Genomic DNA, 112090 nt, shown 5'->3' with positions numbered 1-112090 from the left:
CAGCTGGCGCAGGTCGATGACCGCCGCGTTGGCGCGGGAGATGTAGTTGGCCATGACCAGCGAATGGTTGGCCCACATGCCAAAACCACTGCCATTGAGCACCATCGGGCTCCACAGGGGCTCTTGCGAGGCTTCAAGTTCCCGGATGATCTGACGCACACTCACGGTCGCGTTCTTCTTGGCCAGCACGTCGGCAAAATCGACTTCGATCGCACGCAGTAGGTGCGACAGTGCCCAAGCCTGGCCACGGGCTTCGTAGAACACGTCGTCGATCTGCAGCCATGGGGTTTCCACGACTTCCTCGTCTACCTGCGGCGCCTGACCAGCCACCACGGACTCGGTCTTGAGCGTGGTGTTGAGCTTCACGCGGCCTACGCTGGCCGAGAGGCGTTGCGACAGCGAGCCCAGGCGGGTAGCGACGTCGCCCAACCAGTTGTTCAGGTTGTCTGCGCGGGTATAGAAGATCGCGCCCTTGTCACCCGAAGCCAGGCGAGCCTGGTAGCGCGTCAGCGACTTGATGCCTTCTTCGAATTCCGATTCGCTGGACGGCAGGATCCAGCTCTTGTAATCGAAGTTGAAGCGCGGCTCGGCCTTGGCCAGGTCGGCATCTTCGGTCGATTGCGATTGGGAGCGGGCGAAGTCCTTGCGCAGCGCGCGGGAAAGGTCACGCACCTGGACCAGTACGCCGTACTCCCAGTTGGGCATGTTGTCCATCCACAAGCCTGGCGGGAGACGGTCGTTGGCGATGTAGCCACCTGGCTTGTTCAACAAGGTGCTCGCCACGGTCTTGAGCGTTTCGACGGTGGTGTAGCCCACCACCATCTGCTGGCCGTTACGCTCGGCTGCGCTCTGCGCGTTCTGCTGGACGGGGAACAGTTCGGGCTCCTGGCTCCAGTACCAGGACAGGCCGATACACACCAGCAGGTAGAGCCCGACCAGGGCCAACAGGGTGCGGCCCCAGAGGCCACCAAAATAGCTACGGGCGGCAGCGCCGCGGCCGTCGACACGCTCGCGGGGCTCGGCTTTGGCCTCGCGGTTTTTCCAGTCCAGCATGGCTATATCCTTGATCAGTCACGACGGTTCAGGGGCTTTGACCACAGGCCTACGCCAGGGTGCCACGGCAAGCCCGCCTGACAGCACTATAAAGCAGACACCGCCTTACGCATAAGCGACCCCTTGGTCGGTAACTGAATAGTCGTTCAGCCCAGTTTATTGAAAGGGGGCACGCCTACGCAGCTCAAGAGCTGCTAGCATAGAGCCATCACTGCCCCTGCATACCCCTAACGACAAGTAGCCAGGACATGAGCCAAGCAGTTGAGCCGAGCCCGCAGTGCCCCCCTGAGCATCTTGTGCGTAGCGGCCTGCGCAAGGACGACCCACGCGACCAGTTGCTGCTGGCGCCCCAGCGCAGGCCGGTCTATATCCTCTTGCAGGACCACGACCGCGCCGAACGCCTGGCCCAGCAACTGGAGTTCTTCGGCCTGGGTGTACAGGCCTTGCCCACTGCCGATGCCTTTCGCGCATCGGTGGGCGAATGCCCGCCTTCGGCGGTCATCATGGACGTCGACTTCAATGGGGTCGGCCAAGGCCTGGCGCTGGCGGCCGAAGTCCAGGCGCGGCAGGCCAAACCCCTGCCGCTGCTGTTCTTCAGCCATCATGAAACCGACACCCCCACGCGCTTGGCCGCCGTGCGGGCCGGCGGGCGCGACTTCCTCACCGGCACACTGGAGGCTTCCAGCCTGCTGGAGAAGGTCGAGCGGCTGACCGATGCCGCGCCGTACGATCCCCTGCGCGTACTGATCATCGATGACTCACGCACCCAGGCCCTGTTCACGGAACGGGTGTTGGCAGGCGCCGGGATGATCACTCGCAGCCTGACCGACCCGATCGCCACCATGGCCGAGCTGGCTGATTTCCAGCCTGACCTGATCATCCTCGACCTGTACATGCCGGCGTGCACCGGCCCTGAACTGGCCAAGGTGATTCGCCACAACGACCGCTACGTCAGCGTGCCGATCATCTACCTATCGGCCGAGGATGACCTGGACAAGCAGCTCGAGGCCATGAGCGAAGGCGGCGATGATTTTCTGACCAAGCCGTTTCGCTCGCGCCACCTGATCACCACCGTGCGCAACCGCGCTGCCCGCGCTCGGCATCTGAAGGCGCGCATGGTCCGCGACAGCCTGACCGGGTTGTACAACCACACGCATATTCTGCAGCTGCTCGAGGATTGCAGCTTCCGTGCCCGCCGCGAACAGCAGCCGCTGAGTTTTGCCATGCTCGACATCGACCGGTTCAAGAAAATCAACGACCGCCATGGCCACCCCATGGGCGACCGGGTGATCAAGAGCCTGGCGCTGTTTCTCAAGCAGCGCCTGCGCAAGACCGACTTCATTGGCCGCTACGGCGGCGAAGAGTTCGCCATCGTCATGCCCAATACCGCCCTGGAGGCGGCGTACAAGGTGCTCGATGACATCCGCGGTCGTTTTGCCGAGATCCTATACCCGGCCCAACCCCATGACCTGCGCTGTACATTCAGTGCAGGCGTCGTGCAACTCGATGACGGGCTCGATGCCCTGACCATGGCCAGCGCGGCCGACGAGGCGCTATACCGGGCCAAGCATGCAGGACGAAATTGCGTGGTGCGTGTGGAGCCCTGAAGGGGTAGGCAAAGAACAAAGGCACTTTGCCATTCAGGTGCGTGCCGCCGTCATCATCGCGTCACACGAACGCAATACCTTCAGGCCCCTGACTCTTCCCTCCCCCGCAGGAAGCACGCGGCTATGCGCCTGAAATGGCTGACCAATTTGAATACGTTGTTGCTGGTGACGGTGTGCATCGCCCTGGGCGTTACGCTGTGGTGGTCGCAGCGGGCGCTGGAGCGTCCCTACCAGATGATGGAACGCTACCTGACCCTGTCGCGCCATTTTCAGACTGAGGCTGCCCAGAACATTCAGGCTTATCTTGGTAGCGGCGATGCCGTGCGCCATGCGGCGGCACTGCAGGCCACGGAGCAACTGCAAGCTTCGCTGGCCGACTGGCCCGAGGCGCTGGCCAGCCAACTGCGCCCCAGCCTGGACCACCTCCAGGCCTTCAGCGCGGGCGAGTTGCTGGCAGCCGGGAAGCTGGCCGGTGACCCCCAGGCGCTGTTGCTGCAAGCCGAACGCGAGCTGGGGGCCAACCTGGAGCAACTGACCATCTATGCGCGCGACAGCGCCAGCCCTGATGCTGGTCGCTACCTGCTGCCGCTTGTCGAGGCAGCTCTGCACCTGAGCAGGCTGGGCTTGGCGCGGGAGAAGCTGGTGGGCAGCGGCCGGCCCGAACTGGCAACCGAGCTGGAGCGCGAGCTGCAATCGATCCAGGCCCAGGCGCAGGTCATCGAAGGCTTGCCGCTGCTGGGCGTGACCCGTACTGCCGAATCGGGCGCGGATGACTTTGCCGCGCTGATGGGTTTGCAGAACGATACCCGCGCCCAGCAAGAAGACGTCGCCGTGGGCCTCAAGCGCGAGCTGCAAAGCCTGGTTGGGCGCTACCCGGCCGAGCTGCAACGTACCCGTGCCCAGATCGCCCAGCGCGCCGCCCTGGCGACCCGCGCCACGCAACAGCTGGAGGCAGTGCGCCAGGCCATCGCGGCCCTGGAGCCACAAGTGCGCAGCCTGCATGGCACCATCGCGGGCGAAGTACGCACCCTGCAAGGGGCGATGATCATGATGATCCTGATGATCGCCCTGCTCATCGACACCCTGCAACGTCGCCTTGCACGCACCCTCACCGGCTTGGCGCCTGCGCTGTCGCGCTGGGCCGAGGGCGATTTTACCCAGCCTGTCGAAATGGGCAGGACCAACCGCGAGTTGCACGACATCCAGGCTTCGCTCAATCGCCTGCGCCAGTACCTGGTCGAACTGGTAGGCGCCTTGCGGCACAATGCCGCGCAAGTGGCCGGCAGCAGTCATGCGCTGGCCGACATGAGTGCTGCCTTGCACGATGGCGCACAACGACAGGCCGGGGATACCGGGCAGATTCGCGACGCGCTTGGGGAACTGGAAGCGACCATCCAGCAGGTGGCTGGCGACGCCAGCGCTGCGGCCCTGGCCAGTCGTGACGCAGGCCGGGCAGTGGAACAGGGCCAGGCTGTGATCGGACAAAGCCTGTCGGGTCTACGCACGCTGGTCGACGAGGTGCAAGGCAACGCCCGCATGATCGAGCAGCTGGCAGAGGAATCGGCCACGATCGGTGGCGTGCTGACGGTGATCCGGTCCATTGCGGAACAGACCAACCTGCTGGCACTCAATGCCGCCATCGAAGCCGCCCGCGCTGGCGAGATGGGTCGCGGGTTCGCCGTGGTGGCCGACGAAGTCCGCACCCTGGCCCAACGCACCACCGGCGCCACTGGGGAAATCCAGACCCTGATCGACAGGTTGCAGCAGGCAGCCAAGGGCGCCGTGGACGGTACGCGGGTACAACTGGAGCATGCCGAGGCCACTGCCAACCAGGCCCAGACTGCCGATGGCGCATTGGACGAAATCGTGTGTGCGATCCGTACTATCGCCGACACTGCCCTGCGCATTGCCGAAGTGACGGCGCAACAAAGTGATGCGGTCAGCGAGATCCGTGACCACAGCGAGCGGATTCATCAACTGGGTGGCGATAACCTGCAACGCATCGGTGAGGGGCGTGAGCAAGGCGATCACCTGCTCAGCCTGGGCAGCGCCCTGAACCAGGCGGTGGGTGCCTTCAGGGTCTGAACCGACCGCCCGCCCTGGCTCCACGAAATAGCCTTAGACCATCACCTGCAAGGCGGGCGGGCCCACACATGGTTCCCTGAGCGCCAACTCCGTTATGATGCGCGGCACGTTCGATCTTGCGAGTTCACCATGCGCCGCCTGTTTTTCCTGTTGTGCCTACTGCTGGCCAGCCCGGTGTTCGCCACGGGGCTGCTGGACAATCGCCCCAGCGCTACCCTCGGGGCCTCCTCACTGGCCGGCAACGCCGATTTCCTCCCGGTGCACGAAGCCTTCAAGCTGAGCCTGATCCAGGCCGACGCCCATGCCATCAAGCTGCGCCTGGTGGCCACCGACGGCTACTACCTGTACCGCCACCGCTTCGTGTTCCGCACCGAGCCGGCCGACATCGCACTGGGCACGCCGGTCATCCCGAAGGGCGAGGCCAAACATGACGAGTTCTTCGGCGATGTGGAGGTGTATCACGGCATCGTCGACATTGAATTGCCACGCAATGACCCAAGGGCCTTCACCTTGCAGGTGGGTTACCAGGGCTGCGCCGACAAAGGCTTGTGCTACCCACCTGAAACCGAACGCCTGAGCATTGAAGGTGAAAGTGCGCCGAGCAGCCAGGCCGCACACGCCTGGGAGTGGAAAGCGCTCTTGCTGTTCTTCATCGCCGGCGTGGGCCTGACGTTCACGCCGTGCGTGCTGCCGATGCTGCCCATTCTCTCGGGGGTGGTTTTGCGCGGTCAGGCAGGTGGGCTGCGTGGGCTGTCGTTGTCACTGGCGTATGTGCTGTCCATGGCCGCCAGCTTTGCCGCCCTCGGGGCCTTGATGGGCCTGTTCGGCGCAGGCCTCAACCTGCAGGCGCGCCTGCAGTCGGCCTGGGTGCTGGTGCCTTTCGCGCTGTTCTTCGTGGCTTTCGCCCTGGCCATGTTCGGCTTGTTCGAACTCAAGCTGCCCCAGGCCCTGAGCAACCGCCTGGACGGGGTCGCCAATCGCACCCAAGGCGGCTCGCTGCTGGGCGCAGCGGCCCTGGGCGTGTTGTCCAGCCTGTTGGTTTCACCCTGCGTTTCGGCGCCGCTGGCGGGTGCGTTGTTGTATATCAGCGCCAGTGGAGACGCCTTGGGCGGTGCGCTCAAACTGTTCGCGCTGGGCCTGGGCATGGGTGCCCCGCTGCTGCTGGTCGCCACCGGTGGCGCCGCCTGGTTGCCGAAAAGCGGCCCATGGCTCAATAGCGTGAAGAACGCCATCGGCGTCCTGTTGCTGGGGCTGGCCATCGGTTTGCTCAGCAGGGTCTTGCCAGGGCCTGTCACCCTGGGGCTGATCGGTTTGCTCGCTGCCGGGGTGGCCGTGTTCCTGGGGACCCTGGAGTTCGTCGTGAAGACGCCTCGCCAACGCCTGGCCCAACTGCTTGGCCTGGCACTGCTGGTCTACGCCCTGGCCTGCTGGTATGGCGCCCTCAGCGGCCAGGGTGATCCGCTGCGACCGTTGCCCCCTACAGGAGGGAGCACGGCTGGTCAGGCTGCGTCCCCTGCCCAGGCGTGGCGAACACTGACCACCGCCGAGGCGCTCGATGCTGCACTGGCCGATGCCAAGGCCGCAGGCCAGCCAGTGCTGCTGGACTGGTACGCAGACTGGTGCATCAGCTGCAAAGTCATCGAGCACGAGGTGTTGAATGCACCTCAGGTGCTGCCCCAGCTGGCGGGTTTCAAACTGCTGCGCCTGGATGTGACGCGCAGCGATGCGGCCCAGCGTGCCCTGCTGGACCGCTATCGATTGTTCGGCCCGCCAGCATTGATGTTCTTTGCCGCCAACGGCAGCGAACTGACCGCTGATCGGGTGATTGGCGAGATAAATGCCGAGAACTTTGCGTCTATTTTGTCCCGCGTTCGCGGCCAGGCAGGTCTGTAACGGCCCGCTGGCATGGGAACATATCGGCGATCAGTGACCGGATCCAGCTATCCGGTCACATACTTCGCGCGAATCTCGCTCATCGTGCTGGCTATTGCCGGGAACTGGACACTTGCCGTCGCTTTAGGCACACTCGCCGCGCTGTGTCGAATTGCCCTACAAATCCAAGGAACTCGCAAATGGCAACGCTACTGGTGCTTCACGGCCCCAATCTGAACCTGCTCGGTACGCGCGAGCCCGGCCATTACGGCGCCGTGACCCTGGCCCAGATCAACCAGGACCTGGAGCAACGTGCTCGCGCCGCGGGCCACCATTTGCAGTATTTGCAGAGCAACGCCGAATACGAGTTGATCGATCGGATTCATGCGGCACGCAACGAGGGTGTGGATTTCATCCTGATCAATCCGGCTGCATTCACCCACACAAGCGTTGCATTACGTGACGCATTGCTCGCGGTGAGCATCCCATTCATCGAAGTGCACCTGTCCAACGTGCACAAACGCGAACCGTTCCGTCATCACTCCTACTTTTCCGATGTAGCCGTAGGGGTGATCTGCGGTCTGGGCGCCAGCGGTTATCGCCTGGCCCTGGAGTCTGCGCTGGAACAGCTGGCTGCCAACGCACAGCCCAAATGATGAAAGCCCTGGCCTCGGTGGCCAGGGTCAAGAGAAGCGTGTCGACACGCTTTAACAATTTCGCCCCCTGACCGAACCTTTGGGAGTTGATGATTAATGGATATCCGTAAAGTCAAGAAACTGATCGAGCTGCTGGAAGAGTCTGGCATCGACGAGCTGGAGATCAAGGAAGGCGAAGAGTCGGTTCGCATCAGCCGTCACAGCAAGACCCCAGCTGCCCAGCAGTTCTACGCACCTGCCCCGATGGCTGCGCCTGCCGCTGCCCCGGTCGCCGCTGCCGCACCTGCTGTCGAAGCTGCCGCCGCGGCACCGGCCCTCAAGGGCACCGTCATCCGCTCGCCAATGGTAGGCACCTTCTACCGCAAGCCTTCGCCGACCTCGCCGAACTTCGCTGAAGTGGGCCAGAGCGTGAAGAAAGGCGACACCCTGTGCATCGTCGAAGCCATGAAGATGATGAACCACATCGAAGCCGATGTCGGCGGTGTCATCGACGCCATCCTGGTAGAAGACGGCCAGCCGGTTGAGTTCGACCAGCCGCTGTTCACCATCGTTTGAATCGCGGAGAGCCAACGATGTCTGGGAAGCTCGAAAAAGTCCTGATCGCCAACCGCGGGGAAATTGCCCTGCGGATCCTGCGTGCCTGCAAAGAGCTGGGTATCAAGACCGTCGCCGTGCACTCCACCGCCGACCGTGAACTGATGCACCTGGGCCTGGCAGACGAGTCGGTCTGCATCGGTCCTGCATCGTCCAAGGATTCGTACCTGCACATCCCGGCGATCATCGCCGCTGCCGAAGTCACCGGCGCGACCGCGATTCACCCCGGTTACGGCTTCCTGGCGGAAAACGCCGATTTTGCCGAGCAGGTCGAGAAGTCCGGCTTTGCCTTCATCGGCCCCAAGGCCGACACCATTCGCCTGATGGGCGACAAGGTCTCGGCCAAGGACGCGATGATCAAGTCGGGCGTACCGACCGTGCCGGGCTCCGACGGCCCGCTGCCGGAAGACGAAGAAGTCGCGCTGGCCATCGCCCGCGACGTCGGCTACCCGGTGATCATCAAGGCCGCCGGTGGCGGTGGTGGTCGCGGCATGCGCGTGGTGCACAAGGAAGAGGATTTGATCGCCTCGGCCAAGCTCACCCGTACCGAAGCCGGTGCAGCCTTCGGCAACCCGATGGTGTACCTGGAGAAATTCCTGACCAACCCACGTCACGTGGAAGTACAGGTCTTGTCCGACGGCCAGGGCAATGCAATCCACCTCGGTGACCGCGATTGCTCCCTGCAACGCCGCCACCAGAAGGTGCTGGAAGAGGCCCCGGCCCCAGGCATCGACGAGAAAGCACGCCAGGAAGTGTTCAAGCGCTGCGTCGACGCGTGCATCGAGATCGGCTACCGCGGTGCGGGGACGTTCGAGTTCCTGTACGAAGATGGCCGCTTCTACTTCATCGAGATGAACACCCGTGTGCAGGTTGAGCACCCGGTGTCGGAGATGGTCACAGGCATCGACATCGTCAAGGAGATGCTGAGCATCGCCGCTGGCAACAAGCTGTCGTTCCGTCAGGAGGACGTGGTAGTCCACGGCCATTCGCTGGAATGCCGTATCAACGCCGAAGACCCGAAGAAGTTCATCCCGAGCCCTGGCAAGGTGAAGCACTTCCACGCACCGGGCGGCAACGGCGTGCGTGTCGATTCGCACCTGTACAGCGGTTATTCGGTTCCGCCGAACTATGACTCGCTGATCGGCAAGCTGATCACCTGGGGCAAGGACCGTGACGAAGCCATGGCCCGCATGCGCAATGCCCTGGACGAGATCGTCGTCGATGGCATCAAGACCAACATCCCGCTGCACCGTGATCTGGTGCGTGATGAAGGCTTCTGCAAAGGCGGCGTCAACATTCACTACCTCGAGCACAAACTGGCCAACCAGGACTGATCGCGTAGTGTGAAGTACAAGAACCCCGGACTGGCTCCGTAATGGTGTTCACTTAGGGCCGCTTCGCAGCCCATCGCGGCACAAGGCCGCTCCTACACTGACCGCGTGATGCCCTAGTTGGGGTACTCGCATGGCATTGTAGGAGCGGCCTTGTGCCGCGATGGGCCGTGAAACGGCCCCAGCGATCTTAAGTGAACAGCATTACAGACTGGCTCCGGGGTTTTTTATTGCCTGCTTGGGCTTCATCAATGGCCGATGCGGCCCTTCAGGGTGCTTGTGGCCAAGTCCGACCTAGCAGAGCAATCTGCGCATCCCCGTGACCCTCTCTGACTGGCGTGAATCAATGATCTGGCTTGTATGTTCGATCTGAAGACCGCAGGAGTCCGAACGCAGGTTCTGTGTAGGAAGGCCCCCTGAAGTCGCGATCAGCGCTGCCTGAACTGTCGCGCGGGCAGAAGCCGCAACAAGCTGCAGCTGCGACTCTACCCCTTCATACGAGGCATCTCGATGCGGTGCTCGTGCACCCGGCGATACAGCGTCGCACGCGAAATACCCAACGCCTGGGCAGCCTCGGCGGGCTTCCAGCGATGGCGAATCAACGCATCCAGCAACCGTTGCCGCGCCGGGCAGGACGCCTCGCTCGTTACCTGGCCAACCTCCTGCCCACGAATCTCCTCTGGCAGGTCAAGCAGGCGCAACTGCCCACCCTCGTTCACAGCGCAGGCATACCGCAACACCTGCCGCAACTGGCGCAGGTTCCCTGGCCAGCGATACTCCAGCAAGGCCTGCAAGGCATCGTCGGCCAGCGCCACGCTCACGCCACACGCATCGGCCTCTTCGGCCAGCAACTGGTGAATGAGCCCCAGCCGGTCTTCGCGCTCGCGCAGCGCCGGCAACGCAAAGCGGGCGTTGGCCAGGCGAAAATACAAGTCCTCACGAAACTGCCCCTGCTCCACCCTCGCCGCCAGGTCGCGGTGCGTGGCGCAGATCACCTGAATGTCCACGCGCTGGCGCCGCGCAGCCCCCAAAGGTGCTACCTCACCCTCGGCCAGTACCCGCAACAGGCGGGTCTGCAGGCTCAGTGGCATGTCGCCAATCTCGTCCAGAAACAGCGTGCCGCCATCGGCCTGGTGTACAAGCCCTTGCATACCCTTGCTCGACGCCCCGGTGAAGGCTCCCGCGACATAACCAAACAGCTCGCTCTCGATCAGGTTCTCGGGGATGGCGGCGCAGTTGAGCGTGACGAACGGGCCGTTGCCGCGCTTGCTTTGCTGGTGCAACTGGCGAGCGAAGACTTCCTTGCCTGTACCCGTCTCACCCTGCACCAGCACGGCAAGGTTACAGTCCTTGACCCGCGTGGCCAGGCGCAAGTGTTGTTCGATGCGCCGGTCCAGGCCTTGCAGCAAGGGCTCGACCGGCGGCTTGCGCTGTGGGGCGCTGACCCGGCCATACAGCTCGCCCAACCCTGGCAGACGTTGCGCCGACGCGTTGCTGACACGTCGCAATTGCGCCTGGTCGAACAGCTCACCAATGTGCGCAGGCAAGCGCCCCAGGCGCTGCATCAGGCGTTGCCGTGTCAGGCTGTTCATCGCCTGCAGGCGGCCGTCGGCGTCCCAGGCCAGCAGGTAGTCAGGCTGGCTTTCCACATAGCCTGGCGTGCCGTGGGCACGCATCACCCAATGGCCTTGGGCGCTGTGCATGAAAAAGGCGTTTTCGATTTCGCGTGCGGTCTGCTCGACCAGTTGCCGGATCAGGTGCTGGCTGCGGCGGTCGTCGGGCGAGCGCAGGGCAGAGACGTCCAGCACCCCCAGCAACTCGCCAAAGGGGTCGAAAACAGGCGCCGCGCTACAGGTCAGGCCGATGAAGGCAGCGCGGAAGTGATCGCGCTTGTGCACGGTGACCGATGCCTTGGTGGTCAGTACCGACGCTACCCCGCAGGTACCCTCCTCCCCCTCCGACCAGCAGGTGCCCAGGTACAGACCGGCCTTGCGACAGTCAGTGCGAATGGTCGATTCGACCCGGTAATCGATGGTGCGGCCCTGTGCATCGGTCAGTAGCACGCAGTAGTCGGCCTCACGCACCTGTTCGTGCAGGCGCGCCACGGCGTCCCCGGCAATGCGCAGGAACAGCTCCGAGTGCTCTCGGCATTCATTGAGCAGCGCCTGGGAAAGAATACGCGGCCCTTGCTCGGAGGCGGGATCGAGACGGTACAGCTCCATGGAGCGACGCCAGGAATCGAGGATCAACGGCGGTACTGGCGCCTGGGGCAGACAGTCGGCGTTCTTCAGTACCCTGCTGACGCAGTCGACGTGAGCGCGGGAGTTCGCGGCAAGCATTCAGGCCCTCCGGTTCTCGTTGCTGTTCTTGTGGTTGTGCAGCCATTAAGCGCCTGCGCGCAGGCCTGGACAAGCACGGTGTGATCAAAGGTGTGGTTGAGACGCAGCGTCTCAACGTCTCGCCGCACAACGCCCAGGCCGGCACCTGGCGTCTCAGCACGGTAGCCCGCCTGGCAGCGGTGAAGACCATGCAAGGCCTCTGCGACGGGCCTTTGCGGGGTTTCGTGCAAAGCTGGCACCGCGCTTGCTCTGGTCCTTGCAAACAAGAACACGAGGTGCGCCATGCCGCTACCCGCCCCACTGGTCGGCATCATTGCCAACCCTGCTTCAGGCCGAGACCTGCGTCGCCTGACCGCCACTGCCGGCTTGTACTCCAGCACCGACAAGGCCGCCGCCATCGCCCGCCTGCTCGCCGCATTCGGCGCCACGGGTGTCGGCCACGTGCTGATGCCCAGCGACATGACCGGCATCGCCGCTGCCGTGGTCAAGGCCTGCGCCGGGCCGATGGCGCGCGATCAGCACTGGCCTGCCCTCGAGATACTCGACCTGCCGCTGACCCAGACCGTCAGCGACACCCGGCTTGCCACGCGCAACATGGTCGCGCGGGGGGTGTCGCTGATCGCTGTGTTGGGGGGCGACGGTACCCACAAGGCCGTGGCGGCAGAAGCTGGCGACGTACCCCTGCTGACCTTGTCCACCGGCACCAACAACGCCTTCCCGGAGCTGCGCGAAGCGACCAGCGCGGGGCTTGCAGGCGGCCTGTTCGTCAGCGGCAAGGTGCCAACCTCCATCGGTCTGCGCCGCAACAAACGCTTGCTGGTCAGGGTGCCCCAGCAGCAACTGAGCGAATGGGCGCTGGTGGAGGTAGCGGTGTCGCCCCAGCGTTTCATCGGCGCGCGGGCGCTGAGCCGCAGCGAAGACCTGAGCGAAATCTTCGCCTGCTTCGCCGAGCCCCACGCCATTGGCTTGTCGGCACTGTGCGGCCTGTGGAATCCGGTCTCGCGGCAAGCGCCTCACGGTGCCTGGGTGCGCTTGGACGAGAACGCCGGGCAGGCGCTGCTGGCCCCAGTGGCCCCTGGCGTGCTGCAAGGCTGCGGCATCACCGCCTCCGGCCACATGGCGCCCGACGAACCGTACCGCCCAGCCCTCGTCCAGGGCACCTTGGCCCTGGACGGCGAGCGGGAAATCGAATTCTGCGCCCATGACACCCCCACCATCACCCTCGATCACCTGGGCCCGTTGAGTGTGGACGTGCAGGCAGTGCTCACGCATGCCGCCCAGCATCGTCTGCTGGCTGTACCCCTGGGCCACCCGCTGCACCCCGCGACCCGTTGAGACAACCCCGGAGAACAACAAGATGTCCAATCAACCGAGTTCCGCACAACTGCTGCATGCCTATGAAGTGATGCGCACCATTCGTGCCTTCGAAGAACGCCTGCACGTCGAGTTCGCCACAGGCGAAATACCCGGCTTCGTTCACCTTTACGCCGGTGAAGAGGCCAGCGCGGCGGGGGTGATGGCCCACCTGCGCGACAGCGATTGCATTGCCTCCAACCATCGCGGCCATGGCCACTGCATCGCCAAGGGCGTGGATGTGTACGGCATGATGGCCGAGATCTACGGCAAGAAGACCGGGGTCTGCGGCGGCAAGGGCGGCTCGATGCACATTGCCGACCTGGGCAAGGGCATGCTCGGCGCCAACGGTATCGTCGGCGCTGGCGCACCCTTGGTGGTAGGCGCTGCGCTGGCAGCCAAGCTCAAGGGTCGCGACGATGTGTCCGTGGTCTTCTTCGGCGATGGCGCCTCCAATGAAGGCGCAGTGTTCGAAGCCATGAACATGGCTGCGATCATGAACCTGCCGTGCATCTTCGTCGCCGAGAACAATGGTTATGCCGAAGCCACCGCGTCCAACTGGTCAGTGGCCTGCGATCACATAGCCGACCGCGCCGCCGGCTTCGGCATGCCAGGGGTCACCATCGACGGCTTCGATTTCTTCGCGGTTCACGAGGCCGCCGGTGCCGCCATCGAGCGCGCACGTGCCGGCCAGGGGCCGTCGCTGATCGAGGTCAAGCTCAGCCGCTACTACGGCCACTTCGAGGGCGATGCGCAAACCTACCGCGCCCCCGATGAAGTGAAGAACCTGCGCGAAACCCGCGACTGCCTGCTGCAGTTTCGCGACAAGACCGTGCGCGCGGGTCTGCTCGAAGCAGGCCAACTGGACAGCATCGATGCCCGCGTCGAGGACCTGATCGAGGATGCCGTGCAACGCGCCAAGTCCGACCCCAAGCCACAACCTGCCGACCTGCTCACCGACGTCTACGTCGCCTATCCCTGAGCCGCTCAAAACAAGAACAACAGGAGAACCACCATGGCAAGAAAGATCAGTTACCAGCAGGCCATCAACGAAGCCCTGGCCCAGGAAATGCGCCGTGACGATACCGTGTTCATCATTGGTGAGGATGTGGCCGGCGGTGCAGGCGCGCCTGGCGAAGACGATGCCTGGGGTGGCGTGCTGGGCGTGACCAAGGGCCTGTATCACCAGTTTCCAGGCCGCGTACTGGATGCGCCGCTCTCGGAGATCGGCTACGTTGGCGCCGCCGTCGGTGCGGCCACCCAGGGCCTGCGCCCAGTCTGCGAACTGATGTTCGTCGACTTCGCCGGTTGCTGCCTGGACCAGATCCTCAATCAGGCGGCCAAGTTTCGCTACATGTTCGGCGGCAAGGCCGTGACCCCGCTGGTCATGCGCACCATGTACGGCGCCGGGCTGCGTGCCGCGGCCCAGCATTCGCAGATGCTCACCTCGCTGTGGACGCACATCCCGGGCCTGAAGGTGGTGTGCCCGTCCTCGCCCTACGACGCCAAGGGCCTGCTGATCCAGGCCATCCGTGACAACGACCCGGTGATCTTCTGCGAGCACAAGCTGCTGTACGGCATGCAGGGCGAAGTACCGGAGGAGGTGTACACGGTGCCGTTCGGCGAAGCCAATTACCTGCGCGATGGCAGCGATGTCACCCTGGTGACGTATGGCCGCATGGTGCATGTGGCCATGGAAGCCGCCAACAGCCTGGCCCGCCAGGGCATCGACTGCGAAGTCCTGGACCTGCGCACCACCAGCCCGCTGGACGAAGACAGCATCCTTGAAAGTGTCGAAAAGACAGGGCGCCTGGTGGTGATCGACGAGGCCAACCCCCGGTGCTCGATGGCCACGGACATCAGCGCCCTGGTTGCGCAGAAGGCATTCGGTGCGCTGAAAGGGCCCATCGAAATGGTGACGGCGCCGCATACGCCCGTTCCGTTTTCCGACGCTCTGGAAGACCTGTATATCCCCGACGCTGCCAAAATCGAAACAGCCGTGCGCACCGTTATCGATGCTGCAAGGAGCGCCGCATGAGCCAGATCCACACCCTGACCATGCCCAAATGGGGCTTGTCGATGACCGAAGGCCGGGTGGACACCTGGCTCAAGCGGGAAGGCGACGTCATCACCAAGGGCGACGAAGTGCTGGACGTGGAGACGGACAAGATCAGCAGCAGCGTCGAGGCGCCGTTCAGTGGCGTGCTGCGCCGCCTGGTGGCCAGGCCGGACGAGACCCTGCCGGTGGGCGCGCTGTTGGCCGTGGTGGTAGAAGGCGAAGCCGACGACGCCGACATCGACGCCGTGGTACAGCGCTTCCAGGCCGAGTTCATGGCCGACGGTAGCACCGACCAGGCCCAAGGCCCGGCGCCGCAGAAAGCCGAGGTGAAGGGGCGCTTGTTGCGCTGGTTCGAACTGGGCGAAGGCGGGACGCCCTTGGTGCTGGTACATGGCTTTGGCGGCGACCTCAACAACTGGCTGTTCAACCACCCTGCCTTGGCCGCCGAGCGACGGGTAATCGCCCTCGACCTGCCGGGCCATGGCGAGTCGGCCAAAGCCTTGCAGCGCGGTGACCTGGAGGAACTGAGCGAAACGGTGCTGGCCCTGCTCGATCACCTGGACATTCCACGTGCTCATCTGGTCGGTCACTCCATGGGCGGCGCGGTTTGCCTGGGCCTTGCGCGCCTGGCACCGCACCGGGTGGCCAGCCTTGGCCTGATCGCCAGCGTGGGTCTGGGCGAGGCCATCAATGGGCAGTACCTGCAAGGGTTCGTCGCGGCCAGTAGCCGCAACGCCCTCAAGCCGCAGATGGTGCAACTGTTCGCCGATCCGGCCTTGGTCACGCGGCAACTGCTCGAAGACATGCTCAAGTTCAAGCGCCTGGAGGGCGTGGATCAGGCGCTGCAAGTGCTGGCCTCGGCCCTGGCCGACGGCGACCGGCAACGCCACGACCTGCGCAGCGTCCTGGGCCAGCACCCGGCCCTGGTGATCTGGGGCGACAAGGACGCGATCATTCCGGCCAGTCATGCCCAGGGTCTGGAGGCCCAGGTGGTGGTCGTGCCGGAAGCTGGCCACATGGTGCAGATGGAGGCCGCCGACACGGTTAACCAGCACCTGCTCGCTTTCCTGCGCAGCCACTGACCCTTCCCGGCTTCTGGAGATTCCTATGAACGATTTGAGCAATCCACACATGCGCGCGGCAGTCTGGCACGGGCGCAACGACATCCGGGTCGAGCAGGTACCCCTGCCGGCCGACCCTGCACCTGGGTGGGTGCAGATCCAGGTGGACTGGTGCGGCATCTGCGGCTCGGACCTGCACGAATACGTGGCCGGACCGGTCTTCATCCCGGTGGACGCGCCACACCCGCTTACCGGTATTCAAGGCCAATGCATCCTCGGCCACGAGTTCTGCGGCCGGATCGCCAAGCTCGGCGCAGGCGTCGAGGGCTATGCCGTGGGCGATCCGGTGGCGGCAGACGCCTGCCAGCACTGTGGCACCTGTTATTACTGTACCCACGGGATGTACAACATCTGTGAGCGCCTGGCGTTCACAGGCTTGATGAACAATGGCGCCTTCGCCGAGCGGGTCAATGTGCCGGCCAATCTGCTCTACCGGCTGCCGCCCGGTTTCCCGGCCGAGGCAGGGGCCCTGATCGAACCGCTGGCGGTCGGCATGCACGCGGTGAAAAAAGCAGGCAGCCTGCTGGGCCAGACCGTGGTGGTAGTGGGCGCCGGTACCATCGGGCTGTGCACCATCATGTGCGCCAAGGCGGCAGGCGCGGCGCGGGTGATCGCCCTGGAGATGTCTTCGGCGCGCAAGGCCAAGGCATTGGAAGTGGGCGCCAGCGTGATCCTGGACCCCAACCAGTGCGATGCGTTGGCCGAGATTCGTGCGCTCACCGCCGGGCTGGGGGCTGACGTGAGCTTCGAGTGCATCGGCAACAAGCACACGGCCAAGCTGGCCATCGACACCCTTCGCAAGGCCGGCAAGTGCGTGATGGTGGGAATTTTCGAGGAGCCGAGCGAATTCAACTTCTTCGAACTGGTGTCCACCGAGAAGCAGGTGATCGGTGCGCTGGCCTATAACGGCGAGTTCGCCGACGTGATCGCCTTCATCGCCGACGGTCGGTTGGATATACGCCTGCTGGTGACCGGCCGCATCGGGCTGGAGCAGATCGTCGAACTGGGGTTCGAGGAACTGGTGAACAACAAGGAGGAAAACGTGAAGATCATCGTGTCGCCGGGATTGGGTCGCTAGGCGCACGGTATCGAAGTTCCCCTGGTGCGGCCTGATCAGGCCGCACCTACCCGAGGCCCCATCGCTTGCAAACGTGGCGCAAAGCCCCCTCGCCCCACCCGCCACTCGCTGTTTCAGGCGCTCGATCTGAGTCATAATCGGCGCACTCACTGCCCGGTCCTCGCCATGCGTCCACTGCTTCCCCTGACCCTGCTCCTGTTGCTCGCTGCCTGTGGTGATGGCGAATCCCTGAGCCCACCCGATGCCCGCCTGCCCGACGGCGGTCGCTACCGAGGCCAGGTCGTCGACGGCTTGCTGCAGGGCCAGGGCCGTATCGACTACCCCAACGGCAGCTGGTATGCCGGCGGGTTCAAGGATGGCCAATGGCACGGCCAGGGGGAATGGCACGGGCAGAACGGCGAAGTCTACCGCGGCCAGTTCGTCGCCGGCCTGTTCGAAGGGCTTGGCGACCTGACCACACCAGGTAGCCACTATGCGGGCACCTTCCGCCATGGCCGGCGCGATGGCGAAGGCACCCTCAAGCAGACTGGGCAAACCTACCGCGGGCAGTTCAAGGACGACCTCTACGAAGGCGCAGGCGAACTGGAGCTGGCCGACGGCAGTCGCTACCGGGGCCTGTTCGCCAAGGGCAAGCCCAACGGCGCCGGCGTGCGCAGCGATGCTAGCGGCAATCAGTTCAGCGGCAGGTTCGTGGACGGCCAACTGCAAGGCACTGGCACCTACGACAGTGTCGAAGGCGAGCAGTACATCGGCGAGTTCAAGGACAACCGCCTCGAAGGCCGCGGGCGCTACGAAAACGCCGAAGGCGATGTGTGGATCGGCCAGTTCAAGGACGGTTCGCTCAGCGGCGAAGGCGAAATGCTAGGCAGTGACGGCAGCCATTACAAAGGCACGTTCCTCGACTGGCGCATGTCGGGCCAGGGCAGCCTGCAACTGGCAGATGGCAGTCAGTACGTGGGCCATATGCTCGATGATGCCTACCACGGGCAAGGGCGCCTGACACTGGCCGACGGCAAGGTACATAGCGGTACCTGGGCCAATGGCGTTCGGGTTCGCGATGAACATGGCACCTTGCTGCCGGACCCGCTCGACATGGCACTGCTCAATCAAGGGCGCTTGCTCAAGGAAGCCTTGGCCGCCGTGCCCCGGTCCCAGCCGGCAATCGAGCTGTACAGCCTGGTGGTGGGGGGCGACGGGCAGCAGAGCGTTTTTCTGCGCGAAGCCGATTACGTGAGCAACCTGCTGAAGGTACGCTTCGGTGCCAAAGGCCAGGTCACGCTGGTCAACCATCGTGACTTCATGGCGACGCGCCCCATGGCCACGCGGCAGAGCATCACCCGAGCCGCCAGCACCCTGGCCGAGCGCAGCGGTCCGGAAGACCTGCTGTTCATCTACCTCACCAGCCACGGTAGCCAGGACCACCAACTGGTCCTCGATCAACCACGCCTGCAACTGGCCGATATTTCCGCCGACGAGTTGGCCGATGCATTGGCCCCCTTGAAAAATCGAGACAAGGTCATCGTCATTTCCGCGTGTTATTCCGGTGGCTACATCGATGCCTTGAAAGATTCGCGCACGCTGCTCATGACAGCCGCCCGAGCCGACCGGGTGTCCTTCGGTTGCTCGGAAGAAGCCGACTTCACCTACTTTGGCGACGCCCTTTTCGCCCAGGCCCTGAATCAGACGGACGATCTGAAACAGGCGTTTGAACTGGCGCGTACCCATGTTGCCGAACGTGAACGAAACGAAGGCTTTGAAGCGTCCGAGCCGCAGCTGTGGGCACCGCCAAACGTGCTGGAGCACTGGCAGCGCCTACGCCGGCACCAAGCCGAAGAAGCCTTGCGCAATACGACACAGGCAGCGGTGGGGGCACAGGCAAAAACGCCGCGCAGCCACTAAGCTTGTGTGTAACAAGGGAGAGACATCATGTACTTGACGCCTCAGCATGTCCTGCTTGCCGGAGCGACCGGCCTGACTGGCGAGCACCTGCTCGACCGCCTGCTCAATGAGCCCACCATCACCCGCGTGCTGGCGCCTACACGCCGCCCTTTGGCAGAACATCCCCATCTGGATAACCCCGTAGGCGATCCGGCTGTATTTTTGCCCCAGCTGGAGGGCCGCGTGGACATTGCCTACTGCTGCCTGGGCACGACATTGAAGCAGGCAGGCTCGGAGTCCGCATTCAAAGCTGTGGACCTGGACATGGTAGTGGCCTTCAGCAAGCGAGCCCGTGAGATGGGGGCCAGGCACTTGCTGGTCATCAGTGCCGTGGGCGCCGACCCGACATCCTCGATCTTCTACAACCGCGTCAAAGGCGAGATGGAAGAAGCCCTCAAAGCCCAGGACTGGCCTCAACTGACCATCGTCCGCCCGTCGCTGTTGCTGGGAGAACGCACCGAGCCAAGGCTCACCGAAACCCTGGCCGCTCCCTTTTCCAAGCTGATGCCTGGCAAGTACCGGGGCATCGAGGCCTGCACATTGGCCCGAGCGCTGTGGCGCCTGGCGCTGGAGGAAGAGGACGGCATCCGGATCGTAGAGTCGGACGAGTTGCGCAAGCTGGGGAAAAACTGAGCCGCTGACGGGTTGCTAGCGGCTGCATGCAGCACTCAAAAGCCGCCGCTGCCGTGATAGTAGATGCCGGCGGCGGCTGGCAGGGTCAACGGCAGTAACAAGGTATCGAGTAGAAAACTGGCCGGCAGATCGAGGGAGGCAAACCGGGGCGCGTCGACACCGAAGCGCGCCTGGGGGCAACAGCCACCGCTGATCGCATACCAATCCAGCCGGGTGCCTGCATACACCACAGGCGCCCCTGGCTTGGTGCCATCCAGGGTGCGTACCGTGGCGCAGCCACCGAGCATCAACACAGCCAACGTACCGGCCAGCCCTCTTTTCAATCATCCACCCCATAATGATGCTCACCCCAACGCGGCAGCATGTCCTGTGGGATGTTCAGCAGGTTGAGGATGCGCGCTACCACGAAGTCGACCAGATCGTCGATGGTCTCTGGCTGATGATAAAAACCAGGCGAGGCCGGTAGCATCACCGCACCCATCTGCGACAGCTTGAGCATGTTTTCAAGGTGAATGGTGGAAAACGGCGCCTCACGAGGCACTAGGATCAACTGCCGACGCTCCTTGAGGGTGACATCGGCAGCCCGTTCGATCAGGTTGTTGCACGCACCCGTGGCAATCGCCGACAGCGTGCCGGTGGAACACGGCACCACCACCATGGCCGCCGGTGCGCCGGAACCCGACGCCACGGGCGACATCCAGTCTTCCTTGCCGTACACCCGAATCTGCCCGTCGGCAGCGCCGGTGTATTCGGTCAGGAACGCCTGCATCGCCTGCGGTTTGGCAGGCAGCAGTACGTCGGTTTCGGTCGCCATGACCAGCTGTGCGGCCTTGGAAATCAGAAAGTGCACCTCCCGATCTTCGCGCACCAGGCAATCGAGCAAGCGCAGCCCATACTGCGCACCCGATGCCCCGGTCATGGCCAGGGTAATGCGTTCCGGCCCGCTCACTTGAGCGCCTCGGCCAGCTTGCCGTGCAGGCCGCCAAAGCCACCGTTGCTCATGATCACCACCTGGGTACCTGGCCGCGCCTGGCGCTTGACCTGCTCGATGATCGCCTCGAGGCTGTCGGCCACTACGCTGGGCACCTTGCATTGCGCGGCCGTGGCTGCCAGGTCCCACCCCAGGTTGGCCGGGGCATACCAGATCACCTGGTCAGCATCGTTGACGCTCTCAGGCAGGCCATCACGGTGTGCGCCCAGTTTCATCGAATTGGAGCGCGGCTCGATGACGGCAATCACCTGTGCATCACCCACGCGCTTGCGCAGGCCGTCCAGGGTGGCGGCAATGGCCGTGGGGTGATGGGCAAAATCATCGAAGATGGTCACGCCTTGCACTTCGGCGACCTTTTCCATGCGCCGCTTGACGCTTTTGAACGCACTGAGGCCTTCGATACCCATCGCCGGTGCCACGCCAACGTGACGGGCGGCCGCCAGGGTCGCCAAGGCATTGGCCACGTTGTGCTGACCGGTCAGGGCCCAATCCACCACGCCCTGCACGTGCCCGTCGAACAGCACCTCGAAGCGCGACCCGTCCGGGCTGAGCAGGCGTGCCTGCCACTGCCCGCCGTCGCCTGTTGTCTGCACGGGCGTCCAGCAGCCCATGTCGATGACCCGCGCCAGCGCGTGTTCGGACGTGGGATGGATCACCAGGCCTTCGCTGGGAATGGTGCGTACCAGGTGATGAAATTGTCGCTCGATGGCAGCAAGGTCAGGGAAAATGTCCGCGTGGTCGAATTCCAGGTTGTTCAGGATCGCCGTGCGCGGGTGGTAATGCACGAACTTAGAGCGCTTGTCGAAGAAGGCACTGTCGTACTCATCCGCTTCGACCACGAAGAATGGCGTATCACCCAACCGCGCCGATACGGAGAAATTCTGCGGCACCCCACCGATCAGGAACCCAGGGCTCATGCCGGCATGCTCAAGCACCCAGGCCAGCATGCTGCTGGTGGTGGTCTTGCCATGGGTGCCGGCGACGGCCAACACCCAGCGGCCCTGCAGCACATGGTCGGCCAGCCATTGCGGGCCCGACACATAGGGCAGGCCCTTGTTGAGCACATGCTCCACCGCCGGGTTGCCACGGGACATGGCGTTGCCAATGACCACCAGATCGGGAGCCGGCTCCAACTGGGCAGGGTCATAACCCTGGGTCAGCTCGATGCCCTGGGCCTGGAGCTGGGTGCTCATCGGCGGATAGACGTTGGCGTCCGATCCGGTGACGCGGTGGCCAAGTTCCTTGGCCAGCACCGCCAGCGAACCCATGAAAGTGCCGCAAATACCGAGAATGTGAATATGCATGGTCGACCTCGCAAAACATCGAGGCAGGGTAGCCCAGGGCGCGACAAATCGCACCCGCTGTTTCGTCAGTCGGGCCGGGTGATGCCATGCTTGCGCAGTTTGCGATACAGCGTGTTACGGCTGATGCCCAGATGCTCGGCGACCCGGGTGAGCTGCCAATGCCGGGCCTCGAGAACGGCCAGCAGTGCCTGGCGTTCGGCCGTCTCCAATGCGGTCTTGCTCTCAGGTACCGGTGAACCCTCATCCGGCAAGGCCGCCGTGGCCACTGGCGCTGCATCTTGGCGACGCGCCGTGCGCACCACGGCAGGCAGGTCTGCCAGCGTGACGCGGCCCTCGTCACACAGGGCAGCCAGGGTGCGCAGCACGTTGCGCATCTGCCGCACGTTACCAGGCCAGGGGTAGTCCAGCAGTACCTGACGCGCCTGGGGGTCGAGCTCGATCAGCTGACCCTGGGTTTCCTGGCGCAGCAGCAAGTCCAGCAACTGCGCTTTGTCGCTGCGCTCGCGCACGGCAGGCAAAGCCACTTCAAGCCCGTTGAGGCGGTAATAAAGATCTTCACGGAACGCACCCTGGGCAACCCGTTGCAGCAGGTCCCGGTGGGTGGCACTGATGATGCGAACATCCACGGCCTGCGGCTCGCCGCCGATTGGCACCACCTGCCGCTCTTCGAGCACGCGCAGCAACCGTGTTTGCAGATCCAGCGGCATGTCGCCGATTTCGTCCAGCAACAAGGTACCGCCGTCGGCCTGCAGCAACTTGCCGCGCATGCCATCCTTGCGAGCCCCGGTAAAGCTGCCGGCCCGATAGCCGAACAACTCGCTTTCGATCAGGCTCTCGGGGATGGACGCGCAGTTGATGGCCACGAATGGCTTGTCCCGACGCTCGCTGGCCTGATGCACGGCCTGGGCGAAGGCTTCCTTGCCGCAACCTGTCTCGCCGCTGAGCAACAGCGGCACATTGCGCTCGAACACCCGCACACTGCGGCGAAAATCTTGTTGCAGCGCAGGGTCCAGCAGGCAGACCTGCGGTGGCTGCCGGACGACGCGGCGCGAATGCCCCGCGGGCACGGTCCAGACCGGCGTACGTGCCTGGCCACGCAGGCTGGCGAACACCTGCCGCCCGTCCAGGGTCAGCAGCGGCCAGGCTGCGCTGCCATCGGGCATGGCACGGCTGAACAGCTCGTCATGGGTGCAGGCGAAAAACTGCTCCAGGGTCTGCCCTTGCACATCGGCGCGCACGCGGCCCAGCAGGTTCAGCGCACTCTGGTTGGCCGCGCAGATACGGCCATCGCCGTCGACCGCCAGCAGCCCCTCGCTGAACAGCCCGACCGACTCGGCCTGCAGGTGAAAACGCAGCAGCCAGTGATGCTCGAACTGGCGCATGAAATAGCAGCTTTCGATCATCTTGGCCGACAGGGTCACCATGGCCATGGTGTGGAATTCGCTTTGGCGCGAAACGTCGGGCCGCGCTGAAGACACGTCCAGCACGGCCAGCAAATGCCCCTGAGGGTCGAACACCGGGCTGGCCGAGCAGGTTAGCCCCGTATGCCGCCCACGAAAGTGTTCGTGCTGGTGGATGGTCAGCGCCTGACGTTCGACCAGGCACGTGCCGATGCCGTTGGTGCCCTCTCGCGCCTCGCTCCAGTCAGCGCCCAGCCACAGCCCGGCCTGTTCGAAGCTGCGCCGTTCGGTGGGGGCGGTGACGCAGTTGAGGATCACCCCGCGGGCATCGGTCAGCAGCACCGCATGGCCAGCACCGCAAAGCTGCTGGTGCAGGCTGTTCATTTCCTGATCGGCGATTTGCAGCACCTGGCGCATGCGTTCGCGGCTTTCCAGCAGGCGGCCATGTTCGAGGACCACCGGTGCTTCGGCCAGCGCCGGATCCAGGTGGTAGTCCTCCAGGCAGCGCAGCCAGGAGCGGGCAATGGACGGGTCGCTGCCGCCTTCGACACGCCCGCCATGGGCGACCGTGTGCACTTGCCGGGCATGCTGGGTGAATGGGTTGCTCTGCATTATTGTGATTCTCCGCAGATAGAGGCTCAAGCCAGCATCCTCTACAGCAGGCCGGTTTGCAATGCACCCGCCACGAGGCGTGCCACTGGCGGTACACACTGTCACCCAAGCCTGTATCGAGCACGATACATCGCGGGTCGCCAGAGAGCGTCGGTACCCGTCAACTGCTTGATTTCATTGAAGTGCAAAACGATGGCCCAACCTTTGCTCTACGCTTTGCACTCCACACAAACACAATAGCCAGGAGACACACCATGCGTTATGCACATCCCGGTACCGAAGGCGCTAAGGTTTCCTTCAAGAGCCGCTACGGCAACTACATCGGTGGTGAGTTCGTTCCTCCGGTAAAGGGTGAGTACTTCACCAACACATCGCCCGTGGACGGGCAACCGATTGCCGAATTCCCCCGTTCCACCGCCGAAGACATCGACAAAGCCCTGGACGCTGCCCATGCCGCTGCCGATGCCTGGGGCCGCACGTCCGTCCAGGACCGCTCCAACGTGTTGCTGCGCATTGCCGACCGTATCGAGCAGAACCTCGAAGTCCTGGCCATCACCGAAACCTGGGACAACGGCAAGCCCGTGCGGGAAACCCTCAATGCCGACATCCCGCTGGCGGTCGATCACTTCCGCTACTTCGCCGGATGCATCCGCGCCCAGGAAGGCGGCGCTGCGGAAATCAACGAAAACACCGTTGCCTACCATATCCATGAGCCGCTGGGCGTGGTGGGCCAGATCATCCCGTGGAACTTCCCGATCCTGATGGCCGCCTGGAAACTCGCGCCAGCGCTGGCAGCAGGCAACTGCGTGGTGCTCAAGCCCGCCGAACAGACGCCCCTTGGCATTACCGTGCTGGTGGAGCTGATCGGCGACCTGCTGCCCAAGGGCGTGCTGAACGTGGTGCAGGGCTACGGCCGTGAAGCGGGCGAGGCGCTGGCCACCAGCAAGCGCATCGCCAAAATTGCCTTCACAGGCTCCACGCCCGTGGGCTCGCACATCATGAAGTGCGCGGCCGAGAACATCATCCCGTCGACGGTGGAACTGGGCGGCAAATCGCCGAACGTGTACTTCGAAGACATCATGCAGGCCGAACCGAGCTTCATCGACAAGGCTGCCGAAGGTATGGTCCTGGCCTTCTTCAACCAGGGCGAAGTGTGCACCTGCCCATCCCGTGCGCTGGTACAGGAGTCGATCTACCCGCAGTTCATGGAAGTGGTGATGAAAAAGGTGCTGCAGATCAAGCGCGGCGACCCGCTGGACACCGACACCATGGTCGGTGCGCAGGCCTCGCAACAGCAATTCGAGAAGATCCTGTCCTACCTCGAGATCGCCCAGCAGGAAGGCGCCGAGCTGCTGACCGGGGGCAAGGTCGAGAAACTCGAAGGCGCGCTGGCCACCGGTTACTACATCCAGCCGACCCTGCTCAAGGGCAACAACAAGATGCGGGTGTTCCAGGAGGAAATCTTCGGGCCGGTGGTGAGCGTCACCACCTTCAAGGACGAGGCCGAAGCCCTGGCCATTGCCAACGATACCGAGTTCGGCCTGGGCGCCGGGGTCTGGACCCGCGACATCAACCGTGCCTACCGCATGGGCCGCGGCATCAAGGCCGGGCGTGTCTGGACCAACTGCTATCACCTTTACCCGGCGCACGCGGCCTTCGGTGGTTACAAAAAGTCCGGTGTAGGCCGTGAAACCCACAAGATGATGCTCGATCACTACCAGCAGACCAAGAACCTGCTGGTGAGCTACGACATCAACCCGCTGGGCTTCTTCTAAGCCCTGCGCCGGTCTTTTCGCCGGTCACGGTGAAGGCCGGTGTTGACTGGCCCTTTGTCCAGGGCGGTTGTCATGCACCAACCGCTCTGGCTCGCTTCCTGCAGTACAGATCACCAGCGGCCCGAACCCCTTGCGGCCACCAAGAAAAAGAACAGGTGAAACCATGCCAAGCGAACACCCAGCCGGTAGCCCGGCAGGCTCTTCCGTAGATTTCGAGAAAGTCGGTTCAGACTATTTCCAACAACGTGAACTCAAGAAAGGCGCCGCCGGCTGGGTGCTTCTGGTCGGCCTGGGCGTTGCCTACGTCATCTCCGGCGACTACGCCGGCTGGAACTTCGGCCTGGCCCAAGGTGGTTGGGGCGGCATGTTCCTCGCCACCCTGCTGATGGCCACCATGTACCTGTGCATGTGCTTCTCCCTGGCCGAACTGTCGTCGATGATCCCTACTGCCGGCGGTGGCTACGGGTTCGCCCGCAGCGCCTTCGGGCCCTGGGGCGGGTTCCTGACCGGCACCGCCATCCTGATCGAATACGCCATCGCGCCGGCGGCCATTGCCACCTTCATCGGTGCCTATTGCCAATCGTTGTTCGGCATCGGCGGTTGGATGATCTATCTGGCGTTCTACGTGGTGTTCATCGGCATCCACATCTTTGGCGTGGGCGAGGCGCTCAAGCTGATGTTTATCATCACCGCCATCGCCGCCGTTGCACTGGCCGTGTTCCTGGTGGCCATGGTGCCCCATTTTGATGCAGCCAACCTGTTCGACATCGCCGTCACCGATGCCGCAGGGGCCAGCAGCTTCCTGCCGTTCGGCTATGTAGGCGTCTGGGCAGCCATCCCCTATGCGATCTGGTTCTTCCTGGCGGTAGAGGGCGTGCCATTGGCCGCCGAAGAAACCAAGAACCCCAAGCGCGACCTGCCACGCGGCCTGATTGGCGCGATGCTGGTGCTGGTGGCGTTCGCCCTGCTGATCCTGATCGTCGGCCCCGGCGGCGCAGGCTCCGAAGCACTCAAGGCCTCCGGTAACCCCCTGGTCGAGGCGCTGGCCAAAGCTTACGGCGGTTCCACCTGGATGGGCAGCTTCGTCAACCTGGTGGGCCTGGCAGGTTTGATCGCCAGCTTCTTCTCGATCATCTATGCCTACTCGCGCCAGATCTTCGCGCTGTCGCGGGCCGGCTACCTGCCGCGCAAGCTGTCCGAGACCAACAAGAGCAAGGCGCCGGTCATGGCGTTGGTGATTCCGGGCATCATCGGTTTTGCCCTGTCGCTGACAGGTCAAGGCGACTTGCTCATCCTGGTTGCCGTGTTCGGGGCTACCTTGTCTTATGTACTGATGATGGCGGCGCACATCACCCTGCGCATCCGTCGCCCGAAAATGGAGCGCCCTTACCGCACCCCAGGCGGCATCTTCACCTCGGGCCTGGCCCTGGTGCTGGCCTGTATCGCCGTGGTCGCCGGCTTCCTGGTCGACCCACGCGTGGTGATCGGCGCTGCCGTGATCTATGCGGTGCTGATCGCGTACTTTGCGTTCTACAGCCGTCACCACCTGGTAGCGGGCACGCCAGAAGAGGAATTCGCCGCGATCCAGAAGGCCGAAGAGGCCTTGCACTGATCGACGACACTCGCCGCGGGCCACCCCGCGGCCTTGGAGAATCTGCATGGCAAGTTTCGTACACACCGTGGGCAACCTGGTCTATCGCTTCGACAGCCTCAGGGAGGTGATGGCCAAAGCAAGCCCCGCACGCTCCGGCGACTACCTCGCCGAGGTCGCGGCTTCAAGCGATGGCGAGCGCGTGGCTGCGCAAATGGCATTGGCCAACATTCCGCTGTCGCATTTTCTGAGCGAAGCACTGATTCCCTACGAAAGCGACGAAGTCACCCGCTTGATCATCGATACCCACGATGCACAGGCGTTCGCACCGGTCAGTCACCTGACGGTGGGCGGCTTGCGTGACTGGCTGTTGAGCGAGCAGGCCGATGAAGACAGCCTGCGCGCATTGGCGCCGGGGCTGACGCCAGAAATGGCCGCCGCCGTGTCGAAGATCATGCGCGTCCAGGACCTGGTGCTGGTGGCCCAGAAGATCCGCGTCGTTACCCAGTTTCGAGGCACCATGGGCCTGCGCGGGCGCCTGTCGACCCGACTGCAGCCCAACCACCCCACCGACGAACCGGCCGGTATCGCGGCGAGCATTCTCGACGGCCTGCTGTATGGCAACGGCGATGCCATGATCGGCATCAACCCAGCCACGGACAGCACCGCTTCCATCTGTGCGCTGCTGGAAATGCTCGATGCCATCATCCAGCGCTACGACATTCCGACCCAGTCCTGCGTGCTCACCCATGTCACCACCTCGATCGAGGCGATCAACCGGGGCGTGCCACTGGACTTGGTCTTCCAGTCCATCGCCGGCACCGAGGCGGCCAATGCGGGGTTCGGCATCAACCTGAACGTATTGCAGGAGGGGTACGAAGCAGGGCTGTCGCTCAAGCGCGGCACCCTGGGGCAGAACCTGATGTATTTCGAAACCGGCCAAGGCAGTGCGCTGTCGGCCAACGCTCATCATGGTGTCGACCAACAGACGTGCGAGACCCGCGCCTATGCCGTCGCACGCCACTTCAAGCCGTTCCTGGTCAATACCGTGGTCGGTTTCATTGGTCCGGAGTACCTGTACAACGGCAAGCAGATCATCCGTGCGGGCCTTGAAGACCACTTCTGCGGCAAGCTGCTGGGCGTACCAATGGGCTGCGACATCTGCTACACCAACCATGCCGAAGCCGACCAGGACGACATGGACACGCTGCTGACGCTGCTGGGGGTCGCCGGGATCAACTTCATCATGGGTATCCCCGGCTCGGACGACATCATGCTCAACTACCAGACCACCTCGTTCCATGACGCCCTGTATGCCCGCCAAACCCTGGGCCTCAAGCCTGGGCCTGAGTTCGAAGCATGGCTGGCGCGCACCGGCATCTTCACCCAGGCCGACGGCCGGATACGCTTTGGTGACAACCTGCCGCCAGCCTTCCGGCAGGCCCTGGCACAGCTTGCATAGGAATCGCCGATCATGGATAACCGCACCCCCACCCCCGAAAATCCCTGGCTGGCCCTGCGCAACCTGACCCCCGCCCGTATCGCCCTGGGGCGCGTGGGCACCAGCCTTCCGACCAGTGCGCAACTGGACTTCCAGTTCGCCCATGCCCAGGCTCGGGACGCCGTGCACCTGCCATTCGACGTGACTGAGCTGACGGCACAACTTGATCAGCGCGGGCGCGACAGCCTGGTGTTGCACAGCGCCGCAACCGACCGTCATCAATACCTGCAGCGGCCCGATCTGGGCCGGCGCCTGAACGAGGATTCGGTCGCCACCTTGCGCCAGCATGCCCAGGCCAACCCAGGCGGGGTCGACCTGGCAATCGTGGTCGCCGACGGACTGTCCGCCTTGGCGGTACACCGTCATACGCTCCCGTTTCTGACGCGCCTTGAGGAGCAGGTCAACGCCGAAGGCTGGACTTGCGCGCCCATAACGTTGGTCCAGCAAGGACGCGTGGCGGTGGCAGATGAGGTGGGCGAGCTGCTCGGCGCTCGCATGACCGTGATGCTGATCGGTGAGCGGCCAGGGCTCAGTTCGCCGGACAGCCTGGGGCTTTATTTCACCTACGCCCCGAGGGTCGGGCTGACCGACGCCTACCGCAACTGCATTTCCAATGTTCGCCTGGAGGGGTTGAGCTATGGCATGGCCGCGCATCGGCTGCTGTACCTCATGCGTGAAGCCTGTCGGCGCCAGCTGTCAGGCGTGAACCTCAAGGATGAGGCTGAAGTTCACAGCCTGGAAAGTGACGAACTGGCCAGCCAGAAAGGTAACTTTCTTCTGGGCAAGGGCTGAGCACCTGCGCAGGAGGGTGGTGCTGCACCGGCTGCCCTGCTGCTCGCTACAGGCGGGCCACTGAACACGCTCGCCGAATCCTCCATGCGGCGAGCGTGGACGATGAACGATGTCCACGGCCTCGGTGTCTGTCTGCCGTACTACGACGCAGCTCACGCCTTCCTACTGCCGTAACCCCTCGCTACAAACTCTGCGGGCGTGATCCTGACTTCGCCGTATAATGGCCCACTTGTCATGTGTGAAATTTCACTCCTCCAGGTCACCGAGCCTTCGACCCAGACCACAGGTGCTGTACATGGATTTCAACCCGCTGGACCTCATCCTCCATCTCGATGCGTACCTTGATCTGTTGGTCAACAATTACGGGCCCTGGATCTATGCCATTTTGTTTGCTGTGATTTTTTGCGAAACCGGGCTGGTGGTGATGCCCTTCCTGCCAGGTGATTCCCTGCTGTTCATCGCCGGTGCAGTCGCTGCAGGCGGCGGCATGGACCCTGTCCTGCTGGCCGGGTTGCTGATGATCGCCGCCATCCTGGGCGACAGCACCAACTACGTGATCGGGCGAACGGCCGGCGAGCGCCTGTTCAGCAACCCGAACTCGAAGATCTTCCGCCGCGACTACCTGCAGCGCACCCACGACTTCTACGAGCGTCACGGCGGCAAAACGGTCACCATGGCGCGTTTTCTGCCCATCCTGCGCACATTCGCGCCGTTCGTGGCCGGTATTGCCCGCATGCACTACCCGCGCTTTCTCGGTTTCAGTATTGCCGGCACGTTGCTCTGGGTAGGCGGCCTGGTCACGCTGGGGTACTTCTTCGGCAACGTGCCGTTCATCAAGCAGCACCTGTCGCTGATGGTAGTGGGTATCATCCTGCTGTCGCTGGTCCCGATGATTCTCGGCCTGCTGCGCACCCGCCTGGGTCGCCCGGCCAAGGCGCACTGAGGCGCCTGATCGGGCATGTGGTCGTTCAGCGCCTGGCGGCGCAAGCGCACGTTGGCGCGCTTCCCGATCAGCGTCCAGCAATGGCAAGCCGTACGCGAGCGCTTGCCCATACTGGACGGTATCGACGACGCCGAGGACCAATGGTTGCGCGAGGCCAGCATCCTGTTCCTGAACGAAAAGCACCTGACGTGCCTGCCAGGCGTCGAGCTCGACGATGAGCAACGCCTGGTGCTGGCGGCACAAGCTCAGCTGCCGTTACTGCACCTGGGTGACCTGAACTGGTATCAGGGCTTTCACGAAATCATCCTCTACCCCGACGATTTCAAAAGCCCGCAGCGCCACCGGGACGGCAGCGGCGTGGAGCACGCCTGGGACGGCGAACACAGTGGCGAGGCCTGGCAGCAGGGCCCGATCATCCTGGCCTGCAATGGCGTGTTCGGCAGTGGCGGCTGGGAAGCCTACAACCTGGTCATCCATGAGCTTGCGCACAAGCTGGACATGCTCAACGGCGATGCCAATGGCCTGCCTCCCCTGCACAGCGACATGGCTGTGCAACGCTGGGCGAACGCCATGCAACAGGCCTTCGACGACCTCAACCGACAACTCGACCTGGATCCGGAAGCCGAAACGCCGATTGACCCCTATGCCGCCGAAAACCCCGCCGAGTTCTTCGCCGTGACCAGCGAGTACTTCTTCAGCGCCCCCGACCTGCTGCACCAGGCCTACCCCGAGGTCTACCAGCAACTGTCGCTGTTCTACCGGCAGAACCCGCTTGCACGCCTGGCCCGGTTGCAACACGAGCATCCCGACTATCGCCATCCCCCCGTGTAGCGCCCGGTCCATTGGGCCAGACGTGGCATGCCCCGTCGGAATATGCCTATAATCGCCGCCACTTTTTTGGTCAAACACGGGGGCACTGCCCAATGAGCTACAGCAAGATTCCGGCGGGCAAAGACCTGCCGAACGACATCTACGTCGCCATCGAGATCCCGGCCAACCACGCGCCGATCAAATACGAGATCGACAAGGACAGCGACACGCTGTTCGTCGACCGTTTCATGGCCACCCCTATGTTCTATCCGGCCAACTACGGCTTTATCCCCAACACCCTGGCTGACGACGGTGATCCGTTGGACGTGCTGGTGGTTACCCCTTACCCAGTGGCCCCGGGTTCGGTCATCCGCGCCCGCCCGGTAGGTGTCTTGAACATGACCGACGATGGCGGCGGCGACGCCAAGGTCATCGCAGTGCCCCACGACAAGCTGTCGCAGCTGTACGTGGACGTGAAGGAATACACCGACCTGCCTGCCCTGCTGATCCAGCAGATCGAGCATTTCTTTGCCAACTACAAAGATCTCGAGAAGGGCAAGTGGGTCAAGATCGAAGGCTGGGACGGCGCCGACGCCGCCCGCGCTGCGATCACCAAATCGGTCGAAGCCTACAAAGGTTGATCCTGATTGCATGGAAAAACCCGCTTCGGCGGGTTTTTTTTGGCGCGCGATAGGCTTCACAGCCAATCTAGGCCTAAGCGTTCTAAAACGTCCTACACCCGCGTCTGACTGCTCCTACATCTCCCCTTCCGCACATCAACATCCTGTTCATACCCTTGGTGGCACCGTGCCGCTACACTTTCTCCATGAACACATCTGGTGAACGTTTAAGAGCCCTTCTTCAGGAATGCGGCCTGACCCCTGCAAACTTCGCAGCCCAGCGCGGCGTGACGCCTCAGCACGTCAACAACTGGTTCAATCGCGGGGTGCCGCTGGCTCGCCTGGACGAGCTCGCCGACCTGTTCTGCGTGCACCGTCGCTGGCTGCGCACCGGCGAAGGCGCCAAACATCCCAATGCCATCCTGCGCACCTGTCCGCCACGCCCGGTGCCGATAGACGCCCCCATTCCGCGTGCCGTTCATCGCGGGCGCGTGGTACACGTGCCGTTCCACGAGGTGCGCAATGGCCTGCTGTGCAAGGTGTCAGGGCGTGCCCTGCGCCTGCCTGCCAACGCCCTGCGAATGCTGGGCGTCAAACACGACACGTCCATCTGCATGGCCATGCCAGGCGGCAACATGGCCCCTTTGATCCCCGTCGAAGCGACCCTGGCCATCGACATGAGCATGACCCAGATCGTCGAGGGCGAAACCTATGCCCTGCTGATCAATGGCGCGTTGCGCGTGCATAACCTGACCATGGGCGAGCACGGCACGCTTTACCTGCATAGTCATGACCGGCACAACTACGCCGTCGAGCGCTTGACCCCCAGCCAGCGCCAGGCGCAAGGGCTGGAGATCCTGGGGTGGGTCTATCACTGGTCGCATTTTCGCCGGCAACGACCCGGTTGAAACACCCTGTGCCATTTTTTGCTGGGCATCAGGTGCGTGCCCTTGTATGCTACGCGCACATCAGCCCCGACCGGCGCAAGCCGCAGTCCAGAGGGCTCGGCGATACCCCATACGGGCATCAGCCATCTCTTTCAGGCCTCTTTTGGCCACACCGTTAAGGCGATTGCGGCTTACCATAAATTAGTCGGAAGCGTCCCCGAGAAGCCGGCCACAAGCCGGCTTTTTAATTGTCCGAAATAATCTTATCCCATCTGAGCATACTGCCGATAACCTAGCTATAACGGGCGCTTCAGGCATTCCCCTGTCCGATGGTGTTCAACACCATTTGACCTCATCCGACGATGAAGTGGGGGGACAGGTGGGGGGACAAAAGGGACGATAGGGGAAATCCAATGGGTAAACTGAATCCGAAACAAGTCGAAAACCTTACCGAACCCGGCACTTATGAAGATGGAGACGGACTTCGCTTGGTCGTCAAACCTACCGGGCGTAAATCCTGGCTGTTTCGCTTCCAGCTGGCGGGCCGGCGTAGAGAGATGGGGCTGGGCTCGTTCCCTGAGGTGAGTCTCAAGAAGGCCAGACAAGATGCCAGTGCTAAACGCACCCAACTGAGTGATGGCATAGACCCATTGGCCGCTCGCGACATAGCGCGCGCTGCTCAACGGGAAGCCCAGCGAGCAAGTGAAGCCAAGCAACTCAGATTCGAGACTCTTGCAACGGAATACCGTGATGCTCACGGCGCGGCGTGGTCGGAGAAGTGGCGTAAAGGCTGGATGCGAAAGCTGGAGCTGTATGCGTTTGATCACATAGGCAAGCTGTCAGCCGCAGACATCGGTACTCCCGAGGTGCTCAAGGTGTTGCAACCCATCTGGGCGACTAAGACTCGAACCGCCGACGAGTTACGCGGACAGATCGAACAAGTCTTGGACGCCGCCAAGGCACGGAATCTACGACAGGGTGAAAACCCTGCTCGCTGGCGCGGGCACTTAGACAACCTGCTGAGTCGTGCTGAAAAGAAAAAGGCTCGGAAGCGTGAGCACTTTAAGGCTTTGCGCTGGCAGGATGTGCCGGATCTGATGATAAAGCTCAGGGCAAACTCCACGCCTCCATCTTGGGCTGCTCAACTGTTGATCATGACCAGCGCACGCGCTCACATGGTCAGGTTCGCTCGTTGGGATGAATTTGATCTAGAAGCTGGGACTTGGTCGCTACCAGGTGAGCGAATGAAGATGCGGGTAGCTTTCATAATCCCGCTTGCTGACGAAGTCGTAAAGCTGTTGAAGAGTATTCCGCGGAACGGGGAAAGCGCCTTTCTATTTCCAGGCCAGGGCAAGACAGGAGTAATGCACGCAAACGCGATACGTACGCTCCTACACAGCATGGAGTATGAACATGTAACACGACACGGCTTTCGATCCTCGTTTCGTGACTGGGCCAGTGAATGCACTCATTATCCACGCGAGGTTTGCGAGATGGCGTTGGCGCATGATGAACGCGATCAGACTGAAGGGGCCTATTCGCGATCAGACTTCCTCGATAAACGCCGATTACTAATGAGGGACTGGGCGACTTTCCTAAACCCAACGTTCACCGGCAATTTATAAGTCTGAGCACCTATTATATCAAGCACCACCTTTAGGGAGTCGACATGAGCAATTCGTCGCAACATCAATTTCAAGCCTTGCATGAGCTTGAGCAACTAAAAGAAGAGCTACGAACAAACTGGAATAAGGAGAGACTCAGGATTGAAGAGTCACTGTATTACCTGATAACACACTCTCTTTCTGATGATTACCACCATATCAGAAACAGTATAGAAGCCCAAATTAAGACGGGAGAAAAGCACAAGGACCAGAATATATCTCAGTGGGGGATGAGTGTAGACGCCTCGCAAGTCACACCAGAACGAAAAAACACTCTAGTCGCACTCACCTACCTCCTTCTATTCGACGCGGAGTGTAAGAGAGGCTCCATCGCTAGCGCTTCGAAACTCATCTGCCACGCTAGCTACTACGAAGGATATGCAAGTGGCTTGGTCGAACCTCGAATTAATGAAGGGGCTCGAGGGCGATCAAAGAGCAGTCAAGAAAACCAGAGAAAAATGGCAGTCTTAATCAGCTCGCTGCGACCAAAGGAAGGTTGGAAGAAAGAGCGAGACGCTGCGAACTGTATCTACGATGAAGCTGTAAAGCTAAATAAAAAGTCAAACATGAATCTTACTCAGGCCCATCTTGCCAACCTCATCACAAAGTGGATGAAGGAGGAAGGCTCCGAATGCCGAGCGGCCTTTCTTGGCACCAGTGAATAAGCTATTCACTTGGTAGCACATCAGGCTGCTTTCTGGGCCTACCTCGTTTGGTTTGCTTGGGAAATACCTTCCCTCCTTTCCCGAAGCACCTGCCTCCGTCAGGTGCGATCATCCGGATAAAGTAATCCGGCTTGGTCAGATACGCCGCGACAAGCTTTAGCCCCGCCCTGAGGCCGGTCTGATGATGGCTAATCATACCAACTCCTAAGATTCCTTTCTTCTCAAACGCCGCTTTGTTTTTGTTGCAGTTATAGTAAATCCCTTTCCCTTCCGTCACAGTCTCTACCCAGTACTCACCCAGAAGCTTGGCAATGACAATATCCTCTCGATGATAAACCCCATTCAAAAATAACAAGCAGTGATAATGGTAGGATTTATCAAGACCATACTCCAGCTTCCATGCATACCCTACGACACCCAGTGATTTAGAGCTCCTAAGATATTTCAGTAGGGCTATGCGGTGCATCCTGGCTTCGGCATGGCTGATAGTTGTTTCCCCTCGAGGAACGCAGTACTGGCTCCGATAGGTGAAATCGACACGAATTACTAGCATCCTAGCGTAACAAACAAATAGCGCATCAATGTATTCAACAAGGCTTTTATAATTCTTATTGGCAGACCGGCAGAAACTTTTCAAAGTATCTTGAAACTCTACCCCCCGAATTTCTTGCTTTACCTTTTCGGTTAAGTCGTGAAGCAGGGATAACTCATCAGCCAGAACCAACTCGACCTTATATACATTCGACCTCAGTTCCACCCCAGCAAAGTACTTCATAAAGACCCTCAGCAGCGGGTTAAACTCATGATAGGGATAAACCTCCTTGATCATCCCAAAATCCACCTTTAGCAAGCTTAGACAGTCCTGCTCCAGCGCCCTGACCTTCTTCTGCTTAGACATTGCTGTTGTACGAGGAAGAAACAATCCCTTCTGAAAGGCCTTCAGGCGCGCCATCACGTCTACAATCGAACGGATATCACTCGCCAATAACGCTTGATCGGTGTACTGCTCAACCGTCTCACCGTTGACATCCGCGTACATGCACAACCCATGTTCAAAGTAGAACTCCAATTCATCATCGAATTTCATAGACTTACCTTATACTGTTCAGCACTCTATTGATCACTCACGAAGAGCGCTCACTAACATTGCACACGCGGAAGCTATCTGTGGCTACTGCTCTGCTCATCGTTACATACCTCCTACAGACCAATGCATCTAGCATGACTTGCATTGCACATGGTTACTAGAGGTAAATAGTAGGAATAAATACTAGATATAACATAGATACCAATATTCAGGCTCTCCGTTTCCTCCGGCCAGACCAACGAATCGGGCAGAAAACTCCAACGCGCGCCGGGAACATTTACAAATTGAAAAATGAAAGTTAGTACTGGTAGCTATGCCGGATTATCACCGGTACAGGTGGAGCTAGCGCACCGATGTAGCCAAGCATTAACGTCTTCCTCCAGCCATCCCACGGCAAATTTTCCTAATTTAAAAGGCCTAGGAAACGTTGCGTCGTATCGCGAAGATTTTGGATTGATACGATCATAAATGGTTGATCGCGACAGCCCCACCTTAACTGAGAGCTGTTTGAGCCTGATAACACTTGGATGTATTGCCGAAGCTTGCTGCATGGTAGATACCTCGGGTTGTAATGAAACCCAAAGGTAAAATACTTTCTGTCTGTATTCACTCGACTTAACACCCAGTAAAAAATTCCCGGGAGGATAACCAGAATCCTCCGACCATGACACCGACGGATGCAAGCTCAAAGCCAACCTGCCAGTGCGAAAAGTTAGTTCCCCGCTAAACAGGAACCAACATTTCAGCGCGGGAACGAGCTTCGGTTCGCTTTACCAATGCCATGATTCTACTCGAAAGAATTTTGGCCTTACATGACGCTCACGAGTCAACAATAGCCCTTAATACATTCAACAAACTGGAAGCTAAAGAATGAATAGATGTCCACATTGCGGCTCATTAGCCGTCGTGAAGCCGGCCATAGCCAAGAAAGCAGGTGCCGCAATCGGCGGAGTTAGCGGTGTACTGAGAGGGTTGTCCGCCATGTCTATCGGCGCCAGCGTCATCCCCATAACCAGTAGCCCAAGTGTTGGGCTGAGTACCATAATCGGGCGGTTAGCCTCGGCTATTACTGCGGCATTTGTAAGTGGTGCAGCAGGATGTATTGCAGGAGCGAAGGTAGGCACAGTAATTGATCACTATGTCTTCGACGCCTACCAATGCAACCTATGTAATTGCTCTTTCCGCATGTATTCCTCACAACCCCCGCACCAGTTCAACGCACATTTTAAGCAAATCAAGAAGATTGACAACTAAATTACATATGCACGCTCGCTGCTGATAAATATCAGTAGCGCTGCCGTACCTACCGAACGAGAAAACACACATGGCTCACTATGTTGAACAAATGGCCTATGTCGGGCATGCACCGTGGCATGGCCTCGGCTCCGCGCTCTCACCTAAACAACCTATTGAGGTCTGGCAGAAAGAAGCCGGTATGAACTGGCGCATAGAAGACAGTCCCGTCCATTTCAAGGCCAACACGGTAGGTAACCTGGGATCAATTTATACATTCCCAGAACAGAAGGTTCTCTACCGCTCCGACACCAAGGCAGCGCTTTCAGTAGTCTCACAGCGTTACCAAGTAGTGCAGCCTCGAGATGTGCTGGAATTTTACCGCGATTTAACTGAGGTCTCTGGGTATGAACTGGAAACTGCGGGAGTGCTAAAAGGAGGCCGTAAGTTTTGGGCATTGGCTCGGACAGGGCAAACCGCTGCGTTGGCGGGTCATGATGAAGTGAATGGCTATCTACTACTGGCTACCTCGTGCGACGGTACGTTAGCTACCACCGCCACACCCACCACCATTCGAGTCGTCTGCAACAACACACTGACCATTGCCCTGGATGGGGCAAGCCGCGCTATCAGGGTTCCGCACAGTACTCAGTTTGATCCACAGGCGGTAAAGAAGCAGTTGGGGATCGCGGTATCGCACTGGGACGAATTCATGCAACGTATGCACATGCTCGCAGAGCGTAGGGTGCAGTGGCCGGAAGCGATGAATTTCTTCCTCAGCGTGCTGTGTGACACCCCTGCTAACAGCCCCATTCCTGAAGTACTATCCAACGAACGAGCACTACGCAAAGTACAAAGCCTGTATGAAGGACAAGGTCGAGGCTCGACCTTGCAGTCCGCTAAAGGTACCGCGTGGGGACTGCTCAACGCCGTGACCGAATATGTCGACCACGAGCGGCGAGCAAGGAGCGTTGAATACCGGATCGACTCCGCATGGTTTGGACAAGGTGCAGCCATTAAGAAGAGAGCACTGGATGCGGCTCTATGCCTCGTGGCCTGACCTGAACAGTTTCGCACACCAACACCACCTAGCCAGTGCCTACTGGCTGGGTGCCTTATGTCCGATGGGAACAGGGTTTGTTACACCGCAACTGAACTACGCAAAGGATGGGCAGGTCCAGGAACTAAGAACGGCTTACGAAAAAACCGCTGGTTGATGGAAAGGTCATAATCCTGCGTCGATGAGCAAATCTGACGGTTTGCAGCGCAAAGCAGTCGCGATCCGAAGGATATTCAAAAAGGTAACGTTCCTCTCCCCTCGCTCTATTTTCCCCATGTGGGAACGATCGATCCCGGCAGCATCCGCCAAGGCTTCTTGCGACAGCGTATGCCCTAGTCGCCGTGCGCGTACCGCCGCACCAAGCTGTACCAGGTCGCCGTCTTTATCATGAGTCGCAGAGATTCTTGCCATGGCGAAAATCGTCGCGCTATGATGCTTCCATGGCCACGGCATTTACGACCCATCTAGACGTTTCTTTGATGTAGAGCAGAGCTAGCAGTGGACCTTCCTAACCCCCGCTACAGAGAATCTGAAAATATGTCTCTTTCAACAGTAAATGGATTAAACGAATATCAAATAGAAGCCCTTTTAAAAGCCAAAAAATCATTTGAGGTTATAGGTTTGAGAGGTCAATTCACCAAGAGTGTAGCAATTATTGAAAAAAGGATAGAAAGCCTAAATCTAAAGTGTCGAGTAAAAGTCGATCTGAAAGGTGCTATAGCTCAGGGCGGCATATTGGGCACAGTTATTGGAGCTACCTCTCTCCCCATCGGGGTCGCTTTAGCCGCCGCTGCTACCGTGGTCAGCACCGGTCATACTCTAGCCACCTACAACCCCGACTATGAAATCATAAAAGACTACGTCAATAAAAAACTAAAAGTCATCTATAAAAAATAAAAGACAACAATATCAACTAGCGCAACAGCGCGCACATGAGATTTTAATAAATTGAAAATTAAGTCAGCTATACTAAAAGCAACCAGTTGTCTTGCCCTCGCACTCTCCCTAAACGTTCAAGCCGAGGTTGACTACGGATACATGTATCCGCCCATGCTGCCAAATGAACAAACCATGAACGACTTGCCGTATGCCATTCCTTGTGCGGAGGCCAAAAATCAGTATGGGGCGAAATTCTATCGTTGCACTTGGTATAACGTTCCAAGAAACATCACTCAGTGGAGTGAACAACAACAGCGCAACATCACCTTCAGTAACCACATCAGCGGGAAATGCGTGCGAGGCACATGCCGTGCATCCAATGGCTCAGGCATCTACGGTATGTATGGCCAAGACCTTAGCTTTAGTCTTTCCATTTACTATTACATTTATGAAAGTGAGGATGGCTATCCAATTGCTTATCGCATGGATGGGGGGCCGGCCAAAAAAGGGAAAGGGGTTACTTACGCCCAAGCACGCACAGCACTTCAGAATTTCTTACTTGATCATGGCATCAGTAATACTAGCGCAGGAGATTCTATTGCTGCCTACTCGTTGGACGCGAACGCAACGAGCGACGAGTCAGTCGATGACGAGACACAGATCGACGAAAAGCCCATGACAAAACCCACAAGAACAATCGAAGTAAAAGAAGCCTGGTGCAACCCACGCTCAGATGATGATTGTACAATTAACGGTCAGAAGGTGCCTAAGGCTCAGCTTAAAGAGTACCTCCCTGAAATTTACGAAATAGAGGTATTGAACGCTGGCGGCTACTGCGAACATCCTATTTGCTATAATAAAGATGACAAGCCAGTAGGCATTCACTAAAATAAGGCACGGAAATTCCGTGCCTTATTTTTTGGTTTCTCTTTGAATACATACACACTTGAGCCATCCTCTTAATAATAGCGCTGCCTACTGCTTTCTGAAGTGCCCCCAGCATTTCCTATAACAGATCATCGCGCTCGCCTGTAGCCAGCAGATTGCCGAAATTCGCCCTCCTCGTCCCAGATCTTTCTTGCTACCATTCCAAATCATAAATTTAGATGGAGCTTGGTGGATGGCCGTCAGCGAGAAAACGATAATCATCGAGCGGATATTTGAGACGCTTTACGACGAAGAGACCAAGACGCTCTCACGCACACTGGTCAGCGCAGCAGACGTTCAAGAGGCGAAACGCTACTGCGCAGAGCACCACGGCATCAAAATGAAGCTAGACGCAAACCCGTTCAATTTCATGAAGGACATTGTCAGGGGTAAAAGCGCCTCCAAGATTTGGCCGCAACGACTGAAGGATTTGGGGATCGGCGGGGTGCAAAGGACAGGTGATGGAGCAATTTTCGAGTTTGTTCACGGGATAGCTGGAGCCCTGGACAGTCTCGACGAAGATTTTCTTCCATCTGACTCTACGCCAAGCTTCCCGGTGCAAAGCCTCAGCCTACCCCTGGCGTCAAAAGCGCTAGGTCGGACAGATGAATCATGGCTGCTTCAAGTAGCCGTGAATCTACGAATCATCGAGAGCCACTTTGCTAACGCAGCAAGCAGCCAGATTGATGCATTGGAGCTCACCCACCTGCAAATGGACATCAAACTGAGAAAGGTTCAGATAGATGCATTATTCCGAGCGCTGCACGCCGCACCTGATGGAAAACAGTCTGAAGTACTCATTACCGTGGAAGCTAAACAAGGTAATCAACGCATTTTAACCGAACAAATTGGCCGTCAGGTGATAGCCGCTTTCGAGTCAACTGATACTGATCTCGTCATCCCTGTAGCCATTGTAGCGATCAGAAACAAAGGGATTTATGTGGTAGAATTCGCAGCAGTGACTAGAGATTCGTTGGTTCAGTTTAGCGTCCCAACATTCCATCGAGACGCTATGTTCGTACTTCAGCCGAAGGTAAAGGGCATTTAACTACGCGGGCTGAGTGACTGACGGCCTAGGTTTTGGCGTTCCCTTGCGATCTCGCTGCTTGATTGGAACATTAATTTCGAAATGGCGAGAGGCCTGCCCCATGTCCATGGAAAGTAGTCGCTCATCCCCCATCAAAATAACCCCGGCAGGACTGGAGGGCACCCAGCCAATAGCGTCAATGATACTTGCTGCAACTGCTCGAGCCAGTGGCGGAGGAACAGCGTTCCCGACCTGTCTCGCACCATGCCATTTCGTTACATGCGTGCGAAACCAATCAGGGAATCCATGTAGACGAAGCATTTCTCGCACGGTGATGCAGCGCGGGTACTTATAGTGGATGGGTCTAGGGCTTGTGAATGCGCCCCGGGCAGAATCAGTGCCCGCACGAAGCGTATTAGACACCCCATTAGCGTGCAGCTTAAAGAATCGAGAGGTAGGCTCTACCTGGCCCATCTCTGTTGACGCAAATCGAGCACGAGATATTTCAGAATGATTCGTGCGAAGGCTACTTGTTAGTAGCTCTTTGTTCCAGTTTCTTTTGTAGCCGTAGTAGGTCGACTCGGCAACCATGTCGCGAAGAACTTTGGCATAGGCACTCGGGCGTCCCCATTTGACGGCTGTTGAGTCACTTTCGATTAACGCATCGTAGTCTTCTGCATCAGGAATATCTCCCAAAGCATCGTGGCAGGACGGTCCTTCTGGCAACTGTGTATCGAGTAGCAGAGAGGATCTAGGCGATCTGGTTGTCGGCTCCGGATACTCAGGAAGTCTTAGTCCGCGCTTAGCTCCAATCAGAATCAAGCGCTCTCGTTCCTGCGGTACGCCATAGTTTGCTGCATTGAGTACTCTCCAGGGCAGAACGTCATAGCCGTTGCTCTGAAACTCCTCGATGAGCTCAGCAAGAAACTGTTTATGTCGACCAACCGTAATGCCTTTAACATTCTCAAAAACAAAATATGAGGATTCCAAGCCTACGACAATACGAACAAAGTCTTTGACCAACGAGTTACGCGGATCGTCAAGGGCACGCTGCCCCATTAGGCTAAAGCCTTGGCACGGCGCGCCACCAAAGACGATATCTACGTTTCGGCGGCCAATGTTCGCAGCATCACGAATATCCTTAGCAGTCAATGAGGATACCGACTGAGGAATCACCACACAGTTGGGGAAATTGTAAGAGTGGACGGCAGCATGGATTGGGTCGATCTCAACGGCAGCAACCACGTCAAAGCCTGCCTGCTCGAAGCCCAGGGACATTCCACCAGCCCCTGCGAAGAGATCTATTCCAATTGGTCGTGTCATCTGCATTCCTCCCTCGGCGAGAAAATCTTCGCCTTCATACGAGGCGTGGAATTTACGCGATTCTGGATCAGATGTCGATCGGTTTTTTGCAAGGACCAAGGAACGCCGACAGACGACACCGCAAGGAGTGAAGATCCTTGAGCTCGCACTGCCATATGGTCAAAACGTCCCACCCCGTGAGACGAAGGGCTTCCTCGGTACTGCGATCCCGGCAGCGATTACGATCAATTTTAGGTTCCCAGTACTCCAGGCGGCTCTTGGGTAGGCGCCCCTTTGGGCAAGCATGCCCATGCCAAAAGCAGCCGTGAACAAAGATGATCTTACTCTTTTTCGCAAAAACGATATCTGGTTTTCCGGGCAAATCCTTCCGATGCAACCTGTATCGATAGCCCATGGCGTGGAGGATTGAACGTACCACCATTTCCGGCCCCGTGTTTGCGGTGTCGACGGATTGCATGATTTTGCGTCGCTGTGCTGTAGACCCGAGGTCAGGCATACATCCTCCAAATGCAGAAGATATTGCGCTACGAAAGGTGGGGGCTTGAGCCCTCCTAACCCTTGCCATCCTTTTTGAGGATTGATAACTGGGGGCTGGATGTGTCAGCAACCTGGCTCGCAGTCTCATCTGCACCATTCGAGCAGCCCCTGAAAATCTTTAGGTTTAGGGGGACTGGCTTACTAGCGGGCTGAAAGCTGACAGAAAGCTCTCAGCGCCTCACCTAAGGCATGCGGTATCCAAGCTCTGAGGTCTGCTGACTGACGGACCTCTACAACGCTCACCTCGAGCTAAGCTCATCGATGTCGTAGCTTGGCACCTTGAAGCGCGACTCGGTTTGGAAGCATCATCACACATCAGACTAGCCCCGTGACTCGCGATGTCCTTTTACATAATCTAAAATATTTTTTGATAGCTACGCCTTGGAGTAAAATTTTGCTGCTAAAGCTACGGACTGAAAATAACGGACAGATTGCGGTCCTGCTCGTTAAAAGCGATGGCGATTTTGGAGGTGCGACGGTGTGGCGGTCCGCACCGGGAGCGCCAGTGGTATCTATTGTTCAAAATGCTGACGGCCAGCTTGAGGCCTCGGCCTCAGCTCCCATTTCGTCAACAAGCGAGGAAATTACCGAGCAATTTCTTGCAGCATTTTCTGATGTCGCCCTTCAAGAAGCAGGTGGAGTAGAGTTTTCGGAATCGAGTCTTGATGACATTTCCGAGTTAAAAACTTACCCTTACGACCCTGAAACTATCCGTGTCGACACGAAGCCTTTCAACATCAGCTTAGTCTACGAAATGATTAAAGATGGCGACATAAACTTATCGCCAGACTTCCAGCGCCAGTTCGTTTGGACAGATATTGGCGCAAGATCCAGGCTCATTGAATCAATTATGCTGCGGATACCTTTACCCGTCTTCTATATGGCACAAGATAAAACTGGACGCCTCCATGTAGTAGATGGCTTGCAGCGCCTAACCGTAATACGTCAATTTTTGGATAACAAATTCCGCCTTAAAAATCTAGAATATTTAAAGGATGAGGAAGGAAAGGTATTTCGGCATGACTCTCCTGAGGAGTGCATCGACCAGCGGTACCGAAAGAGAATCATTCAAACTCAGCTCATGATGAATATCATTGATCCGCAAACACCTTCCGATGTGAAATTCGATATTTTTAAGCGAATCAACCAAGGTGGACGACCACTCAATGCACAAGAAATTCGCAATTGCATGTCGTCTGCGGAGACAAGGAATCTGATCGGCGAACTTTCAAAATCAAGCGCTTTCCTTAAGGCGACCTGTGGAAGTGTTGGCAGCGTGCGCATGCAAGATCAAGAGTTAGTTCTTCGTTCCCTTGCCTTCCGACTCTCTCACCTAGACGCCTTAGGTGAATATCAGGGCAATATGGATCGATTTCTAGACCAGGCAGTTGATCTGCTAAACAACGCCTCTCCCAACCTTTTCCGCAAGGTCACATACGACTTTTTACAATCAATGCAGAATTCCGAGCACTTATTTGGATCATTTGCGTTTCGAAAATGCCTTCCGGCGGATCTAGTAAAAGGAGCTCGGCGACGATTAATAAACAATTCTTTGTTTACAACATGGTCCACCATTTTGACTAGATATTCTGAGGCTGACGTTAAAACCCTAGCTCCCGGCCAACTAGCTATTCATCTAGCTAGCGCTCTCCAATCGGACTCGACTTTTTTTGACTCGGTAACCTCAGGCACCAATGATAGGAAGCGTCTGGCCTACAGCTTTTTTGCTGTTCAAAAACTTTGTGATGAGTACCTTCCATGATCGGCGAGCTCACCATACGTAACTTTAAGTGTTTTAAAGACGTAAAACTACCGTTAAAGCCTATTACTGTTATAAGTGGTGGGAACGGAGTTGGAAAATCTAGCATGATTCAGTCCCTGCTGCTCCTAAGGCAAGCAGCCGATCAGCTGCGTGTGCTTGATGATCTGGGAGCCCTAGCGGCGGGAAATTCAGCGGATTTCCCCGTTCGCTTAAATGGTCCTTATAGGCTGGCATTAGGAAATACTTTAACTCTCACCAATGCTGAACTCGAGTCCAATGAAATTGAAATCGGAGTACAATCAGCAGATATTCCAGAGCATTCCGCATCCGTGACATTCGTTGCTGACACCGCAGCCTCCGTTACGGTTACCGGTCATCACACGGGCTCAAATTCTAACGCAATGCTTAACAGAGGTGGGACTCTGCCTGTATTCTCTGGGGAATTCCACTATCTCGTCGCTGAGCGCAATGGGCCTCGCGACCTTGGCGAAGTTTCTGCCGAACATTTTGTAAACACAGGCATGGCAGGTGAGCACACAGCCGACGCGATAGCGCGCGCTGAAAACCTCTCAGTTCATGAGCATCTCTGTATTGTTGAAGGCTCAGATCTATTCAAGATTCAACTGGAAGGCTGGATGAGGCTGCTGGTCCCCAATATTCGTTTGATAACTCAAAGCTATCCCGAGATCAATCGAGTACGTTTGAGCATTGAGAAAGCCGGCACGCCAGTTGCCCCATTATCGCCGACTAATACAGGATTTGGCATTAGTTATGTGCTGCCGATAATAGTCAGCGGACTACTGGCCCCTGCGGGTTCAATGCTGATTGTCGAAAACCCAGAAGCGCACTTGCACCCAGCTGCCCAATCAGCAGTTGGTCAATTTTTAGCGCATGTTGCAAGTTCCGGCGTACAGGTTATCGTTGAAACCCACTCAGAAAATGTTATCAACGGTGTACGCCTTGCTGCCATCAACGGCGGCATTGATCACCACGAAATAGCACTATTCTTCTTTTCCTCAGTGGATGGAAGTACTCAACCCCAGATAGATAATATCTCTGTAGATGCCTTGGCAGAACTTAGTGAATGGCCAGTTGGCTTCTTCGACCAACAAGGCCAAGATCTCACAAAGCTCATGAAAGCGCGCCGGGCCAAACGATCAAATCCAGAGTCAATATAATGCCTCGTATCGTCTACCATTGTGCAAGCCGCTACGCATGTCCTCGTACATTGCCTCCTGCCGAGTTTACAGAGAGCGTCGAACATTCCCTAGAACTCCATCAGTACATATTGAGTACAGGTGAGCCCATCTATAGGGATGATGAAGTGTATGACGCAGAAATTCAGCCTGGACTTCTCGTGTGGCAACTCCTCTATGAAAACCATGGAGATCTTCTTTCGCGTGACAATATAAAACTTCTTCAGCTTGCTCTTGATCAGGCGCGACAGGCAACTTCAGCAACGATAGCTCAGGCAACGATAAAAAGCATCCTTGGTCCTTTTGGCGATACCGAGGCCAACGCACTAAACAGTTATGGCGACTGGCACAATCACGTGCGAAAATCGCTGGCTACCGAGCCCCAAGGATCCGATGCTTTCTGCGACGATTTCCGGATGGCATTTCCACGGCTCAAATTCAGTGACGCCTTCCCACATTGTATCGACACATTCGAAGGAGGCTACAAACGGCATTCGATAGTACTAGTACACTGCTTGTCCGCCCTAAACGATTATTGGCAGTGGGACGGCGGAGACCTCACCCAGTATCTTAAGGCTTTTTCGGCTCAAAGCAGTATTTCCACAACACAGGAAGGAAATGGCTCTAGGAAGCCTGCTCTTACTTTTTCCTTCAAATCTATTGATGGTCGTTCAGAGAATGTGCTTTGTGAGCCACACATGAAACTCACTCAATCCGATGTGGCAGGAGATAGCACTTTCTACTTTCATCGCATTTACTTTAATCCGAGATCACACGCAACCTTTGAAGGACAGCTACTGATCGGTCATGCAGGTGAACATCTCTAGTGAAAAATGATACGCGCTAGCGGTTAAATGCGACGGAAGGTTACAGCGCGCAAACCACCTGGGGGGACAAATGGGGGGACAAAATGGACGGAAACCAAAAAACCCAGTAAAATATGGCTTTTATTACATAAATAAGCCGGCCACAAGCCGGCTTTTAATGCCAGAACAAAGCGGCGAGACCCTATAGGTAGGCGCCGCCGAATTGTCCTTTAGCACACGCCTTTAGAAATCGTAACGCGCACCCATCAGCACGCTGCGCGACGGGCCGTAGAAGTTGAACGTGGACGTCGAACCCACCCGCGACAGGTAATCGCGATCGAACAGGTTGTTGACGTTGACGGTGGCAGTCAGTTTGGAGGTCACCGGGTAGGAAAGCATGGCGTCCACGGTGGCATAACCTGGCGCATCGATGCGTACCCCGCCGTTTTCCGAGTGGAAATTGCTCATCGCCGAGACGCCGCCACCGATGGCCAGCCCGGTGAGTGCGCCTTGGCTGATGGTGTATTTGCTCCACAGCGACGCCTGGTGGCGCGGCATGATGAAGAACGTGGTTTCGGCATCGCCCTTCACGGTTTCGGTGTCCATCCAGGTGTAACCGCCCAGCAGCTCCCAGTTATCGGTCAGCTTGCCGCTGACTTCCACTTCTGCACCCTTGACCCGTGTCTTGCCGGCAGCCACCGAGTCCTTGGTCGCGACGCCTTCGCTGTCGTAACGGGTGGTGGCGCGGTTTTCGTCGGTCAGGCGAAATGCCGACAGGCGCGTATTGAGCGCGCCACCAAAATAGCTGCTCTTGATACCCACTTCGTACTGCTCGCCTTCGCGTGGCTTGAGTACTCGGCCGTCGCCATCGGTCGCCGATTGCGGCTTGAACACCTGCGAATAGCTGGCATACAGCGCATGGTTTTCGGACAGGTCGTAGACCGCACCGGTATAGGGTGTGAAATGACCATCGACCTGCTTGCTATCGTCCGCAGTGACACCGGTCTTGAGGGTCGTGGTGTAGAAATCGCCACGGTACCAACTGAACCGCCCGCCGGCGATCAACGCCAGGCGCTCGACCGGGCGGAAGGTGACCTTGGAATACAAGCCGTATTCCTCTTCCTGCATGCCCGTCTCGGTCGTGTAGTTCGCAGCGGGTTTGGCGAACTGCTTGGGTGAGTAAGTGTTGACGTTGATGTTGCCCAGCGTCGTGGCCCCGTTCAGGTACTCGGTGTCGTAGTTCTTGTAATCGCTGCCAACGACGAACTCACTGACCTGGCCAAAGGTCTCGAAGGGCTGGCTGTAGCTGGCATCGACTGCGTAGGTGTCCTGGGTGAAATCGCGCGCACTGGCGCGTTCGGAGTTTTTGCCCGTGGTGGGGTTTGTGGCCGTGAACGCGTAGAGATAGTTGGTATCGCGGTGCGATCCGCGTGCAGCGATGCGGCCATAGCCACCGTTGTCGAAACGATGGGTCAGCTCAGCGACCAGGTCGGTGGTCTTGCCGTCGAACGCGTTCCAGTCTGCGCCCAGAAAACGGGAATGGCTGAAGTCAGGCACCTTGCCGTCCAACGTTGCCGGGTAACCATTATGCGGCGTAATGTTCTTGACCTCGTGGATCAGGCCGAACGACAGGGTAGTGGCCTCGTCCAGGTCGACATCCAGCGCGCCGTAGTAGCTGTTGCTGGTGTTGGCGTTGTAATCGACTTCGCCATTGGTGTCGTCGCGCGAGGCGATGAAGCGCCCGCGCACCCGCCCGTTTTCGTCCAGCGGCCCGCTCAGGTCCAGTTCCTGGTGATTGGTATCCCAGGTACCGTAGTAGCCCTCGACATGCCCCTGAAAGTCGGCCGTGGGCCGCTTGCGCACCATGTTGACGATGCCGCCCAGTTCGCTGGTGCTGCTGAACAGCCCGGCCGGGCCACGCATGATCTCGACACGGTCGAATGCCACAAGCGATGGCACGGTCCCGAAGATGCTCGCCATCGGTGCTGGCAGGCCGTCGATGTTGAATTCGCTGTACTCATAGCCACGGGCGTAGATCGATGACCGACCACTGTCGTTGGTCAGGGTACGCAGGCCGGCCGTGTATTTGGCCAGGTCATCGAGGTGGACGAACTGCCGATCCTTGACGTAATCCTGGGTATAGACGGTGATCGACTGTGGGATGTCCTTCAAGGCCGCTGGCGTCTTGGTGCCCACGGTGGCGGCGTCCACGCTGTACCCGCCAGTGGCCTCGGAGGGCAGCATGTCGTACAGCCGATTGCCCTCGATGGTCAATGCCGGCAGGTCGAGGGGATCGTCGGCGTTCATCACCACGGCTACGTCTTGCGCCAATGCCGAAAGTGAAAACGGCGCCACCAGCCCTGCCACCAGCCATCCCCGCACGCGCCGCGCGCGCCCTGCCCCACTGAAAACGTTCATGCCGCACCCTTGCCCATATGATAGTAATTCGCAAACGAAACATATTGCTTTTTGCGAACGATACCGGAGCAGGTACAGGGCATGCAGCAGCATTAACCTTCTTAACACATTGGGCCATTGCCTAGGGTCGAGTCCGGTGGGATGATTTGCAACTGATATAAATTCTCATTCAAGGCTCGCCGTGCCCACCTCCCTGCTGCTGGTCGAAGACGACCCACGCTTACGCCACGACCTTTACCGCCATTTCATCGACCGTGGCTTCGAGGTACACGCATGCGCGACGGGCGACGCGGCGCTGGCCGATGCCCACCGATGCGTATTCGACCTGGCGCTGCTGGACATCATGCTGCCAGGTCTCGACGGGCTGAGCCTGCTCGATGCACTGCGGCGCAAGCAGGCCGTACCGGTGATTCTCATGTCGGCATTGGGTGCCGAGCAGGACCGCATCACCGGATTTACCCGGGGTGCCGACGATTACCTGCCCAAGCCCTTCAGCCTGGCGGAACTGGATGCACGGGTCGACGCACTGTTGCGTCGGGTCGCCTTCCACAGCACGCCGCCCGTGGCGACGCGTACTGATGAGCCCGTATTTGACCACGCTGCCCAGGACGTCATGCACAACGGCATGCCGGCTGGGTTGACTGGCTCGGAGTTCCGCTTGTTGATCACCCTGCACGCCCATGCCGGGGAGCCGCTGAGCAAGCCTTTCCTGTACCAGACCGTCCTGCACCGTGGCTACACGCGACTGGATCGAGGCCTGGATGTGCATGTGTGCAACGTGCGCCGCAAGCTGGCGGACATCGGCATACAGCATCTGCTCATCCAGGCTGTGCGAGGCCAAGGCTATGTCCTGGTCGTGCAGAGCCCAGCCTGATGCGGCGACATCCGCTGCTGTGGAAGCTGGCCCTGCTGCAGGTCAGCTTCTGCCTGCTGCTCACCTGGTTGATCTGGACCTGGGGCCTGACGGTGGAGCGCAGCACCTATTTCCTGGGCCAGGCCGACCAGGACTACCTGGCCCGCTATGCCGGGCAGGCCGAGCTGGCCTGGGAGCAAGGGGGAGCCGTGGGTGTCGAGACCTGGCGCAAGCAGGTGCAAATGACCGAGGACACCTGGGCAGCGGTCGTCGGCCCTTACCTGCAAAGCCTGGGCACCACGCCGCTCACAGCCGAGGAGGCAGGTCACCTGACCTTCATGCGCAAGCTGAACTGGCCCATGAGCCGCCGCCTGCAAGGCGAACTGCCTTACGTCAGCATTGCCTTCCCGCGCCACCCCGAACACGGGCGCCTGGTCATGCAACTGCCCGAGCGGCTACTGCCTACCGGGCTGACACCCTGGACTCACCTGGTCACCCACGGCGTGGCGCCGGCGTTGCTGGCCCTGCTGATGGGGCTGGCACTGTACCGTCACCTTGTCGCCCCGTTGAACCGCCTGCGTGACCGCGCCGACGCGCTGCGGGCCAATGACCTGGACAGCACAGGCCTGCCCCTGCAAGACCGGCGCGATGAGCTGGGCGAGCTGGCGCAGGCCTTCGATCACATGGCCAATCGCTTGCGCCAGAGCCTGGAACAGCAGCGGCTGCTATTGCGCACACTGTCCCACGAATTGCGTACGCCGCTGGCACGCTTGCGTATTGCCCATGACAGCAACTTGACTGCCGCCCAGCTACGCGCGCGCATGGATTATGAAACCAGCCATATGCAGAAACTGCTGGAAGACACCCTCGACCTGGCCTGGATGGACACCGAACAGCCCGTCCTGGCCACCGAACCGGTCCTGATGACATCGCTGTGGGAGGCGCTGTGCCAGGACATCTGCTTCGAAAGTGGCTGGAGCCTCGCGCGCTTGCCATGCACGCTCGGGCAGGACTGCGTGGTCCAGGTGCACCTGGACAGCGTGGCCCAGGCGCTGGAGAACCTGCTGCGAAACGCCATCCGACACTCTCCGCCCGATGGAACCGTCTGCCTGAAGGGCTGGCGCGAAGGCGCGCATTGGCACTTGTGCGTGCGCGATCAAGGCCCCGGCGTGCCCGAGGCAGCGCTTGAGCGCATCTTTCAACCCTACCAGCGGCTGAGCCCCAGCGGCGCAGGCTTTGGGCTGGGCCTGGCCATCGCCCGGCGCGCCGTGCAATTGCAGGGTGGCCGACTCTGGGCCTGCAATGCTCACCCAGGCTTGCACCTGCACCTGACCCTGCCGGCCAGCGCCAACGGTTTAGAAAGTTAAGGCGCTTTACGCGTGTTGGAGGCTGACTATCATCTGGCTGCTTGAGTTGCAGTGCCTGCAATGCCGTGAAGAGATGCCTGATGAACAGAATGATCCGGGGCCTGGCGTTTGCGCTGGCCCTTGTGACCGGTGCCGCCACGGCCCAGCCTGAGCATGACCAGCCGATGGATACGACGCTGCTGGCACGCAAGGACCTGGCCTACCGATTCACCCAACTGGACCTCGACTCGGCAGACGGCGCGCGTCACTACCGACTATGGGTAGGGCTGCCCAAGCGCGCCGCCCCCGCAACCGGCTACCCGGTGTTATGGATGCTGGACGGCAACGCAGCCCTGGGCGCCCTGGACCGGCAACGCCTCGACGCCTTGGCCGCCGGCCAGGCCCCCGTACTGGTCGCCGTGGGTTACCAGACCCACCAGCGCATCGACAGAGCCAGTCGAACCTACGACTACACGCCGGCGCTTGCCGGGAAGACCGAGCAGCGCGACCCCCTCACCGGGCAGCCCAGCGGCGGGGTGGATGCGTTTCTCGACCTGCTGGAGACGCGCATGCGCCCGAGGCTGGCAGCGCTGGTGAGCATCGACCCCCGGCAGCAGAGCCTGTGGGGACACTCCTATGGCGGCCTGGCCGTGCTCCATGCCCTCTTCACCCGGCCCAAGTCTTTCGCCGTCTATGCGGCAGCCAGCCCCTCGCTGTGGTGGCATGACGGCGCAATCCTGCGCGAAGCGGCAGGCCTGCCGTCGCAGCTGGGGGATGCCCAGCCGCGCGTGCTGTTGATGCGCGGCTCACTGGAGCCGGCCAGCCCCCGCGAACCGGCCCAGCCCCACGCCGATCAGACGGCACGGAGCCTCGCCGCCAGCCTGGCCCAGGTCAAGGGGGTGCAGGTGTCCTTCAAGCAGTTCGACGGCCTTGGGCATGGGCCGATGCTTCCGGCATCGCTGCACTGGCTGATCGATAGCCTGAGCAAAGCAGCACCGCAGGGCACCTCGCCCAGCCGCTGACAGCGGCCCCGATCATGACGGCGGGTTGCCAACCCAGGCACCGGGTGCGGTATGCTTGCCCGGTCTTCAGGGCGGGGTGAAAGTCCCCACCGGCGGTAAATCGAAAGATGAGCCCGCGAGCGCTCCGGCTGTGCCGGAGGTCAGCAGACCTGGTGAGATTCCAGGGCCGACGGTCATAGTCCGGATGAAAGAAGGCGTCAGGCAGGGGCCCCATGGGTACCCCTGCGCACGCATTTTGCTCGCCCCGAGACGTTCATCGATCACTTACGAGGAGCGTTTCATGTCTACTTTGCACCCTGTGCACTTTCCCAATGTCACCGCCGCCATCGCCGCGTTCAAGGCCGGCCGCCCCGTGCTGCTGCTTGATGATGACGACCGTGAAGATGAAGCGGACATCATTGCCGCTGCCGAGAACATTTCGTTGCAGACCATGGCCATGATGATCCGCGATTGCAGCGGCATCGTCTGCCTGTGCCTGGACGAGGCAACGGTCGATGAGCTGCAACTGGCACCCATGGTCCAGAACAACCAGGCCCGCCACGGCACCGGGTTCACGGTCACCATCGAAGCTGCCGAGGGCATCACCACTGGCGTAAGCGCCCAGGACCGGGTCACCACGATCGCCGCTGCACTGCGTTCTTCGGCCGAGCAACGGCATATTGTCAGCCCTGGGCATGTTTTTCCGCTGCGCGCGCGCAATGGCGGTGTGCTCACGCGTCGCGGCCACACCGAAGGGTCGGTTGACCTGGCGCGCTTGGCCGGGCTGCGGCCGGCAGCGGTCTTGTGCGAATTGATGAACCCTGACGGCACGATGGCTCGCGGCGAGGAAGTGGCCGTCTATGCGCGCCAGTACAACCTGCCCACGCTGACCATCGATGAGTTGGCGCAGTATCGACTGGCGCTGCAGGCGCAAACGGCTCCGGCGATCTGATCGACCTGGCCATGCAAGGGCCTGGACGGTGGCGCCAACCCGGCGCTGCCGTGCCAATGGCGGTTTGCTCACCCCGCCCTGCTCTGCTAGTGTCGCGGCGTTCAGACTACCGCCGAGACTGCCGCCATGGCCCGCAAAAAAGCTTCCCTTGATTTCGAGCAATCCCTTGCCGAGTTGCAGGCACTGGTCGAGCGCCTGGAGAACGGCGAGTTGTCCCTGGAGGACTCGCTTGCCGCTTTCGAACAAGGCATTGCCCTGACGCGTGATTGCCAAGGCGCCCTGGCTCAGGCCGAACAAAAGGTGCAGGTGCTGCTGGAGCGCGATGGCGAACTGACCGCCCAACCCTTCGACGTGGAGCCCGAGGCATGATCGGTGCCTATCAGTCCGCCTGCCAGGCCCGTGTCGATGGCGCACTCGAGCCGTTGTTCATCGCCCCCACTCCCGAGCTCGAGCGCCTGTATGCCGCCATGCGCTACAGCGTGATGAACGGCGGCAAGCGCGTACGCCCGCTGCTCGTCTATGCGGCCTGCGAGGCCTTGGGCGCTCCGGCGCAGCACGCCAACGGCGCCGCTTGCGCAGTCGAGCTCATCCACGCTTACTCGCTGGTCCATGACGACTTGCCGGCCATGGACGACGACGACCTGCGTCGCGGCCAGCCGACCACACACAAGGCGTTCGACGAGGCCTGCGCCATTCTGGCCGGTGACGGCCTGCAAAGCCTGGCCTTCAACGCATTGCTCGACCCCCACCTGAGCCCCCAGACCGACGCACTTCGCCTGGCCATGGTGCAGGCCCTGGCCACGGCCGCCGGCCCCGCTGGCATGGTGGGCGGGCAAGCCATCGACCTGGGTTCGGTGGGCATGAAGCTGGACCAGCAGGCCTTGGCGTTCATGCACCGGCACAAGACCGGTGCCCTGATCGAAGCCAGCGTCCGCCTGGGCGGGCTGGCCAGTGCCCGTGCCGACCAGGCGCAGCTCGATGCCTTGCAGGTGTATGCGCAGGCCATTGGCCTGGCCTTCCAGGTTCAGGACGACATCCTGGATGTGGAAAGCGATACGGCTACACTGGGTAAACGCCAGGGCGCCGACATCGCCCGCGACAAGCCGACTTACCCTGCCCTGCTGGGCATGGAGGCGGCCAAGGCCTACGCGATCGAACTGCGCGACCAGGCACTGGTCGCATTGGAAAGGTTCGACGAAAAGGCCGAACCACTGCGAGCCCTGGCGCGCTATATCGTCGAACGCCGCAACTGACCTGGTGAGTACCGCGTGATGGCTGCGAAGCCGCCCGCGCGTCACCCGTCTGAATGGGCAGCTTTTCCTACAATGGGGTAAACTGCCGCGTCTTAATACACCTATAACGACTCGCCTGATGCCCACGACGTTTCAAGAGATCCCCCGCGAACGCCCGGTCACGCCGCTGCTCGACCGCGCTGACACGCCAGATGGCTTGCGCCGCCTGGCCGAAGCCGACCTGGAGACCCTGGCCGACGAGTTGCGCCAGGAGCTTCTGTATACCGTGGGCCAGACCGGTGGGCACTTCGGTGCCGGCCTGGGCGTCATCGAGCTGACCATCGCCCTGCACTACGTCTTCGATACCCCCGATGACCGGCTGGTATGGGACGTGGGTCACCAGGCCTACCCGCACAAGATTCTGACCGGCCGCCGAAACCGCATGCTCAGCCTGCGCCAGAAAGACGGCGTAGCCGCCTTCCCGCGCCGCAGCGAAAGCGTGTACGACACCTTCGGCGTCGGTCACTCCAGTACATCGATCAGCGCGGCACTTGGCATGGCCATTGCGGCGCGCCTGCAAAACAGCGCTCGCAAGTCCATTGCGGTCATCGGCGACGGCGCACTCACGGCGGGCATGGCCTTCGAGGCGTTGAACCACGCCCAGGAAGTCAACGCCGACATGCTGGTGATCCTCAACGACAACGACATGTCGATTTCGCGCAATGTGGGGGGCTTGTCCAACTACCTGGCCAAGATCCTCTCCAGCCGTACCTACACCAGCATGCGCGAAGGCAGCAAGAAAGTGCTGTCGCGCCTGCCAGGTGCGTGGGAAATAGCGCGGCGTACCGAAGAGTATGCCAAGGGCATGCTGGTCCCCGGCACGCTGTTCGAAGAGTTGGGCTGGAACTACATCGGCCCCATCGATGGTCACGACCTGCCCACGATGATCGCCACCCTGCGCAACATGCGCGACCTCAAGGGCCCGCAGTTCCTGCACGTGGTGACCAAAAAGGGCAAGGGGTTCGCCCCGGCCGAGATCGACCCGATCGGCTACCACGCCATCACCAAGCTCGAGCCCGTGGACAAGCCGGTTGCGCCGAAACTGGCCAGCGGACCGAAGTATTCCGCCGTGTTCGGCCAGTGGCTCTGCGACATGGCCGCTGCCGACGATCGCCTTGTCGGCATCACGCCGGCCATGAAGGAAGGCTCCGACCTGGTGGCGTTCAGCGAGCGCTACCCTGAACGCTACTTCGACGTGGCGATTGCCGAACAGCATGCCGTCACCCTCGCGGCGGGCATGGCTTGCGAAGGTAGCAAGCCGGTGGTGGCCATCTACTCGACCTTCCTGCAGAGGGCCTACGACCAGTTGATTCATGACGTGGCCGTGCAGAACCTGGACGTGCTGTTCGCCATCGACCGGGCCGGTCTGGTGGGTGAAGACGGCCCGACCCATGCCGGCAGCTATGACCTGTCCTACCTGCGCTGCATCCCTGGCATGCTGGTGATGACGCCCAGCGACGAAAGCGAGCTGCGCAGGATGCTCAGCACCGGCCACCTGTACAACGGCCCGGCTGCCGTGCGCTATCCGCGCGGTACAGGCCCTGGCGCGGCTGTCGACGAGGGGTTGGAACCGCTGGAGATTGGCAAGGGCGTGGTGCGTCGCCGGGGTGAAAAGGTCGCGCTGTTGGTCTTTGGCGTACAGTTGGCCGAAGCCCTGCAAGTGGCCGAACAGATCAATGCCACGGTCGTCGACATGCGCTTCGTCAAGCCTCTGGATGAATCCCTGGTGCTGGAAATGGCAGGTAGCCACGAACTGCTGGTAACCATCGAAGAGAACGCCATCATGGGCGGTGCCGGTGCTGCCGTAGGCGAGTGCCTGGCCAGGGAGGCGGTGGTCAAGCCGTTGCTGCACCTGGGCTTGCCGGACCTCTATGTCGAACACGCCAAGCCTGCGCAGATGCTGGCAGAGTGCGGGCTGGATGCAGCGGGCATCGAAGCGAGCGTCAAAGCCCGCATGGTCAAGCTGGGGCTTTGATGTGCAGGGCTGCGCTGCAGCCCTGTTGCTCAGCCAAACGAGCCGGCATTCATTTACCCAACGAGGTTGGTGATTGCCGGCTTTTTCTTCGTTCATGGCGACTCTGAGGGCAAGGGCCTTTCTCCGCTGGGCCCCGTCGTGTTGGAGTGCGCAGACTTCGCAGACGTGTACCGCCCGTGAAAAGCCCGACCCTCGCCACCCTGCTTTGCCTCCCTCTGCCCCTGCTGGCGTCCGAACGCGACGAAGCCCTTAAACTGCCTGATGTGCTCATCAGCGCCAGCCGCCAGGTAGAGTCGCGCACCGCCACCAGTGCTGCGAATACCGTGTTCACCCGGACCGATATCGACCGCCTGCAACCGAGCAGCGTCATGGATTTGCTCAGCCGCGTGCCGGGCGTGCAAGTGGCACCGACCGGCGGACGCGGCAGCTTGCCAGGCCTTTTCATTCGCGGCACGAAGACTGCGCAAACGCTAGTGTTGGTCGATGGTGTACGCATCGCCAACGCGACCTCAGGCGACAGCGGCCTGCAGTTTCTCAACGTCGACCAGATCGAGCGTGTCGAAGTGCTTCGCGGCTCCCGGTCGGCGGTGTATGGCAGCGATGCCATTGGCGGGGTCATCCAGGTGTTCACCCGGCGCAGCGTCGATGATGGCCTGCACCCGCGTGTGCGTCTGGCCGCCGGTAGCCGAAAAACCTTCCAGCGCAGCCTGGGTGTGTCGGGCGCCGACGGCTCAACGCGCTTCAACCTGGGCGCAAGCCTGGACGAAACGGCAGGCATCGATTCAACAGGACCGTCGTTCGGCAGCGACGCCGACCATGACGCTTACCGTAACAAATCGCTCAACTTCAGCCTGAGCCAGACGCTCGGCGAGCGCGTGGAAGTCGGCATGAACCTGCTGCACAGTCAGGGCCGCAGTCAATACGACAACCCATTCGGCGGCTTCGACCCTGTCACCTACGAAAGCGTCGGCCAGCAGCCTTACACCGACTTCAGTGTCGCCAGCCTGGGCAGTTACCTCGACGCCCAGCCCAACGACAACTGGCACACGCGGCTGGAGGTAGCGCACAGCGAAAACCGTGACGACAAGCGCGACACGTTGAGCAGTGAACGCTTTGTGTTCAACACCTACCGCGACCAGATGACCTGGCAGAACGATCTGGCCCTGAACGACCAGCACAGCCTGCTCGCCGGAGCCGACTGGTATCAGGACCGCGTGCACGCCAGCACCGACTTCGAGAAGGACAGCCGTTGGAATCGAGCGGTGTTTCTTCAGCATCGCTACCAAGGCCCGCTGTTCTCCACTGAAGTGGGCGTACGCCAGGACCGCAACGAGCAATTCGGCACCCATACCACCTGGAGTGGCAGCGTGACCGTTGCGCTGGATGATCGCAATGATGTGGTGCTGTCCTACAGCGAAGGCTTCCGGGCCCCGACATTCAACGACCTGTATTACCCGCAGTTCAGCAACCCTGACTTGGACCCCGAGCACTCCAGGACGCATGAAGTGCAGTGGCGCAGCCAGCTGTCTCCCGACACCCGCCTGGAGGCGTCCCTGTACCGCACCGACCTGAGCGATGCGATCGTGTTCGGCCAGGATGCCATCCCCCGCAACGTAGCCTCGGCGCGCGTCGACGGTGTAGAGCTGGCCCTGGCCCAGCAGTGGGGCGACTGGAGCAGCCAGCTGGGCCTGGCGATGATCGACCCCCGTGACCGCGACAGTGGCCATACATTGGCCCGACGGGCACGCCGCACCCTGAGCCTGGACCTGGACCGCCGTGTGGGTCCCTTCGGCGTCGGTGCCAGTGTGCAAGCCGTCAGCAGCAGCTACGACGATGAAGCCAACCGCAGCCGTTTGGGTGGGTACGGGCTGCTGGGCCTGCGCGGCAGTTGGGCAGCCACCGAGGCGCTGACGGTGGAGGCGAAGCTGGACAACCTGTTCGACCGTGGCTACAGCCGCGCCCTGTACAGCTACGAGGGCAACCCCCACGCCTATCGGGAAGAAGGGCGCACGTTGTTGTTCAGCGTGACCTGGACACCGGCGCTCTAGCAGCTAGCAGTTCGCACAGGCGAGCCGTCGCTTCGATCATCTGCCCACTGGGGCGCTCGATACCGTTGTCCGGTACCACCAGCAACCCGTCCTGCGCCACCGCGCGCAGCATCGGCCAGGCCTTCCAGCTGGCCAACTGTTGCACATCGGCGGCCAGGATGATGTCGGGGTCGCGGGCGATGACCGACTCCACGCTCACCTGTGACGCTGCCGGGTTCAAATCCGCAAAGACATTCCGCGCACCACAGACGGCCAATGCATCGCTGATCACTTGTTGCCCACCCAGGGTGTACAAAGGGCGATCCCAGACTTGGTAGAAGACCTGCAGAGGCCTGTCACGGCGGTATTGCTGGCGCAGTGCGTTCAATCGTGCTCGCAAGGCGTGAGCGTAGCGGCGCCCTTGATCAGCGCGGCCCACGTGCTCGGCAATTTCTTCGATCTGGCCAATCAACTGTTCGATGCCGCGGGGCTCTGCGCTGAAAGTAGGGATGCCCAGACGCTTGAGCTGGTCGCGCTGCGCAGGGGGTACGCTGCCCGGCCACAGCAAGAGCAAATCAGGGCGCAGACTGAGCAAGCGCTCCATATCCAGCTGGCCATAGCGCCCCACCGAGGGTAGCGCTCGCAGCGCAGGGGGCCGTTCCCCCCCATCGAGCACCCCCACCAGCAGATCGCCTGCCTGAAGTTCGAGCATGATGTCCGTCATCGACGGTGCCAGGCTGACGACGCGCACTGGCCCAGCGCTCGCCAGGCTACAGGCCAGAAGCGCCAGCCCCGCAATGAGCCGGCGCATCAGCCGAGCTGAGGCGGCAGGCGGTACAGGTACAGCAACACCACGGTGGACAAGGCCAGCAGCACCTGCGGGACGGTCTCCAGCCCTAACAGCACCGACACCGCGGCTACCCAGGCGGGGAAGCAGGCATAGGTCATGGCCAGGCGCCGCACGCGAGCCAGTTCGATCCATGCAGCAGGCTCGGCTTCGGTACCGAGTGCCTTGGAGGTGGCAATCAGCGCGCGCTTGTAGGCCCCGAAGCGCGGCAAGGTGAGAAACAACGTGGCTGCGCCAGCGATGAACAGCGGCATGGCCAACATGGGAATCATCGCCTCGCCACCGCCAAAGGCCCAGGCCATGACCGGCAGCGGCACGAGGCCCACTGCCAGGTATTGCCACCAGGCCAGGGCAAGACGCCGCTTGACCTCGGCACGGGTCACGCCTGGGGCACCTCGCCCTGGTGTTCGTTGCCCAGCATATGGCCCAGCTTGCCGGCCTTGGTCGCCAGGTAATGGCTGTTGTGCGGGTTGTGCCCGGTATGCAGCGGCACACGCTCGGCTACCACGATATCCATGTCGGTCAGGGCCTTGACCTTGCGCGGGTTGTTGGTCATCAAGCGCAACGCCTTGACTCCCAGGTGCTCGAGCATGGGCAGGCAGATGGCGTAGTCGCGTTGGTCGGCGGCAAACCCGAGGCGCTCGTTGGCTTCGACCGTGTCCGCCCCGCCGTCCTGCAGTTCGTAGGCGCGGATCTTGTTCAGCAGGCCAATGCCACGGCCTTCCTGGCGCAGGTAAAGCAGCACGCCACGGCCTTCTCGGGCGATCGCCTGGAGGGCAGCTTCGAGTTGCGAACCGCAATCACAGCGTTGACTGAACAAGGCGTCGCCGGTCAGGCACTCGGAATGCAGGCGCCCCAATACCGGCTGCCCATCGGCGATATCACCCAGGCTGAGCACCACGTGCTCGCGGCCGGTGGCTTCATCCAGAAAGCCGTGCATGGTGAAAGTCGCGAAAGGCGTCGGGAGTTTAGAGGCTGCAACAAAGACGACGGGCACGTTGTGCTCCTGGGATAAGTGGGAATTTCAATGGACCGATTGTATCAGCAGCTTACGGGCAGTGCTCCGGCAGTATACCGCCGGTTATTATCGAAAACCTCGATGCGTGGCAGGTGCGGTTATGCGCAACGCGCTACGGCTTGGCGCTGGTATCGAAAGGATAAGGCTGTTTCCAACGCTCGAATATCGGCCTGAGTTCGCCGCTGCGCACCAGTTCGGCCATGCGTTTGTCGAACACATCACGCAGTGCCTCACCCCGTTCACTGCGGGCGAACGCCAGGTACATGGGCAGCTCGACCACGTGGGTACGCCGGAATCGATCAGGTTGCGAGCTTTGCCCAATGACGTAGTCCACTTCGGTCATGGCGTCGACATAGAAGTCCACCCGGTCATGCTCAAGCATGGGCAGAATGCCTTCGCGCCGCTGGATTTCACGGTACTCCCGCACGCGGGGCAGGTATTTGCCATAGGCATAGCCACGCACCCAGGCCAGGCGATAGTCGCCTATGGTTGCCAGTGTGGGGGCCGGCTTGCTGGCAAGCCCGAGGGCGTAGATATGATCGACGTCGAAATGCCAGCGAGGGTAGAGGTTGTCTTCACTTTCGTTCTTGTAGGAGCCGACCCAGGCATCAGCCTCGCCACGTTTGACCAGGCCAATGGCACGGCTGTAGGGCGCACTCTGCGGCACGACTTCGATCCCTGCGGGCTGGAACACCTTGCGCATCACGTCCCAGGCCACACCGGTGCCATCTGCGTTGGTGTAGTCGGCCCACTCCTCGCTGACCAGGTGAACCTGGTCAGGTTGGCTGTCGCCGGCAGTCGCCCACGGGGCCGCGACCATCAGTAATGCCAGCAGCACACCCTTCAGCACCATGGCAGCCCCCGTTCTATGCGACAGCCCATACCAGAACCTGCATGCCCAACCAGGCGAAGACGCCGGCCAGCACGTCATCGAGCATGATGCCGACGCCGCCATGGACGTGACGATCAATCCAACGGATGGGCCAAGGCTTGAGGATGTCGAAGAAGCGGAACATCAGAAAGCCCGCCAACAGCCACTGCCAGCCATCGGGCACCAGCCACAGCGTAATCCACATGCCGACCATTTCGTCCCAGACGATGCCTTCATGGTCATGCACGCGCAAGTCATTAGCCACCTTGCCGCACAGCCAGAAGCCGAACAGCATGGTGATACCCAGTACCAGCCAGTAGCCCCAATCGGGCAGCATCTGCCAGAGCGGAATGAAGGGTATCGCCACCAGCGAGCCCCAGGTGCCAGGCGCCTTGGGCAAGGTGCCGGAGCCGAACCCGAACGCGATGAAGTGCCAAGGGTTGCGCCAGACCGATGGCGGAACGAACTCCGCAGGCACCTGATTGGGGTGGTCGGTCACGGTATCTCCCTAAAGTGTTGGTAGCCCCGCTGCCGAGGCGTGATGTCCTGACCGTGCGCGTCGCGCAGGGACACGCCCTGCCCTTGCAGTACGCGGCCAATCGGGTAGACCTGGATGAAGCCAAAGTGCGCAAGGTGCGTCAAGGCGTCCGGGGGTGCCGTGAACGCCAGGATGTAGTCGTCGCCACCGGTGAGCGCTGCCTGCACGGCCGCCTCGCGCCCCAGGAACGCCTCCACTTCGGGGGACACCGGCACTTGTGCCAGGTTCACCTCCAGCGCCACGCCAGAGGCCTTGGCGATGTGACCGCAATCGGCCAGCAAGCCATCGGAAATATCGAGTGCCGCCGTAGCGTGCCCTCTGAGCAAGGCACCGAGGGTGAGCTGCGGCATGGGTGCCCAGTAGTGGGCCAGCAGCTGCGCTGCCACGGCCGGCGGTGCCTGGCGCTGCCCGAGCACCAGGGGCAAGGCGCCAGCGGCCTTGCCCAGCGAACCACCGACATACAGCAGGTCGCCCGGCTGGGCGCCAGTGCGTCGTAATGCCTGCCCGGTGGGCACACGGCCGAACACCGTCACGGTAATGCTCAACGGACCCCGGGTCGTGTCACCGCCAATCAGGCTCATGCGGCAGCGGTGTGCCATGCGGCTGAGCCCTGCCGAAAACTCCTCCAACCACTCGTGGCTGACGTCAGGCAGGGTAAGGGCCAGCGTGAAGCCGATCGCAGTGGCGCCCATGGCGGCCAGATCACTGACAGCGACGGCCAGGCAGCGCTGCCCCAGCAGCTTCGGGTCGCAGACGGCAGGGAAATGCACGCCGGCTACCAGGGTGTCGGTCGAGACGGCCAACTGCTCACCGGGAGGGAGATCCAGCAGGGCACAGTCGTCACCGATGCCCAGCGCCACCCCTTCGCCCTCGCCGTGCACGGCACAGTGCGCGGAGGCGAAGTAACGGTTGATCAGCTCGAACTCACCCATGGCCAGGCTGCGCCGCAATCAGCGCTTGTTCGCCTTGACTTCGACTTCGCGCAGCGTCGGTGCCAGTTTGTCGAGCACGCCGTTGACGAACTTGTGGCCGTCGGTGGCGCCGAAGACCTTGGCCAGCTCGACGCCTTCGTTGATCACAACGCGATAAGGCACGTCGATGCGCTTGATGAATTCCCAGGTGGACAGACGCAACACGGCCAGTTCGACCGGGTCGAGCTCGTCGAGGCTCAGGTCCAGGCAGGGCTTGAGCGCACCGTCGATCTCGTCCTTGATGGCCGGAACGCCATGCAGGATTTCACGGAAGTAGGCGCCGTCGACATCCGCAAAATCGTTATCGACCCGAAACTGCGCTTCGATCTCGTTCAACGAATGCTGCGCCATGTGCCATTGATACAGTGCCTGGGTCGCGAGCTTGCGGGCTTCACGGCGCTTGGCGCTCTTCGATGGCTTGCCGGCATCCGCAGGTTTGGGATCGCGCGGGTTGAAACGATCGCTTTCGTCGCTAATCACTTGGCCTCCAACTGCGCCAGCAGGCTTACCATTTCCAGGGCAGACAGGGCGGCTTCTGCACCTTTGTTGCCGGCCTTGGTGCCGGAACGCTCGATGGCCTGCTCGATGGAGTCGACGGTCAATACGCCGAACGCCACAGGGACACCGAACTCCATGGACACCTGGGCCAGGCCCTTGGTGCACTCGCCCGCCACGTATTCAAAGTGCGGGGTGCCGCCACGGATCACAGCGCCCAGTGCGATGATCGCGTCGTAAGCACCCTGCTGGGCGACCTTCTGGGCAACCAGCGGAATTTCGAACGCGCCAGGCGCACGGATGATGGTGATGTCGTTTTCGCTGACGCCATGGCGTACCAGGGCATCAACGGCACCACTTACCAGGCTTTCGACAACGAAGCTGTTGAAGCGGCCAACCACCAAAGCATAGCGACCTTTGGGGGCAATGAAGGTACCTTCGATAGTCTTCAGGGTCATTGCGATATTCTCATCTTCAAACGCAAGGCCGCTTGCTGGCGGCCTCGACAGGGGTATGGACTCGAGCTGCAGGGCGTCATTGCCGCCTCAAGTCACTCGGAGGGCACGTATTCTACAACTTCCAGGTCGAATCCGGATATCGCATTGAACTTCATCGGCGAACTCATCAGGCGCATCTTGCGCACGCCCAGGTCACGCAGGATCTGCGAACCGGCACCCACGGTGCTGTAGGTGGTCGGGGTCTTGGCCGGTGCATCGCCTGCGCTTTCGCGGATATGAGCGAGCAGCACGTCGCCATCGAGCGGGTGCCCCAGCAGCAGCACCACACCGCTTCCGGCTTCGGCCACGGCGGCCATGGCGGCGCGCAGGCTCCAGCGGCCCGGCTGTTTGACCAGCAGCAGGTCACGCAGCGGGTCCATGTTATGCACCCGCACCAGAGTAGGCTCTTCGGCGCAGATGGTGCCCAGGGTCAAGGCCATGTGCACGTCACCTTCCACCGCATCGCGGTAGGTGACCAGGTTGAACTCGCCCAGCTCGCTTTCCACCGACTGCTCGGAGACCCGCTGCACGGTGCGCTCGTGGATCATGCGGTAGTGAATGAGATCGGCGATGGTGCCGATCTTCAGGCCGTGCTCGGCCGCGAACACTTCCAGTTCGGCGCGGCGCGACATGGTGCCGTCGTCGTTCATCACCTCGCAGATCACGCCGCTGGGTTCGAACCCGGCCATGCGTGCCAGGTCGCAGGCTGCCTCGGTGTGCCCGGCGCGTGCCAGCGTACCGCCTGGCTGAGCCATGAGCGGGAAGATATGCCCGGGGCTGACGATGTCTTCAGCCTTGGCGTCCCGGGCGGCAGCCGCTTGCACGGTGCGGGCACGGTCGGCGGCGGAGATGCCGGTGGTGACCCCTTCGGCCGCCTCGATCGAAACGGTGAACTTGGTGCCGAAGCCCGAGCCATTGCGCGGCGCCATCAGCGGCAGCTTGAGGGTTTCGCAACGTTCGCGGGTCATTGGCATGCAGATCAGGCCACGGGCGTGCTTGGCCATGAAGTTGATGTGCTCGGGCTGGCAGCATTCGGCTGCCATGATGATATCGCCTTCGTTCTCGCGGTCTTCGTCATCCATCAGGATGACCATTTTGCCCTGGCGGATGTCTTCGACCAGTTCTTCGATGCTGTTGAGCGCCACGCGGCACCCCCTTCTCAATCAGGATTTCAAGAAGCCGTTGGCGGCCAGGAAACTTTCGGTGATGCCACTGCCCTTGCTCGGCTCGGCCGCCTTGTCACCCAGCAGCAAGCGCTCCAGGTAACGGGCCAGCAGGTCGACCTCAAGGTTTACCCGACGCCCTGCGCGGTAGTCGGCCATGATGGTTTCGGACAGGGTGTGCGGGACGATGGTCAGCTCGAATTCGGCGCCATTGACCTCGTTGACCGTCAGGCTGGTGCCATCGACGGTGATCGAACCCTTGTGGGCGATGTACTTGGCCAGTTCTCGCGGCGCACGCACGCGAAACTGGATGGCGCGGGCGTTATCGCTGCGCGAGATGATTTCGCCCACGCCGTCGACATGGCCGCTGACCAGATGCCCCCCCAGGCGGGTGGTGGGCGTCAGCGCTTTTTCAAGGTTGACCTTGCTGCCACTTTTCAGGTCGACGAAGGCCGTGCGCTTGAGGGTCTCCACGCTGACATCGGCCCAGAAGCCGTTGCCCGGCAACTCCACCGCCGTCAGGCACACGCCATTGACGGCGATGCTGTCGCCAAGCTTGACGTCACCCAGGTCGAGCCTGCCGGTGTCGACGTGCACGCGCACGTCGCCGCCTTTGGGCGTCAGGCTGCGGATGGTGCCGATGGATTCGATGATGCCGGTGAACATGGGTCTTCCTCAAAACGGTGTGCGCGGGGCAAGCCGCGCATTATACGCCGGGAGCAGGTAGCGGTACGGCTGTGACCCGCCAGTCATCGCCTACTGCGCGCATGTCGGTGATCTTCAGCCGCGGTGCCTCGCTCATGCGGTTCAGTGGCCAGTCCAGCAGTGGGCGTGCGCTTGAGCCCAGGAAGGTGCCGGCCATGAACAGCTGGTACTCGTCGACAAGGCCTTGCTGGGCGAAGGCACCCACCAGACCTGCGCCGGCTTCCAGCAGGATTTCGTTGACGCCGCGGGCAGCCAGTGCTTGCAGCAGGGCGCGCAGGTCGACACGGCCATTGTCGCCCGGCAGGCTAAGCAGTTCATGGCCGGCAGCGGCATAACGTGGGTCATCTGCGACGGCGGTCACCACCAGTGCGGGGCCGGCCTGGAAGAATGGCGCCTGCAAGGGCAAGCGCAAACGGCCATCGACCAGTACCCGCAGCGGTGCCCGGCTCAGGGCAAGCGCGGTGGTTTCGGCGTCCAGGCCCAACTCGGCGCCACGCACCGTCATGCGCGCACCGTCAGCCAGCACGCTGCTTGCACTGGTCAGCACAACGCTTGAGCACGCGCGCAGGCGCTGCACGGCAGAACGCGCCGCAGGGCCGGTGATCCACTGGCTTTCGCCGCTGGCCATGGCGGTACGACCATCCAGGCTCATGGCCAGCTTGGCGCGCACGAACGGCAACCCCTGCTCCATGCGCTTGAGAAACCCGGGGTTGAGTGCCCGTGCCTGCGCTTCGAGCACCCCGCTGGCCACGTCGATACCAGCTTGGGCGAGCCGCTGCAGGCCTTGCCCGGCCACCTGGGGATTTGGGTCCTGCATGGCGGCCACCACCCGCGCCACGCCGGCCTTGACCAAGGCTTCGGCACACGGCGGCGTACGGCCATGGTGGCTGCAGGGTTCGAGGGTGACATAGGCACAGCCGCCCCGCGCACGCTCGCCTGCCTGGGCAAGCGCATGCACCTCGGCATGGGGCTCCCCGGCGCGTACATGCCAGCCCTCGCCCACCACCTCGCCATCGCGGACGATGACGCAGCCCACACGCGGGTTGGGGTGGGTGGTGTAGAGCCCCCTGCGCGCCAACTCAAGCGCGCGGGCCATGTAATGGGCGTCAAGCACAGCTGCGGGGGTTTGCATGCTCACTCTTTGGCTGGCTCACGGGCCAGGCGGTCGATTTCTTCGCGGAATTCGTCAAGGTCCTGGAAGCGCCGATAAACCGAGGCGAAGCGGATGTAGGCCACTTCATCGAGCTTGCGCAACTCGCCCATCACCAGCTCGCCCACTACCAGCGACTTGACCTCGCGCTCACCGGTGGCGCGCAGCCGACTCTTGATGTGGGCCAGGGCGGCTTCAAGGCGCTCGACACTGACAGGGCGTTTTTCCAGCGCACGCTGCATGCCGGCCCGCAACTTGTCTTCGTCGAAGGGCTGGCGAGTACCGTCCTGTTTGATCAGCCGGGGCAATACCAGCTCGGCGGTTTCGAAGGTGGTGAAGCGCTCGCCGCAGGCGACGCATTCGCGACGGCGCCGCACTTGCTCGCCCTCGGCGACCAGGCGCGAGTCGATGACCTTGGTGTCGTTGGCACCGCAAAACGGACAGTGCATGGTGGCAGGCAACAAAAAAAGGGAGGGCCATGGTAGCGCATCCCACTGGCAAGACAAGCCAAAGGGGTTAACATCCATGCAATTCTGCCCCTGAAGGACTACCCCATGCCTCTTCGAGCGCTTGCCGTGCTGTGCTGCGCCGCCATGCTCACCGCCTGCGGCAGTGACCGGCCCAAGACCGAACAACCGCCTGCTCCGGCGCCCGCCAAGGTGTCCAAAAAGGCCCAGCCGCTTGGCCCCTTGCCGGCTTATCAGCGCGAGCTGAGCGGCACGTTGCTGGGAATCCCCGCAGGCGCAGAGGTGGAACTTGCCCTGCTGGTGATCGATGAGCGCGATCGGCCGCAACAGCTGTTGGCCAGCAGCACCCTGCCGGGTACCGGGCAGGCCTTGCCCTACCAGCTGCGCTTCAATCCCGAGGCATTTCCGGCCGGCGCCAGGGTGGAGCTGCGCGGGCGAGCCAGCCGCTCTGGCCAGTTGATCATGCACTTGCCGCCGCTGCGTATCACCCAGGCACAGACCCAGGCCACCGGCCCGCTGCAGTTCGAAAAGGCACCGTAAGTGGCGCCAGTGGCATTGCAACAGGCCCTGAGCGGCCTGATTGGCGAAGCACGGCTGGTGATCAGCGACCTGCCCGGCTGCGCGTTGAAACTATGGCTGATCGATGACCAGAACATGGACCGCGCCTTCAGCAGTGAAGAAACCCGGCGCATTCTCGAAGACCCGCCGTACTGGAGCTTCTGCTGGGCCAGTGGCCTGGCCATGGCGCGCTACCTGGCCGAGCACCGGGAGTGGGTAGCCGGCAAGCGGGTGCTCGATTTTGGCGCCGGTTCCGGCATCGCCGGCATCGCCGCCGCCCGTGCAGGTGCGCTGGAGGTCGTGGCCTGCGACCTTGATCCGCTGGCCTTGGACGCCTGCCGTGCCAACGCCGCCCTTAACGAGGTGGAGCTGGGCTACAGCAGCGACTTTTTTGCCGAAGATGACCGTTTTGACCTGATCCTGGTGGCCGATGTGCTCTACGACCGCGCCAACCTGCCGCTGCTCGATGCCTTCCTCGACCGGGGCCGACAGGCACTGGTAGCCGACTCGCGCGTGCGGGACTTCAGCCACCCTTTGTACCGATCGCTCGGGGTGCTCGACGCCTTGACCCTGCCAGACCTGGCCGAGCCGCACGAATTCCGCCGGGTCAGCCTGTACCACGCCAGCCGCGAGCCTTTATAGTGGTGCCATTCACGGATTTGCGAGAGTCGCGATGAGCCAGGACACCCCATACATCTTCGATGCCACCGATGCCACGTTCCAGCAATTGGTGATCGAGAACTCATTCCACAAGCCGGTGCTGGTCGATTTCTGGGCCGAATGGTGCGCGCCGTGCAAGGCTTTGATGCCCCTTCTGGCAAAAATTGCCGAGGAGTACCAGGGCGAACTGCTGCTGGCCAAGATCAACTGCGACGTCGAGCAGCAGGTAGTGGCGCAATTCGGCATCCGCAGCCTGCCGACCGTGGTGCTGTTCAAGGATGGCCAGCCGGTCGACGGCTTTGCCGGTGCCCAGCCGGAATCGGCGATCCGCGCCATGCTCGAGCCGCATGTGCAGCTGCCGGCGCCACCCACCGCTTCGCCGCTGGAACAGGCGCAGGCGCTGTTCGCCGAAAGCCGCTTTGCCGAAGCCGAAGCCGTGCTGCAGCAATTGCTTGCAGAGGACAACAGCAACGCCGAAGGCCTGATTCTGTACGCCCGCTGCCTGGCCGAGCGCGGTGAGCTGGGCGAAGCCCAGGTGGTGCTGGATGCGGTCAAGACAGAGGACCACAAGGCCGCTCTGGCCGGCGCCAAGGCGCAACTGACGTTCCTGCGCCAAGCCGCCAGCCTGCCGGAGGTTGCAGACCTGAAAAGTCGCCTGGCGCAGAATCCACAGGATGACGAAGCCACGTACCAACTGTGCATTCAGCAGCTGGCACGCCAGCAGTACGAGCCCGCGCTCGAAAGCCTGCTCAAGCTGTTCCAGCGCAATCGCGGTTACGAGAACGGGTTGCCACACAAGGCATTGCTACAGGTGTTCGAGTTGCTCGGCAGTGCCCATCCGCTGGTGGGTACGTATCGCCGTAAGCTGTTTGCTGCGATGTACTGACGCTTATCAGGCGTGGAGGCATGAGCAAGGTACGCCACCCTGCTCATGCCCTAGTGCTCACACTCTGCTCTGGGATACGAGCGGCTCGGTACTGATCAGGCCCAGCACCTGTTGCCTGGGTTGCTCCGCCTTGCCCCGTGAGCCGGCCACTGACACGCTTGTCACGTCGTTCGAGGTCGTCTACGCCTTTTCGCCGGCCTGCCACACATACACCGGCGTTTCGCCCTCGCTGAACACCCGCACTTGCCCATGGTGCCGCAACCGCACCAGCAACCGCTTGGCTGCGCCAAAGTCCCCCGTGAGGCCCTGCAAATGCTCGAGCAGCTCAGGCCCCTCCATCCGGCCAGCCGTGCGCAATAATTCGCAGGCTACCCGCCACGGCCCATCATCCTTTGCTGCTGCGGGAGGCACTGCGGCAGCTGGCTGGGGTGTCGAAGCGGGGAGCTGTTCGGCTGGCCGTGCCAACTGCGCCCATTCCTGGGGATCAAGCTCGATGGTCAGGTCCACCGGCCACTTACCGATCGTTCCACGAATTCTCACTGTAGGTCCTCGCTCAAGTCATTGTCGCCATGCTACCGCAACATGAAACCTGAGCCACGAGGCTGGCGGCCTGCCAAACAATCGTTATAACATAACCACTCTTACAATCCGCTCCTGGAGTCGCCCATGCGTCGTCTGCTGCTAGCCTTGCCCTTCGCCTGCTTGCCATTGGCCATGACGGCCCATGCCCACGAAGAACATGAGCATGAACACGGCCATGGCACGCTTGCCGCCCATGAGCATGGCGTGGCCAAGCTCAATGCCGTGCTTGACGGCAATACCCTGGAGCTCGAGCTGGACAGCCCGGCGATGAACCTGGTCGGCTTCGAGCACATGGCCAGCAGCGATGCCGACAAGGCCAAGGTGGCCGCGGTGCGTCAGCAGTTGGAACAGCCCCTGAAGTTGTTCGCATTGACGGCGGCCGCGGGTTGCACACCAGACCAGCAAGAACTGCAAAGCCCGCTGTTTGGGGATGCCGCCAAGGCGGACGATGATGCCGACGAGCACGAAAAAGGCCACGTTCACAGCGACATCAACGCCCATTACCAACTCACCTGCACAGCGCCCGAAAAGCTCACTCAGATCGACCTGTCGCCGCTGTTCAAGGCCTTCCCCGCCACGCAGAAAATCAATGTGCAATTGATCGGCCCGAACGGTCAGAAGGGGGTGGAAACCGCGCCAACCAAGGCCGTGGTCACACTCTGAATGAACCAGCCGCTGATCCACCTGCAAGACCTGGCGTTCGCCTGGCCGGGACAACCGCCGTTGCTGGATATCCCGGCCTTTGAACTGCAAGCCGGTGAAGCCGTGTTTCTCAAGGGCCCAAGCGGCAGTGGCAAGACTACCCTGCTAGGCCTGCTTGGCGGGGTCAACCGGCCAGGCCGTGGGCGAATCCAACTGCTTGGGCAGGACTTGGCCGTACTCGGCCAAGGTGCCCGCGACCGTTTTCGTGTGGACCACACCGGCTACATCTTCCAGCAATTCAACCTGCTGCCGTTTCTCTCGGTGCGGGAAAATGTCGAGCTGCCCTGTCGTTTCTCGCGCAGCCGCGCCCAGCGTGCCATCGAGCGCCACGGTAGCGTCGACCAGGCCGCCAGCGAACTGCTTGCCCACCTGGGCCTGGGCGATCCGCAGTTGCTCACGCGGCGAGCCGACAGCCTGTCGATCGGCCAGCAGCAACGCGTCGCCGCTGCCCGCGCCCTGATCGGCCAGCCCGAGCTGGTGATCGCCGATGAGCCCACATCAGCGCTGGATGCCGATACCCGCGAAGCGTTCATCGCGTTGCTGTTCGACGAATGCCGCGCGGCAGGCTCGAGCCTGCTGTTCGTCAGTCATGACCAGAGCCTGGCCCCGCTGTTCGACCGTCACCTGTCTCTGGCCGAGCTCAATCGCGCCGCCAAGCCCCGGGAGGCATGATGTACCTGCTCCGTCTTGCCCTGGCCAGCCTGGCCAACCGCCGCTTCACCGCCTTTCTGACCGCGTTCGCCATCGCCTTGTCGGTGTGCCTACTGCTGGCCGTCGAGCGGGTGCGAACCGAAGCCCGGGCCAGCTTTGCCAGCACCATCAGTGGTACTGACCTGATTGTCGGTGCGCGTTCAGGTTCGGTGAACCTGCTGCTGTACTCGGTGTTTCGCATCGGCAACGCCACCAACAACATCCGCTGGGACAGCTACCAGCACTACGCCCAGGACCCACGGGTGAAGTGGGCGATCCCCATCTCGCTGGGCGACTCGCACCGCGGCTACCGGGTGATGGGCACCACCGGCGCCTATTTCGACCACTATCAGTACGGGCGCAAGCAGCACCTGGCGTTGCGCGAGGGCCGGGAATTTGCCGACGATCCTTTCGAAGTGGTACTGGGCGCGGAGGTTGCCGACGCCTTGCACTACAAGCTGGGCGACAAACTGGTGCTGGCCCATGGCGTAGCGGCGATCAGCCTGGTCAAGCACGACGACAAACCATTTACCGTGGTCGGTGTACTCAAGCGCACCGGCACGCCGGTTGACCGCACCTTGCACATCAGCCTGGCCGGCATGGAGGCGATCCATATCGACTGGCACAACGGCGTGCCGGCCCGAGGTGCGGGACGCATCAGTGCAGAACAGGCGCGTGGCATGGACCTGCAACCCGCTGCGATCACGGCGTTCATGCTGGGCCTGAACAACAAGATCGCCACCTTCAGCCTGCAGCGCGAAATCAATGAATACCGCAGCGAGCCGCTGTTGGCGATTTTGCCGGGGGTGGCGTTGCAGGAGTTGTGGAGCCTGATGGGCACTGCCGAACAAGCCCTGTTCGTGGTCTCGCTGTTCGTTGTGCTGACCGGGCTGATCGGCATGCTCACGGCGATTCTTACCAGTCTGAACGAGCGCCGCCGGGAAATGGCGATCCTGCGCTCGGTAGGTGCACGACCATGGCACATCGCCGGGCTGCTGGTACTTGAGGCTCTGGCGCTGGCAACGGCCGGGATCGTTGCCGGGCTTGGCCTGCTGTACGCCGGCATCGCCCTGGCCCAGGGTTACGTGCAGGCCAACTATGGCTTGTACTTGCCATTGGCCTGGCCCAGCACGCATGAATGGTCGTTGCTGGCTATCATCCTTGGCGCAGCGCTGTTGATGGGCAGCGTTCCGGCGTGGCGAGCCTATCGGCAGTCGTTGGCAGATGGTTTGTCGATCCACCTTTGAGAGCCTGTGATGATCCGATTTCTCACTGCCTGCTTCGGGGCTCTCCATGCGCTTGCAAGCGCATGGACATGCCGTATGGGGGCCAGCCTGCCAACCGGTAGCCCCGCCCGGCGCCTGCTTTTTTCGCTGCTCGTGATGCTTGCGGTACCTGCGTGGGCATCGCAGCCCAGAGAGCTCGACTGGCCCGCCCTGATCCCCGAAGGCGCACCGGTCGTCGCGCCGCAACTGGCGCCCCTGCATGACATGTCGCAGCTCAGCGATGCACTATCTGCCGAGTCCGCCCCGGCCGCGCGCCAACAGGCGCCTGCTGCACCCGTGGTGAACAGCCTCGATGGCCAGCAGGTCAAGCTGCCGGGCTACATCGTGCCGCTGGAGGTCAATGAGCAAGGCCGCACCACCGAATTTCTGCTGGTGCCGTACTACGGTGCGTGCATCCACGTGCCCCCGCCCCCGTCGAACCAGATTGTGCACATCGTCAGTGAAATGGGCGTACGGGTAGAAGATCTGTATCAGCCCTACTGGATAGAGGGCACGATGCATGTCAAACCCTCGAGCAGCGAACTGGCTGAGGCGGGTTACCAGATGGAAGCCGAGAAGATCTACGCCTACGAACTCAGATGAGCCTTCCGAAGGCCGGTGCAGACGCTTCGTTGAGCTGGGTCAAACTTTCTGTTTAGTTGCATCCGTACCATTGGACTACACGATTATCAACGTCCTTTGGGAGCTTCCATGAACAAGTCCTTGCTCGGTGCCTCACTCGTGGCCCTGGCACTCACCGGCCCGGCTGCGCACGCTTATCAACCCGGTGATTTCATCGTACGTGCTGGCGCCATCACCACTGCGCCCAACGAGAGCAGCAGCGACCTGAAGTTCGACGGCAACAAAGTGGCAGGCACCAAGGCGACCCTGGACAGCGATACCCAGCTGGGTCTGGCATTCGCCTACATGCTCACCGACCACATTGGCCTGGAATTGCTGGCAGCTACGCCGTTCAAGCACACGGTAGGGGTGAAAGGGCTGGGCGGTGGGCTGGATGGCAAGCTGGCCGACATCAAGCAACTGCCGCCGACCCTTTCGTTGCAGTACTACCCGATGGAGGCGTCGTCGAAGTTCCAACCCTATGCGGGCGTGGGCATCAACTACACCTTGTTCTTCGATGAAGACCTGAGCAGCAACCGCAAGCAACAAGGGTTCAGCAACCTGAAACTGCAGGATTCGGTCGGGTTCGCCGGCCAGCTGGGCATGGACTACATGATCACCGACAACCTGCTGGTCAACGCCGCTGTCTGGTATGTGGACATCGACACCAAGGCCAGCGTGAACGGCCCGAGCGCCTTGGGCTATAGCAAGACCAAGGTCGACGTGGACGTGGACCCTTGGGTCTACATGGTCGGCCTGGGCTACAAGTTCTGATCGAGCGCTGTAAAACACACGGGGCGGCCAAGGCCGCCCCGTTTCGTTACTGTCGTACTGAGCGCCGGGCTGGGCGCCCATCGGTTGCTAGCGGAGCTTGCCCAACAACCGGGACAGCCCCTCCACCATCGAGGTGGCCCGCTTGAAGTCGAAGCGAGCCAGCAACCGCCTGTTGTCTGCACGCGAATGGCGGATGTCGCCCGAGCGCGGCGTGGTATAGCTGACTGCGGGCAAGCTGCCCACCACCTGCTGGAGCGCAGCGAGCATCTGGTTCAGTGACGTGGCCTGGTTGAGACCGATGTTCACGGCCCCCTCCTCGACCTGCGCTTGCTCGAGCGCCTGCACCATGACCTGTACCAGGTCACCCACATACAGGAAGTCCCGCGTCTGCTCGCCGTCACCGAACACGGTGATTGGCTGACCTTGCAGTGCACGCTCGCTGAAGATGCTGATGACGCCCGAATAAGGCGAGGAAGGGTCCTGCCGCGGCCCGAAGATGTTGAAGAACCGGAATATCACAGGCTCAAGCCCATGCTGGCGCCGGTAGAAATCCAGGTACTGCTCGCTGGCCAGCTTGTCCACGGCATACGGTGTCAGCGGCGCCTTGGGTGTATCTTCGGCAATGGACTGGCCTTCACCGTTGTTGCCGTAGACCGCTGCACTGGACGCGAACAACACGCGGCGCACCCCGTGAACACGCATGGCTTCGCACACGTTGAGCGTGCCTATGAAATTGCTCTGGTGCGTGCGCACCGGATCGTCGACCGAAGCCTGCACCGAGGCCACCGCAGCCAAGTGCACCACGGCCTGGCAGCCTGCCGCTGCGCGTTGGACCAATTCGGCGTCGGCCACGTCCCCCTCGACAAGCTCAAGCAGGGGGTGGCCCAGTTGCAGGTTGTCCCGCTTGCCCGTGGAGAGGTCGTCGACAATGCGCACGGCGTAGCCACGCGCCAGCAAGGCGTCGCTCAGGTGAGAGCCGATGAAGCCGGCACCGCCGGTGATCAGGATGGGGGCATCAGCCATGGCGATAGAACCGGTCCAGAAGAGACGGCAAGCCTGCACGCCAGGCACGGGGCTTGATACCGAAGGTGTGAAGGATTTTCTTGCAGGCCAGCACTGCGTTCTGCGGCTCTTCGCTAGCATCCGGGCGCGCGGCATGGGCCTGCGGCGTTGGCGTCTGCACCGCGAGCTGTCGATGCTGGCCGGCCTCGGCGAGGATCGCCTGGCCTAGCGCCACAGGCGTGGTCGCTTCGTTCCCGGCGTAGTGGTAGGTACCCCACAACGGCGAATTGCAGTCCAGTTGCTTGAGCACCGAGAGAATGACCCTGGCCGCATCGTCGACGGGTGTCGGGTTGCCACGCCGATCATCAGCCAGCAGCAATTCCTGGGGTAGCTCGGCGCGCGTCAGGAAACGGCCAAGCAGGCCATCGATACTTTCGTCCAGCACCCAGCCGAACCGCAACAGCACATGTTGCGGGCAGGCCGCACGCACGCTTTGTTCGATACGCCAGAGCGCCTGCCCGCGCAGGCCTAGCGGCAATGGCTCGTCCTTTTCGCTGTAGGCGGTGGCACGCGAGCCATCGAACACGCGGTAGCTCGAGGGCTGGACCAGCGTGATCTGGTGGTGCTGGCACAACTCTGCCAGCCGCTCCACGGCGCGTTCCTGAAGCGCCAGACGCTGCTCGCTGACCGACTCGGCCTGGAACCAGTCGAAGTAATACGCCAGGTTGACCACGGCGTCGGGACGATGATCGTCGAGCAACTGGGTAAGGCTGGCAGGCGCCCAGCCCTCCTCTGGAGGGCGCGGCGCCATGAAAGCGATGTCCTCCTCGGCCCCAAGACGAATCAGCGCTTGCCCGAGGGCATTGCCACCACCCAACAGCATTAGGCGCATACGCATAGAGTCAGCAGATCCGGAGGTTGTAAAGGAAAGCGGCCATTTTGCGGTTTCCGGGCGGGGAAGTCCAACGTGGGGCATGCGGATGCTGCAAGTGGTGGCAGTGCCGACCCCTCAAAAACGATGGAAAAATCATTCGGAGAAAAGCCCTACGATGCATTAGGCAATGACTGACTTCCACACCTCAGCGAAAGGGCTTTGAATTGCAGATTCGGCTGGCCTCAGTAGTGCTGAAGAGGGCCCTTGCTGCCTTGTTAGATGCACAGCTAGCCAAGCACAGGCAACGCGCTACGCTCTTGGTCACGTACGTAAAACCACCGTTGGTAAGCGGCTGTATCCTCATGCTGCTCGAACTGCTTACCGAGCCGCACAACCCTATCAGTAACTGGCTAACACGCCTTTCGTAGAGACTGTATGCACATGCAAGCCTACTCCTGCGGGCGCCTGAAATGGCAATATGAAGAGCCCGCTCCAGGCATGGAATGGTTTATCGACGAAGGATTCGGAAGCTACGAACAACAGGCCCGTTTGCTAGTACCCGATCTGCAACGCGCAGCACCTGTTTTTGTACTGACGGGCGCTCGGTCCGATTTCACTCGGCTCAATCCACTGCTCTACCGCCTACAGGCTGCAGGTATCGGCTCGCTCACGGCCAACTTGTCAGGGCATAGTCTAGCCAGCGCACCAGGTGCAGCAGCGCCTTCGCTGGTTATAAACCTTGAAGAAGCATGGCGCTTTCATTCGCATATCGCGCTTGAGTGCCGAACGCTGATTGGTCACAGCCTCGGCGCAGCCTTGGCATTGAAAATGGCAGCACAGTTGCCGCATGTGGACACGCTTATCCTTGTCTGCCCTGCGATCTATCCAGACAGCGCCCACTCACTGCCATTTGGCCCGGCATTTTCGGCGGCCATCAGAAAGCCCTTCGCATTTTTCGATTGCGACAGCTACCTCTTTCTTGAACGATTTCCGGGCCGAGTTCTGTTGCTGATCGGCGAGCACGATGGGCTTGACTCGCGTCAGCTCTCAAGCCCCCCTGGCACAGGCGCGGGCCACGTGTGGCACGCAGGCGCAGAACGGTACAGCCCCATACCTGCAGAACTAATCAGCGCCCTAACACGCTCGACTGCGCCAGAGCGTTTTCAGCGCATCATTCTTGAAAACTGCGACCACGGCATCCCCTCCTATTTGCGGGCCAACCCGGACATCGCCGATCAGGTCACAAGCATTGTGACGGACTTCATTCTCGGTGCTGTTTAACGAATTGCTCCCTACTCGACTTCAAACAACCCATTCCTGAGCGGGCCCACATCCAACCGCTCGCGGATGTCTTCATCTATGCGGGGGTCATCAGGCCGGTACAGTTTTACCTGGCGGTAGGCGTTGATGCGATTGATCTCCTGCCCCAGGTACTCCCACACCACTCGGGTACAGGCGGGATTGCGCCGGTCGCCGCTGGACACGCCGGCCTTGAGGCCGTTGAGGCGGGTGATACGACTTTTGAAGCTGGGGATGAGAATGGTCTGGCTCATCTCGTTGTAGGTAAGCGATTCGTAGTCGATCAGGAACACCCGGTCCTGCAACTGGAAAGCAGCCCCCAGGTACCGGCAACGCACTTCGGCATGCTGGTCCGTTGCGGTGGACCGCTCCTGACGCTCCTGGCGCTCGAACAGAAAGCGCCCGCCCTCCTCCCACAGATGCACTAACGACACCAGGACCGTACCCGGCACCGACATGCAATTGGAGTACTCGAAGTAATACCCGCAGTAACGCGACAGGTTGCCCGCGTGATCATGCAGAGGCCGAAACAGCTCGCTGATCGGATCGCCGGTTTGCTCGACCGAGGACGGTACTCGCGCGCCGATCAAGCGTGAAAACTGATCGGCGGGCAGGTCGAGCTCGTATTCCTCCACCCCGAAGAAATCGCCAATGCGTTTGAGGTTGTAAGCCGTCGGACGGCTTTGCCCGCTCAGGTATTTGTTGAACTGGGCGCGATTGATCGACAGTTGGCGGCAAACTTCGGAGATAGAGCGGTAGTGGCTGCAAGCCAGCTTGAGATTGGTAGCGAAATGCTCGCTCATGACAAAGGCCTACGTGACGCGAATGGCGCCAGTTTAGCATCAACTCGCATCAATTGAGACCAAGCCGCGAAATTGTAACGACTCTTGTCATGGCCAACCATGCGCCCCAACGAATAGCGGCACGCCTGCCGGCCGCTGGTCTTTCCACACGAAGAATAAGAATCGAGGTCATTTTCCAATGCTCGAAGTACTCAACGATTTCCTCTCGGGGAAACTGCTCATCGTGCTGATCGTGGGGCTGGGTAGCTACTTCACCCTCCGTTCCCGGTTCGTCCAGTTCCGTCACTTCGTACACATGTTCGGTGTGTTCAAGGAATCGCTGCGTGGCCAGGCAGGCCAACTGAGTTCATTCCAGGCCCTGATGCTGAGCCTGGCCGGCCGAGTGGGCGCCGGTAACATTGCTGGGGTCGGCATCGCCGTGACCCTGGGCGGCCCAGGTGCCGTGTTCTGGATGTGGGTCACCGCGCTGGTGGGCATGTCGAGCAGCTTCTTCGAATGTACCTTGGCCCAGGTGTACAAGCGCGCCGACGGCGATGGCCTGTACCGTGGCGGCCCGGCCTACTACATTCAGCATGGTCTGAAGTACAAGGGCATGGCGATCGTCTTCTCGATCCTGCTGCTGGTCACCTATGGCTTCGCCTTCATTGGCCTGCAGTCGTACACCGTGACCCATTCGCTGCAAAACGCCTTCCACTTCGATCCGCGCCACACCGGCATCGTGCTGGCAGTACTGCTGGCCATCACCTTCATTGGTGGCATCAAGCGTATCGCGGCGGTATCCGACCTGCTCGTACCGATCAAGACCTTGGCCTACATCGGCGTGACCCTGTACGTGATCGGCACCCAGATCGAACACGTGCCGGCCATGCTCGAGACCATCTTCAAGAGCGCTTTCGGTCTTGACCCCGCCTTCGGCGGCCTGCTGGGCAGCGCCATCGTCATGGGCGTGAAGCGTGGCGTGTTCGCCAACGAAGCCGGCCTTGGCAGTGCACCGAACGTAGCCGCCGTCGCAGCCGTGAAGCACCCAGGTGCCCAGGGCGTGGTACAGGCGTTCAGCGTGTTCCTCGATACGTTCGTGATCTGCACCTGCACCGCGCTGCTGATCCTGCTGTCGGGCTTCTACACCCCTGGCTTCGAGGGTGACGGCATTGTCCTGACCCAGAACTCGCTGGCTGCCGTGGTAGGCGACTGGGGCCGTATCTTCGTGAGCGTGGCGCTGTCGCTGTTCGTGTTCACCTGTATCCTCTACAACTACTACCTGGGCGAGAACAGCCTGCAGTTCCTCAGCCGTAACCGGGCAGTATTGATGGGCTTCCGTGCCCTGGTACTGGCATTGGTCGTGTGGGGCTCGATGCAGGATCTGACCACCGTGTTCGCCTTCGCCGACATCACCATGACGTGCCTGGCCTTCGTCAACCTGATGGCCCTGGCCCTGCTGTTCAAGGTCGGCCTGCGTGTGATGCGCGACTACGATGACCAGCGCAAGGCTGGCATCAAGCAGCCCGTGTTCGATTCGGCCAAGTTCGCCGACCTGGACCTGGACCGCAATGCATGGCCTGCCAACCCGCAGGTGGAAACAGCCGCTGACAAAGCTGTCGGCCAGGCTCAGCCGCTGCGCTGATAGGCTGACATCGCCAGCCGCCCCAGCGAGGGTTGTGCCAATTGGTTGAGTCATCAGGGGCCGCATTGCGGCCCCACTAGCCTTCCCTCCAACGCGCGGCTCTTCTTTCCCGTTCATCGCTACGGACGCTTTCCATGCGCGCAGTAAAGAACCTCCTCGTGCTCTACACCGGTGGCACCATCGGCATGCTCGAAACCCCGGAAGGCCTGGCCCCATCCGGCGGCTTCGAGTCCCGCATGCGCGATCATTTCGCCGTGATGGCCGATGCCCCCGAAGTCACCTGGACGCTCCAGGAACTGGACCCACTCCTCGACAGTGCCAACATGCAGCAGCACAACTGGCTGGCAATGCGTGATGCGATCGTCGATGCCGTGCGGGTCCGTGACCATGATGCGGTACTGGTACTGCATGGCACCGACACCCTGGCCTACAGTGCAGCGGCACTGTCGTTCCTGTTGCTGGGGCTGCCGGTTCCCATCCTGCTGACCGGCTCGATGCTGCCGGCAGGCGCACCTGGCAGCGATGCCTGGGACAACCTGTGCGGTGCACTGCGCCAGTTCGATCATCCCCTTGAAGCGGGCGTGCAGCTGTACTTCGCGGGGAAGCTGCTGCACGGTTGCCGCGCCTCGAAGCTGCGCAGCGAAGCGTTCGATGCCTTTGCAGCCCTGCCGCGCCATCGCCAGAGCGAGCACGTAGCCCCCTTGCCGGCACACTTGGGTTACCAGCAGCCCCGTCAGCGCGTAAACCTTGCGGTCGTGCCGGTGTTCCCTGGTTTGCAGGCAGGTCATCTGGACGCTTTGCTCAACAGCGGCGTGCAGGGCTTGTTGCTGGAATGCTATGGCAGCGGCACTGGGCCGTCCGATGATCAGGCGCTGCTCGACACCTTGCGTGCAGCACGCGAGCGTGGGGTCATGTTGGTGGCCATTTCCCAGTGCCCGGAAGGCGACGTGGTCTTTGATACCTATGCCGCCGGTAGCCGCCTGCGAGCAGCAGGCCTGGTCAGCGGGGGCGGCATGACGCGGGAGGCGGCCCTTGGCAAGATGTTCGCGCTGTTGGGTGCCGGGCTGGACGTGGATGAGGCCGAGCAGTGGTTTGCCTTGGACCTGTGCGGCGAACGCTAGAAATGGCGGAAGGCAGCGGGAGTCGAACCTGCCCGGGAACGGATGCCGTCCCCAACCGGGTTTGAAGCCCGGCCGCGCCACCGGGCGCGATTGCCTTCCTTGAAGTGGGTGCCTGGCCTGCTAGCGGGCCAGGGCACTGTCACTGCGGATGTACCGCTGATCGCCGACCCTGCGGGTCAGGCCGATCCGGTCGAAATACTCCAGAATCTGCACACTGCGCTTGCGACCGATGCCCAACATATCGCGAAATGCAGCAACCTGCACTACCGGCGTGTCACACATGTGACGCTGCAGCAGCTCTGCCATGCGCTGTAGGGTCGGTTCTGGGTAGAACAGGTCCCGCACCACTTGGTGTAGCAGCCCCAGGCGCGCGAGCTTGCGCAGTAGCAGGCGCACATCGGCCTCAGCGCACTTTTCCTCGCTCGCCAACGTCCTGACCCAAGGCGGATCGTAGGCTGCGGCCAGCAGTCTGGGCTGCAGGCGGGCCCAGAGCGCCTCATCTGCGGCACTAAGCTGGACCTGATGATCAGGCAAGTGGAGCCAGGGGCCGCTGCTGGCCACTGCGCCTTCGGCCAGCAACTGCTCAAGTAAACTGACGAACCCCGGTCTGTCCAAAGGCAACGCCGCGAAACGGCGCAGCCTGTCACGGTCCGGGCCCAATTGATCGGGCTCCTGCTCATGAAAGGCCGCCAGTTGGGCCAGCACACGTTGCTTGAGCGCCTGCCATTGGCTTGCTGCGAACAGCAACTGGCCTTGGCGGGTGGCGATCACGAGTACGTCGTCGGGTAATTGCCAGCTGTCACGCAGGCGATTGAACTGTCGCTCCAGGCGCTGTGGGTCCAGCCCACCCGGTGCGCTGGCAAGCAAACCCGGCAAGGCCTGCTCAAGGCCCGCACAGTCGCGCAGCACCTGCAACTGTTGCAGCCTTTCGGCGCTGCGGCGTTGTCGACTGGGGGCGAACGGGTCCAGGACCGTGCCGCCGCCAAGCGTGTACTGAGCGCGCTGATCGCGCAGCACCAGGCGGTCGCCATGCACCGCTTGCAAGGGGGCGTTGAGCAGCAACTGTGCAAACATGCGCTGCCCCGCCGCCAAGCTCTGCCCTTCGAGTAAAGCCACCCTGGCAGTTACGTCCTGGGTGCCCAGGTGCACATGCACCGCACTGAAATGCTCGAAGGCACGGGCTTGGCCGGGCAGCAGGCTCAAGGCAATATCGATGCGTGTGCTGGGCGCGTGCAACCACTGCGGCACCAGCCAATCTCCTCGGCGTATCTGGTCCACCGCCAGGCGCTCGGCGGCTATGTTGAGCGCCACACGCTGCCCTGCCTCCGCCACCAGCGCGGGCTGATTCTGGGCATGCAAACCGCGCACCCTCACCGGCCTGCCGGCCTTGCCCAGCAGCAACATATCGCCGGCCGTGATCCGCCCTGCCAGCGCCGTGCCGGTCACCACTACCCCCGCGCCGGTGACGGCGAACGCCCGGTCCACGGCAAGGCGAAAGCCCCCGGCCACACTGCGACGGCGGGCATGGGGCGCTGCCGCCAGCAGGGCCTGGCGCAAGGCCTCGATACCGGTGCCGGCGGTACTGGATACGGGAAATTGCGGCGCGTCGGCATACGGGCCAGGCGCCAGCAGTTGGCTGACTTGCTGCTTCACCGCTTCCACGCGTGCGGGCTCGACCCGGTCGCACTTGCTAATGGCCACCAGCGCCTGGGGAATGCCCAACAGTTCGATGATCGCCAGGTGCTCGCGGGTCTGCGGCATGACCCCATCGTCTGCCGCCACCACCAGCAGCACCAGGTCTATACCGTGGGCACCGGCCAGCATGTTGTGGACAAATCGCTCATGGCCCGGCACGTCGATGAAGCCAGTCAGTGGCGCCTGCTCTGCCAGCGACGCGTAGCGATAACCCAGGTCGATGGTCATGCCACGGGCCTGTTCCTCCTGGCGATGATCCCCGGCCTGGCCCGTAAGCGCTTGCAGCAGCGCCGTCTTGCCGTGATCGATGTGCCCGGCGGTCCCGACAATCACTGCAAGGCCCCCAATTGCAGGCCTGGCAGCTGCGCTAGCCATTGGGGTTCATCGTCCAGCTGGCGTAGGTCCAGCCACAGTGCATCGTCGTCGATGCGCCCAAGCACCGGCACCGGCAACTCGCGCAGCGCGCGTTCCAGGGCATGCAGGCTGCGCCCGCGCAGACGCTTGGACACCTGCGCACGCACGCACAAGGCGGCGCTGGGCAGGCGTGCGACAGGCTGGCTGCCGCTGCCGATCATGCCCAGCGTCGGCTGTACGCTGACGCACCACTGCTCGCCCAGGCAGGTTTGCAACGCTGGCGCCACGCGCAGGGCCTGGGTGTGAATCTCTGCCTGGGCACGCGTGAGCAGGCGTAGGCTGGGCAGGCGCTCGGCCAGGCGATCAGGGTTGCGGTACAGCGCCAGCACGGCCTCCAGGGCGGCTAGGGTGATCTTGTCCACGCGCAAGGCACGCTTGAGCGGGTTCTTCTTGATCCTGGCGATCAAGTCCTTGCGCCCGACGATGATCCCCGCTTGCGGGCCGCCCAGCAGCTTGTCGCCACTGAAGGTGACAATGTCGGCGCCATCGCTCAATGCCTGGCGCACCGTCGGTTCGGCCGGTAGCCCCCAGCGCGTGAGGTCCAGCAGGCTGCCACTGCCCAGGTCCTCGAGTAGCGGCAGGCCGTGCTGGCGGGCAATGCGGGCCAGCTCTGTGGTGGGTACCTGGGTGGTGAAGCCCTGGATGCTGTAGTTGCTGCAGTGCACGCGCATCAGCAACCCGGTGCGCGGGCTGATGGCCGCCTCGTAATCGCGGGCGTGGGTGCGGTTGGTGGTGCCGATCTCATGCAACCTGACGCCAGCCCGGGCCATGATGTCGGGTATCCGGAAGGCGCCACCGATCTCGATCAGTTCGCCACGGGAGATGATGCCTTCCTTGCGGGCGCCCACGCTGTTGAGCGCCAGCAACACAGCGGCTGCATTGTTGTTCACCACGGTGACGGCCTCGGCGCCAGTCAGTTCGCGAATCAACCCCTCGATCAGGTCATCGCGATCACCGCGCTTGCCCGTGCTCAAGTCAAACTCGAGGTTCAGCGGGTAGCGCGCTGCGCACTCCATGGCCTCGATGGCTTCTTCAGGCAGCAAGGCGCGGCCCAGGTTGGTGTGCAACACCGTGCCGGTGAGGTTGAACACGCGGCGAACCTGGCTGCGCTGGTTGACATCGAGGCGTTCGCCGGCGCGGCCCAGCAGTACCTCGGGCGCCACCTCGGCAGCACCGAGCTGGCCATTGCGGACGAGGTCGCGCAAATCGTCCAGCAAGTGCCGCAAGGTCGACAGAACAGCTTCACGGCCGTAACGCTCGATCAGCGCTAGACAAGCCGGGTGGCGCAGGAGTGTATCGATGGAAGGCAGGCGAGGCGTGACGCTGGCTAAGCTGGAGGACATGCGGTACTACCTTGGACGGGTCCATTGTCTGCTGGCCTTGTGGAAGGCAAGCGACGGTAACGCAGACATCCGCAGGTCCGAGAACCTTCGAAATCCGTGTCAAGGGCGCTTGCCAGCGCAAGGCAACTCGGTCTCACAGTGTAGACAATCAACCGCTAGCCGGGCGAGACCATCAGGTTGGGTGCCAGACGATGGTACCCCTCCTCGTCCAGGCGCATGTCCAGGGCCAGGCTGGCCAGGTCGTCGGCCAAGGCTTCGGCTGCTGCGTCATTTTCCAGGTAGTGTTGCTTGAGGTAGCTGTTGCACCCTGGGCAACACTCGGCACGCAGCGGCGCCTTGCCGGGCCCGTGACGGTCATCGTCGAGCGCGCTGTAGCGCAGGTCTTTGCTGGAGTCGCAATACACGCACTTGACCCGCACCACGTGCCACTCGCAGGCGCACAACGAACAGGCAAGGTAACGCAAGCCGTTGTGCTTGCCACGGTTGCGTACCACGCCCGCCATGGCCGGCGAACCGCATGCCGGGCATTGGGCAAGGCTGGCAGCGGGCTTGAGTTCGGTGCTTGGCAGTGCCAGCAACCAGCTTGACCAGGCAGCCTGCAGGGCTGCGCCCACGAACGGCACAAGTGCAGGGGGCACGGCATCGTACTGGCCGCTGAGCAGGGCAATTGCCCAACCCTTGCGCTGGGTATCGTCACTGATGCGCAGCGTGTGCAGTGCTTCTTGCAGCGGGCCTTGGCCCGGCTCATCGAAATGATCGAGCAGCGCCTGCAACCAACCCAGCCATGCGCCTTCGCGCACAAGGCTGTCAGCCGCCAGGGGCGGTAGCCCGTGACTTATGCACAGGCGTTGGCGCTCTTGGGCAACAGGCAGCGCGCTAGGCGGGTTATCCACAAGCTGCTGCTGGATTCGGCATAGCCGCGCGATCAACAGCAAATAGTCGCCCATGGCATGGCCCTGGGCCAGGCGCTCCAGGCGAGCCGCCCGCACGTCGAAGAGGTTGCCTGGCGGCAGGTGCAGAAACGGCGGCATGACGGCCGACGCTTCGATCTGCCCAGGTTCAAGTACGGTACTCAAGCGTTCATCCTTCTTTTCGTCGGTGCTCGGTTGGCGTTTTGTCAGCGGTCACGTCGCGATACCACAGTTCATGATGCTTGCGCGCCCAGGCCCGGCTGACCCAACCATGCAGCATGGCGCCTACCGACCCCTTGATCCAGATACCGGCATAGATGTGCACGATGATACTGAGCACCAGCACGAACGCCGCGAAGGCATGCAGCAAGGTGGCCAGGCGTATGGCGCCAATGTCGAAGTAGTGACTGAAGTAGGCGCGCCAGATCACCACGCCACTGATCATCAGGATCAGCATGCACACCAGCAGCGTCCAGAACAGCAGCTTCTGCCCGGCGTTGTACTTGCCGATGGCAGGCACACCGTCCTCCTGGTTGCGCATGACCCGATCGATTCTGCGCAACCACAGGCGGTCGTTGGCGGTAATGAAGTTGGCACGCCAGAAACGCACCACCAGGCCCAGGAAGAACACGAACATCGCCACACCCAGGAAAGGGTGCAGGATGCGCGTCCATGGCCCGCCGCCGAACAGATTGCTCAGCCAGAACAAGGCGGGGTGAAACAGCGCCAGCCCCGACAGGCCCGCCAGAAAGAACAGGATCGCCACTATCCAGTGGTTGCTGCGCTCGTTGGCGTTGTAACGCAGGATAGGCTTGTTGTCGTTCATGGCCGCTGCTCCCCTTGCCCATCGGGCTTGTTCGGGTCGAACACATGCACTGCCGGGTCTACCTGGTGCACACTGGTGTCGGACGCTGCAGGCTGCTCGTCCTCCTCGACACGCTGCGGCCCGACCCGCACGTAGTGGAAGAAGCCGGCCACCACCGCAGCCCCCATGGCCAGCAAGGCCAGAGGCTTGGTGAAGCCCTTCCACAGTCCCACCAGCGGGCTGATCACCGGCTGGTCCGGCAGCCCGGCATACAGCTTGGGTGTATCGGCATGGTGCAGTACGTACATCACATGGGTCCCCCCTACGCCATCAGGGTCGTACAGCCCAGCGTTCTCGTAGCCTCGGGACTTGAGGTCGACGATGCGTTCATCGGCATGCACCTTCATCTCGTCCTTGCTGCCGAAGACGATGGCACCGGTCGGGCAGGTTTTCACGCAGGCTGGCTCCAGTCCTACGCTGACGCGGTCGGAACACAGGGTGCACTTGTAGGCCTTGTGGTCCTTTTGCGAAATGCGCGGGATATTGAACGGGCACCCGGTGATGCAGTAGCCGCAGCCTATGCAATGGTCCTGGTTGAAGTCGACGATGCCGTTGGCGTGCTTGATGATTGCACCGGGGCTTGGGCACGCCTTCAGGCAACCGGGGTCTGCGCAGTGCATGCAGCCATCCTTGCGGATGAGCCACTCCAGGTTGCCGTCGTCGCGCTCGTGCTCGGTAAAGCGCATCAATGTCCAGGTTTCGGCGCTCAGGTCCTGAGGGTTGTCGTAGGTCCCGTGGTTGTGCCCAACCTCGTCGCGCAACTCGTTCCATTCCGAACACGCCACCTGGCAGGCCTTGCAGCCGATGCACTTGGTGGTGTCGATCAGCTTGGCAACCTGCTCCTGCTCGCGTACCGAAGGCGGCACGGTGGTGGTGGCCGACCGGGCGATGATGTCTTGGCTGGCCATCAGAGTTTCTCCACTTTGACGAGGAACGACTTGGACTCCGGTGTCTGGGTATTGCCATCGCCCAGGAACGGTACCAGGGTGTTGGTCAGGTACCCGTGCCGCGTGGACCCGGTAAAGCCCCAGTGCAGCGGGATGCCGATCTGATGCACCGTCTGGTTGTTGACCTGCAGCGGACGTATCCGCTTGGTCACCACCGCAACGGCATCGATATGCCCGCGCTTGCTCGACACACGCACCCTGTCGCCCGCCTTGATGCCTTTTTCATTAGCCAGTACTTCACCAATCTCGACGAACTGCTCAGGCTGGGCAATGGCGTTGAGCCGGCAATGCTTGCTCCAGAAGTGGAAATGCTCGGTCAGGCGGTAGGTGGTGGCCGCGTATGGGAATTCATCATGTGTGCCCAAGGTGTCCCACACTGAATCGAAGATGCGCCCTGCCGGGTTGCTGACCACCTTCTTGTTGTTCGGGTGCAGGGGGTTGATGCCAATCGGTGTTTCGAAAGGCTCATAGTGCTCGGGGAACGGCCCTTCTGCCATCTTGTCGATGGCAAAGAAACGCGCCACACCCTCGGGGTTCATGATGAACGGGTTCATGCCCGCTTCCGGCGGCGAATCGACCTTGAAATCAGGCACGTCGGTCCCGCCCCATGCCTTGCCGTTCCACCAGACCAGACGCTTCTTCTCCGGATCCCAGGGCTTGCCTTGCGGGTCGCTGGAAGCACGGTTATAGAGAATGCGTCGGTTGGCCGGCCATGCCCATGCCCAGTTCTGCACCTGATGCATGCCATAGGGGTCGCTGTTGTCGCGGCGCGCCATCTGGTTGCCCTGCTCGGTCCAGCAGCCGGCGAAGATCCAGCAACCGGAAGCCGTGCTGCCGTCGTCCTTGAGCTGGCCGAAGCCCGACAGTTGCTGACCGGACTTGACGGTCGCACCTGTCGGGTCGGTGAAGTCCGTCACGGCCCAGCCGTTCATCTCCTTCGCCAGTTCCTCAGGCGACGGCTCTTCGGCGATCTTGTACGGCCAGTGGATGTTCAGCAGTGGATCGGGGTAGGCCCCCCCTTCCTTCTGGTACCGCTGCCGCAAGCGCAGGAACAGCTCGCTCATGATCTGCACGTCAGTGCGGGTTTCACCCGGGCCGTCGGCGCCTTTCCAGTGCCATTGCAGCCAGCGGCTGCTGTTGACCAGCGAGCCATCCTCTTCGGCGAAGCAGGTGGTGGGCAGGCGGATCACCTCGGTCTGGATACCGGCCGTGTCCACATCGTTGAACGGCCCCACGTTGCGCCAGAACTCGGATGTCTCGGTGGCCAACGGGTCCATGACCACCAGCCACTTGAGCTTGGCCAGTGCTGCGGTCACGCGGTTCTTGTCAGGAAGGGCGGCAATCGGGTTGAAACCCTGGCACATGTAGCCGTTGACCTTGCCTTGGCTCATCATCTCGAACATGCGCAGCACGTCGTAGGCAGGCACGTCGAGCTTGGGCAGCCAATCGTAGCCCCAGTTGTTCTCGGCGGTGGCGTTGGGGCCGTACCAGGCTTTCATGAGGCTGACGTGGAACTTGCCGTAGTTCTGCCAGTAGGACAGCTGCCCCGGGCGCAGCGGCTTGGATGCACGCTTGTCGATGAACGCGGCGTAGTCCTGCTCGGCGTCGCCGGCAAGCGTCAGGTAACCCGGCAGCGAGTTGGATAGCAACCCCAGGTCAGTCAAGCCCTGAATGTTGGAGTGACCACGCAAGGCATTCACGCCCCCGCCTGGCATGCCCACGTTGCCCAGCAACAGCTGCACCATCGCCGCGCTGCGGATGATCTGCGCGCCGATCGAATGCTGCGTCCACCCCAGCGCATACAGGATCGTCATGGTCTTGCCTGGCGCCGAGCATGTCGCGATCTCTTCCCACACCTTCATCATGGCGTCCTGCGGCATGCCACAGGTCATGCTCGCCAATTCCGGGGTGTAGCGGCTGTAGTGCTGCTTCATCAGCTGGAATACACAGCGTGGGTGCTGAAGTGTCGGGTCTACCTTGGCAAAACCGTCCTCGCCCAGCTCGTAACCCCAGCCAGACTTGTCGGCATAGATGCGCTTGCTCTCGTCGTAGCCGCTGAACAGGCCATCCTCGAAGCCATAGGTGTCCTTGACGATGAAGGATACGTCGGTGTAGTTGCGCACATACTCGTGCTGGATCTTGTCATTGCTCAGCAGGTAATTGATCAATCCACCCATGAACGCGATGTCGGTGCCGGTACGGATAGGCGCGTAGTAATCGGCCACCGAAGCGGTACGGGTAAACCTTGGGTCGACCACGATCAGCCGCGCCTTGTTGTGCGCTTTGGCCTCGGTCACCCATTTGAAGCCGCACGGATGCGCTTCTGCTGCGTTGCCACCCATCACCAGGACCAGATTCGCATTAGCGATATCGGACCAGTGGTTGGTCATGGCGCCACGGCCGTACGTCGGGGCAAGACTTGCCACCGTCGGGCCATGTCAGACACGTGCTTGGTTATCGAACCCCAGCATGCCTGTTGCGCGAACGACCTTGTGAGTCAGGTAGCCGGCCTCGCTGGAGGCGGCGGAAGCGGCAAGAAAACCGGTGGTAAGCCAGCGGTTGACCGTCTGCCCCTGGGCGTTTTTCTCGATGAAGTTCGCGTCGCGGTCTTCCTTCATCAAGGTGGCCACGCGATCGAGCGCTTCGTCCCAGCTGACGCGTACCCACTCGTTGCTACCCGGCTTGCGTACTTCGGGGTACTTGAGACGGCTTGGGCTATGGATGAAGTCGAGCAGACCCGCGCCTTTGGGGCAAAGGGTGCCGCGGTTCACCGGATGGTCGGCGTCACCTTCGATGTGGATGATGTTCTGCTTGACGTTCTTGCCCGCATCGCCCTGGCTGTACAGGATCAAGCCGCAGCCGACCGAGCAGTAGGGGCAGGTGTTACGGGTTTCCTTGGTATGCGCCAGCTTGAAGTGGCGCACTTGCTCGGCGAACGCAGGCGTAGGGGCCATGCCCAGCGCCGCAAGGCTCGAGCCTCCAAGGCCGACGGCGGCGACCTTGAAGAATTGCCGACGGTTGAGATCCATCGTGCACTCCTGATCAGATTTGGGCGCACGGAGCATGGCCGGCGCCTCTTGGTAGTCACGGTGACGGCGGTTTGAGGACCGCCAACAGGTAAGACTAGCAAGGAATCGAAAAGGTGCGATGACGTGGGTCAATCGGGCGTGATTGAAAATTTTGTAAGACGGGTCTGATGCGCTTGTAGAACCAGTAAACGCAAGTCAAAAAAAACCCAGGGGTATGAACCCTGGGTTTCGATGGGAAATGCTTAACGTTCGATCAGAACGGAATATCGTCGTCAAAGCTGTCGAAGTCAGCCGCCGGTTGTGGCGCTGGCTGCTGCGGCGCCGGGCGCTGCTGCTGCTGCGGGCGCGGGGCCTGCTGGCGGGCCGGCTGCTGGTTGTACTGTTGCTGCTGACCACCACCTTGGTTGTAGTTGTTACCGCCACCCTGGTTATACGGGTCGCCGCCGCCTTGCTGGTTCTGCGGACGGCCGCCCAGCAGCTGCATGGTGCCGTTGATGTCAACGATGATTTCAGTGGTGTAGCGCTTGATGCCGTCTTTTTCCCACTCACGGGTCTGCAGCTTGCCTTCGATGTAGCACTGCGAACCTTTGCGCAGGTACTCGCCGGCAATCTCGGCAACCTTGCCGAACAGCGACACACGGTGCCATTCAGTACGCTCGACCTTCTGGCCCGACTGTTTGTCGGTCCATTGCTCGCTGGTTGCCAGGCTCAGGTTGGTCACGGCATTACCGTTGGGCAGGTAGCGGACTTCGGGATCCTGGCCACAAGTACCGACCAGAATGACTTTGTTAACCCCACGGGCCATAACGTTCTCCTAGGCTTCGCACGCCGCTGAGGCCGGATTGATCAGGCGCTCCAGGGTCGTGCGGTCCAAAATTTTCGTATCCAGTTTGATATAGACAGCTGACTCTTCCGAGACCACAACGGCGTCGGTCACGCCGGGCACGGCCATCAACCGTGCAGCCAGGCCAGCATCCTTGGTGGCCTCCGGCGACAAAGGCATGCGCAAGCTGGTCACATACGGTGGCTCGTTCATGCTCAAGGCAACGGCCAACCAGATGGCGCACAGTATCGCGCAACCAAGGAACACGGTGTTCAGCCCACCATGCTGGAACAGCCAGCCACCCAGGATGCCCCCTAGTGCAGCACCGAGAAACTGGCTGGTGGAGTACACCCCCATCGCCGTTCCCTTGCCACCTGCTGGCGACACCTTGCTGACCAGCGAAGGCAACGAAGCCTCCAGCAGGTTGAATGCGGTGAAGAATACCACGGTGCCGATCACCAGTCCGCGCAAACCGTCAGCCCACTGCCAGAAGAATAGCTCGACCAGCAGCAATACGCTGACGGCCCCGGCCAGCACGCGTTTCATCTTGCGCTTTTTTTCGCCGTAGATGATGAACGGTACCATTGCAAAAAATGAGACGAACAGCGCGGTCAGGTAGACCCACCAGTGTTGTTCCTTGGGCAGTCCGCCACGCTCGACGAAGGCCAGGGGCAGCGCCACGAAGCTGGCCATGAGAATGGCATGCAGGATGAAGATGCTCACATCCAGCCGTAGAAGGTCCGGATGACGCAGGGTCGGGCCAATGGCCTGACGGGCGACGCCTGATTCGCGATGCTGCAAAATGTTGTGCGTGGCGGGTACTACGAAGGCAATCAACGCGATGCCAACCAAGGCCAAGCCGGCCGTTGCAAGGAACAATCCTGACAAGCCAAAGGCACTTGTCAGCAAAGGCCCGACGACCATTGCCACTGCGAAGGAAAGGCCAATGCTCATCCCGATCATGGCCATGGCCTTGGTGCGGTGCTGTTCCCGTGTCAGGTCCGAAAGCAGCGCCATCACCGCTGCCGAAATGGCGCCCGCCCCTTGCAGGATGCGCCCTGCGATGATCCCCCAAATGGAATCGGCCTGGGCTGCCAGGACGCTACCCAGGGCGAACACGATCAAGCCCAGGTAAATGACGGGCCGACGGCCGATGCGGTCGGAAATCATCCCGAAGGGAATCTGCAACACGGCCTGGGTGAGGCCGTAGGCGCCGATGGCCAGGCCAATCAGCGCGGGCGTGGCGCCGGCCAGGTCCATGCCGTAGGTAGCCAGAACCGGCAAGACCATGAACATGCCCAGCATACGAAAAGCGAAGACCAGAGCCAGACCGCCGGCGGCGCGGGTTTCATTGCCGCTCATGCGCTCGTTGTGGGTGTCGTGCATGGATTAATCTCGTGTGAACCGGCGGCGATTCTATCAGTCCGACAGCTTGACGGCATCTACGCGACGCTTTGCCGCGTACTGGCAGGGCGCCGTATAATTTTTCGTTTATGCCCGCCGAGCGAGGCCGCAGTGGACAAGATCCTGATACGTGGGGCACGTACCCACAACCTGAAGAACATCGACCTGACCCTGCCCCGGGACAAGCTCATCGTCATTACCGGCCTGTCGGGCTCGGGCAAGTCATCCCTGGCCTTCGATACGCTGTACGCCGAGGGCCAGCGTCGTTATGTGGAATCGCTGTCGGCGTATGCCCGCCAGTTCCTGTCGATGATGGAAAAGCCTGATGTCGACACGATCGAAGGGCTGTCACCGGCGATTTCCATCGAACAGAAATCCACCTCGCACAACCCCCGCTCCACCGTTGGCACCATCACCGAGATCTACGACTACTTGCGCCTGCTGTACGCCAGGGTCGGGACACCCCGCTGCCCAGACCATGACATACCGCTGGAGGCGCAAACTGTCAGCCAGATGGTCGACCTGGTGCTGGAGCGCCCGGAAGGCAGCAAGTTGATGCTGCTGGCTCCGGTCATCCGTGAGCGCAAGGGTGAGCACCTGGCGGTGTTCGACGAGCTGCGCGCCCAGGGCTTCGTGCGCGCCCGCGTCAACGGCAAGCTCTACGAACTGGACGAGTTGCCCAAGCTGGACAAGCAGAAAAAGCACAGCATCGATGTGGTAGTCGATCGTTTCAAAGTGCGTGCTGATCTTCAGCAGCGATTGGCCGAATCGTTCGAAACCGCGTTGAAGCTGGCGGACGGTATCGCGCTGATCGCGCCCATGGACGACGAGAAAGGCGAAGAGACCATTTTTTCGGCCCGCTTTGCCTGCCCTATCTGTGGTCATGCAATCAGCGAACTGGAACCCAAGCTGTTCTCGTTCAACAACCCGGCCGGTGCCTGCCCGACTTGTGATGGCCTGGGCGTTAAGCAGTATTTCGACACCAAACGCCTGGTCAATGCGCAACTCACTCTGGCCGAAGGCGCCATTCGCGGGTGGGATCGCCGTAACGTCTACTACTTCCAGATGCTAGGGTCGCTGGCTGCGCATTACGGCTTCAGCCTGGACGAAGCATTCGGCGAGCTCGCGCCGGAGCATCAGAAGGTGATCCTGCAAGGCAGCGGCAAGCACAGCGTGGATTTCAAGTACCTCAACGACCGGGGTGACATTGTCAAGCGCTCGCACCCGTTCGAAGGGATCATCCCCAACCTGGAACGCCGCTATCGCGAAACCGAGTCCAATACCGTACGCGAGGAACTGGCCAAGTACCTGGGCACCCAACCGTGCCCGGACTGCCGCGGCACGCGGCTGCGGCGCGAGGCGCGTCACGTGTGGGTTGGCGAGAAGACGCTTCCGGCAGTCGCCAACATGCCGATTGGTGACGCCAGTGGCTACTTCAGCGCGCTTACATTGACCGGTCGCCGAGGCGAGATCGCGGCCAAGATTCTCAAGGAGATCTGCGAGCGGCTGCAGTTCCTGGTGAACGTGGGCCTGGATTACCTCACACTGGACCGCAGCGCAGAAACCCTGTCCGGTGGTGAAGCCCAGCGGATTCGCCTCGCCAGCCAGATCGGCGCGGGTCTGGTGGGGGTGATGTACATCTTGGACGAGCCGTCCATCGGCCTTCATCAGCGCGACAACGATCGTCTGCTTGCCACCCTCAATCACCTTCGCGATCTGGGCAATACGGTAATCGTCGTCGAGCATGACGAGGACGCAATCCGCCTGGCGGACTACGTCGTGGACATTGGGCCAGGGGCTGGCGTGCATGGTGGCAAGATCGTCGCTGAGGGCACGCCTCAGGAAGTCATGGACCACCCGGACTCGGTAACCGGCCAGTACCTGTCCGGCCGTAGAAAGATCGTGGTCCCTGCCAAGCGTACCCCGCGCGACAAGAAGCTGCAGCTCAAGCTCAAGGGCGCACGCGGCAACAACCTGCAGAACGTTGACCTGGAAATCCCCATCGGGTTGCTAACCTGCGTGACGGGCGTCTCAGGCTCCGGCAAGTCCACGCTCATCAACAACACCTTGTTCCCCCTCGCGGCCACGGCCTTGAACGGCGCAAGCAGCCTGGAAGCGGCGCCGCACGCCAGCATGGATGGGTTGCAGCACCTGGACAAGGTGGTGGATATCGACCAGAGCCCCATTGGCCGCACTCCCCGCTCCAACCCCGCCACCTACACCGGGATCTTCACGCCGATCCGCGAGCTGTTCTCCGGGGTGCCTGAATCTCGTTCACGCGGGTATGGCCCGGGCCGGTTCTCGTTCAACGTGAAAGGTGGGCGCTGCGAGGCGTGCCAGGGCGACGGCCTGATCAAGGTGGAAATGCATTTCCTCCCGGACATCTACGTGCCTTGCGATGTGTGCAAGAGCAAGCGCTACAACCGCGAAACCCTGGAGATCAAGTACAAGGGCAAGAACATTCACGAGGTGCTGGAAATGACCATCGAGGATGCGCGCGAGTTCTTCGATGCGGTACCTGCGTTGGCGCGCAAGCTCCAGACCTTGATGGACGTGGGCCTTTCCTACATCAAGCTCGGTCAATCGGCGACGACGCTGTCTGGGGGCGAAGCACAGCGTGTGAAGCTGTCACGCGAGCTGTCCAAGCGCGATACCGGGAAAACCCTGTATATCCTGGACGAGCCTACTACGGGCCTGCACTTCGCCGATATCCAGCAGCTGCTGGACGTTCTGCACCGGCTTCGTGACCACGGCAACACCGTGGTGGTCATCGAGCACAACTTGGACGTTATCAAGACTGCCGATTGGCTGGTGGACCTTGGACCGGAGGGCGGTTCAAAGGGTGGGCAGATCATCGCGTGTGGCACGCCCGAGGAACTGAGCAAGATGAAACAATCCTACACCGGGCACTACCTCAAGCCCCTGTTGGAGCGAGACCGGGCGTGATGAACGTGAAGGGGCGCCTAGGCGCCCCTTTTTCATCGGCTTGTAGCCCTTGTGCTAGAGCCGACACACGACCCAAGCACACAGCAATCAAAGCATTACATCTGTGATTGCAGGTAATTCTGCAGACCGATCGCCTTGATCAAGCCCTGCTGCTTCTCAAGCCAATAGGTGTGATCCTCTTCGGTATCGGCCAGTTGCGCGCGCAGAATGTCACGGCTCACATAATCCTTGTGCAGTTCGCACAACTCGATCCCCTTGCAAAGCGCCGCTCGCACTTTGTATTCCAGCTTCAAATCAGCTTCGATCATTTCAGGGACGGTTGTGCCCACTTCAAGGTCATCCGCACGCATGTCCGGGGTGCCCTCGAGCATGAGAATGCGGCGCATCAAGGCGTCAGCATGCTGAGCCTCTTCCTCCATCTCATGGTTGATGCGCTCGTAGAGCTTGGTAAGGCCCCAGTCTTCGTACATGCGCGAGTGAATGAAGTACTGGTCACGTGCGGCCAGTTCGCCCTTCAGCAGCATGACGAGGTAATTGATGACGTCTGGGTGGCCTTGCATCGCCGGGGTTCTCCATATGGAAGCGTATATGCCGCATAGTGTGAACCACGTTGTGCGCCTGGTCACTGAAAAACGCGCGACTCGATGCAAAAAATCGGGCAAACGGTAGTGATATTCATTGAAAAACCGCCCAAATGAGGGCGGTTATTCTTATCACTTCGACTTAGGCGATATTCATTCCAAGCGCCTTAGCGACACCCGCCCCGTAAGCGGGATCGGCTTTGAAGAAGTACTGCAATTGACGCTGGATCACATCGTCGGTCACGCCGGCCATTGCCCCGGCGATGTTGCTGACCAGCAGCTCCTGCTGTGCCTGGCTCATCAACCGGAACAGGGCGCCCGCGTGGCTGAAGTAATCAGTGTCCTCGCGATGATCATACCGATCGGCCAAACCGCTAAGCGCAAGCCCGGGCTCTGCATGACGCGGCGATTGCTTGGGAGCATCGGCGTAGCTGTTGGGCTCATAATTGGGTGCTCCTCCGTAGGCACCCATCGCCATCGAGCCATCACGCTGGTAGCTATTGACCGCACAGCGGGGCGCGTTCACCGGCAATTGCTGATGGTTGGTGCCTACCCGATAGCGGTGGGCATCGGCATAAGCAAACACCCGGCCTTGCAGCATGCGATCAGGTGACAGCCCCACCCCAGGGACCATATTGCTGGGCCCGAAGGCAGCCTGCTCAACTTCAGCGAAGTAGTTCAGCGGGTTGCGGTTGAGCTCCAGTACGCCTACTTCAATCAGCGGATAATCTTTCTGCGACCAGGTCTTGGTCACATCGAACGGATTCTCGGGGCGGTTCGCAGCCTCAGCTTCACTCATGACCTGGATGCATACAGTCCAGCGTGGGTGGTCGCCACGCTCGATTGCCTCGTACAGGTCGCGCTGGGCGTAGTCCGGATCGGTACCGGCCAAACGCGCAGCTTCAGCGGGCGCCAGATTCTTGATGCCCTGCTGAGTCTTGAAGTGCCATTTGACCCATGTACGCTGACCGTCGGCGCTGATCAAGCTGTAGGTGTGGCTACCGAAGCCGTGCATATGCCGATAGCCGTCAGGAATGCCGCGGTCCGAAAACAAGATCGTGACCTGGTGCAGCGCTTCCGGCGAATGAGACCAGAAGTCCCACATCATCTGGGCACTCTTCAGGTTGGTCTGAGGGTGGCGTTTTTGCGTGTGAATGAAGTCTGGAAACTTCAGTGGATCACGGATGAAGAACACCGGCGTGTTGTTGCCGACGATGTCCCAGTTGCCTTCTTCGGTATAGAACTTGACCGCAAAACCTCGTGGGTCACGCTCTGTATCGGCCGAGCCGCGCTCCCCACCCACAGTGGAGAATCGCAGAAACGTTTCGGTCTGCTTGCCCACCTGGTCGAACAATTTCGCACGGGTGAGGTGGGTGATGTCGCGCGTCACCGTGAACGTGCCGTAGGCACCGGAGCCTTTGGCATGCACACGTCGTTCGGGGATATTTTCGCGGTTGAAATGCGCGAGCTTCTCGATCAGGTGGAAGTCGTCGAGCAGCAGGGGGCCGCGTGGGCCTGCGGTACGGGAATTCTGGTTATCCGCAACAGGGGCACCGCTGGCGGTAGTAAGCGTTTTGCTCATGAGCTTTCCTCGATCAGTCTCAAATGCCTGTATGTCGGCTTGGGAGAATTATCAGCAGGATCGCGTGCAACGACAAATTCATTGAATTACTGAATGTAATAGAGATTGTTAATGGCCTGAAACACAAAAAACCGGGCACTAGGCCCGGTTCTTTGTAGCAGACAAAACGTCTTACTCGGCAGCTTCTACAGTACCACCGACTGGACGATCAACCAGCTCGACGTACGCCATTGGCGCGTTGTCGCCAGCGCGGAAACCGCACTTCAGGATGCGCAGGTAGCCGCCCTGACGGGTGGCGTAGCGCTTGCCCAGATCGTTGAACAGTTTACCAACAGCGGACTTCGAACGGGTACGGTCGAAGGCCAGACGACGGTTGGCAACGCTGTCTTCCTTGGCCAGGGTGATCAGCGGCTCGGCAACGCGACGCAGTTCCTTGGCTTTCGGCAGGGTGGTTTTGATCAGCTCGTGCTCGATCAACGACACTGCCATGTTCTGGAACATAGCCTTGCGGTGAGAGCTGGTACGGCTCAGGTGACGTCCACTTTTACGATGACGCATGATTCATTCCTTACCAAACACTACGTTCGGTGATTACGACGATCAGGCGGTCGCCTTGTCGTCTTTCTTAAGACTTGCAGGCGGCCAGTTGTCGAGGCGCATGCCGAGAGACAGACCACGAGAGGCCAGGACGTCCTTGATTTCAGTCAGGGACTTCTTGCCGAGGTTAGGAGTCTTCAACAGCTCTACTTCGGTACGCTGAATCAGGTCGCCGATGTAGTAGATGTTCTCCGCCTTCAGGCAGTTGGCCGAACGTACAGTCAGTTCCAGGTCGTCAACCGGACGTAGCAGGATCGGATCGATCTCGTCTTCCTGCTCGACTACGACAGGCTCACTGTCACCTTTGAGGTCGACGAACGCGGCCAGCTGCTGTTGCAGGATGGTCGCGGCGCGGCGGATAGCCTCTTCAGGATCCAGGGTGCCGTTGGTTTCCAGATCAATGACCAGCTTGTCCAAGTTGGTACGCTGCTCAACACGTGCGTTTTCGACCACATAGGCGATACGACGCACAGGGCTGAACGAAGCGTCCAACTGCAGACGGCCAATGCTACGGCTTTCGTCTTCGTCGGTCTGACGGGAGTCGGCCGGCTCGTAACCGCGACCACGAGCTACAGTGAGCTTCATGTTCAGGGCGCCATTCGACGCCAGGTTCGCGATTACGTGATCGGGGTTGACGATCTCGACATCGTGATCCAGCTGAATATCGGCAGCGGTAACCACCCCCGAACCCTTTTTCGACAAGGTCAGCGTAACTTCGTCACGACCGTGCAGTTTGATAGCCAGGCCTTTCAGGTTCAACAGGATTTCAATCACATCTTCCTGTACACCTTCAATCGCGGAGTACTCGTGGAGTACGCCATCGATCTCGGCCTCGACTACTGCACAGCCAGGCATGGAGGACAACAGGATGCGGCGCAGCGCGTTGCCCAGGGTATGGCCGAAGCCACGCTCGAGAGGCTCGAGCGTGATCTTGGCGCGGGTCGGACTGACTACCTGCACATCAATGTGGCGGGGAGTCAGGAACTCATTTACCGAAATCTGCATGGATGCACCTATTTTCTAGCCCTTACTTGGAGTAGAGCTCGACAATCAGGTTTTCGTTGATGTCGGCAGACAGGTCGCTGCGAGCAGGAACGTTCTTGAAAACGCCCGACTTTTTGGCAGCATCCACGTCAACCCACTCAACGCGGCCACGCTGGGCACACAGTTCAAGGGCTTGAACAATGCGCAGCTGGTTCAGCGACTTCTCACGAACCGCGACCACGTCACCCGGACGAACTTGGTAGGATGGAATGTTTACAGTCTTACCGTTGACGCTGATTGCTTTGTGCGAAACCAGCTGACGGGACTCGGAACGAGTCGAGCCGAAGCCCATACGGTAAACGACGTTATCCAGACGGCACTCGAGCAGTTGCAGCAGGTTTTCACCGGTTGCGCCTTTTTTCGAGGCAGCAGCTTGGTAGTAACCGCGGAACTGACGCTCCAGAACACCGTAGATACGACGGACTTTTTGTTTCTCGCGCAGCTGGGTACCGTAGTCGGACTGACGGCCACGGCGCTGGCCGTGGATACCTGGGGCTGCTTCGATGTTGCACTTCGATTCCAGAGCGCGAACGCCGCTCTTCAGGAACAGATCGGTGCCTTCACGACGAGACAGTTTGCATTTTGGACCAATGTAACGTGCCATTTATCTGTCTCCTGATTACACGCGACGCTTCTTCGGCGGACGGCACCCGTTGTGCGGGATTGGCGTCACGTCGGTGATGCTGGCGATCTTGTAGCCGCAGCTGTTCAATGCACGAACGGCGGACTCACGACCTGGACCTGGACCCTTGACGTTTACGTCGAGGTTCTTCAGACCGTATTCCAGCGCAGCTTGACCAGCACGCTCAGCAGCGATCTGAGCTGCGAACGGGGTGGATTTGCGCGAACCACGGAAACCCGAACCACCGGAGGTCGCCCAGGACAAAGCATTGCCCTGACGGTCGGTGATGGTCACGATGGTGTTGTTAAAAGAAGCGTGGATGTGGGCGATGCCATCAACCACTGTCTTTTTGACTTTTTTACGAGGACGAGCAGCAGGTTTTGCCATGTCTATATTCCTGGGCGATTACTTGCGGATCGGCTTACGCGGGCCCTTACGGGTGCGTGCGTTGGTCTTGGTGCGCTGACCGCGAACCGGCAGACCTTTACGATGACGCAGGCCGCGGTAGCAACCCAGGTCCATCAAGCGCTTGATCTTCATGTTTACGTCACGGCGCAGGTCACCTTCGGTGGTGAACTTCGCGACTTCGCCACGCAGGGTTTCGATTTGCTCGTCGCTCAGATCCTTGATCTTAGCGGCTGGATTTACACCAGCATCCACACAGATTTTCTGTGCAGTAGTGCGACCGACACCATAGATGTAGGTCAGCGAGATAACAGTATGCTTGTTATCTGGAATGTTGACGCCTGCAATACGGGCCATTCAGTGGGACTCCAATTGACAGCTACCTACGCCCCGGAAGCCAAGAAATAGGGCGCGAGATAATATCGCTGTAGAAACAAATAATCAACCCAGCAGCACACTAGCTGCTGGGTTTGAAGCGCGAATCACACTCAGCCTTGGCGCTGTTTGTGACGCGGTTCCGCGCTGCAGATCACTCGTACGACGCCTTCGCGACGGATGATCTTGCAGTTGCGGCACAGCTTTTTCACCGATGCACGAACTTTCATTACCGACTCCTCGAACCTTAGGGGCGTATCAGCGCAGCAAACCGCTGCCACCGTAGCCTTTCAGGTTGGCTTTCTTCATCAGGGATTCGTACTGGTGCGAAACGAGGTGCGATTGTACTTGGGACATGAAGTCCATCACAACCACTACCACAATCAGCAACGAGGTCCCGCCAAGGTAGAACGGCACATTTGCTGCCACCACCAGGAACTGGGGCAGAAGGCAGACGGCCATCATGTAAAGAGCACCGAACATGGTCAGACGAGTCAGAACGCCATCAATGTAGCGCGCCGACTGCTCACCAGGACGGATACCCGGAATAAAGGCACCGGACTTCTTCAGGTTTTCCGCTACGTCTTTCGGATTGAACATCAACGCTGTGTAGAAGAAGCAGAAGAAAATGATCCCTGCACTAAACAGCAGAATGTTCAACGGCTGACCAGGAGCGATCGACTGCGAGATGTCCTGCAGCCAGCCCATACCTTCGGACTGACCGAACCAGGCACCCAGCGAAGCCGGGAACAGCAAGATGCTGCTCGCGAAAATGGCCGGGATTACCCCTGCCATGTTCACCTTCAGCGGCAAGTGGCTGGTTTGCGCAGCGAAGACCTTGCGGCCCTGCTGACGCTTGGCGTAATGAACGGCGATACGCCGCTGACCACGCTCAATAAACACCACAAAACCGATGATCGCTACTGCAAGCAAACCGATAGCGACCAGGGCGAAAATGTTGATATCACCCGTACGCGCAGACTCGAAAGACTGCCCGATTGCTCTCGGAAGACCGGCAACGATACCTGCGAAGATCAACATCGAGATACCGTTGCCCACACCGCGCTCGGTGATCTGCTCACCCAGCCACATCATGAACATCGCGCCTGCCACGAAGGTGGAGACGGCAACGACATGGAAGCCGAGGCCTACAGAAAACGCCACGCCCTGGTTGGCCAGGCCAATGGACATGCCAATGGCTTGAACCAGCGCCAGGATAACGGTGCCGTAGCGGGTGTACTGGCTGATCTTGCGACGGCCAGCTTCACCTTCCTTCTTCAACTGCTCCAGTTGCGGGCTGACCGCAGTCATCAGCTGCATGATGATCGATGCCGAAATGTACGGCATGATCCCCAATGCAAAGATGCTCATGCGCTCAAGCGCGCCACCGGAAAACATGTTGAACAAGCTAAGAATGGTCCCCTCATTCTGCCGAAACAGATCCGCCAGACGGTCCGGATTGATGCCGGGAACCGGGATATGTGCACCTATCCGATAGACGATGATCGCCATGAACAGAAAGCGCAGACGAGCCCAGAGTTCCGACATCCCGCCCTTACCGAGCGAAGAGAGAGCACCTTGCTTAGCCATTTATTCCTCGAACTTGCCGCCAGCTGCTTCGATAGCCGCACGCGCACCCTTGGTGGCTGCGATACCCTTGATGGTGACTGCGCGAGTGACTTCGCCAGACAGCATGATTTTCACACGCTGTACGTTCTGGCCGATCACGTTGGCATCCTTCAGGGATTGCACGGAGATCACGTCGCCGTCCACTTTGGCCAACTCGGACAGACGCACTTCTGCGCGGTCCATGGCTTTCAGGGAAACGAAGCCGAACTTCGGCAGACGACGGTGCAGCGGCTGTTGACCGCCTTCGAAGCCCGGAGCGATGGTGCCACCGGAACGGGAGGTCTGACCTTTATGACCGCGGCCACCAGTCTTACCCAAACCGCTACCGATACCACGGCCCGGACGATGCTTCTCGCGACGGGAACCCGGCGCTGGACTCAGATCATTGAGTTTCATCGATTAACCCTCGACCTTCAGCATGTAGTAAGCCTTGTTGATCATCCCGCGGTTCTCGGGAGTATCCTGGACTTCTACAGTGTGACCGATGCGACGCAGACCCAGGCCTTTAACGCACAGAATGTGGTTAGGCAGACGGCCGGCGGTGCTCTTGATCAGCGTTACTTTAACGGTTGCCATGATCAGAAGATCTCCTCGACGCTCTTGCCGCGCTTGGCAGCAATGGATTCAGGAGATTGCATGGCTTTCAGACCCTTGAAGGTGGCGTAAACCACGTTCACCGGGTTGGTCGAACCGTAGCACTTGGCCAGAACGTTCTGAACGCCAGCAACTTCCAGGACAGCACGCATTGCGCCACCGGCGATGATACCGGTACCTTCCGAGGCAGGCTGCATGTAAACCTTCGAGGCGCCGTGGGCAGCCTTGGTGGCGTACTGCAGGGTGGTGCCCTTCAGGTCAACCTGAATCATGTTGCGGCGAGCAGCTTCCATGGCTTTCTGGATCGCGGCAGGTACTTCGCGCGACTTGCCACGGCCAAAGCCAACACGACCCTTGCCATCACCCACCACGGTCAGCGCGGTGAAGGTGAAGATACGGCCGCCTTTTACGGTTTTGGCAACGCGGTTAACTTGAACCAGCTTCTCGATGTAGCCTTCGTCGCGCTTTTGATCGTTATTTGCCATAACTTAGAACTCCAGCCCGCCTTCACGAGCAGCATCAGCCAGCGCTTTGACGCGGCCATGGTACTTGAAGCCGGAACGGTCAAAGGCAACTTGAGATACACCGGCGGCTTTCGCGCGCTCAGCTACCAGCTTGCCAACCTTAGTGGCCGCGTCGATGTTGCCAGTGGCGCCATCACGCAGGTCTTTGTCCAAGGTCGAGGCGCTTGCCAGAACCTTGCTGCCGTCGGCCGAAATGACCTGGGCGTAGATGTGCTGCGAGGAGCGGAACACGCACAGGCGCACGACTTCGAGTTCGTGCATCTTGAGACGTGCTTTGCGAGCGCGACGCAGTCGAGTAACTTTTTTGTCGGTCATTTGCTAGGCCCTACTTCTTCTTGGCTTCTTTACGACGGACTACTTCGTCCGCGTAACGCACACCCTTGCCTTTGTAAGGCTCTGGCGGACGGAAATCGCGGATTTCAGCGGCCACCTGACCCACCAGCTGCTTATCGATACCCTTGATCAGGATGTCGGTCTGGCTTGGGGTTTCTGCGGTGATACCGGCTGGCAGTTCGTAGTCCACTGGATGCGAGAAGCCCAGAGCCAGGTTCAGGACGGTGCCTTTTGCCTGTGCCTTGTAACCAACACCGACCAGCTGGAGCTTGCGCTCGAAGCCTTGGCTTACGCCTTGGACCATGTTGTTCACCAGAGCGCGGGTAGTACCGGCCATGGCGCGAGCTTGCTGATCACCGTTGCGAGCGACGAAGCGCAGTTCGCCGGACTCTTCGGTAACTTCAACAGACGAGTGAACGTTCAGTTCGAGAGTGCCCTTGGCACCCTTCACCGAAAGCTGCTGGCCGGCGAATTTTACTTCGACGCCTGCTGGCAGCTTAACGGGGTTCTTAGCGACGCGAGACATGCCTATCTCCCCTTAGAACACTGTGCACAGAACTTCGCCGCCGACACCGGCAGCGCGCGCAGCGCGGTCAGTCATCACACCTTTGTTGGTGGAGACGATAGACACGCCCAGGCCGCCACGTACTTTCGGCAGATCTGTGACGGACTTGTACTGGCGCAGGCCTGGACGGCTGGAGCGCTTCAGTTCCTCGATGACCGGACGGCCTTCGAAGTACTTCAGTTCGATCGACAGGGAAGGCTTGGCCTCACCGGTTACCTGGTAACCAGCGATGTAACCTTCATCTTTCAGAACTTTGGCAACCGCGACCTTCAGGGTGGAGGAAGGCATGCTTACGACGGACTTTTCAGCCATCTGGGCATTACGGATGCGAGTTAGCATGTCCGCTAACGGGTCCTGCATACTCATGGGCTAGATGCTCCTGATACAAGAATTATTAGCCTTGCGGCTATCACAACCACCCAAACAGGCAGGGCACGAAGCCCAGGCTCAGGTGAGCCGGTCATTCTAGACACAAGCCAGAAACGAAACAAGCCCCATGTAGGGGCTTGTTCGTGGGAAGAGTCACCGGCGGTCGGAAGATTAACCGCCTACGCCGATGACTCAACCTGCAGCGATTACCAGGAGGCCTTGACCAGACCTGGTACGTCGCCACGCATTGCCGCTTGGCGCAGCATGTTACGGCCCAGGCCGAACTTACGGTATACACCGTGAGGACGACCGGTCAGGCGGCAACGGTTGCGCAGGCGGGCAGCGCTAGCATCGCGCGGCTGCTTCTGCAGAGCGACAACGGCAGCGAAACGCTCTTCAGGAGAGGCGTTCAGATTGACGATGGTCGCTTTCAGCTCAGCGCGCTTTTTAGCGTACTTGGCTACCGTTTGCTGACGCTTCAGCTCACGGTTTTTCATGCTCTTCTTGGCCATTTTCCTACTCCAATCAGTTGCGGAACGGGAACTTGAAAGCACGCAGCAGAGCGCGGCCTTCGTCGTCCGAACGAGCAGTGGTGGTCAGGGTGATGTCCAAACCGCGCAGAGCATCGATCTTGTCGTAGTCGATTTCCGGGAAGATGATCTGCTCTTTCACGCCCATGCTGTAGTTGCCACGACCGTCGAAGGACTTGGCATTCAGGCCGCGGAAGTCGCGAACCCGAGGCAGGGAGATCGCCAGCAGGCGGTCCAGGAATTCGTACATCTTGTCGCTACGCAGGGTCACCTTGACGCCGATCGGCCAGCCTTCGCGGACTTTGAAGCCAGCGATGGATTTGCGAGCGAAAGTCACGACCGGCTTTTGACCGGTGATCTTTTCCAGGTCGGCAACAGCGTGCTCGATGACTTTCTTGTCACCGATCGCTTCGCCCAGACCCATGTTCAGGGTGATTTTGGTAACGCGCGGAACTTCCATCACGTTCGACAGCTTAAGTTCATCCTTAAGCTTAGGAGCGATCTCGTTCCGGTAAATCTCTTTCAGTCGTGCCATGGTCTTCTACCTAGCAGTGTTCAAGCATCAACCGCTTTTTGGGTCGACTTGAAGACACGAATTTTCTTACCGTCTTCTACTTTGAAACCAACGCGGTCAGCCTTGTTGGTTTCACCGTTGAAGATGGCAACGTTGGAAGCGTGCAGAGGCGCTTCTTTTTCGACGATACCGCCCTGAACGCCCGCCATCGGGTTAGGCTTGGTATGACGCTTGACCAGGTTCACGCCACCGATGACCAGACGGTCGTCAGCGAGAACCTTCAGCACCTTACCGCGCTTACCTTTGTCTTTGCCGGCGATCACGATGATCTCGTCGTCACGACGAATCTTTTGCATGTCGGATCTCCTTACAGCACTTCAGGGGCGAGCGAGACGATCTTCATGAACTTCTCAGTACGAAGTTCACGGGTCACTGGCCCGAAGATGCGAGTGCCGATCGGCTCTTGCTTGTTGTTCAGCAGAACAGCAGCGTTGCCGTCGAAACGAATGATGGAACCGTCAGCGCGACGAACACCGTGACGGGTGCGCACGACAACAGCAGTCATCACTTGGCCTTTTTTGACCTTACCGCGTGGAATCGCTTCCTTGACGGTAACTTTGATGATGTCACCGATGCCGGCGTAGCGGCGGTGAGAACCGCCGAGCACCTTGATGCACATGACGCGACGAGCGCCGCTGTTATCGGCCACATCGAGCATGGATTGAGTCTGAATCATAAAATTTCTCCGACCCCTAGCCCTTAGACTTCAACAGCGCGTTCGAGGACTTCAACCAGTGCCCAGGACTTGGTCTTGGCCAGCGGACGGGTTTCGGTAATGGAAACCTTGTCGCCGATCTTGCACTGATTGGTTTGGTCGTGCGCGTGCAGCTTAGTCGAACGCTTAACGTATTTACCGTAGATCGGGTGCTTTACGCGACGCTCGATCAGAACGGTGATGGTCTTGTCCATTTTGTCGCTGACGACACGGCCAGTCAGCGTACGGACGGTTTTTTCAGCTTCAGCCATGATCACTTACCTGCCTGCTGGTTGAGCACAGTCTTCACGCGAGCGATGTCACGCTTGACTTGCGAGAGCAGGTGCGACTGCCCCAACTGGCCAGTTGCTTTCTGCATACGCAGATTGAACTGGTCGCGCAGCAAGCCGAGCAGTTGCTCGTTCAGTTGCTGTGCGGATTTTTCACGAAGTTCATTCGCTTTCATCACATCACCGTCCGCTTAACAAAGGAGGTGGCGAGAGGCAGCTTCGCAGCGGCCAGAGCGAAAGCTTCGCGCGCCAGCTCTTCAGAAACACCCTCGATCTCGTACAGGACTTTGCCTGGCTGGATCTGGGCAACCCAGTACTCAACGGAACCCTTACCTTTACCCATACGAACCTCGAGAGGTTTCTTGGAGATCGGCTTGTCCGGGAATACACGGATCCAGATCTTGCCGCCACGTTTTACGTGACGGGTCAGCGCACGACGTGCGGACTCGATCTGGCGAGCGGTGAGGCGACCGCGAGCAACAGCTTTCAGGGCGAACTCGCCGAAGCTGACTTTGCTACCGCGCAGTGCCAGACCACGGTTGTGGCCAGTCATCTGCTTACGGAATTTTGTACGCTTAGGTTGCAACATTTGGCGTACCCCTTACTTAGCAGCTTTTTTACGAGGCGCTGGTGCTTGTGGTTTCAGTTCTTCTTGGCGACCACCAATAACTTCGCCTTTGAAAATCCAAACCTTCACACCGATCACACCGTAAGTGGTGTGAGCTTCGTAGGTGTTGTAGTCGATATCGGCACGCAGGGTGTGCAGAGGCACACGACCTTCGCGATACCACTCGGTACGAGCAATCTCAGCGCCGCCGAGACGACCGCTCACCTGGATCTTGATGCCCTTGGCACCAATACGCATGGCGTTCTGTACTGCGCGCTTCATGGCGCGACGGAACATAACGCGGCGTTCCAGCTGCTGAGCTACGCTTTGCGCAACCAGCATGGCGTCGAGTTCCGGCTTGCGGATCTCTTCGATGTTGATGTGCACAGGCACACCCATCTGCTTGGTCAGGTCCTGGCGCAGCTTCTCGACATCCTCACCTTTCTTCCCGATAACGATACCTGGACGAGCGGTGTGGATGGTGATGCGTGCAGTTTGAGCCGGACGATGAATATCGATACGGCTTACGGACGCGCTTTTTAGTTTGTCGTGGAGGTACTCACGCGTTTTCAGATCCTTCAACAGGTAATCTGCGTAAGTAGCACCGTCTGCGTACCAGACGGAGGTGTGCTCCTTGACGATTCCCAGGCGAATGCCAGTGGGATGTACTTTCTGACCCATCTGATCGACTCCGTTACTTGTCCGCAACCTTGACAGTGATATGGCAAGACCGCTTGACGATGCGATCAGCACGGCCTTTGGCACGTGGCATGATGCGCTTCAGCGAACGCCCTTCGTTGACGAAGACGGTGGAGACCTTCAGGTCATCAACGTCTGCGCCTTCGTTGTGTTCGGCGTTGGCTACGGCCGACTCGAGGACTTTCTTCATGATTTCAGCGGCTTTTTTGCTGCTGAAGGCCAACAGGTTGAGCGCTTCGCCCACCTTCTTCCCGCGGATCTGGTCGGCGACCAAGCGGGCTTTCTGGGCGGAGATTCGAGCGCCCGACAACTTAGCGGCTACTTCCATTTCCTTACCCCTTAACGCTTGGCTTTCTTGTCAGCCACGTGCCCGCGATAGGTGCGGGTACCGGCGAACTCGCCCAGTTTGTGGCCGACCATGTCTTCGTTCACGAGAACTGGGACATGCTGGCGACCGTTGTGAACCGCGATGGTCAGACCGACCATTTGTGGCAGGATCATCGAGCGACGCGACCAGGTTTTAACCGGTTTGCGATCGTTCTTCTCCACCGCCACTTCGACCTTCTTCAAGAGGTGAAGATCGATAAAAGGACCTTTTTTCAGAGAACGTGGCACTGTCGTATCCCTCTAGTTACTTGCGACGACGGACGATCATGTTGTCGGTACGCTTATTACCACGGGTTTTAGCACCCTTGGTTGGGAAGCCCCATGGCGATACCGGATGACGACCACCGGAGGTACGACCTTCACCACCACCATGTGGGTGGTCAACCGGGTTCATGGCAACACCACGAACGGTTGGGCGAACGCCGCGCCAGCGTTTGGCACCAGCTTTACCCAGCGAACGCAGGCTGTGCTCGGAGTTCGAGACTTCGCCCAGGGTCGCACGGCACTCAGCCAGGACTTTACGCATTTCACCAGAGCGCAGACGCAGGGTCACGTAGACACCTTCGCGAGCGATCAGCTGAGCCGAAGCACCAGCGGAACGAGCGATCTGTGCACCTTTACCCGGCTTCAGTTCGATGCCGTGAATGGTGCTACCTACTGGAATGTTGCGCAGCTGCAGGGAGTTACCGGCCTTGATTGGGGCCAGGGCACCTGCGATCAGCTGGTCGCCAGCGCTCACGCCTTTAGGGGCGATGATGTAGCGACGCTCACCGTCTGCGTAGCACAGCAGGGCGATGTGAGCAGTACGGTTTGGATCGTATTCGATACGCTCGACAGTGGCTGGGATGCCATCTTTGTCGTTGCGACGGAAGTCGACCAGACGGTAATGCTGCTTATGACCACCACCTACGTGACGCGTAGTGATGCGGCCATTGTTGTTACGACCACCAGACTTCGATTTTTTCTCGAGCAGCGGTGCGTGAGGAGCGCCTTTATGCAGCTCCTTGTTGACCACCTTGACCACGAAACGGCGGCCAGGGGAAGTCGGTTTGCATTTAACGATTGCCATGATGCACCCCTTCCTTACTCAGCACTGCTGCTGAAATCGAGATCTTGGCCTGGCTGAAGGGAGACGATCGCCTTCTTCCAGTCATTACGCTTGCCCAGACCACGTGCGGTACGCTTGGTTTTACCCAGAACGTTAACGGTCGACACGTTTTCAACTTTTACGTTGAACAGGCCTTCGACAGCTTTCTTGATTTCCAGCTTGGTTGCGTCAGTAGCAACCTTGAATACGAACTGGCCTTTCTTCTCAGCCAGAACGGTAGCCTTCTCGGAAACGTGCGGGCCAAGGAGGACTTTGAATACGCGTTCCTGGTTCATCCCAGCAGCTCCTCGAATTTCTTCACGGCCGAGACAGTGATCAACACTTTCTCGTATGCGATCAGACTGACCGGGTCGGAACCTTGTACGTCACGAACGTCGACGTGCGGCAGGTTACGAGCAGCCAGGTACAGGTTCTGATCAACAGCGTCGGAAACGATCAACACATCGCTCAGACCCATGCCGTTCAGCTTGCTCAGCAGATCTTTGGTTTTCGGCGCTTCAACAGCGAAGTCCTGAACCACGACCAGACGGTCGCTACGCACCAGCTCAGCGAGGATGGAGCGCAGAGCTGCGCGGTACATCTTCTTGTTGAGCTTCTGCGAATGATCTTGAGGGCGAGCTGCGAAGGTTACACCACCGCCACGCCAGATCGGACCACGAGTGGTACCAGCACGAGCACGGCCAGTACCCTTCTGACGCCATGGGCGCTTACCGCCACCAGCCACGTCGGAACGGGTCTTTTGCTGCTTGGTGCCCTGACGGCCGCCGGCCATGTAGGCCACGACTGCTTGGTGTACCAGCGTCTCGTTGAATTCGCCACCGAAAGTCAGTTCGGAAACTTCGATCGCCTGAGCGTCATTTACATTAAGTTGCATGTCAGTTTCCCCTTAACCGCGAGCCTTGACAGCTGGACGTACAACCACGTCGCCGCCAGTAGCGCCTGGAACGGCACCCTTGACCAGCAGCAGGTTGCGCTCAGCGTCTACGCGAACAACTTCCAGGGACTGAACAGTCACGCGCTCGGCGCCCATGTGACCGGACATCTTCTTGCCCTTGAACACACGACCAGGAGTCTGGCACTGGCCGATGGAACCTGGGACACGGTGCGACACGGAGTTACCGTGGGTGTTGTCCTGGCCACGGAAGTTCCAGCGCTTGATGGTACCGGCGAAGCCTTTACCTTTGGACTGACCAGTAACGTCTACCAGCTGGCCTGCAGTGAAGAGTTCAGCTTTGATCAGATCGCCAGCCTGGAAATCGCCTTCTTCAAGACGGAACTCCCAAACACCGCGACCAGCGGCAACGTTGGCCTTGGCGAAGTGGCCTGCCTGAGCGGCAGTCACACGCGAAGCACGACGCTCGCCGACAGTGACTTGCACTGCACGGTAGCCATCGGTTTCTTCAGTTTTGAACTGGGTGACGCGATTCGGCTCGATCTCAATGACCGTGACCGGAATGGAGACACCTTCTTCGGTGAAAATGCGGGTCATACCGCACTTGCGACCGATTACACCAATAGTCATGTTGTAAACCTCATGAGTGTACGGGGCTTTCACCCGCTATGGCCGCCCATTTCAGAGCGTTACACGACCAGACCGAAGTCTTAGCCGAGGCTGATCTGTACTTCCACACCTGCCGCCAGATCAAGCTTCATCAGCGCATCAACGGTTTTATCCGTTGGCTGGACGATGTCCAGAACACGCTTATGAGTGCGAATCTCGTACTGGTCACGCGCGTCTTTGTTGACGTGCGGGGAGACCAGAACGGTGAAACGCTCTTTGCGGGTAGGCAGTGGAATTGGACCACGCACTTGTGCACCAGTACGTTTCGCGGTTTCCACGATTTCCTGGGTGGATTGGTCGATCAGGCGATGGTCGAAAGCCTTCAACCTGATACGGATTTGCTGATTTTGCATTGGATTTCAGACTCCAGGCTGTTCCCAACGGACGCACTACGCCCGCTAAAAGGAGGCGTGATTCTATAGACGCCCCCAATTAGTGTCAACCCAATAAAAAAAGCCCCCGCTGAGCGGGGGCCTTTTTCAATCGGTCGAGTGATTACTCGATGATTTTGGCTACGACGCCGGCGCCGACGGTACGACCGCCTTCACGGATAGCGAAGCGCAGACCGTCTTCCATTGCGATGGTCTTGATCAGGGTAACAGTCATCTGAATGTTGTCACCTGGCATTACCATTTCAACGCCTTCCGGCAGTTCGCAGTTACCGGTCACGTCAGTGGTACGGAAGTAGAACTGAGGACGGTAGCCTTTGAAGAACGGAGTGTGACGACCGCCTTCTTCTTTCGACAGAACGTAGACTTCTGCGGTGAACTTGGTGTGCGGCTTGACCGAACCTGGCTTGACCAGAACCTGGCCACGCTCAACGTCGTCACGCTTGGTACCACGCAGCAGAACGCCGCAGTTCTCGCCAGCACGACCTTCGTCCAGCAG

117 protein-coding genes, 1 tRNA gene and 1 riboswitch (1 of these 119 cut by a window edge) are annotated in these 112090 nt (G+C 60.5%); of the genes, 50 read left to right on the top strand and 68 right to left on the bottom strand.

Features of this window, described 5'->3' with window-relative positions:
• Nucleotides 1-1053, bottom strand: partial view of a DUF2333 family protein gene (locus tag FS767_RS11595; protein WP_144965494.1) — the 5' portion only. It extends 15 nt beyond the left edge of the window; 1053 of the gene's 1068 nt are visible here — the first part of the coding sequence; its start codon is at nucleotides 1051-1053; the stop codon falls past the left edge of the window.
• Between the two features lie 248 nt (nucleotides 1054-1301).
• Here FS767_RS11595 and FS767_RS11590 point away from each other — a divergent pair, with 248 nt between their 5' ends.
• From FS767_RS11590 to accC, 6 genes are all read left to right on the top strand, one after another.
• Complete coding sequence (locus tag FS767_RS11590; RefSeq protein ID WP_078479170.1) at nucleotides 1302-2660, top strand: diguanylate cyclase; 1359 nt, start codon at nucleotides 1302-1304, stop codon at nucleotides 2658-2660.
• 123 nt (nucleotides 2661-2783) lie between these two features.
• Entirely contained in the window at nucleotides 2784-4745 is a 1962-nt protein-coding gene (locus FS767_RS11585) for a methyl-accepting chemotaxis protein (protein WP_144965492.1), read from the top strand.
• Between the two features lie 129 nt (nucleotides 4746-4874).
• On the top strand, nucleotides 4875-6638 hold the full coding sequence (locus FS767_RS11580; RefSeq protein ID WP_144965489.1) for a protein-disulfide reductase DsbD: 1764 nt from the start codon (nucleotides 4875-4877) through the stop codon (nucleotides 6636-6638).
• 179 nt (nucleotides 6639-6817) lie between these two features.
• Nucleotides 6818-7273 carry a type II 3-dehydroquinate dehydratase gene (gene aroQ, locus FS767_RS11575; RefSeq protein ID WP_003255330.1) on the top strand — a complete coding sequence of 152 codons (456 nt, stop codon included), beginning with the start codon at nucleotides 6818-6820 and terminating at the stop codon, nucleotides 7271-7273.
• Nucleotides 7274-7369: 96 nt separating this feature from the next.
• Nucleotides 7370-7828: an acetyl-CoA carboxylase biotin carboxyl carrier protein gene (gene accB / locus FS767_RS11570; protein ID WP_023535179.1), complete on the top strand. Its 459-nt coding sequence runs from the start codon at nucleotides 7370-7372 to the stop codon at nucleotides 7826-7828.
• Nucleotides 7829-7845: 17 nt separating this feature from the next.
• Nucleotides 7846-9201 (top strand): acetyl-CoA carboxylase biotin carboxylase subunit, encoded by a 1356-nt coding sequence (accC, locus tag FS767_RS11565; protein ID WP_027915162.1) that lies wholly within the window; start codon nucleotides 7846-7848, stop codon nucleotides 9199-9201.
• A 482-nt stretch (nucleotides 9202-9683) separates the two neighbouring features.
• Here the strand turns inward: accC and FS767_RS11560 are convergent, their stop codons facing one another.
• The gene (locus FS767_RS11560; protein WP_144965488.1) at nucleotides 9684-11537 is read right to left on the bottom strand and encodes a sigma-54-dependent Fis family transcriptional regulator; all 1854 of its coding nucleotides are present in this window, start codon (nucleotides 11535-11537) and stop codon (nucleotides 9684-9686) included.
• 282 nt (nucleotides 11538-11819) lie between these two features.
• Here FS767_RS11560 and FS767_RS11555 point away from each other — a divergent pair, with 282 nt between their 5' ends.
• The 7 genes from FS767_RS11555 (at nucleotide 11820) to FS767_RS11525 (ending at nucleotide 19719) form a co-directional block, all read left to right on the top strand.
• Complete coding sequence (locus FS767_RS11555; protein WP_144965486.1) at nucleotides 11820-12872, top strand: NAD(+)/NADH kinase; 1053 nt, start codon at nucleotides 11820-11822, stop codon at nucleotides 12870-12872.
• 22 nt (nucleotides 12873-12894) lie between these two features.
• Entirely contained in the window at nucleotides 12895-13872 is a 978-nt protein-coding gene (locus FS767_RS11550; RefSeq protein WP_058605309.1) for a thiamine pyrophosphate-dependent dehydrogenase E1 component subunit alpha, read from the top strand.
• 33 nt (nucleotides 13873-13905) lie between these two features.
• A complete protein-coding gene (locus FS767_RS11545; protein WP_144965484.1) occupies nucleotides 13906-14928 on the top strand; it encodes an alpha-ketoacid dehydrogenase subunit beta in 1023 nt (340 codons plus the stop codon).
• The gene (locus tag FS767_RS11540; protein ID WP_144965482.1) at nucleotides 14925-16031 is read left to right on the top strand and encodes an acetoin dehydrogenase dihydrolipoyllysine-residue acetyltransferase subunit; all 1107 of its coding nucleotides are present in this window, start codon (nucleotides 14925-14927) and stop codon (nucleotides 16029-16031) included. The genes FS767_RS11545 and FS767_RS11540 overlap by 4 nt, the downstream gene beginning before the upstream one ends.
• 49 nt (nucleotides 16032-16080) lie before the next feature.
• Nucleotides 16081-17148 carry a 2,3-butanediol dehydrogenase gene (locus tag FS767_RS11535; RefSeq protein WP_256674265.1) on the top strand — a complete coding sequence of 356 codons (1068 nt, stop codon included), beginning with the start codon at nucleotides 16081-16083 and terminating at the stop codon, nucleotides 17146-17148.
• A 165-nt stretch (nucleotides 17149-17313) separates the two neighbouring features.
• Nucleotides 17314-19047 carry a C13 family peptidase gene (locus FS767_RS11530; protein WP_144965479.1) on the top strand — a complete coding sequence of 578 codons (1734 nt, stop codon included), beginning with the start codon at nucleotides 17314-17316 and terminating at the stop codon, nucleotides 19045-19047.
• A gap of 27 nt (nucleotides 19048-19074) precedes the next feature.
• Nucleotides 19075-19719, top strand: a complete 645-nt coding sequence (locus FS767_RS11525; RefSeq protein ID WP_058605301.1) for an oxidoreductase — start codon at nucleotides 19075-19077, stop codon at nucleotides 19717-19719.
• 35 nt (nucleotides 19720-19754) lie between these two features.
• On the opposite strand, the gene FS767_RS11520 is transcribed toward FS767_RS11525, so the two are convergent.
• The 4 genes from FS767_RS11520 to FS767_RS11505 all read right to left on the bottom strand — a co-directional run bounded on the left by FS767_RS11520 (nucleotide 19755) and on the right by FS767_RS11505 (nucleotide 24026).
• Nucleotides 19755-20042, bottom strand: a complete 288-nt coding sequence (locus tag FS767_RS11520) for a YceK/YidQ family lipoprotein (RefSeq protein WP_144965477.1) — start codon at nucleotides 20040-20042, stop codon at nucleotides 19755-19757.
• A complete protein-coding gene (ubiX, locus tag FS767_RS11515; protein WP_144965475.1) occupies nucleotides 20039-20668 on the bottom strand; it encodes a flavin prenyltransferase UbiX in 630 nt (209 codons plus the stop codon). Before ubiX ends, FS767_RS11520 begins: the two co-directional genes overlap by 4 nt.
• The gene (gene mpl, locus FS767_RS11510; protein WP_144965474.1) at nucleotides 20665-22014 is read right to left on the bottom strand and encodes a UDP-N-acetylmuramate:L-alanyl-gamma-D-glutamyl-meso-diaminopimelate ligase; all 1350 of its coding nucleotides are present in this window, start codon (nucleotides 22012-22014) and stop codon (nucleotides 20665-20667) included. Before mpl ends, ubiX begins: the two co-directional genes overlap by 4 nt.
• A gap of 65 nt (nucleotides 22015-22079) precedes the next feature.
• Complete coding sequence (locus tag FS767_RS11505) at nucleotides 22080-24026, bottom strand: sigma-54-dependent Fis family transcriptional regulator (RefSeq protein WP_144965472.1); 1947 nt, start codon at nucleotides 24024-24026, stop codon at nucleotides 22080-22082.
• 254 nt (nucleotides 24027-24280) lie between these two features.
• Between FS767_RS11505 and FS767_RS11500 the strand changes: the two genes are divergently transcribed.
• The 10 genes from FS767_RS11500 (at nucleotide 24281) to FS767_RS11455 (ending at nucleotide 35274) form a co-directional block, all read left to right on the top strand.
• Nucleotides 24281-25801 carry an aldehyde dehydrogenase family protein gene (locus tag FS767_RS11500; RefSeq protein ID WP_028687655.1) on the top strand — a complete coding sequence of 507 codons (1521 nt, stop codon included), beginning with the start codon at nucleotides 24281-24283 and terminating at the stop codon, nucleotides 25799-25801.
• Nucleotides 25802-25964: 163 nt separating this feature from the next.
• Nucleotides 25965-27413 (top strand): ethanolamine permease, encoded by a 1449-nt coding sequence (eat, locus tag FS767_RS11495; protein WP_058605306.1) that lies wholly within the window; start codon nucleotides 25965-25967, stop codon nucleotides 27411-27413.
• A 46-nt stretch (nucleotides 27414-27459) separates the two neighbouring features.
• Complete coding sequence (locus tag FS767_RS11490) at nucleotides 27460-28854, top strand: ethanolamine ammonia-lyase subunit EutB (RefSeq protein WP_144965471.1); 1395 nt, start codon at nucleotides 27460-27462, stop codon at nucleotides 28852-28854.
• Nucleotides 28855-28866: 12 nt separating this feature from the next.
• A complete protein-coding gene (gene eutC, locus FS767_RS11485) occupies nucleotides 28867-29685 on the top strand; it encodes an ethanolamine ammonia-lyase subunit EutC (protein ID WP_144965469.1) in 819 nt (272 codons plus the stop codon).
• Between the two features lie 295 nt (nucleotides 29686-29980).
• The gene (locus tag FS767_RS11480) at nucleotides 29981-30628 is read left to right on the top strand and encodes a DedA family protein (protein WP_144965467.1); all 648 of its coding nucleotides are present in this window, start codon (nucleotides 29981-29983) and stop codon (nucleotides 30626-30628) included.
• A gap of 15 nt (nucleotides 30629-30643) precedes the next feature.
• Complete coding sequence (locus FS767_RS11475; protein WP_144965466.1) at nucleotides 30644-31459, top strand: zinc-dependent peptidase; 816 nt, start codon at nucleotides 30644-30646, stop codon at nucleotides 31457-31459.
• Nucleotides 31460-31551: 92 nt separating this feature from the next.
• The gene (gene ppa / locus FS767_RS11470; protein WP_023534987.1) at nucleotides 31552-32079 is read left to right on the top strand and encodes an inorganic diphosphatase; all 528 of its coding nucleotides are present in this window, start codon (nucleotides 31552-31554) and stop codon (nucleotides 32077-32079) included.
• A 185-nt stretch (nucleotides 32080-32264) separates the two neighbouring features.
• On the top strand, nucleotides 32265-32966 hold the full coding sequence (locus tag FS767_RS11465; protein ID WP_078479185.1) for a helix-turn-helix transcriptional regulator: 702 nt from the start codon (nucleotides 32265-32267) through the stop codon (nucleotides 32964-32966).
• Nucleotides 32967-33358: 392 nt separating this feature from the next.
• Nucleotides 33359-34570, top strand: coding sequence for an integrase arm-type DNA-binding domain-containing protein (locus tag FS767_RS11460; RefSeq protein ID WP_144965464.1), 1212 nt, complete (start codon nucleotides 33359-33361; stop codon nucleotides 34568-34570).
• A 44-nt stretch (nucleotides 34571-34614) separates the two neighbouring features.
• Nucleotides 34615-35274 (top strand): hypothetical protein, encoded by a 660-nt coding sequence (locus tag FS767_RS11455; protein WP_144965463.1) that lies wholly within the window; start codon nucleotides 34615-34617, stop codon nucleotides 35272-35274.
• Nucleotide 35275: 1 nt separating this feature from the next.
• Here FS767_RS11455 and FS767_RS11450 read toward each other — a convergent pair whose 3' ends face one another.
• Both FS767_RS11450 and FS767_RS11445 read right to left on the bottom strand, forming a co-directional pair.
• Nucleotides 35276-36361, bottom strand: a complete 1086-nt coding sequence (locus tag FS767_RS11450; RefSeq protein WP_144965461.1) for an inovirus-type Gp2 protein — start codon at nucleotides 36359-36361, stop codon at nucleotides 35276-35278.
• A gap of 311 nt (nucleotides 36362-36672) precedes the next feature.
• Nucleotides 36673-36912 carry an AlpA family transcriptional regulator gene (locus FS767_RS11445; RefSeq protein ID WP_144965460.1) on the bottom strand — a complete coding sequence of 80 codons (240 nt, stop codon included), beginning with the start codon at nucleotides 36910-36912 and terminating at the stop codon, nucleotides 36673-36675.
• Between the two features lie 773 nt (nucleotides 36913-37685).
• Between FS767_RS11445 and FS767_RS11440 the strand changes: the two genes are divergently transcribed.
• Nucleotides 37686-38654 carry a DUF932 domain-containing protein gene (locus FS767_RS11440; RefSeq protein WP_144965458.1) on the top strand — a complete coding sequence of 323 codons (969 nt, stop codon included), beginning with the start codon at nucleotides 37686-37688 and terminating at the stop codon, nucleotides 38652-38654.
• A gap of 165 nt (nucleotides 38655-38819) precedes the next feature.
• Here FS767_RS11440 and FS767_RS11435 read toward each other — a convergent pair whose 3' ends face one another.
• A complete protein-coding gene (locus FS767_RS11435; protein WP_144965455.1) occupies nucleotides 38820-39065 on the bottom strand; it encodes a helix-turn-helix domain-containing protein in 246 nt (81 codons plus the stop codon).
• Nucleotides 39066-39191: 126 nt separating this feature from the next.
• Here FS767_RS11435 and FS767_RS11430 point away from each other — a divergent pair, with 126 nt between their 5' ends.
• From FS767_RS11430 to FS767_RS11420, 3 genes are all read left to right on the top strand, one after another.
• A complete protein-coding gene (locus FS767_RS11430) occupies nucleotides 39192-39551 on the top strand; it encodes a hypothetical protein (protein ID WP_144965532.1) in 360 nt (119 codons plus the stop codon).
• A 174-nt stretch (nucleotides 39552-39725) separates the two neighbouring features.
• The gene (locus FS767_RS11425) at nucleotides 39726-40421 is read left to right on the top strand and encodes a hypothetical protein (protein ID WP_256674263.1); all 696 of its coding nucleotides are present in this window, start codon (nucleotides 39726-39728) and stop codon (nucleotides 40419-40421) included.
• A 232-nt stretch (nucleotides 40422-40653) separates the two neighbouring features.
• A complete protein-coding gene (locus FS767_RS11420) occupies nucleotides 40654-41508 on the top strand; it encodes a hypothetical protein (protein ID WP_144965451.1) in 855 nt (284 codons plus the stop codon).
• Here FS767_RS11420 and FS767_RS11415 read toward each other — a convergent pair whose 3' ends face one another.
• Together FS767_RS11415 and FS767_RS11410 are read right to left on the bottom strand one after the other, a co-directional pair.
• Nucleotides 41509-42810 (bottom strand): DNA cytosine methyltransferase, encoded by a 1302-nt coding sequence (locus tag FS767_RS11415; RefSeq protein ID WP_256674261.1) that lies wholly within the window; start codon nucleotides 42808-42810, stop codon nucleotides 41509-41511.
• A 67-nt stretch (nucleotides 42811-42877) separates the two neighbouring features.
• Entirely contained in the window at nucleotides 42878-43306 is a 429-nt protein-coding gene (locus FS767_RS11410) for a very short patch repair endonuclease (protein ID WP_144965446.1), read from the bottom strand.
• A 369-nt stretch (nucleotides 43307-43675) separates the two neighbouring features.
• Between FS767_RS11410 and FS767_RS11405 the strand changes: the two genes are divergently transcribed.
• Genes FS767_RS11405 through FS767_RS11395 form a run of 3 tightly spaced genes read left to right on the top strand, consistent with a single transcriptional unit; the run spans nucleotide 43676 to nucleotide 47132 of the window.
• Nucleotides 43676-45109 carry a DUF262 domain-containing protein gene (locus tag FS767_RS11405; protein ID WP_144965444.1) on the top strand — a complete coding sequence of 478 codons (1434 nt, stop codon included), beginning with the start codon at nucleotides 43676-43678 and terminating at the stop codon, nucleotides 45107-45109.
• On the top strand, nucleotides 45106-46287 hold the full coding sequence (locus tag FS767_RS11400) for a DUF3696 domain-containing protein (protein WP_144965442.1): 1182 nt from the start codon (nucleotides 45106-45108) through the stop codon (nucleotides 46285-46287). The genes FS767_RS11405 and FS767_RS11400 overlap by 4 nt, the downstream gene beginning before the upstream one ends.
• Nucleotides 46287-47132, top strand: a complete 846-nt coding sequence (locus FS767_RS11395) for a hypothetical protein (RefSeq protein ID WP_144965440.1) — start codon at nucleotides 46287-46289, stop codon at nucleotides 47130-47132. Before FS767_RS11400 ends, FS767_RS11395 begins: the two co-directional genes overlap by 1 nt.
• 222 nt (nucleotides 47133-47354) lie before the next feature.
• On the opposite strand, the gene FS767_RS11390 is transcribed toward FS767_RS11395, so the two are convergent.
• A complete protein-coding gene (locus tag FS767_RS11390; protein WP_144965438.1) occupies nucleotides 47355-49529 on the bottom strand; it encodes a TonB-dependent siderophore receptor in 2175 nt (724 codons plus the stop codon).
• A gap of 181 nt (nucleotides 49530-49710) precedes the next feature.
• Here FS767_RS11390 and FS767_RS11385 point away from each other — a divergent pair, with 181 nt between their 5' ends.
• From FS767_RS11385 to FS767_RS11350, 8 genes are all read left to right on the top strand, one after another.
• Nucleotides 49711-50403: a response regulator transcription factor gene (locus tag FS767_RS11385; protein ID WP_144965436.1), complete on the top strand. Its 693-nt coding sequence runs from the start codon at nucleotides 49711-49713 to the stop codon at nucleotides 50401-50403.
• Nucleotides 50403-51749: a sensor histidine kinase gene (locus FS767_RS11380; RefSeq protein WP_144965434.1), complete on the top strand. Its 1347-nt coding sequence runs from the start codon at nucleotides 50403-50405 to the stop codon at nucleotides 51747-51749. The genes FS767_RS11385 and FS767_RS11380 overlap by 1 nt, the downstream gene beginning before the upstream one ends.
• An 80-nt stretch (nucleotides 51750-51829) precedes the next feature.
• Nucleotides 51830-52750 (top strand): alpha/beta hydrolase, encoded by a 921-nt coding sequence (locus FS767_RS11375; RefSeq protein ID WP_144965425.1) that lies wholly within the window; start codon nucleotides 51830-51832, stop codon nucleotides 52748-52750.
• Between the two features lie 58 nt (nucleotides 52751-52808).
• Nucleotides 52809-52950: riboswitch (FMN riboswitch) on the top strand.
• Between the two features lie 80 nt (nucleotides 52951-53030).
• On the top strand, nucleotides 53031-53681 hold the full coding sequence (ribB, locus tag FS767_RS11370; protein WP_058638664.1) for a 3,4-dihydroxy-2-butanone-4-phosphate synthase: 651 nt from the start codon (nucleotides 53031-53033) through the stop codon (nucleotides 53679-53681).
• A 126-nt stretch (nucleotides 53682-53807) separates the two neighbouring features.
• On the top strand, nucleotides 53808-54050 hold the full coding sequence (locus tag FS767_RS11365) for an exodeoxyribonuclease VII small subunit (RefSeq protein ID WP_023534977.1): 243 nt from the start codon (nucleotides 53808-53810) through the stop codon (nucleotides 54048-54050).
• Entirely contained in the window at nucleotides 54047-54934 is an 888-nt protein-coding gene (gene ispA / locus FS767_RS11360; RefSeq protein WP_144965423.1) for a (2E,6E)-farnesyl diphosphate synthase, read from the top strand. Before FS767_RS11365 ends, ispA begins: the two co-directional genes overlap by 4 nt.
• A 118-nt stretch (nucleotides 54935-55052) precedes the next feature.
• Nucleotides 55053-56948 (top strand): 1-deoxy-D-xylulose-5-phosphate synthase, encoded by a 1896-nt coding sequence (gene dxs, locus FS767_RS11355; RefSeq protein WP_144965421.1) that lies wholly within the window; start codon nucleotides 55053-55055, stop codon nucleotides 56946-56948.
• Between the two features lie 176 nt (nucleotides 56949-57124).
• Nucleotides 57125-58996 carry a TonB-dependent receptor domain-containing protein gene (locus FS767_RS11350; RefSeq protein WP_144965419.1) on the top strand — a complete coding sequence of 624 codons (1872 nt, stop codon included), beginning with the start codon at nucleotides 57125-57127 and terminating at the stop codon, nucleotides 58994-58996.
• On the opposite strand, the gene FS767_RS11345 is transcribed toward FS767_RS11350, so the two are convergent.
• The 12 genes from FS767_RS11345 to nrdR form a co-directional block, all read right to left on the bottom strand.
• Nucleotides 58968-59786: a cobalamin-binding protein gene (locus FS767_RS11345; RefSeq protein WP_144965417.1), complete on the bottom strand. Its 819-nt coding sequence runs from the start codon at nucleotides 59784-59786 to the stop codon at nucleotides 58968-58970. The genes FS767_RS11350 and FS767_RS11345 overlap by 29 nt on opposite strands.
• Nucleotides 59786-60205 (bottom strand): MFS transporter, encoded by a 420-nt coding sequence (locus FS767_RS11340; RefSeq protein WP_144965416.1) that lies wholly within the window; start codon nucleotides 60203-60205, stop codon nucleotides 59786-59788. The genes FS767_RS11345 and FS767_RS11340 overlap by 1 nt, the downstream gene beginning before the upstream one ends.
• The gene (gene ribA / locus FS767_RS11335; protein WP_023534989.1) at nucleotides 60202-60819 is read right to left on the bottom strand and encodes a GTP cyclohydrolase II; all 618 of its coding nucleotides are present in this window, start codon (nucleotides 60817-60819) and stop codon (nucleotides 60202-60204) included. Before ribA ends, FS767_RS11340 begins: the two co-directional genes overlap by 4 nt.
• A 133-nt stretch (nucleotides 60820-60952) precedes the next feature.
• Complete coding sequence (locus FS767_RS11330; protein ID WP_144965414.1) at nucleotides 60953-61693, bottom strand: ABC transporter substrate-binding protein; 741 nt, start codon at nucleotides 61691-61693, stop codon at nucleotides 60953-60955.
• Between the two features lie 13 nt (nucleotides 61694-61706).
• Nucleotides 61707-62210, bottom strand: coding sequence for a phosphatidylglycerophosphatase A (locus FS767_RS11325; RefSeq protein ID WP_023535011.1), 504 nt, complete (start codon nucleotides 62208-62210; stop codon nucleotides 61707-61709).
• Nucleotides 62207-63181 (bottom strand): thiamine-phosphate kinase, encoded by a 975-nt coding sequence (gene thiL, locus FS767_RS11320; RefSeq protein ID WP_144965530.1) that lies wholly within the window; start codon nucleotides 63179-63181, stop codon nucleotides 62207-62209. Before thiL ends, FS767_RS11325 begins: the two co-directional genes overlap by 4 nt.
• Nucleotides 63182-63199: 18 nt before the next feature.
• Nucleotides 63200-63700 (bottom strand): transcription antitermination factor NusB, encoded by a 501-nt coding sequence (nusB, locus tag FS767_RS11315; protein ID WP_144965412.1) that lies wholly within the window; start codon nucleotides 63698-63700, stop codon nucleotides 63200-63202.
• A complete protein-coding gene (ribE, locus tag FS767_RS11310; RefSeq protein ID WP_023534949.1) occupies nucleotides 63697-64173 on the bottom strand; it encodes a 6,7-dimethyl-8-ribityllumazine synthase in 477 nt (158 codons plus the stop codon). Before ribE ends, nusB begins: the two co-directional genes overlap by 4 nt.
• Before the next feature lie 92 nt (nucleotides 64174-64265).
• On the bottom strand, nucleotides 64266-65357 hold the full coding sequence (gene ribBA, locus FS767_RS11305) for a bifunctional 3,4-dihydroxy-2-butanone-4-phosphate synthase/GTP cyclohydrolase II (RefSeq protein ID WP_023535004.1): 1092 nt from the start codon (nucleotides 65355-65357) through the stop codon (nucleotides 64266-64268).
• 18 nt (nucleotides 65358-65375) lie between these two features.
• Entirely contained in the window at nucleotides 65376-66041 is a 666-nt protein-coding gene (locus FS767_RS11300) for a riboflavin synthase (RefSeq protein ID WP_144965409.1), read from the bottom strand.
• A gap of 40 nt (nucleotides 66042-66081) precedes the next feature.
• On the bottom strand, nucleotides 66082-67212 hold the full coding sequence (gene ribD, locus FS767_RS11295) for a bifunctional diaminohydroxyphosphoribosylaminopyrimidine deaminase/5-amino-6-(5-phosphoribosylamino)uracil reductase RibD (protein WP_144965407.1): 1131 nt from the start codon (nucleotides 67210-67212) through the stop codon (nucleotides 66082-66084).
• Nucleotides 67213-67214: 2 nt separating this feature from the next.
• The gene (gene nrdR, locus FS767_RS11290; protein ID WP_027915127.1) at nucleotides 67215-67679 is read right to left on the bottom strand and encodes a transcriptional regulator NrdR; all 465 of its coding nucleotides are present in this window, start codon (nucleotides 67677-67679) and stop codon (nucleotides 67215-67217) included.
• Between the two features lie 105 nt (nucleotides 67680-67784).
• On the opposite strand from nrdR, the gene FS767_RS11285 reads away from it, so the two are divergent.
• From FS767_RS11285 to trxA, 3 genes are read left to right on the top strand one after another with little or no spacing between them, the layout of a single operon-like run.
• A complete protein-coding gene (locus tag FS767_RS11285; protein WP_144965405.1) occupies nucleotides 67785-68237 on the top strand; it encodes a YbaY family lipoprotein in 453 nt (150 codons plus the stop codon).
• Complete coding sequence (locus tag FS767_RS11280; protein ID WP_144965403.1) at nucleotides 68238-68897, top strand: methyltransferase; 660 nt, start codon at nucleotides 68238-68240, stop codon at nucleotides 68895-68897.
• A gap of 31 nt (nucleotides 68898-68928) precedes the next feature.
• A complete protein-coding gene (trxA, locus tag FS767_RS11275; protein ID WP_144965401.1) occupies nucleotides 68929-69801 on the top strand; it encodes a thioredoxin in 873 nt (290 codons plus the stop codon).
• Nucleotides 69802-69981: 180 nt separating this feature from the next.
• Here trxA and FS767_RS11270 read toward each other — a convergent pair whose 3' ends face one another.
• Complete coding sequence (locus FS767_RS11270) at nucleotides 69982-70341, bottom strand: hypothetical protein (protein ID WP_058638672.1); 360 nt, start codon at nucleotides 70339-70341, stop codon at nucleotides 69982-69984.
• Nucleotides 70342-70467: 126 nt separating this feature from the next.
• Between FS767_RS11270 and FS767_RS11265 the strand changes: the two genes are divergently transcribed.
• From FS767_RS11265 to FS767_RS11245, 5 genes are all read left to right on the top strand, one after another.
• On the top strand, nucleotides 70468-71046 hold the full coding sequence (locus FS767_RS11265) for a DUF2796 domain-containing protein (protein ID WP_144965400.1): 579 nt from the start codon (nucleotides 70468-70470) through the stop codon (nucleotides 71044-71046).
• Complete coding sequence (locus FS767_RS11260) at nucleotides 71047-71757, top strand: ABC transporter ATP-binding protein (RefSeq protein ID WP_144965398.1); 711 nt, start codon at nucleotides 71047-71049, stop codon at nucleotides 71755-71757.
• On the top strand, nucleotides 71757-73022 hold the full coding sequence (locus FS767_RS11255; protein WP_058603965.1) for an ABC transporter permease: 1266 nt from the start codon (nucleotides 71757-71759) through the stop codon (nucleotides 73020-73022). Before FS767_RS11260 ends, FS767_RS11255 begins: the two co-directional genes overlap by 1 nt.
• A gap of 135 nt (nucleotides 73023-73157) precedes the next feature.
• Entirely contained in the window at nucleotides 73158-73643 is a 486-nt protein-coding gene (locus FS767_RS11250) for a DUF3299 domain-containing protein (RefSeq protein ID WP_371921585.1), read from the top strand.
• A 108-nt stretch (nucleotides 73644-73751) separates the two neighbouring features.
• On the top strand, nucleotides 73752-74435 hold the full coding sequence (locus tag FS767_RS11245; RefSeq protein ID WP_144965395.1) for an OmpW family protein: 684 nt from the start codon (nucleotides 73752-73754) through the stop codon (nucleotides 74433-74435).
• Nucleotides 74436-74522: 87 nt separating this feature from the next.
• Here the strand turns inward: FS767_RS11245 and FS767_RS11240 are convergent, their stop codons facing one another.
• Both FS767_RS11240 and FS767_RS11235 read right to left on the bottom strand, forming a co-directional pair.
• Nucleotides 74523-75458 (bottom strand): NAD-dependent epimerase/dehydratase family protein, encoded by a 936-nt coding sequence (locus tag FS767_RS11240; RefSeq protein WP_058603962.1) that lies wholly within the window; start codon nucleotides 75456-75458, stop codon nucleotides 74523-74525.
• Entirely contained in the window at nucleotides 75451-76335 is an 885-nt protein-coding gene (locus FS767_RS11235) for a sugar nucleotide-binding protein (RefSeq protein WP_144965394.1), read from the bottom strand. Before FS767_RS11235 ends, FS767_RS11240 begins: the two co-directional genes overlap by 8 nt.
• 411 nt (nucleotides 76336-76746) lie before the next feature.
• Here FS767_RS11235 and FS767_RS11230 point away from each other — a divergent pair, with 411 nt between their 5' ends.
• Nucleotides 76747-77592, top strand: a complete 846-nt coding sequence (locus FS767_RS11230) for an alpha/beta hydrolase (protein ID WP_144965392.1) — start codon at nucleotides 76747-76749, stop codon at nucleotides 77590-77592.
• An 11-nt stretch (nucleotides 77593-77603) separates the two neighbouring features.
• Here the strand turns inward: FS767_RS11230 and FS767_RS11225 are convergent, their stop codons facing one another.
• On the bottom strand, nucleotides 77604-78413 hold the full coding sequence (locus FS767_RS11225) for a helix-turn-helix transcriptional regulator (RefSeq protein WP_144965391.1): 810 nt from the start codon (nucleotides 78411-78413) through the stop codon (nucleotides 77604-77606).
• A gap of 178 nt (nucleotides 78414-78591) precedes the next feature.
• Here FS767_RS11225 and FS767_RS11220 point away from each other — a divergent pair, with 178 nt between their 5' ends.
• Nucleotides 78592-80034: a sodium:alanine symporter family protein gene (locus FS767_RS11220; RefSeq protein WP_144965389.1), complete on the top strand. Its 1443-nt coding sequence runs from the start codon at nucleotides 78592-78594 to the stop codon at nucleotides 80032-80034.
• A gap of 134 nt (nucleotides 80035-80168) precedes the next feature.
• Nucleotides 80169-81155, top strand: a complete 987-nt coding sequence (locus FS767_RS11215) for an asparaginase (RefSeq protein ID WP_100852337.1) — start codon at nucleotides 80169-80171, stop codon at nucleotides 81153-81155.
• A 3-nt stretch (nucleotides 81156-81158) separates the two neighbouring features.
• On the opposite strand, the gene FS767_RS11210 is transcribed toward FS767_RS11215, so the two are convergent.
• The 9 genes from FS767_RS11210 to FS767_RS11170 all read right to left on the bottom strand — a co-directional run bounded on the left by FS767_RS11210 (nucleotide 81159) and on the right by FS767_RS11170 (nucleotide 92568).
• Nucleotides 81159-81254, bottom strand: a tRNA-Sec gene (locus tag FS767_RS11210).
• A 21-nt stretch (nucleotides 81255-81275) separates the two neighbouring features.
• On the bottom strand, nucleotides 81276-83183 hold the full coding sequence (gene selB / locus FS767_RS11205; RefSeq protein ID WP_144965387.1) for a selenocysteine-specific translation elongation factor: 1908 nt from the start codon (nucleotides 83181-83183) through the stop codon (nucleotides 81276-81278).
• Nucleotides 83180-84607 (bottom strand): L-seryl-tRNA(Sec) selenium transferase, encoded by a 1428-nt coding sequence (selA, locus tag FS767_RS11200; RefSeq protein ID WP_144965386.1) that lies wholly within the window; start codon nucleotides 84605-84607, stop codon nucleotides 83180-83182. Before selA ends, selB begins: the two co-directional genes overlap by 4 nt.
• Before the next feature lie 155 nt (nucleotides 84608-84762).
• Nucleotides 84763-85683, bottom strand: a complete 921-nt coding sequence (gene fdhE, locus FS767_RS11195) for a formate dehydrogenase accessory protein FdhE (protein ID WP_058603956.1) — start codon at nucleotides 85681-85683, stop codon at nucleotides 84763-84765.
• Nucleotides 85684-85687: 4 nt separating this feature from the next.
• Nucleotides 85688-86344, bottom strand: coding sequence for a formate dehydrogenase subunit gamma (locus FS767_RS11190; RefSeq protein ID WP_144965384.1), 657 nt, complete (start codon nucleotides 86342-86344; stop codon nucleotides 85688-85690).
• Nucleotides 86341-87291 carry a formate dehydrogenase subunit beta gene (gene fdxH / locus FS767_RS11185; protein ID WP_144965383.1) on the bottom strand — a complete coding sequence of 317 codons (951 nt, stop codon included), beginning with the start codon at nucleotides 87289-87291 and terminating at the stop codon, nucleotides 86341-86343. The genes FS767_RS11190 and fdxH overlap by 4 nt, the downstream gene beginning before the upstream one ends.
• Nucleotides 87291-90359, bottom strand: coding sequence for a formate dehydrogenase-N subunit alpha (fdnG, locus tag FS767_RS11180; protein WP_144965381.1), 3069 nt, complete (start codon nucleotides 90357-90359; stop codon nucleotides 87291-87293). Before fdnG ends, fdxH begins: the two co-directional genes overlap by 1 nt.
• Before the next feature lie 253 nt (nucleotides 90360-90612).
• A complete protein-coding gene (locus FS767_RS11175; RefSeq protein ID WP_023534972.1) occupies nucleotides 90613-91164 on the bottom strand; it encodes a single-stranded DNA-binding protein in 552 nt (183 codons plus the stop codon).
• 9 nt (nucleotides 91165-91173) lie between these two features.
• Complete coding sequence (locus FS767_RS11170; protein WP_144965380.1) at nucleotides 91174-92568, bottom strand: MFS transporter; 1395 nt, start codon at nucleotides 92566-92568, stop codon at nucleotides 91174-91176.
• Between the two features lie 129 nt (nucleotides 92569-92697).
• Between FS767_RS11170 and uvrA the strand changes: the two genes are divergently transcribed.
• The gene (uvrA, locus tag FS767_RS11165) at nucleotides 92698-95532 is read left to right on the top strand and encodes an excinuclease ABC subunit UvrA (RefSeq protein WP_058603950.1); all 2835 of its coding nucleotides are present in this window, start codon (nucleotides 92698-92700) and stop codon (nucleotides 95530-95532) included.
• Between the two features lie 95 nt (nucleotides 95533-95627).
• Here uvrA and bfr read toward each other — a convergent pair whose 3' ends face one another.
• The 31 genes from bfr to FS767_RS11010 all read right to left on the bottom strand — a co-directional run.
• Nucleotides 95628-96092: a bacterioferritin gene (gene bfr / locus FS767_RS11160; protein WP_023534970.1), complete on the bottom strand. Its 465-nt coding sequence runs from the start codon at nucleotides 96090-96092 to the stop codon at nucleotides 95628-95630.
• 163 nt (nucleotides 96093-96255) lie between these two features.
• Complete coding sequence (locus tag FS767_RS11155) at nucleotides 96256-97695, bottom strand: catalase (RefSeq protein WP_144965378.1); 1440 nt, start codon at nucleotides 97693-97695, stop codon at nucleotides 96256-96258.
• A gap of 171 nt (nucleotides 97696-97866) precedes the next feature.
• Entirely contained in the window at nucleotides 97867-98253 is a 387-nt protein-coding gene (rplQ, locus tag FS767_RS11150; protein ID WP_144965376.1) for a 50S ribosomal protein L17, read from the bottom strand.
• Between the two features lie 42 nt (nucleotides 98254-98295).
• A complete protein-coding gene (gene rpoA / locus FS767_RS11145; RefSeq protein WP_003255452.1) occupies nucleotides 98296-99297 on the bottom strand; it encodes a DNA-directed RNA polymerase subunit alpha in 1002 nt (333 codons plus the stop codon).
• 22 nt (nucleotides 99298-99319) lie between these two features.
• Nucleotides 99320-99940 (bottom strand): 30S ribosomal protein S4, encoded by a 621-nt coding sequence (rpsD, locus tag FS767_RS11140; protein WP_003257114.1) that lies wholly within the window; start codon nucleotides 99938-99940, stop codon nucleotides 99320-99322.
• Between the two features lie 15 nt (nucleotides 99941-99955).
• A complete protein-coding gene (rpsK, locus tag FS767_RS11135) occupies nucleotides 99956-100345 on the bottom strand; it encodes a 30S ribosomal protein S11 (RefSeq protein WP_003255454.1) in 390 nt (129 codons plus the stop codon).
• An 18-nt stretch (nucleotides 100346-100363) separates the two neighbouring features.
• Nucleotides 100364-100720 (bottom strand): 30S ribosomal protein S13, encoded by a 357-nt coding sequence (gene rpsM, locus FS767_RS11130; protein WP_009681976.1) that lies wholly within the window; start codon nucleotides 100718-100720, stop codon nucleotides 100364-100366.
• A 131-nt stretch (nucleotides 100721-100851) separates the two neighbouring features.
• A complete protein-coding gene (rpmJ, locus tag FS767_RS11125; RefSeq protein WP_002555468.1) occupies nucleotides 100852-100968 on the bottom strand; it encodes a 50S ribosomal protein L36 in 117 nt (38 codons plus the stop codon).
• Nucleotides 100969-100996: 28 nt separating this feature from the next.
• Complete coding sequence (gene secY / locus FS767_RS11120; RefSeq protein ID WP_003257108.1) at nucleotides 100997-102328, bottom strand: preprotein translocase subunit SecY; 1332 nt, start codon at nucleotides 102326-102328, stop codon at nucleotides 100997-100999.
• Nucleotides 102329-102763, bottom strand: a complete 435-nt coding sequence (gene rplO, locus FS767_RS11115; RefSeq protein WP_023535012.1) for a 50S ribosomal protein L15 — start codon at nucleotides 102761-102763, stop codon at nucleotides 102329-102331.
• Between the two features lie 3 nt (nucleotides 102764-102766).
• Nucleotides 102767-102943, bottom strand: coding sequence for a 50S ribosomal protein L30 (rpmD, locus tag FS767_RS11110; RefSeq protein WP_023535007.1), 177 nt, complete (start codon nucleotides 102941-102943; stop codon nucleotides 102767-102769).
• Between the two features lie 2 nt (nucleotides 102944-102945).
• Nucleotides 102946-103446, bottom strand: coding sequence for a 30S ribosomal protein S5 (rpsE, locus tag FS767_RS11105; RefSeq protein WP_003255465.1), 501 nt, complete (start codon nucleotides 103444-103446; stop codon nucleotides 102946-102948).
• 3 nt (nucleotides 103447-103449) lie between these two features.
• On the bottom strand, nucleotides 103450-103800 hold the full coding sequence (rplR, locus tag FS767_RS11100; protein ID WP_008089801.1) for a 50S ribosomal protein L18: 351 nt from the start codon (nucleotides 103798-103800) through the stop codon (nucleotides 103450-103452).
• A gap of 10 nt (nucleotides 103801-103810) precedes the next feature.
• Nucleotides 103811-104344: a 50S ribosomal protein L6 gene (gene rplF, locus FS767_RS11095; protein WP_009681972.1), complete on the bottom strand. Its 534-nt coding sequence runs from the start codon at nucleotides 104342-104344 to the stop codon at nucleotides 103811-103813.
• Between the two features lie 12 nt (nucleotides 104345-104356).
• Nucleotides 104357-104749 carry a 30S ribosomal protein S8 gene (gene rpsH, locus FS767_RS11090; RefSeq protein ID WP_008089805.1) on the bottom strand — a complete coding sequence of 131 codons (393 nt, stop codon included), beginning with the start codon at nucleotides 104747-104749 and terminating at the stop codon, nucleotides 104357-104359.
• A 209-nt stretch (nucleotides 104750-104958) separates the two neighbouring features.
• A complete protein-coding gene (gene rpsN, locus FS767_RS11085) occupies nucleotides 104959-105264 on the bottom strand; it encodes a 30S ribosomal protein S14 (protein ID WP_023534988.1) in 306 nt (101 codons plus the stop codon).
• 13 nt (nucleotides 105265-105277) lie between these two features.
• Complete coding sequence (gene rplE, locus FS767_RS11080; RefSeq protein ID WP_023535025.1) at nucleotides 105278-105817, bottom strand: 50S ribosomal protein L5; 540 nt, start codon at nucleotides 105815-105817, stop codon at nucleotides 105278-105280.
• A gap of 20 nt (nucleotides 105818-105837) precedes the next feature.
• Nucleotides 105838-106152 carry a 50S ribosomal protein L24 gene (gene rplX, locus FS767_RS11075; RefSeq protein ID WP_003255476.1) on the bottom strand — a complete coding sequence of 105 codons (315 nt, stop codon included), beginning with the start codon at nucleotides 106150-106152 and terminating at the stop codon, nucleotides 105838-105840.
• 11 nt (nucleotides 106153-106163) lie between these two features.
• Nucleotides 106164-106532, bottom strand: coding sequence for a 50S ribosomal protein L14 (gene rplN, locus FS767_RS11070; protein ID WP_002555479.1), 369 nt, complete (start codon nucleotides 106530-106532; stop codon nucleotides 106164-106166).
• Nucleotides 106533-106555: 23 nt separating this feature from the next.
• Nucleotides 106556-106822, bottom strand: a complete 267-nt coding sequence (gene rpsQ, locus FS767_RS11065) for a 30S ribosomal protein S17 (RefSeq protein WP_144965374.1) — start codon at nucleotides 106820-106822, stop codon at nucleotides 106556-106558.
• A 2-nt stretch (nucleotides 106823-106824) separates the two neighbouring features.
• Entirely contained in the window at nucleotides 106825-107016 is a 192-nt protein-coding gene (gene rpmC, locus FS767_RS11060) for a 50S ribosomal protein L29 (protein WP_002555481.1), read from the bottom strand.
• Nucleotides 107016-107429: a 50S ribosomal protein L16 gene (gene rplP / locus FS767_RS11055; protein WP_003255479.1), complete on the bottom strand. Its 414-nt coding sequence runs from the start codon at nucleotides 107427-107429 to the stop codon at nucleotides 107016-107018. Before rplP ends, rpmC begins: the two co-directional genes overlap by 1 nt.
• A 12-nt stretch (nucleotides 107430-107441) precedes the next feature.
• Nucleotides 107442-108128: a 30S ribosomal protein S3 gene (gene rpsC, locus FS767_RS11050; protein WP_023535026.1), complete on the bottom strand. Its 687-nt coding sequence runs from the start codon at nucleotides 108126-108128 to the stop codon at nucleotides 107442-107444.
• A 13-nt stretch (nucleotides 108129-108141) separates the two neighbouring features.
• Nucleotides 108142-108474 carry a 50S ribosomal protein L22 gene (rplV, locus tag FS767_RS11045; RefSeq protein ID WP_003103908.1) on the bottom strand — a complete coding sequence of 111 codons (333 nt, stop codon included), beginning with the start codon at nucleotides 108472-108474 and terminating at the stop codon, nucleotides 108142-108144.
• Between the two features lie 11 nt (nucleotides 108475-108485).
• The gene (gene rpsS, locus FS767_RS11040; protein ID WP_003255482.1) at nucleotides 108486-108761 is read right to left on the bottom strand and encodes a 30S ribosomal protein S19; all 276 of its coding nucleotides are present in this window, start codon (nucleotides 108759-108761) and stop codon (nucleotides 108486-108488) included.
• A gap of 16 nt (nucleotides 108762-108777) precedes the next feature.
• Nucleotides 108778-109602 carry a 50S ribosomal protein L2 gene (rplB, locus tag FS767_RS11035; protein WP_027915105.1) on the bottom strand — a complete coding sequence of 275 codons (825 nt, stop codon included), beginning with the start codon at nucleotides 109600-109602 and terminating at the stop codon, nucleotides 108778-108780.
• Between the two features lie 14 nt (nucleotides 109603-109616).
• Nucleotides 109617-109916: a 50S ribosomal protein L23 gene (gene rplW, locus FS767_RS11030; RefSeq protein WP_003255484.1), complete on the bottom strand. Its 300-nt coding sequence runs from the start codon at nucleotides 109914-109916 to the stop codon at nucleotides 109617-109619.
• Nucleotides 109913-110515 (bottom strand): 50S ribosomal protein L4, encoded by a 603-nt coding sequence (gene rplD / locus FS767_RS11025; protein ID WP_144965373.1) that lies wholly within the window; start codon nucleotides 110513-110515, stop codon nucleotides 109913-109915. Before rplD ends, rplW begins: the two co-directional genes overlap by 4 nt.
• A gap of 12 nt (nucleotides 110516-110527) precedes the next feature.
• Nucleotides 110528-111163, bottom strand: coding sequence for a 50S ribosomal protein L3 (gene rplC / locus FS767_RS11020; protein ID WP_003257089.1), 636 nt, complete (start codon nucleotides 111161-111163; stop codon nucleotides 110528-110530).
• Nucleotides 111164-111243: 80 nt separating this feature from the next.
• The gene (gene rpsJ / locus FS767_RS11015; RefSeq protein ID WP_003186070.1) at nucleotides 111244-111555 is read right to left on the bottom strand and encodes a 30S ribosomal protein S10; all 312 of its coding nucleotides are present in this window, start codon (nucleotides 111553-111555) and stop codon (nucleotides 111244-111246) included.
• Nucleotides 111556-111697: 142 nt separating this feature from the next.
• Nucleotides 111698-112090, bottom strand: a 393-nt coding sequence (locus FS767_RS11010) for an elongation factor Tu (protein ID WP_116029914.1), incomplete at its 5' end; no start/stop codon positions are given.

The sequence above is a fragment of the Pseudomonas sp. DE0010 genome, from assembly GCF_007680745.1.
Classification (GTDB): domain Bacteria; phylum Pseudomonadota; class Gammaproteobacteria; order Pseudomonadales; family Pseudomonadaceae; genus Aquipseudomonas; species Aquipseudomonas parafulva_B.
Note: the sequence above shows the minus strand (reverse complement) of the source record. Positions and strands in the feature narration are given on the sequence as shown.

What these genes read in the sequence shown, in the direction of transcription:
- FS767_RS11375 (WP_144965425.1), top strand. Translation starts at nt 51,830, where the DNA reads ATGAACAGAATGATCCGGGGCCTGGCGTTTGCGCTGGCCCTTGTGACC.
- FS767_RS11480 (WP_144965467.1), top strand. Translation starts at nt 29,981, where the DNA reads ATGGATTTCAACCCGCTGGACCTCATCCTCCATCTCGATGCGTACCTT.
- FS767_RS11455 (WP_144965463.1), top strand. Translation starts at nt 34,615, where the DNA reads ATGAGCAATTCGTCGCAACATCAATTTCAAGCCTTGCATGAGCTTGAG.
- rplO (WP_023535012.1), bottom strand. Translation starts at nt 102,763, where the DNA reads ATGAAACTCAATGATCTGAGTCCAGCGCCGGGTTCCCGTCGCGAGAAG.
- rplR (WP_008089801.1), bottom strand. Translation starts at nt 103,800, where the DNA reads ATGACCGACAAAAAAGTTACTCGACTGCGTCGCGCTCGCAAAGCACGT.
- fdxH (WP_144965383.1), bottom strand. Translation starts at nt 87,291, where the DNA reads ATGGCCAGCCAAGACATCATCGCCCGGTCGGCCACCACCACCGTGCCG.
- aroQ (WP_003255330.1), top strand. Translation starts at nt 6,818, where the DNA reads ATGGCAACGCTACTGGTGCTTCACGGCCCCAATCTGAACCTGCTCGGT.
- eutC (WP_144965469.1), top strand. Translation starts at nt 28,867, where the DNA reads ATGGATAACCGCACCCCCACCCCCGAAAATCCCTGGCTGGCCCTGCGC.
- rplP (WP_003255479.1), bottom strand. Translation starts at nt 107,429, where the DNA reads ATGTTGCAACCTAAGCGTACAAAATTCCGTAAGCAGATGACTGGCCAC.
- FS767_RS11260 (WP_144965398.1), top strand. Translation starts at nt 71,047, where the DNA reads ATGAACCAGCCGCTGATCCACCTGCAAGACCTGGCGTTCGCCTGGCCG.
- FS767_RS11175 (WP_023534972.1), bottom strand. Translation starts at nt 91,164, where the DNA reads ATGGCCCGTGGGGTTAACAAAGTCATTCTGGTCGGTACTTGTGGCCAG.
- FS767_RS11365 (WP_023534977.1), top strand. Translation starts at nt 53,808, where the DNA reads ATGGCCCGCAAAAAAGCTTCCCTTGATTTCGAGCAATCCCTTGCCGAG.
- FS767_RS11285 (WP_144965405.1), top strand. Translation starts at nt 67,785, where the DNA reads ATGCCTCTTCGAGCGCTTGCCGTGCTGTGCTGCGCCGCCATGCTCACC.
- FS767_RS11550 (WP_058605309.1), top strand. Translation starts at nt 12,895, where the DNA reads ATGTCCAATCAACCGAGTTCCGCACAACTGCTGCATGCCTATGAAGTG.
- dxs (WP_144965421.1), top strand. Translation starts at nt 55,053, where the DNA reads ATGCCCACGACGTTTCAAGAGATCCCCCGCGAACGCCCGGTCACGCCG.
- nrdR (WP_027915127.1), bottom strand. Translation starts at nt 67,679, where the DNA reads ATGCACTGTCCGTTTTGCGGTGCCAACGACACCAAGGTCATCGACTCG.
- FS767_RS11220 (WP_144965389.1), top strand. Translation starts at nt 78,592, where the DNA reads ATGCTCGAAGTACTCAACGATTTCCTCTCGGGGAAACTGCTCATCGTG.
- FS767_RS11155 (WP_144965378.1), bottom strand. Translation starts at nt 97,695, where the DNA reads ATGAGCAAAACGCTTACTACCGCCAGCGGTGCCCCTGTTGCGGATAAC.
- FS767_RS11250 (WP_371921585.1), top strand. Translation starts at nt 73,158, where the DNA reads ATGCTTGCGGTACCTGCGTGGGCATCGCAGCCCAGAGAGCTCGACTGG.
- FS767_RS11170 (WP_144965380.1), bottom strand. Translation starts at nt 92,568, where the DNA reads ATGCACGACACCCACAACGAGCGCATGAGCGGCAATGAAACCCGCGCC.
- FS767_RS11430 (WP_144965532.1), top strand. Translation starts at nt 39,192, where the DNA reads ATGTCTCTTTCAACAGTAAATGGATTAAACGAATATCAAATAGAAGCC.
- FS767_RS11540 (WP_144965482.1), top strand. Translation starts at nt 14,925, where the DNA reads ATGAGCCAGATCCACACCCTGACCATGCCCAAATGGGGCTTGTCGATG.
- FS767_RS11465 (WP_078479185.1), top strand. Translation starts at nt 32,265, where the DNA reads ATGAACACATCTGGTGAACGTTTAAGAGCCCTTCTTCAGGAATGCGGC.
- rplV (WP_003103908.1), bottom strand. Translation starts at nt 108,474, where the DNA reads ATGGAAGTAGCCGCTAAGTTGTCGGGCGCTCGAATCTCCGCCCAGAAA.
- FS767_RS11400 (WP_144965442.1), top strand. Translation starts at nt 45,106, where the DNA reads ATGATCGGCGAGCTCACCATACGTAACTTTAAGTGTTTTAAAGACGTA.
- rplE (WP_023535025.1), bottom strand. Translation starts at nt 105,817, where the DNA reads ATGGCACGACTGAAAGAGATTTACCGGAACGAGATCGCTCCTAAGCTT.
- FS767_RS11440 (WP_144965458.1), top strand. Translation starts at nt 37,686, where the DNA reads ATGGCTCACTATGTTGAACAAATGGCCTATGTCGGGCATGCACCGTGG.
- FS767_RS11190 (WP_144965384.1), bottom strand. Translation starts at nt 86,344, where the DNA reads ATGAACGACAACAAGCCTATCCTGCGTTACAACGCCAACGAGCGCAGC.
- rpsN (WP_023534988.1), bottom strand. Translation starts at nt 105,264, where the DNA reads ATGGCCAAGAAGAGCATGAAAAACCGTGAGCTGAAGCGTCAGCAAACG.
- trxA (WP_144965401.1), top strand. Translation starts at nt 68,929, where the DNA reads ATGAGCCAGGACACCCCATACATCTTCGATGCCACCGATGCCACGTTC.
- FS767_RS11345 (WP_144965417.1), bottom strand. Translation starts at nt 59,786, where the DNA reads ATGCGCCGGCTCATTGCGGGGCTGGCGCTTCTGGCCTGTAGCCTGGCG.
- FS767_RS11215 (WP_100852337.1), top strand. Translation starts at nt 80,169, where the DNA reads ATGCGCGCAGTAAAGAACCTCCTCGTGCTCTACACCGGTGGCACCATC.
- rplC (WP_003257089.1), bottom strand. Translation starts at nt 111,163, where the DNA reads ATGACTATTGGTGTAATCGGTCGCAAGTGCGGTATGACCCGCATTTTC.
- FS767_RS11505 (WP_144965472.1), bottom strand. Translation starts at nt 24,026, where the DNA reads ATGCAGAGCAACCCATTCACCCAGCATGCCCGGCAAGTGCACACGGTC.
- FS767_RS11425 (WP_256674263.1), top strand. Translation starts at nt 39,726, where the DNA reads ATGAACGACTTGCCGTATGCCATTCCTTGTGCGGAGGCCAAAAATCAG.
- FS767_RS11230 (WP_144965392.1), top strand. Translation starts at nt 76,747, where the DNA reads ATGCACATGCAAGCCTACTCCTGCGGGCGCCTGAAATGGCAATATGAA.
- FS767_RS11580 (WP_144965489.1), top strand. Translation starts at nt 4,875, where the DNA reads ATGCGCCGCCTGTTTTTCCTGTTGTGCCTACTGCTGGCCAGCCCGGTG.
- rplQ (WP_144965376.1), bottom strand. Translation starts at nt 98,253, where the DNA reads ATGCGTCATCGTAAAAGTGGACGTCACCTGAGCCGTACCAGCTCTCAC.
- rpmC (WP_002555481.1), bottom strand. Translation starts at nt 107,016, where the DNA reads ATGAAAGCGAATGAACTTCGTGAAAAATCCGCACAGCAACTGAACGAG.
- FS767_RS11435 (WP_144965455.1), bottom strand. Translation starts at nt 39,065, where the DNA reads ATGGCAAGAATCTCTGCGACTCATGATAAAGACGGCGACCTGGTACAG.
- FS767_RS11330 (WP_144965414.1), bottom strand. Translation starts at nt 61,693, where the DNA reads ATGGTGCTGAAGGGTGTGCTGCTGGCATTACTGATGGTCGCGGCCCCG.
- rplD (WP_144965373.1), bottom strand. Translation starts at nt 110,515, where the DNA reads ATGCAACTTAATGTAAATGACGCTCAGGCGATCGAAGTTTCCGAACTG.
- accB (WP_023535179.1), top strand. Translation starts at nt 7,370, where the DNA reads ATGGATATCCGTAAAGTCAAGAAACTGATCGAGCTGCTGGAAGAGTCT.
- FS767_RS11410 (WP_144965446.1), bottom strand. Translation starts at nt 43,306, where the DNA reads ATGCCTGACCTCGGGTCTACAGCACAGCGACGCAAAATCATGCAATCC.
- rpoA (WP_003255452.1), bottom strand. Translation starts at nt 99,297, where the DNA reads ATGCAGATTTCGGTAAATGAGTTCCTGACTCCCCGCCACATTGATGTG.
- FS767_RS11460 (WP_144965464.1), top strand. Translation starts at nt 33,359, where the DNA reads ATGGGTAAACTGAATCCGAAACAAGTCGAAAACCTTACCGAACCCGGC.
- FS767_RS11240 (WP_058603962.1), bottom strand. Translation starts at nt 75,458, where the DNA reads ATGGCTGATGCCCCCATCCTGATCACCGGCGGTGCCGGCTTCATCGGC.
- FS767_RS11555 (WP_144965486.1), top strand. Translation starts at nt 11,820, where the DNA reads ATGCCGCTACCCGCCCCACTGGTCGGCATCATTGCCAACCCTGCTTCA.
- FS767_RS11450 (WP_144965461.1), bottom strand. Translation starts at nt 36,361, where the DNA reads ATGAAATTCGATGATGAATTGGAGTTCTACTTTGAACATGGGTTGTGC.
- FS767_RS11535 (WP_256674265.1), top strand. Translation starts at nt 16,081, where the DNA reads ATGCGCGCGGCAGTCTGGCACGGGCGCAACGACATCCGGGTCGAGCAG.
- FS767_RS11415 (WP_256674261.1), bottom strand. Translation starts at nt 42,810, where the DNA reads ATGACACGACCAATTGGAATAGATCTCTTCGCAGGGGCTGGTGGAATG.
- FS767_RS11545 (WP_144965484.1), top strand. Translation starts at nt 13,906, where the DNA reads ATGGCAAGAAAGATCAGTTACCAGCAGGCCATCAACGAAGCCCTGGCC.
- FS767_RS11475 (WP_144965466.1), top strand. Translation starts at nt 30,644, where the DNA reads ATGTGGTCGTTCAGCGCCTGGCGGCGCAAGCGCACGTTGGCGCGCTTC.
- FS767_RS11235 (WP_144965394.1), bottom strand. Translation starts at nt 76,335, where the DNA reads ATGCGTATGCGCCTAATGCTGTTGGGTGGTGGCAATGCCCTCGGGCAA.
- ribB (WP_058638664.1), top strand. Translation starts at nt 53,031, where the DNA reads ATGTCTACTTTGCACCCTGTGCACTTTCCCAATGTCACCGCCGCCATC.
- rpsK (WP_003255454.1), bottom strand. Translation starts at nt 100,345, where the DNA reads ATGGCAAAACCTGCTGCTCGTCCTCGTAAAAAAGTCAAAAAGACAGTG.
- FS767_RS11380 (WP_144965434.1), top strand. Translation starts at nt 50,403, where the DNA reads ATGCGGCGACATCCGCTGCTGTGGAAGCTGGCCCTGCTGCAGGTCAGC.
- rplX (WP_003255476.1), bottom strand. Translation starts at nt 106,152, where the DNA reads ATGCAAAAGATTCGTCGTGACGACGAGATCATCGTGATCGCCGGCAAA.
- FS767_RS11265 (WP_144965400.1), top strand. Translation starts at nt 70,468, where the DNA reads ATGCGTCGTCTGCTGCTAGCCTTGCCCTTCGCCTGCTTGCCATTGGCC.
- FS767_RS11560 (WP_144965488.1), bottom strand. Translation starts at nt 11,537, where the DNA reads ATGCTTGCCGCGAACTCCCGCGCTCACGTCGACTGCGTCAGCAGGGTA.
- FS767_RS11530 (WP_144965479.1), top strand. Translation starts at nt 17,314, where the DNA reads ATGCGTCCACTGCTTCCCCTGACCCTGCTCCTGTTGCTCGCTGCCTGT.
- eat (WP_058605306.1), top strand. Translation starts at nt 25,965, where the DNA reads ATGCCAAGCGAACACCCAGCCGGTAGCCCGGCAGGCTCTTCCGTAGAT.
- thiL (WP_144965530.1), bottom strand. Translation starts at nt 63,181, where the DNA reads ATGGGTGAGTTCGAGCTGATCAACCGTTACTTCGCCTCCGCGCACTGT.
- rpsQ (WP_144965374.1), bottom strand. Translation starts at nt 106,822, where the DNA reads ATGGCTGAAGCTGAAAAAACCGTCCGTACGCTGACTGGCCGTGTCGTC.
- FS767_RS11390 (WP_144965438.1), bottom strand. Translation starts at nt 49,529, where the DNA reads ATGAACGTTTTCAGTGGGGCAGGGCGCGCGCGGCGCGTGCGGGGATGG.
- rpsC (WP_023535026.1), bottom strand. Translation starts at nt 108,128, where the DNA reads ATGGGTCAGAAAGTACATCCCACTGGCATTCGCCTGGGAATCGTCAAG.
- FS767_RS11585 (WP_144965492.1), top strand. Translation starts at nt 2,784, where the DNA reads ATGCGCCTGAAATGGCTGACCAATTTGAATACGTTGTTGCTGGTGACG.
- rpsD (WP_003257114.1), bottom strand. Translation starts at nt 99,940, where the DNA reads ATGGCACGTTACATTGGTCCAAAATGCAAACTGTCTCGTCGTGAAGGC.
- rpsE (WP_003255465.1), bottom strand. Translation starts at nt 103,446, where the DNA reads ATGGCAAATAACGATCAAAAGCGCGACGAAGGCTACATCGAGAAGCTG.
- selA (WP_144965386.1), bottom strand. Translation starts at nt 84,607, where the DNA reads ATGTCCTCCAGCTTAGCCAGCGTCACGCCTCGCCTGCCTTCCATCGAT.
- FS767_RS11490 (WP_144965471.1), top strand. Translation starts at nt 27,460, where the DNA reads ATGGCAAGTTTCGTACACACCGTGGGCAACCTGGTCTATCGCTTCGAC.
- rplF (WP_009681972.1), bottom strand. Translation starts at nt 104,344, where the DNA reads ATGTCTCGCGTCGCTAAGAACCCCGTTAAGCTGCCAGCAGGCGTCGAA.
- rpsJ (WP_003186070.1), bottom strand. Translation starts at nt 111,555, where the DNA reads ATGCAAAATCAGCAAATCCGTATCAGGTTGAAGGCTTTCGACCATCGC.
- secY (WP_003257108.1), bottom strand. Translation starts at nt 102,328, where the DNA reads ATGGCTAAGCAAGGTGCTCTCTCTTCGCTCGGTAAGGGCGGGATGTCG.
- ribD (WP_144965407.1), bottom strand. Translation starts at nt 67,212, where the DNA reads ATGCAAACCCCCGCAGCTGTGCTTGACGCCCATTACATGGCCCGCGCG.
- rpmJ (WP_002555468.1), bottom strand. Translation starts at nt 100,968, where the DNA reads ATGAAAGTTCGTGCATCGGTGAAAAAGCTGTGCCGCAACTGCAAGATC.
- ispA (WP_144965423.1), top strand. Translation starts at nt 54,047, where the DNA reads ATGATCGGTGCCTATCAGTCCGCCTGCCAGGCCCGTGTCGATGGCGCA.
- FS767_RS11300 (WP_144965409.1), bottom strand. Translation starts at nt 66,041, where the DNA reads ATGTTCACCGGCATCATCGAATCCATCGGCACCATCCGCAGCCTGACG.
- FS767_RS11590 (WP_078479170.1), top strand. Translation starts at nt 1,302, where the DNA reads ATGAGCCAAGCAGTTGAGCCGAGCCCGCAGTGCCCCCCTGAGCATCTT.
- ppa (WP_023534987.1), top strand. Translation starts at nt 31,552, where the DNA reads ATGAGCTACAGCAAGATTCCGGCGGGCAAAGACCTGCCGAACGACATC.
- rplW (WP_003255484.1), bottom strand. Translation starts at nt 109,916, where the DNA reads ATGAACCAGGAACGCGTATTCAAAGTCCTCCTTGGCCCGCACGTTTCC.
- rpmD (WP_023535007.1), bottom strand. Translation starts at nt 102,943, where the DNA reads ATGGCAACCGTTAAAGTAACGCTGATCAAGAGCACCGCCGGCCGTCTG.
- FS767_RS11225 (WP_144965391.1), bottom strand. Translation starts at nt 78,413, where the DNA reads ATGAGCGAGCATTTCGCTACCAATCTCAAGCTGGCTTGCAGCCACTAC.
- accC (WP_027915162.1), top strand. Translation starts at nt 7,846, where the DNA reads ATGTCTGGGAAGCTCGAAAAAGTCCTGATCGCCAACCGCGGGGAAATT.
- rplN (WP_002555479.1), bottom strand. Translation starts at nt 106,532, where the DNA reads ATGATTCAGACTCAATCCATGCTCGATGTGGCCGATAACAGCGGCGCT.
- FS767_RS11500 (WP_028687655.1), top strand. Translation starts at nt 24,281, where the DNA reads ATGCGTTATGCACATCCCGGTACCGAAGGCGCTAAGGTTTCCTTCAAG.
- mpl (WP_144965474.1), bottom strand. Translation starts at nt 22,014, where the DNA reads ATGCATATTCACATTCTCGGTATTTGCGGCACTTTCATGGGTTCGCTG.
- FS767_RS11525 (WP_058605301.1), top strand. Translation starts at nt 19,075, where the DNA reads ATGTACTTGACGCCTCAGCATGTCCTGCTTGCCGGAGCGACCGGCCTG.
- FS767_RS11395 (WP_144965440.1), top strand. Translation starts at nt 46,287, where the DNA reads ATGCCTCGTATCGTCTACCATTGTGCAAGCCGCTACGCATGTCCTCGT.
- rplB (WP_027915105.1), bottom strand. Translation starts at nt 109,602, where the DNA reads ATGGCAATCGTTAAATGCAAACCGACTTCCCCTGGCCGCCGTTTCGTG.
- rpsM (WP_009681976.1), bottom strand. Translation starts at nt 100,720, where the DNA reads ATGGCCCGTATTGCAGGCGTCAACATTCCAGATAACAAGCATACTGTT.
- ribE (WP_023534949.1), bottom strand. Translation starts at nt 64,173, where the DNA reads ATGACCCTGAAGACTATCGAAGGTACCTTCATTGCCCCCAAAGGTCGC.
- FS767_RS11445 (WP_144965460.1), bottom strand. Translation starts at nt 36,912, where the DNA reads ATGCAGCAAGCTTCGGCAATACATCCAAGTGTTATCAGGCTCAAACAG.
- FS767_RS11255 (WP_058603965.1), top strand. Translation starts at nt 71,757, where the DNA reads ATGTACCTGCTCCGTCTTGCCCTGGCCAGCCTGGCCAACCGCCGCTTC.
- FS767_RS11245 (WP_144965395.1), top strand. Translation starts at nt 73,752, where the DNA reads ATGAACAAGTCCTTGCTCGGTGCCTCACTCGTGGCCCTGGCACTCACC.
- rpsH (WP_008089805.1), bottom strand. Translation starts at nt 104,749, where the DNA reads ATGAGTATGCAGGACCCGTTAGCGGACATGCTAACTCGCATCCGTAAT.
- FS767_RS11420 (WP_144965451.1), top strand. Translation starts at nt 40,654, where the DNA reads ATGGCCGTCAGCGAGAAAACGATAATCATCGAGCGGATATTTGAGACG.
- bfr (WP_023534970.1), bottom strand. Translation starts at nt 96,092, where the DNA reads ATGCAAGGCCACCCAGACGTCATCAATTACCTCGTCATGCTGCTGAAG.